This window comes from Flavobacterium faecale, assembly GCF_003076455.1.
GTDB lineage: Bacteria > Bacteroidota > Bacteroidia > Flavobacteriales > Flavobacteriaceae > Flavobacterium > Flavobacterium faecale.
Genome location: NZ_CP020918.1, coordinates 1 through 115343 on the forward strand (window position 1 = coordinate 1; position 115343 = coordinate 115343).

The following is a 115343-nucleotide window of genomic DNA, read 5'->3' on the forward strand; positions in this document are numbered from 1 at the left end:
ATGACTAAAACTGCTCAATCAGTATGGGAAAATTGTTTGTCCTTTATAAAAGACAACATTCAAGACCAAGCCTATAAAACTTGGTTTGAACCAATCAAGTCCGTTGAGCTAACCGATAATGCGCTTTATATTCAAGTGCCTAGTAAATTCTTTTACGAATGGCTTGAAGAACACTATGTGAAATTATTGAAAGTTGCGTTAACAAAAGAACTTGGGAAAAACGCAAAGTTACTCTATAAAATTAAAATGGAGAACACTTATGGTAACAAACAACCGTTTACTGAACAGTTGCCTAGTGCCAATAGAGTTCAAATGAAACCGCAAGAAGTAGATGCACCTTTAAAAAACCTTAACCCAGAATTAAAAAATCCTTTTGTAATTCCAGGTATTCGTAATTTAAAGATCGAGTCGCAATTAAATGCCAATTATAGTTTTGATAATTTCCTTGAAGGTGATTCAAATAGATTAGCGCGCTCTGCAGGTATGGCTGTTGCAAACAAACCAGGTGGAACTTCCTTTAATCCTTTGTTGATTTTTGGTGGAGTTGGTTTGGGAAAAACACATTTAGCGCACGCTATTGGAGTTGAAATTAAAGACAAATACCCTGAAAAAACAGTTTTGTATATCTCAGCTGAAATTTTCACACAACAATATATAGATTCTGTTAAGAAAAACAACCGTAATGATTTTATCCATTTTTATCAACTGATAGATGTATTGATCATTGATGACGTACAATTCTTAACCGGAAAAACAGGAACTCAGGATGTGTTTTTCCACATCTTCAACTACTTGCACCAAAATGGAAAACAAGTGATCTTGACTTCTGACAAGGCACCTGTAGACATGCAAGATATTGAGCAACGTTTGCTTTCAAGATTCAAATGGGGATTATCTGCAGAGATACACCAACCGGATTACGAAACGAGAATTGCCATCTTAAAAAACATTTTGTACCGTGATGGTGTCGAAATGCCCGATGATATTATCGAATATGTTGCCCGTAACATCAAATCAAATGTTAGAGAGCTTGAAGGAGCAATAATCTCTTTGATCGCTCAATCTTCTTTCAACAAAAAAGAGGTTACTATTGATTTGGCCAAAAGCGTGGTAGAAAAGTTCGTGAAAAATGTAAAACGCGAAATCTCAATCGACTACATTCAGAAAACAGTTTCAGAATATTTTCAATTGGATTTAGAAACTTTGCAATCAAAAACTAGAAAAAGACATGTGGTACAAGCACGTCAATTGGCTATGTTTTTTGCTAAGAAATTCACCAAAGCGTCATTGGCAAATATTGGTTCTCAAATTGGAGATCGTGATCACGCAACCGTATTACACGCATGCAAAACCGTTGACAACTTAGTCTCTACAGACAAACAGTTCAAAAAGTACGTTGACGACATTCATAAAAAATTAACGCTATAAAAAGCAATATGCCGGTTTCAATTTTAATGGTTTGTTTAGGGAACATTTGTCGTTCCCCACTGGCTGAAGGTATTTTGGCCTCCAAACTTCCAGCTTCTGATTTTATTGTAGATTCTGCCGGAACAGGTTCATGGCATGTGGGTCACGCACCCGACAAGCGATCTATAGGCGTAGCCAAAAAGAACAAACTGGATATTTCGAAACAAAAAGGAAGACAGTTTTCTAGTCGTGATTTTGATTCATTCGATTATATCTACGTGATGGACCATTCCAATTACAAAGATGTACTTGCTATGGCAAAAACACCAGAACAAGAATCGAAAGTAAAAATGATCCTGAACGAACTTTTTCCAGATGAAAATGTAGATGTCCCAGATCCTTACTACGGGACCGACAATGGTTTTGATATGGTATACAATATGCTTGATGAAGCTTGTGATATTATAAGCAAAAATTTACTCAAAAAGCATACATAAATTTCAAAAAACAAACAGTTGCTGTTGCAAAATAAATCAAAAATCAAGTTCTAACGGCTTGATTTTTTTTTATGCCAATACTTTTTTCGATAATCAACATAAACCATCCTTGCCGATGTAAAAACTTTCAAATTCAGCCAATTCCATCACTTGTCTAGTTTATATCTATTTTTATAGCCCCTCAAACAAGTTTTTTAAACTGAATTGTGACAGACTAATTTACTTTATAAATCTAAATTTGCTTCAACCAATTCGCATTCACAAGCGAACATATAGCGCTGCCTTTTGCTTCACTATAATAACCAAAAAATGATTTATAAATTTACTATCATGAAAAACAAAACTTTTCTAGTAGCATTATTAGCAACATCATTTCAGTTGCTGTCGTGTTCAAAAGATTCTCCAGAGCAACCTCCTGCAGTAGTTGCACCAAGTCCGACACCCACCCCAACACCTACACCTACACCAGAAGTAACAGATTACAAACTAATCGCTGTACCTGCTGATGCTGGAACAGGAAAAAAATGGGAATTTCAAACTGACTTTTCAGATGATTTTGACTACACCTATACGCCATCTACAACCAAAACAACTTTTGGTAACGGAAAATGGACCAACTGGTATCATAATGCATGGAACGGACCAGGATTAACCAAATGGACATATGAAAATGTTACTATTGAGAATGGTATCCTAAAACTAATCACTACGCGTGTAAGCGGTGAAACAAAAAATTATGATTACAGCGGTAACACCATCACAGGCAAAGCAACACGCCTAGGTGCTGTTGTCTCCAACAAGCAAGTTGTCTATCCAGTATATATAGAGAGTAGAATTAAAATTGCAAACAGTGTCAATACCTCTGGAGCATGGATGTTGAGTCCAGATGACACACAAGAAATCGATTTCATGGAAGCTTGGGGTGGTAAACAAGCTAGAAATAACGTAAGTGGCGGAAGGCAATTTTCGAAAACAATTCACTTAAGCCACCACGTATTTATTCGTACTCCTTTTCAAGATTACCAACCTGGCGATGTGTCTACTTGGTTTACAGATAGCAAAGTAGGTGATTGGTCAGACGCCTACCATCGTTATGGAGTATTCTGGAAGAGCCCTACCGAACTAGAATACTATATCGATGGCGTTTTGGTTCGTTCTACAAATAGCTTGGACAATGTAGGAACCAAAGATGGAATGGACCCAAAAAACTTCACTTCGCCTACAAAAGAAGCAGCAACTAGAACAGGCTTAAGCAAACCAATGGACATTTTGTTCACCATGGAAGATCAAAACTGGAGAGCCGGAATTGGTTGCACACCTACTGATGAAGAAATTAAAGATACCGACGGCCATACAATGAAAATTGACTGGATTCGAATATTCAAACCGGTTACCAAATAATATTTAGGCTACAACTTAAGAAATCCTATTTGAGAACGATCTCAAATAGGATTTTTTTTTGATAAAGAGTTGGGGACACTACTAATTAAATTCCGTTCTTTGTAGTTCATATCGAAATAAAAAAGAAGTACAATGAATACCAACAATACACTAGGAAAACTATATTTAATTCCCACCACTATGGGAGATTGCGACCCAATGGATGTTTTACCACAAACCATTAAAAGAGCGATCGACCTACTAGATTATTATATTGTTGAAAACGAAAAAACAGCTAGAAAATCTATAAAACAGGTATCTGCTGATAAAAAACAATCCGATTTAGTCCTTTTTGCGTTGAACAAACACACTGAAACCAAAGAGCATATGGATTTTATCAAACCATTGTTAGAAGGGAAAAGCATGGGACTAATGAGCGAAGCAGGCTGCCCTGGTGTTGCAGATCCTGGCGCAGTGATTGTAAAAATTGCACATGAAAAAGGTATTCAAGTAATTCCGTTAGTAGGACCTTCCTCGATTTTACTGGCGATGATGGCTTCTGGAATGAACGGACAAAGCTTCACCTTTCACGGGTACTTACCCATCGAAAAAGACGAAAAGAAAGCTAGCTTTAAATTATTAGAGCGTATCTCTTTCGAAAAAAATCAATCTCAAATTTTTATCGAAACACCTTACCGTAACAATAAATTACTTGAAGATTTGATCCAAACGTTGCATCCAGAAACTCATTTATGCATTGCTACAGACATAACTTTACCAACCGAATATATTAAAACAAAGAAAATTGCTTCTTGGAAAAAAGAAACAATTGATTTGCACAAACGACCAACCATTTTCATCATTCATAAAATGTAATTTTGGATATCAAGAGCAAACTTCCCAATAGCGGAACGAGTATTTTCTCGGTAATGTCACAATTGGCAGTCAAACATCAAGCTATAAATTTATCTCAAGGCTTCCCAAACTTCCCAGTTGACGAGCGCCTGACAGCTATTACAGCAGCACTTTGTAAAGACAATGTACATCAATACATGCCTATGGCGGGCTATTTGCCTTTGTTGCAAAATATTGCCTCAGTAACGCAAAAGCAATACGATCGCCTAGTAGATCCTACCACCATTATACTTGTCACAGCTGGAGCAACCCAAGGTATTTTTGCTACAATACAGGCCTTGGTCCATTTTGATGACGAAGTGATTGTAATCGATCCGAGTTACGATTGTTATGAACCTGCCATTTTACTCAGCGGAGGACGCCCTATCCGTATCGCTTTGCAAGACGACTATACTGTAAATTGGAAAACGGTTGAACAAGCTTGTTCCCCAAAAACCAAGATGTTACTAATTAATAACCCTCATAATCCTTCTGGTAAAATTTTCACTACTCATGATTTAGAACAATTAGAATTGATTATGGAGCACTATCCAAATATCATACTATTATCTGACGAAGTGTATGAGTACATTACTTTCGAACAAAAACACCTTTCGATTCATAGCCGCCCAAAATTACTTGAACGATCTGTGATTGCCTCTTCATTTGGTAAAACCTTTCATATCACAGGATGGAAAGTAGGCTACCTAATCGCCGCCGAAAAATTAATAAACGAAATTAAAAAAGTACATCAATTCACGGTCTTTAGCGTAAATAGCCTAGCACAAGTAGCCATAAGCAATTATCTTGAACTAGTGGATCTGAATGAAATAGCATCATTTTATCAAAAAAAACGTGATTTTTTTCGAAAATTAATCAGCAAAAGCCGATTTGAACTATTGCCTTGTGAAGGAACGTATTTTCAAGTGGTTTCGTACGCAAATATTTCAAATGAAAATGATGTTGCCTTTTGCAAACGTTTGGTTGAAGAACATGGCGTAGCTGCAATCCCAAACTCAGTCTTTTATGCCGATGGAAAAGATTTAAAACACATTCGATTCTGCTTTGCCAAAACAGATGCTACTCTCGAAGCAGCAGCAGTAAAGCTCAATTTAGTATAGAAAGAATTACATTCACAAATTCTTTTCTTATTTTTAACTTACTATGCATGCATAGTAATTTAAAAATAACTATATTTACTAAAAAGCTAACCATATGAATTTCAAAAATAAAATGTTGCGTGATAACGCACTAGAAGGAAAAGTAATTGTAGTAACTGGAGGAGGAAGCGGATTGGGTAAAGCCATGACGCAATATTTCTTAGAATTGGGTGCTAAAGTTGCCATAACTTCTCGCGATATAGATAAATTAAAAAATACAGCTTCTGAGCTGGAATCAGCAACCGGAGGAACATGTTTACCTGTACAATGTGATGTACGTCACTATGATCAAGTCGAAGCGATGCTTCAAGCTGTACTATCCTCTTTTGGCAAAGTAGATGTATTACTAAACAATGCCGCTGGAAACTTTATCTCTCCAACTGAGCGTTTATCTGCAAATGCTTTTGATACAGTGATTGACATTGTATTAAAAGGAACCAAAAACTGTACACTTGCCTTTGGAAAACATTGGATAGAAAGCAAACAAGAGCATTCGTCTGTTTTGAATATTGTTACTACCTACGCATGGACAGGATCTGCGTACGTTGTACCTAGTGCAACAGCCAAAGCAGGTGTACTTGCAATGACTCGCAGTCTAGCGGTAGAGTGGGCAAAATACGGTATACGTACCAATGCGATCGCTCCAGGACCATTCCCTACAAAAGGTGCATGGGACCGTTTACTACCAGGAGATTTAGCTGAAAAATTTGATATGGCCAAAAAAGTGCCGTTGCAAAGAGTAGGTGATCACCAAGAGTTAGCCAACTTAGCAGCATATCTTGTATCTGACTTCTCAGCCTATATCAATGGTGAAGTAGTCGTAATTGATGGTGGTGAATGGCTAAAAGGAGCAGGACAATTCAATCTTCTTGAAGCTATTCCTGAGGAACTATGGGACCAACTTGAAGCCATGATTAAAGCCAAAAAATCAAAATAGCATTCAATTATTAATCGAATTGCTTTTGAACAATATATTTTAAAAACACAAAACAGCTGCAAAAGAACTTCTTTTGCAGCTGTTTTTTTATGCCCACTTACTACTTACGTAGCATCAATATTTCTGACTTCCCTATCGAAAATAAATTTATATTAAGATCAGATTGTAAGTTGATTTTGATTTGAAATCAAAAACCAAATACTTATAAGTTCAACCTCATCATTATTTTCGAAAAATAAAAAAGCCACCAAACGATTCCATATCGTTGGTGGCTTTAGCATTTTGTTCTATAAGGAAATAAAACTATTTCACTTTGAATGATACCTTACGTGCCAATTGATGAGCACCTTCATTGAATGAATTGTCTTCACCTTCACTGATAACATTTAATCTTGATGCAGCTATATTTGCTTTGATCAAAGTTTCTTTTACTGCATTTGCTCTAGCCGTAGCCAAATTATTGTTTGAAGATGTGCTTCCAACTTCATCAGCATGACCAATAATATCGATAGTAGCAGTTGGATTATTTCTCAAATAAGTCAAAATAAACGATGTAGCATCAGATGATTCAATGTTTGAAGTTGATTTGTTTGTGTCAAAAAACACAGCTACATAACCACCATTAATTAAACTTTTTACAGTATCATCAATAGATCCCGTTCCGCTTCCTGATTTATATTTAGCATCTAGGTACTTTTCAACCTCATCAGCAACGCCATTTTTATTTTTATCAATGTTACGACCTTGAGCATCAACCATAGCTCCGGCAACTGAATTTGGTTCTAGATCTAAATAATCTACAACACCATCTTTGTCCGTGTCTACATTCATCGCTTCAAGTTCTGAAACTCTATTTTCCAATTTAACAACTGGATTACTTATGTACCAATCTGCATGTTTTGTGTTTTTACCAACATAATAGGTAAGTCCCACAGTTCCGTTTAGCATAACACCGTATCCATTATCGGTAATTGCACCATCAAAAGTACGCAACTGTTTAGTGTTTACCATTCCGCTTGCATCTCCTGTTAAAACAAAATGATTAGAAAGTTTTACCTGAGCTGTAAGACCTAAAATTCCAATACCTACATTATCGATTCCGTTTTCAACAATACCAAGACCAATACCAGCATGTCCCAATAAACCAATACTGTTGGTCCAAGTTTCAAAATTCATTATTCGACCTAAGTTGGCTACACCTTGTATATTAAATCTATAGAATTGAGAACTAAAATCTGCAGTTCCTTTTTTCTCTTGGAGATGATTAAATCCTAAGTCGGCTTTAAGACCAAACTTACTATTGAACATATACCTAATACCAAAATCAACAGTATACGGCGTAATAAATCCAAATGTACCTGATCCAAAGCGGTTTAACGGTTTATTAAATCCACCTGCTACCTCAATAGACCATTTATTAAATTGGTCGCTATCATTTTCTTTTGGAGCAATGTTTTGAGCAGTTACCGCGGTACATCCCGAAGCAAAAAGCAAAGTAATCATCAATTTTTTCATTAGTACAATTCTTTAGAGTGTGTCTTTTTTTTTGCCATAAAAATATATCTTTTTTCTGAGTTTTAATGCTTTCTTAGTTGAAATACATTCTTGTCCGACCAACAACATCTTAGCATTAACTTATAATTAAAAAACCACAGTCTAAAACTCGAAAATAACGTCAAAATCACCCTTTAGAGTCGCTACCCTATCATCAAATACTACATAAATTGTTTACTGTTTTCTTTAAAAATAGGAACAAAAAAAATCCACCTCAAAGAGATGGATTTCTATAATCAGGAAGAATCGCCGTAAATCTTAATCTGAAACTTGAACTAAAAACTAAAAACTAAAAATTTAACCGCGGCGATTCTGGCCTGTGACCTAATAATCAATCCTTACAATTGAGAATCATGATTAACTTTTTTTCCCATTAACAAAGCCTTATTCATTAATTAGTCTGCAAAAGTAATTTATTCAAACGATTTCGTAAAATATATTGACACTTTTTTTCATAAAAAAACCAACTTCGATTTTGAAGTTGGTTTGTATTGATTTTAAGTGGCTTACTAAATTATTATTCGAATAACTTCGCCATTTTTATTAACCATCTCTATTCGGATGCTTTGGCTTTCATCTTTTTTACTTAACATTTTTGAAACCGTCTCTACATTGGTTGCTTTGACGTTATCGATGCTCAAAATAATATTTCCTTGCAATTCAGAACTGTATTGAGCCAAATTTTCATTATTGATGGCTCTAATCTTTACACCGTAATCCAATTTGAATTTCTTTTTATCTGCTGCATCAATATTTTCGAGCTCAATACCTTTGAATTCGGTTGAGAAAAACTCGTTTTTACTCAAAGTAACAGCGGCTGTTTTTGATTTTCCTTCTCTCAGGTATGTTACCACCACTTTGTCATTAGGACGTTTGGTATTGATAAAACCGGACAAATCGGCAAAAGTAGCAATGTTTTGATTATCAAGTTTTACTATAATATCCCCTTTTTGCAAACCAGATTTTTCAGCTCCAGAATTTTTAGATACTTTATTGATATAAAAACCTTCTGTTTGTGACACACCTAATTCTTTGGATGCCATTGCGTTTAACTCACCACCTTCAACACCTAGAATTCCACGTTGTACATTACCATATTCCATGATATCCTCAACAATTTTTCGTGTTACATTAGACGGTACCGCAAACGAATAACCAACATACGAACCCGTCATAGACGAAATCATGGTGTTGATTCCTACTAAGTTTCCTTGCGTATCTACTAGAGCTCCACCACTATTTCCTGGATTTACCGCAGCATCTGTTTGAATGAAAGATTGAATACCGTTATCTCCCAAATTTCTAGCTTTGGCTGAAACGATACCTGCCGTTACAGTTGAAGTCAAATTATAAGGATTACCTACTGCCAAAACCCACTCCCCTACTTTTACATTATCTGAATCACCGAAGGCAGTGTAGGGTAATTTTTCTTTAGCATCAATTTTAAGCAACGCGATATCCATTTTTGAATCGGTTCCTATTAATTTAGCTTTGTATGATTTTTTGTTATTTAGTGTGATCTCAATTTCTGAAGCATCTTTAATCACGTGATTATTGGTCACGATATAACCATCCTCAGAGATAATCACACCCGAACCAGTCCCTACTTGCTCCTGTGATTGACCGCCTTGGTACCCATAAAAATACTCCAACATCGGGTTGGAAACCGTTCTTCGAGAAACATTCTTAACGTGCACCACTGAATGCACTGTTTTCTCTGCCGCTTCAGTAAAATCCAAAACATTAGATGACAAACCTACATTTCGATTATAAGAAGTAGATGCCAAAGTTGTAACTGGTTTTTTATCTAAAGAAAAAGGAGCGTCGCTATCAAAAAATAATTTGTAAGCTCCCAATGTAGTAGCTCCACTCATCAGTGAAACTATAAAAAGCTGTGAAATTTTGTTCATATCTGTTATTATTACATTAATTGTACTGTAAATTTAACACCTTTATCTAATATTAAAAAATACTTTAACGCTCTTTAACTCCCGTTAACTTTTCATTAATAACAGAATTTTTATCAAAATCGCCCCTTATTCATTTCCTTTTTTTTCACAAATCGTGCGTAAAAAAGCAGAACTCTTTGGTTCAAATTAATGTTTACAGATACATAATGTGTATTTTTGTATTTGTAAAAAGAAATTAAAAATGCAAGTAGAATTTTATAAATACCAAGGAACAGGAAATGATTTTGTGATGATTGATAATCGCAATGAAACTTTTCCGAAGAATGACATTAAAACCATAGCACATTTGTGCGACAGACGCTTCGGAATTGGAGGTGACGGATTAATCTTGCTCGAAAATGATCCTGAAGCTAATTTCAAAATGGTGTACTACAACTCAGACGGAAATCAAAGCACTATGTGCGGGAATGGTGGTCGTTGCTTGGTTGCCTTCGCTAAAAAAATGAATGTTATAGACAATACGGCAACCTTTAACGCTATTGATGGTTTGCATCATGCGAGCATAAGCCCAGAAGGAATTGTATCGTTACAAATGATTGATGTTGACCAAATAAACAGTACAGCTGACTACTCCTTCCTGAATACGGGATCACCGCATCATGTACAATTGGTAAATGATTTGAAAAATTATAATGTAAAAGATAATGGTGCTGCTTTGCGCTACGGTACATTATATGGTCAAGAAGGTAGTAATATTAACTTTGTTTCAAAAATAGACAACACTACTTTCTCTTTACGAACATACGAAAGAGGTGTTGAAGATGAAACGTTGGCTTGTGGAACTGGCGCCACAGCGGTTGCAATCGCTATGAACGCTACAGGTCAAACTACTGCTACAGCAATGACGATTAATGTCGAAGGCGGAAAACTAGCTGTTTCTTTTGACAAACAAGGCAACAACTACACAAATGTATTTTTAATTGGCCCAGCTGAATTTGTATTTGGCGGTACTGTGACCATTTAATTTTCGGAAATGATCACTCTAAAAGGAAAAAATATCTACCTACGCGCACTTGAGCCCAATGATTTGGAATTCATCTATGCCATGGAAAATGATGAAACAATCTGGGAAGTAAGCAATACACAAACGCCCTATAGCAGATTTTTGATACGTCAATATCTAGAGAACGCGCAACAAGACATCTATGAAGCCAAACAATTGCGAATGGCTATTTGTAAGGACGAAGACTTTCCTGCTGTTGGTTTAATAGACTTATTTGATTTTGATCCAAAAAACAATAAAGCAGGCATTGGAATTGTAATTCAAGGACTTAGCAATCGCAATAAAAACATAGGATCTGAAGCTTTAACACTTTTAATCAACTATTCCTTTCAACACCTCAACTTGCACCAATTGTATGCAAATATTAGTGAAGAAAACGAAGCTAGTAAAGGTCTTTTTACTAAATTTGGCTTTGAATGTATTGGAGTAAAAAAAGACTGGATCCTTATAAATGGTGTTTATAAAGACGAAGGGATTTACCAATTACTAAATAAAAACGTCAACGAACTGACGTAAGTTCATTTAAAAAAATTAGACTTTGAATTTAAAGAAAATTATTTCGATCGCAGCCATAGTGGTGATCTCAGCACTACTTATATATGGTTTTGTAATAGTACAGCAAGTTTTTGCAAAAAACACTAAGTTCTCAGAAAAAGAAGTATACGTACACATTCCTACCGATGCAAATTATGAAACGGCAAAAGCCATTATAGCTCCTTATGTAGAAGATATGGACCGTTTTGAAATGGTGGCAAGTAAACGTAATTATCCGCAAAATGTTAAATCAGGTCGCTTTTTATTCACAAACGGAATGAATAGTTATGAATTGGTAAAAACATTGCGCAGTAACGTTCCAGTAAAATTGGCGTTCAACAATCAAGAGCGTTTAGAAAATTTTGCAGGAAGAATTAGTTCTCAAATTGAAGCAGATAGTATTTCATTATTAAAAGTCATCAAGGATTCTGTATTCATGAAAGAAAATGGCTTTAATGAAGAAACAGTTTTTGCTATGTTTATTCCAAATACTTATGAAATTTATTGGGACACATCTGCTCTAAAATTTAGAGACAAGATGATCAAAGAATACCGAAAGTTTTGGACAGATGAACGCATTGCAAAAGCGAAAGAACAAGGATTAACTCCAGTTGAAGCAACAATTTTAGCATCAATTGTTCACAAAGAATCGGTAAAGAAAGATGAAAGACCTCGTATTGCAGGTGTATACCTCAACCGATTGCGCATTGGAATGCCACTACAAGCAGATCCAACTGTAATTTATGCGGTAAAAAAGAAGGACAATGATTTTGACCAAGTGATCAAAAGAGTACTTTACAAAGATTTGACCATGAGTTCTCCTTATAACACCTATATCAATATTGGATTGCCTCCTGGACCCATCGCAATGCCAGACATTACTGCAATGGATGCCGTTTTGAGTCCAGAAAAAAATGACTTCATCTATTTCTGTGCTAGTACAGAACGATTTGGTTACCATGAATTTGCTGCCACTTATGAAGAACACACCAAAAACGCCAAAAAATATGCAGATTGGATCAATAAGCAAGGTGTAAAAAGATAATTTTGAATAGCATAAAAATATATTTCTGTTTTGTTTGTATGGGATTAGCAATGGCTTCTTCCTACTCACAAAACAGAATTTCTAGTTTTCTAACACCAGCAGACACACTTAACAGCAAAAGAAAGAACACTGTAATACTAACAGAAGCCATCGTTATGTCCACTGCTTTGGTCGGTTTAAACCAATTGTGGTATGCCGACTATCCTCGATCTAAGTTTCATTTTATAAATGACAATCAAGAATGGTTGCAAATGGACAAATTAGGTCACAGCTTTACATCGTATCAAATGGGTCGCCTAGGAGCCGAATTATTACACTGGAGTGGCGCAAGTAAAAAACAACAACTACTATACGGTTCTGGATTAGGATTTACTTTTTTGACCGCTGTAGAGGTACTTGACGGTTTCTCTAGCGAATGGGGTGCCTCGATGGGTGATGTAATTGCAAATGCTTCAGGAACGGCATTATACGTTTCCCAAGAGTTATTATGGAACGAACAACGTATTATTCCGAAATTTTCTTTTCAAAAATCACCTTATGCAGCCCAACGACCAACTATTTTAGGAAGTACTTTTAGTGAGCAATTATTGAAAGATTATAACGGACAAACCTATTGGCTTTCGGTTAATATCCATTCGTTTGCAAAAACTACCAAAATACCCAAATGGATTAATCTCGCTTTTGGACTTGGGGCCGATGGAATGATTAGTGGAAAAACAGAAATTCCCTACGGTTATCAAGGCGAAATTTATGATCGAAAAAGACAATTTTATCTCAGTCTTGACGTTGACCTAACGAAAATCGAGACAAAATCCCACTTTTTAAAAACTTTTTTCTCCGTTTTTAATTCGATAAAAATCCCCGCACCTACTGTAGAATTAACAGCTAACGAGTCAGTTAGGTTCCATCTAATCCACTTTTAACTAAGTTTAACAACCTGATTTACAGTTTTATAAAAATTGTTGTATATTTGCATGCAGAAATTTCAGATGGTGACAGTCTTCTGAAGAAAAACAATTTATGATAAAGAAATGGTATTTTTATACGACATTGGCGATTATAATTGCCTTTTTGAGCTCAGGTTTTAAACCTCTTAAAATGGACTCTAATCATTGGTTTTTAATAAAAAACCCAGATGGATCTCAGTACTTATATCCATCACAACAACAAGAAGATTACACCAATTTAAATATCCCTTTTACCGGAAATTTATTTATTGGTTTCAAAGAAGCAATCGGCTTCAAAGAATCGCAAGGAAAATACAAAAAAATTAATTCCTTGGGTTATTTAGGTAAATACCAATTTGGTGTTGAAACCTTAAAAACAATCGGAATCAAAAACAGCCCTAAATTTTTAAGCAGTCCAAAAATGCAAGAAAAAGCATTTATTGCTCTATTGGCAAAAAACAAATGGATATTGCGTGATGTAATTGAAAAATACGAAGGCAAAGTCGTTGGTGGTATTCAAGTTACAGAATCTGGAATTCTTGCAGCAGCTCACCTTGGTGGTGCTGGATCTGTAAAAAAGTTTTTTAGGTATAAAGGGTCTCGTTACTTGAAAGATGCTTACGGTACTTCGATAAGAAGCTACATGAAAGCTTTTGGAGGGTATGACACTTCTTTTATCATCCCGGACAATAATGCAGTAGTTAGTGCAAATTAACTAACACAAATTTCAAAATCAAAAAATCCGATGCAATTCAATTGCATCGGATTTTTTGATTTATAGCCTATATTCTTTATTTCGATAATAATGATTCGATAATCTTTATTGCAGTTTCACCAATTGGAGTACCCGGTCCAAAAATGGCAAAAACACCTTTATCAATCAAGAAATCATAATCTTGTGCCGGTATTACTCCTCCAACTACAATTTGTATGCTTGTGCAGTTTCTACCTTTTAATTCCTTAATTACTTGTGGTACTAATGTTTTATGTCCAGCAGTCATTGAAGACATCCCTAAAACATGTACATCATGTGCTATTGCTTGCTCTGCTACCTCAACAGGAGTTTGAAAAAGTGGACTAATATACACCTCAAATCCCAAATCGGCATAAGCTGTAGCCACGACCTTTGCACCTCTATCGTGACCGTCTTGACCCATTTTTGCAATCATGATTCTTGGAGACACGCCTTTGACCGCTATAAATTTTTCGACCAAAGCCTTTGCTTGATCAAAAACAGGGTTTGCTTCTATGTGTGCGGCATACACACCCGTAATCGATTTGACTTTGGCAACATAACGGCCAAATACTTTTTCGAGAGCCATGCTTATTTCGCCCAAAGTAGCTCTGTTTCTTGCCGCTTCAACACTTAATGCTAATAAATTTCCTGCTTCACCTTGCGCGCAAGACGTCAGTTTTGACAATGCTTCTTGTACCAAGTCTTCGTTTCGAACTGCTTTTAAATCTGCTAAGCGATCCACTTGCTGACGCAGTACTTCTTTGTTATCGATATCTCGAATTTGAAGTTTATCTTCTTGTTCCAAACGGAATTTATTAACTCCTATAATGGTTTCCTTCTTGTCATCTATTCGTGCTTGTTTTTTTGCTGATGCTTCTTCAATACGCAATTTAGGAATTCCTTGCTCGATGGCTTTGGTCATTCCGCCTAAGGCTTCCACCTCTTCAATTAATTTCCATGCCTTTTGAACAAGCTCATCTGTCAAACTTTCTACATAATAACTTCCACCCCAAGGATCAACCGATTTGGTTACTTTGGTTTCTTCCCTCAAAAACAATTGTGTATTACGAGCTATTCGAGCAGAAAAATTGGTCGGTAGCGCAATTGCTTCATCAAGAGCATTGGTGTGCAACGATTGTGTCCCACCAAATACTGCTGCAGCTGCCTCAACACAAGTTCGAGTAACATTGTTAAAAGGATCTTGTTCCGTTAAACTCCAACCACTCGTTTGGCAATGCGTGCGCAAGACCATCGACTTCGGATTTTTTGGGTCAAATTGTTTCACCAGTTTTGCCCACAATAAACGCGCAGCTCGCAATTTGGCCACCTCCATAAAATGATTCATTCCAATTGCCCAAAAGAAAGACAGATTGGGTGCAAAATCGTCAATTTTCATTCCCGTTGCTAATCCTGTTCGAATATATTCCAAACCATCAGCCAAGGTATATGCTAGCTCAATATCTGCAGTTGCTCCCGCCTCTTGCATATGATAACCTGAAATTGAAATAGAATGGAATTTCGGCATCTTATCGTTTGTATATTCAAAAATATCCGACACTATTCTCATAGAAGCTTCTGGTGGATATATATAGGTATTGCGCACCATAAACTCCTTCAAAATATCATTTTGAATGGTACCCAAGAGTTTTTCAGGAGATACACCTTGCTCTTCTGCCGCTACAATGTAAAAAGCCATGATAGGCAAAACAGCGCCATTCATGGTCATGGATACCGAAATTTGATCTAACGGAATTCCGTCAAACAATCGTTTCATGTCCTCAACAGAATCAATCGCGACACCTGCTTTACCCACGTCACCTGTTACACGCTCATGATCTGAATCATAACCTCTGTGCGTAGGCAAGTCAAACGCTATGGAAAGACCTTTTTGTCCAGCTGCTAGATTTTTTTTATAGAAGTCATTACTTTCTTCTGCAGTAGAAAATCCTGCGTATTGCCGAATAGTCCACGGCTTAGAAACATACATGGTTGCATAAGGACCGCGCAAATAAGGTGGAAACCCTGCCGCAAAATCCAAATGTTCCAATGCAAGAACATCGTCTTTTGTATACTTTGATTGTAAAGAAATTCCTTCCGAAGTTACAAAAGTATCTTCGGCGGAATTTGATACTAAATTAGAATTTGAAGTATCTAGGACTATATGTTGAATGTCTTTTCTTTTCATAATAGGTACAAGCTAACACTGCTATATCCAAAGGTATTCCTTTTAAAGTGGAAATCAAATTATGATATTCAAAATTCAAACTTCAATTGTATGATATTTCAATTGGTACATTTATTATTTCAACACATTCCATAGAACCTGAGAATATTTTCAGAAATAGAAAAAATACACCTTTTTCTGAAATAAAAATATAACTTTGTACTTTCAATAATAAATTAAAAAGGACTGTAGATAACCTATCAACCTCAAAAAAGTAAATTGCAGAGAATATTTAAATATCTTTTACCACTCCTTCTAACTTTTAGTTTGATAGTGGTCGACTATGCTGAAAATTCTAGGGCAAATACAACAGCATATTGTCAGGTTTACAAGATTAATTCTAGGCTTACAACTAAAGACCGCGGTGAAGAATACTACTATCAGCTGCATTCGACTACTTACAATGACTATTCAACCATTGTCAACCAGCCTTTCTATAATGATAGGTATTGCCAACAGTCGGCCTTTATTGTTCGAAAAAGAACTTTGCTTTTTCAAACCTTCAGCGCGTTTTTGGCTGAACATACTTTTTTAAATACTTTTCATTCTTCAGGCATCATCAGGTCAATAGTGTACATAGCTTAATATCTCTTAAAAATTTAGAAAACTATGCTCTTAGACATAGTAACTAAACTAATTACGTACACTAATTTTACACCTGCGCATGCGTACAACTGAAAAAAAACAACCTTTGGAGCAATCCAAACAACCCTTTCATTGGCTAAAAAGAAAAGCAATGATCATGATAACTGCACTAATGATTGGAATGGCAAACGGTATGAATATGGGAGAAGATATCACTCTTAAAAAACAAAACCAAACAGAATTGCAAGATAAAAAAGACTAGTACTATCTAATAAAAAACATCCTATTTTATCATTTTTAAGCACAGCGAAAGTTGTGCTTTTCTATTTAATGCTACTATTACTCACAGAGGAAAAATCGCAAAGAAACAGTAAACAATCTAGCGATAAGAAAAAAATAACACTAACTATATTTGAAAATTAATTATTCCGTAGCCAAACGATCTTGATCAAGTTGATCAGACAAACGCTTTTCAATTAAGGGCGTTATCAACGTTTTGCGCGGATTTATTTTTACAAAGGGGAACAATTCAAGTTCGTTTTTCATAAGATCTTCACGACTGGCATGTTTGGTAGTTCCAATCAATGGTTCCACTTTGGTATCAAACAACTGCTGTTCTTTGTCAGCACTAATTTGGATTTTATTCTTAATTACACCTTCATTTAATAATTTCAGAAAGCCACCTTTGGTTTCCATTTCCTTAAAAAGTACGAGCGCTTTATCTGCCAATTGTTGGGTCAAACTTTCAATATAATAACTGCCATCAGCAGGATTATTTACTTTATCTAAGAAACTTTCTTCTTTTAAAATCAATAACTGATTGCGAGCAATTCGATCACCAAATTCATTGTCCTTATGGTAAACCGAATCATATGAAAGATTTGCGATACTATCTGCTCCGCCCAAAATTGCCGACATACACTCTATCGTTGTACGCAACATATTTACATTGTAACCGTAAATAGTTTTATTTCGTTTGGATGGCGTAACAACTAAGTGACAATCCTGCTTATGGTCATATTCCTTAGCAAGAGTTTGGAATAAAATTCGAAAGGCACGTAATTTTGCAATCTCAAAAAAGTAATTGGAACCAACTGCAATTTCGAAAACAATCTTCGACTCGATTACAGGAAATCTATTAAAATATTCATTAACATGACCAAGTCCGTATGCTAATTGTTGCACCATATTGGCACCTGCATTCTGGTACAAACTCATGTTTACACTCAAAAAAGAACTATTAGTCAAAAGACCAGAAAGTTTTTCTAAACTATCAAAATTAGTTTTATCGGGAGTTGAAAACCAATTACCCTCTTTTGCCAAATGCCCTATTGGATCAATACAATAATATAATGATGCATTTTTATTTCGAACACAATCTTCAATATTTCTAATAATTTCGATAGAAAAAAAACTAAAATTAAAGTAAATCGTTAATCCATCTAGCGGCAAACTTTGTAGCAATTGAGCAAGATTCAATGCCTCATTTTGAACTGTAAAACGTAAACTTTCGGCACCACGCGCTAAAGAATCTAAGGCACGCTCTATAGATTTATCAATGTCAAAAACAAAAATATTTTGACAGATCAAGAAACCATTACTCTGGCGGTTACAACTGTATTTTTTAACTTGATCGTCACTGTGATAAAAAGGTTTTACCTTAATATCCTCCGGTGAGTTCCAAATCATGCTATCATTATAACTAGCTCCATCAAGTTCAAACTGAATTTGTTGCTTCCAAAGTTTGGAAGAAACAGCATCAAATTGGTCAAATAAAGGAGTCGCCATGGTATTTTAATTTTTTAGTAAAAAACTAATTTAAAAATATAGAAAGCATTGATTTGTTAATTTTCAGGAATTGTATCTCCTTCAAATTCGATGATGTAGATGTCTTCACTATCTTTTTTCATGAAGTACTTTTCGCGTGCATATTTTTCAATTTGCTCGGGATTTTTCAATTGCTTAATTTGATTTTCATCCTTTTCAATCTCCTCTTGGTAATAAGCTTTATTCTCTTCTAATTCGCTAATTTGGTTATCGAGAATACGATGATCAAAATAAGAGTAATTGTCTAGAAAAATCATCCACGCCCCAAAGAATAACAAAACCCACATGTATTTGTTACTGATAAACTTAAACCAAGATTTGTCTTTATAGGGATTGGCCATTGTAGGGATTTTAAAATCAAGAATAAAGTAAGAGGCATTAGCTTCTTACTTTATTTGAATTGGATATAAAATTACAATAAATTATAGTAATTTTTGATTTATAAGTGCGCGAACTACATCAATTGCTACACGATTGTGTCTATCATTCGGGATAATGATATCTGCAAATGCTTTTGTAGGCTCGATAAACTGCTGGTGCATAGGCTTTAAAGTTGTTTGGTAACGGCTCAAAACTTCATCCATATCTCTACCTCTTTCAGAAATATCACGTTTTAGTCGACGAATAAGGCGCTCATCAGAATCGGCATGCACAAAGATTTTTACATCAAACAAGTCACGTAATTCAGGACTGGTAAAAATTAAAATTCCTTCTACAATTAAAACTTTTCGAGGGTGTGTACTAATAAAATCTTCTGTTCTATTGTGTGTTACAAAAGAATAAATAGGCTGATTGATGGTTTCACCGGCTTTCAATGCTTTTAAATGACTAACCAAAAGCTCGAAATCAATAGCACGAGGATGATCAAAATTGATAGAAGCACGCTCCTCAAAACTAAGATGGTGCGTTTCATTGTAATAATGGTCTTGAGAAAGAATCCCAACCTCTTTTTCTGGAAATTGATTTAAAATCTGATTTACAACCGTAGTTTTTCCACTTCCTGTTCCACCTGCAATACCTATAATTAGCATATTTATTTTTTTTTCTGGTAATAATAAAGTGCAAAAATAGGAATTTAAACTAATGGGATTTTAGTTTTATGGCAAACATTTGAACTTATTTTTTTATAACTTTTAATATAAAGCAAAAAACAGCAAACTAATTGCTAATCCTACAATACTCGGTTGCACTGTACAACACGTTTAGCATAATAGCTTTCTTTGATTGATGAGATAATTACCCCCGAATTTGACGCATGTATAAACTTCACATCGCCATCAATAGATTCCACTACCATTCCTACGTGGTTAATTCTACTACCACCTCTAGTTTTAAAGAAAATAAGATCTCCTTTTCTAGCTTGATCAACATCAACTACCGTTCCATATCGTGATTGTTCCAAGGATGTACGTGGTAACTGAATATCGTGCGCTCCATAGGTAACACACATTAAACCCGAACAGTCAAATCCAGATTTTGTAGTTCCTCCCATTTGGTATCGGATACCGATGTTATCAGAAGCCGTTTCTACCAATTGATCTGCAAATTCTACACTATATTTAAAACTATCTTTCTTTTCATCTGCCAAAGCATCATCAGCGCTTTTTTGTTTTTCTTCGAATGGAATATTGACCTTCACAGCATTTTGAATGGTCAAAACAGAACCTACAACAAGCTTTTTACGCATCTTCGGATTCATTTTTTCCAATTCTTTCACTGTAATTCCGTAATCGCTAGCAATACCGTATTTGGTTTCTTTAGGCAAGACAACGTGTGTAATAACTGCTTCTGATTTTGCGGCAACTGGAGTTTCCACCATCTTTTCAGGAGTTGTACTAGTTTGCGTTACAACTGCATTGGTTGTGCCATTTTTCGCAGGAATAATTATTTTTTGACCAATTCTCAAGCCTTGTTCATCAAAAAACGAATTCGCTTTGTCCAACTCAGCAACCGTAATTCCGTATTCTCTGGCAATTCCGTATTTTGTTTGTTTGGCCAATACCTCGTGCTCCACACTTTTATCTTCATTAACCGCAGGAGTCACTACTTTGTCTGTAACCGTTTTTACATTTTGTAATTCTGGTACGACTTGTTTTGTTTCAACAATTTCTGCTGTTTTTTGAGTTACAGCAACTGGTAATGCGTTTGTAGGAAGAAAAATCTTCTGCCCTATTTTCAATTCTTCCGTTTGCAAAATCGGATTAACAGCTTCGAGCAACGCTACCGTAACACCGTGCTCTTTAGCAATACTATATTTTGTTTGTTTAGCGGCTACTTCATACTCTTGTCCTTTTTGAATATCTTGACCCTTATCTGCCAATTTAGGTTCTGTTTTTTTAATTGGAGTGATTTCTTCTTTAATAGATGAAACCTCCTTTTTATCTACTGCTGTAGTAGGAACATATTTTTTTACAGGAATAAGTAGTTTTTGCCCGACTTTAAGTTCTTCCGTCTGCAAAATTGGATTTGCTTTTTCAAGATACGCTACAGTAATACCGTAATCTTTTGCAATACTGTATTTTGTTTGTTTTGGTAACACCTCGTAATCAATTCCTTCAAAAGTACTTACAACTACCTCCGTATTAATTGGTTTTAGTGCAGGAACTTCAGTTTTAACTTCCTTACCACCTGAAATGATTATTTTCTGTCCAATTTGTAGGCCTGTATCTTTGATTGAAGGATTTGATTTGTATAAATCATCAACCGTCAAACCATATTTTCGAGAAATACTATATGGAGATTCTTTCGCCTCCACTTCATGAATGATTTCTTTCGAAACGACTTCTTTCGAACCACCTAAAACAGGAATAAGTAAGGATGATTTATATTTTATACCACTCTTTGCTGTTGGATTAAGTTCGTAAATCTCTTTTATTGATACATTATACTGTTGCGCAATTTTTGAAATTGTTTCGCCCTTGGCAACAACATGTTCTGTCGTTTTTTGTTGCGAAAAACCAGAAAAACCTACTAACGATACTGATACTAAAATCCAATTGAAACACTTCATACAATCTAAACCTAATTTTTACAAAAGAAAGAGCTAAAACTTACCATTTGTGTCATAATATTAACTAAATGTTTGAAGTTACTTCAAAAAGATACTATAACACTATTATACAAACGTAAACTTAACCCATTTATGCAAATATCGCACTTTTTTTAACAAACTGCAGTACCGTATTTAACAAATATGAAATAAAAAAGCACGTTACTTTCATAACGTGCTTTAGTTTCTATATAATTGCTTTTTATGCTTCGGCAGCAATCAAATTAAGTGCAGACCCAGCAACATACCAACCAATTTGACCGGCATTGTAAGTGTGATTTGCCAAAATTATATCTTTAGAACCATCCGCATGTACAAATTCAATTGACAATGGTTTTCCAGGTGCAAAATCTACCAAATCCAAGAAATTAATTGTATCGTCTTCTTGTATTTTATCGTAATCTGCTTCATTAGCAAAAGTCAATCCTAACAAACCTTGTTTTTTTAGATTTGTCTCGTGTATACGTGCAAACGATTTTACCAATACCGCTTTTACACCTAAAAATCTAGGCTCCATAGCAGCATGCTCACGTGAAGAACCTTCACCATAATTATGATCACCCACAACTACACTTGGAACTCCTGCCGCTTTGTATGCACGTGCGACCGCTGGAACAGCGTCGTACTCACCAGTTAACTGATTTTTTACAGCGTTTGTTTTTTGATTGTATGCATTAACTGCTCCAATCAACATATTATTCGAAATATTATCTAAATGTCCACGGAAACGCAACCAAGGACCTGCCATAGAAATATGATCGGTAGTACATTTACCATAGGCTTTGATCAGCAACTTAGCACCTATAATATTTTTACCATCCCAAGCTTCAAAAGGAGCTAATAATTGCAAACGATCAGAAGATGAATCAACTTCAATCTTTATAGCAGAACCGTCTTGTGCCGGAGCTTGAAAACCATTATCATCTACCTCAAATCCTTTTTTAGGCAATTCGTCACCATAAGGTGCCGTTAACTTCACTTCTTCTCCTTTGTCATTCAACAATGTATCTGTTAAAGGATTAAAATCCAAACGACCGGCTATAGCAAGAGCCGCAACCATTTCTGGCGACGTTACAAAGGCATGCGTATTTGGGTTACCATCTGCTCGTTTTGAGAAGTTACGATTGAACGAATGCACGATAGTATTTTTTTCTTGTTTATCAGCTCCTGCTCTATCCCACTGACCAATACATGGCCCACAAGCATTAGTAAACACTTTAGTTCCCATTTTTTCAAAAGCGGCAATCATACCATCTCTTTCGATAGTATATCTAATTTGCTCTGAACCTGGGTTTATACCAAATTCAGCTTTAGGCGTGATTCCGTGTTCGACAGCTTGATTTACTATGGAAACCGCTCTCGCCATATCCTCATAAGAAGAGTTCGTACAAGAACCAATCAATCCCCATTCCACTTTTATCGGCCATCCGTTTGCTTTAGCTTCTGCTTTCATTTCAGAAACTGGCGTACCTCTATCTGGCGTGAAAGGTCCATTGATATGTGGCTCCAATTCAGATAAGTTGATTTCGATTACCTGATCAAAATATCGCTCAGGGTTAGCATACACCTCAACATCACCAGTAAGATAAGACGCAACAGTATCAGCAGCATCTACAACATCTTGACGACCGGTTGCAGACAAATACCTTCTCATTGAATCATCATAACCAAATGTAGAAGTTGTTGCACCAATTTCGGCACCCATATTACAAATGGTACCTTTACCTGTACATGACATATTTGTGGCACCTTCACCAAAATATTCAACAATAGCTCCTGTTCCTCCTTTTACAGTTAGAATATCAGCGACTTTTAAGATCACATCTTTTGGAGCTGTCCAACCAGATAATTTACCCGTTAACTTCACTCCTATTAATTTAGGAAACTTCAATTCCCATCCCATACCAGACATTACATCAACAGCATCAGCTCCACCAACACCAATTGCCAGCATCCCTAATCCACCTGCGTTAACAGTATGCGAATCAGTTCCAATCATCATTCCTCCAGGGAAAGCATAATTTTCTAACACAATTTGATGAATAATTCCTGATCCTGGTTTCCAGAATCCAATTCCATATTTATTCGAAACAGAAGAAAGGAAATCAAATACTTCGCTAGATTGTTTTTTAGCGTAAGCTAAATCTTTTTCGGCTCCTACTTTTGCCAAAATTAAGTGATCGCAATGTACAGTTGTAGGCACAGCAACCGTCTTTTTACCGGCATGCATAAATTGCAACAACGCCATTTGCGCCGTTGCATCTTGGCAAGCAACTCTATCGGGTGCGAAATCTACATAATCAACCCCTCTTTTGTATCCTTGTTTTGCAGCACCTTCCCAAAGGTGGCTATATAAAATCTTCTCTGTCAATGTAAGTGGACGTCCAACAATTTCACGTGCAGCGTCAACACGACTAGTCATGTTGCTATACACCTTTTTAATCATTTCAATATCAAATGCCATGTGTATCAATGTTTAAGTTAGTTTATTTTCAATACACAAGTTACGAAAAATAAAAAAAGCCTGAATCAAAGATTCAGGCTTTTATAATATAATTAACTTCTCGTAGGATTATTGAACCAATAATTTATGAGATGGAGCAAATTGCGTTAGGTTAATTCCTTTTACAGCTGCTTTATATTCTTCCATAGTTGGTGTTCTACCTAATATAGTAGACAATACTACTACTGGAGTAGAAGACAATAAAGATTCTCCTTTTTTACCTTCAGAATCTTCCACTACACGCCCTTGAAAAAGACGAGTTGAAGTTGCCATTACAGTATCTCCTTTTGCTGCTTTTTCTTGGTTACCCATACATAAGTTACAACCAGGACGCTCTAAGTAAAGAATATTTTCATAGCCAGTACGTGCAACCCCTTTTGGAGCATTATCATCAAATTCGAAACCAGAATATTTTTGCAACACTTCCCAGTCACCTTCTGCTTTCAACTCATCAACAATATTGTACGTTGGTGGAGCAACAACTAATGGTGCTTTAAATTCTACTTTACCAAATTGTGCATCAATATTTTTAAGCATTTGCGAAAGGATTTTCAAATCTCCTTTGTGAACCATACATGATCCAACAAAACCTAAATCAACTTTTTTAGTTCCACCATAAAATGATAATGGTCTAATAGTATCGTGTGTATATCTCTTAGAAACATCTGCATTATTAACGTCTGGATCTGCAATCATTGGTTCTTCTACAATGTCAAGATCAATAACTACTTCTGCATAATATTTTGCATTAGCATCTGGAGTTAAAGCTGGTTTAGCACCAGATCTAATATCAGCGATTCTTTGATCAGCGATAGCGATCAAACCTTTAAGCACTTGTTTTGCATTATCCATCCCTTTATCAATCATGATCTGGATTCTTTTCTTAGCAATCAACAATGATTCAATCAATGTTTCATCCTCAGAAATACAGATAGAAGCTTTTGCCTTCATCTCTGCAGTCCAGTCTGTAAAAGTAAAGGCCTGATCTGCAGTAAGTGTACCTAAGTGTACTTCGATAATTCTACCTTGGAATACATTTTCCCCACCAAATTGTTTCAACATTTGAGATTGAGTAGCGTGAACCACATCACGGAAATCCATATAGGTTTTCATATCCCCTTTGAAAGTTACTTTTACTGATTCTGGAATTGGCATTGAAGCTTCACCCGTAGCCAATGCAAGTGCAACTGTACCTGAATCGGCACCAAAAGCAACACCTTTTGACATTCTTGTATGAGAGTCACCACCGATAATGATAGCCCACTCATCAACAGTAATATCATTCAATACTTTATGAATAACATCTGTCATTGCAAGGTATTCTCCTTTAGGGTCACGTGCAGTAATCAAACCAAAGTCATTCATAAATTTCATCAATCTAGGAATATTTGCTTTCGACTTATTATCCCATACCGATGCAGTATGACAACCTGATTGGTAAGCACCATCAACAATAGGAGAAATAACTGTAGCAGCCATAGACTCTAACTCTTGAGAGGTCATCAACCCTGTAGTATCTTGAGACCCTACAATGTTTACCTCTACACGTACATCTGATCCTGCGTGTAACACTTTACCAGGCGTAGTTCCAACTGCATTTTTATTGAAGATTTTCTCTACAGCAGTAAGTCCTTGTCCTTCAACAGAAACTTCTTTTGATGCAGCAAAAACCGGAACGATATCAATACCTAAAGTTTTTGAAGCAAAAGTTTGTAACTTTTTACCAAAAACAATAGCATAAGAACCACCCGCTTTTATAAATTCCATTTTTTGAGGTGTAAAAGCTTTAGAAATATCTTTTAGCTCTTTGTCCCCATTGTATAATTTTTTTGTTTTAGTATTGATCGTAAGCACAGTACCTGTAGCAACAGAATATGCCTCTTCTAGAACAACATCACCGTTTTCATTACGTACAGCATTCCCTTTCTCATCAACTACTTTTACCCAGTTTTGAAGGTCTAACCCAATTCCACCGGTTACATCAACCGTAGTCAAGAAAATTGGTGAAATTCCGTTTGTACCCGCTACAATTGGAGCGATATTAATAAAAGGAACATAAGGACTTGCTTTTCTACCTGTCCATAATGCTACGTTATTCACACCTGACATTCTTGATGATCCAACACCCATTGTCCCTTTTTCAGCAATCAACATCACACTTTTATCCGGATGTTGCGCTTGCAATGCTTGAATTTCAATCTGAGCTTCAGGAGAAATCAGGCATTTTCCATGTAATTCACGGTCAGAACGAGAGTGAGCTTGGTTTCCTGGAGACAATAAATCTGTAGAAATATCTCCTTCACCCGCAACATAAGTTACTACTTTAATTTCTTCAACAACTTCTGGAAGTTTTGTAAAGAATTCTGCTTTCGCATAACTTTCCAAAATTTCTTTTGCAACAACGTTTCCAGCCTTAAATGCAGCTTCTAAACGATCTGTATCTGCTTCGTAAAGGAAAAATTGCGTCTTAAGTACTTTCGCAGCTTCTGTAGCAATTGCAACATCATTACCTAGAGCCAAATCAAGTAAAACTCCCATTGAAGGTCCACCTTTCATATGTGATAATAATTCAAAAGCAAAAGCAGGAGCAATTTCAGCAACCACTGATTCACCCAAGATAATTGATTTCAAGAAGGTAGCTTTCACAGCTGCAGCAGGTGTAGTACCTGGCACAGTATTGAAGGTGAAGAAATTAAGAGATTCTTCACGATGAGGATTATTTGAATCCTTAATTTGAGCAATAATTTCGCTAAGTAATTCAGCTCCATCAATAGGCTTCGGATGAAGTCCTTGTGCTTTTCTTTCTTCGATTTCTTGTAGATAATCGTTGTAAATATTCATAGTAGCAGTCTTTATAAGTTAAAAGCTTTCCTTCGATTATCTCAAAGAATAAAAGCCAAAACATCTAGGTGTTAATTTATTTGTGTCGCAAATTTAGTTATTTAAGCTGAGATTTAAAAAAAATTAATAGTGGAGCAATCTTTAAAAAAAATATTTATCAAAATTGAATTTTAGACCTTAAAAATAGCAATATGAGAATATTTTAACTTAAAAATAAAAAATCAGCAATTATCACCTTAATAATCGTCGATTTAAAAAAATTGAATTTAATAGGTAGAAAGAAAACGTTGTAGTTATTTTTTAAATCTAATATAAAATCACAAAAAACTTTTCTTTACAACAATATTCATAACACTAACCTTAACTTTTTCTTACCCATTTTATCGTCAGACAGTAATCACAAAGAATTAAAACTTAAATTCTAAGTATAAATTCACCGATGTCTCTATTTATATAAAAAAAACCAGTCAAAAATTTTGACTGGTTTAAAGATATTCGAATAATGTTCATATTACAGCCTCAATATTAGTTAGATAAAACATCCACTAATTATGAGTAACACTAAGATTCTTGATTTTAACAATTGCACCTGTTCCGTCATATACATATTTCCCTACACCACTTTTACCATTGGTTGCTTGCAAATAACAACCTGCTTTAAAGTAGTTCGAATCAGTAGCGGTATCCATTTGTTGAGAGAATAACAAGGTAGTACCATTATACAAATATACTTTTCCCCCCGTGTACTTAAGGGTAAAGGTGTAATCTGTATCTAATTTAAATGTAAAGTTAGGCACTGTATAATCTTTTCCGTTCCCTAAAAAGTTTTCAGCTATATAACCACCTATCACCAAATAAGCATTCCCAGAAGTTGCATTAGCAGCTCCTACCATTTGTACTCTAATAATGTCATCAACTGCAACACCTGCACTATTAGTACTTGGACCGTGAATTTGACCTACAGCAACTTTACCAAAGGCACTACCTTTATACAGTACATTATCAGAACTTGTTGTATGGTAATCATCGCATTTATTTAACTGATCTACATTTACTGTCCAAGTCATCGTATGAGTCCCTGAAGATCCATCCCATGATGCTGACTTAGCACCAGTTGTCATTTCTCTCAATTCTACTCTTGAATTATGAGAATTAGTAGAAGTAGACATTCCGCTGTACGCATGAAATACTGCGTAACTTCCTGAAGCATAAAAATAATTACTATCAAAGTATTTTGAAATATCAGATACCTTAGATGACATATCATCTACATAGACCGCTGATGTTCCAGGGGCACCTGTAAAACTATTCACTTTCCATGTACTAGTATTAATCCCTAACAAAACTCCAGGATAGGTAGATGTAGTTGTAGGAGTTGTAGGCGTGGTTGTAATTGAACTTGCATCGTTAACCTTAACATCAATTATACTATTCCAAGTACTTGATGAATTCCCGTTACAATAAATACGTACATACCTAGCTGAAACTTTGGTAAAACTATAGGTCTCTGAAGTCGACGTTCCATTTGAACCCGTTGAAGTAGCATCATAAACCGTAGCCAAGTTTGATGTAGTTGAGCCTGCCATAATTTTGAAATAAGCTTTTCTAGCAGTACCTTGATACCACATGATAGCAACATTATCAATTGAATAAGTAGCACCTAAATCCAAGGTAATATACTTTCCTGTTCCCTGTGAAGCCCATCTAGAAGTCGCATAGTCAGAATCTGTATCAATTGCATTTGCAGCAACGTTACCATCGTTCCCGTTATCGGTTACAGTAATACCAGACGAAATGACCTTAGCAGTCAAGTTGGTACTTGTTGCCTCTGATACTGACGCAGTAGTAGCCTCCACCACATCCTGATTTTCACATGAAAATAGGCTTAGAAATGCAACTCCTAAAAAAAGAGCTGTAGTCTTTTTGAAATTTAATTCAATTGAATTTGTTTTAACTCCGGTTGTTCTCATTGGTAATTTATTTTGTTAGTTAGTTGTTAGTTATAATTGGAAACCCAGTTTGGTTTTCCAATTAATATTGTCAAATATATACTTTAAATCAAAATAAAAAACATATTATATATTTATTTTAGAAAAAAAATAAATTATCAACAGCGACCGCTGTTGCCCTTTTATTATCAATCAATTACATTAATTAAATCCGTACAAGCTCAGTAAATCGCAAGTTGAATTTACTTTCAAATTTTAATATCAACTACTACTACAAAGTTATAAAGTGAAAAATGACGTTGTGAAAAGATCAAAAAAAAATGCTTTAGCATTTAGCTAAAGCATTTATGTATGTATAAATAAGTATAAGTGAAATTACAATAATTTAGCAATAATCATTTCTTCGGTGATACCTTCCGCATCAGCTTTGTAATTCTTGATAATTCTATGTCGCAAAATACCAACGGCAACCGCTTGAACATCTTCAATATCTGGAGAAAACTTTCCTTGAAAAGCTGCATGCGTCTTAGCTGCCAAAATTAAATTTTGTGATGCTCTAGGTCCTGCTCCCCAATCCAAATACGAATTTACATAATCAGTTGCTAACGCACTTTTAGGTCTTGTTTTCCCAACCAATTTCACAGCATATTCAATTACATTATCTGCAACAGGAATACGACGAATCAATTGTTGGAAATCAATAATCTCTTGAGCCGAAAACAAGGCTTCTACTTGCGCATTTGCATTTGATGTAGTTCGTTTCACCACCTCTACTTCTTCTTCAAAAGATGGATATTCTAATTTTACAGCAAACATAAAACGGTCTAATTGCGCTTCTGGCAAAGGATATGTACCCTCTTGCTCAATAGGATTTTGAGTTGCTAGCACAAAATACGGCAAATCCAGTTTATAATTGTGTCCTGCAATCGTCACAGAACGTTCTTGCATCGCTTCAAGTAAGGCCGCCTGCGTTTTTGGTGGCGTTCTATTAATTTCATCAGCTAAAATAATATTCGAAAAAACTGGTCCTTTACTAAATCTAAACTGCCTGTTCTCATCTAAAATCTCACTTCCCAAAATATCGGAAGGCATTAAATCTGGCGTAAACTGAATGCGTTTAAAATCCAACCCAAGTGCCCGTGAAAGTGTATTAACCAACAACGTTTTTGCCAATCCAGGAACACCCACCAAAAGCACGTGACCTGCTGAGAATATACAGATCAATATTTGATCCACTACTTCATCTTGACCTACAATAATTTTGGCAATTTCGTTTTTAAGTTCATTACGTTTTTGAACCAAATTATGAATAGCGTTTACGTCAGACATTTTAAAAGTATTTTAATTAAAAAAGAGTTAGCATTATGAAAACATAAAACTAACTCTTTTTATTTATTCAATAAAAATTATTTCTTCAACCAATTGTTTGTAAAATCACAATCTCTGTATTCTCCCAAAACCTTCACATAGGTTTCGCCGATTTTTTCATCAAACCATTTACCGATTGCCTTGATTTGTTTTTCTTTCAAAGCCAAATCTTTAATTTTGATATAGTCTTTTCCGTAATCAGCAACGTGCTCATTGATACGATTGGTTACCGTAATCAATTTGTATTTTTTCTTACCTTGTTTTTCCTCATCCATTATTGGTTGTGAAATCTCATTGTCTTGCAAGCTAGAAACCTGACCATACAAAACTGGGTCCATCTTGGTCAATTCGAAACGAGTATCTTGTGTTTTAGGATTAATTAAGACCCCTCCATTTGCTCTAGTTTCTTTCTCATCTGATAATGTTCTGGCAGCATCAGCAAACGTTATCTCTTTGTCTAAAATTCTTTTTCTAATCAATTCAATTTTCTCTTTCGCTTCATCCAAAGACGTTCTCGTTACCGAAGGAGCTAATAGTATGTGACGTAATTCTAAATCTTGACCTTTAACTTTTTCGACTAAAATAATATGAAACCCAAATTCGGTTTCAAATGGTGCCGATATTTCTCCTTCTTGCAAGGCAAAAGCAACATCTTTAAATTCTTTTACAAAAGGTGTTTTTCTATTCATTTTATAAAAACCACCACTAGATCGTGACCCAGGATCTTCAGAATATAAAACTGCTTTTGTAGCAAAACTAGATGACCCAGATTTAATTTCGTCTCTAAAACCGTTTAGCTTATCAATTACTTTCTTTTTATCTGCTTCTGAAACCTTTGGAGTCACTACAATCTGCGCAACCTCCATCTCGGCACCAAACATTGGTAACTCATCCTTCGGTATACTTTTAAAGAAATTTCTAACTTCTTCTGGAGTAATTTCAACAGCATCAACAATCTTCTTTTGCATTTCTGAAGTCAATTTATTTTCCTTCAAAATATCAAAAAAGTAGGTTTTAAAATCTTCTTCAGAATCCTTTTTGTAGTACTGAACCACTTTTTCTATAGAACCAATTTGTTCTACCATATAGTTCAAACGCTCCTCCATCATCCCTTTCACTTCAGCATCAGTTACTTTGATACTATCCTGCACAGCTTGATGAGCATATAACTTATCTTCCATTAGCTTACCCAACATTTGACATCTTGTAATATCTTTTGTTGAATTCCCTTGACTTGAAAGTTCCAAGAAAGACTTGTCAATATCTGAATCTAATATTATGTAATCACCAACAGTAGCGATAATACCATCAATTTTTTGTCTACCAGTTTGCACCGGTGCCTTTACTTCAACAGTTTCTACATCTTTAATTATTTCTTGCGCGCTAGCTCCAAAACTTGCAAACAACAGAACAAAAAACAACATGAGCGTGTTACTATTTATCAACTTCATTCGAATGATTTTAATTGGTATAAATTTATTTTATTAAAAAAAAGATTCAATATTCCGTACCACCCGTATATAGGTATACTCTTCAATACTAAATATTATGCGGTCAAATATACGTGTTATGAGTCGGTAAATAAAATTTAGGCGATTTCATTTTGGGCATAAAAACGAACAAAAATAACAATTCGAACTTATATAGCAAGTTTCACAAGTACTATTAACAAAATATTATCGGGGGTTTTTGGTTCAATAGAAATAAAACATTTACGTAATCTGATGCTAAAGTGAAGTATTAAAATTAGTGCAAGATAACAATATGTAAATTACTTACAATAAAAGACTGTGATAAACTATCTAAAAGAGTAAAGACCATATAAAGTATGGACGGAAATTTTCATCCCAAAAGTGAATTTGTAAAAGAACCTGCTTTTTTTTTAAATCGCATTTATAAATAGTACTTTTGCAATCCATTTATATGAAATATGAGCTTTTTAGAAGAAATACAAAAACGAAGAACTTTTGGAATTATCTCGCATCCTGATGCTGGTAAAACAACCTTAACCGAGAAGCTGTTGCTTTTTGGAGGTGCAATCCAAGAGGCAGGTGCAGTAAAAAACAATAAAATTAAAAAAGGTGCGACGAGTGACTTTATGGAAATCGAACGTCAGAGAGGTATCTCGGTATCGACATCTGTGTTAGCCTTTATATACAAAGATAAAAAAATCAACATCCTAGATACGCCTGGACATAAGGATTTTGCCGAAGATACTTTTCGAACGCTTACAGCTGTAGACAGTGTGATTGTGGTAATTGACGTTGCCAAAGGAGTCGAGGAGCAAACAGAAAAATTAGTTTCTGTTTGTAGAATGCGAAATATTCCAATCATCGTTTTCATTAATAAAATGGACCGTGAAGGTAAAGATGCTTTTGACTTAATGGATGAAGTGGAGCAAAAATTAGGCTTGACCGTTACTCCACTGAGTTTTCCTATTGGAATGGGATACGATTTTCAAGGGATTTATAATATCTGGGAGAAGAACATCAATATCTTTAGTGGTGATAATCGAAAGAATATTGAAGAAACAATTGCTTTTTCAGATGTTCAAAATCCTGAATTAGAGAAAATTATTGGAGTAAAACCAGCTGCTACTTTGCGTGAAGAACTTGAACTTATAGACGAAGTATACCCCAAATTTGATCGTGATGATTACTTAAAAGGAAAACTGCAACCTGTGTTTTTTGGTTCTGCCTTGAATAACTTTGGTGTTCGTGAGTTACTAGATTGTTTTGTTGACATCGCTCCATCTCCAAGACCAAAAGAATCCGAAACTCGTTTAGTAGATCCAAAAGAGGAGAAATTAACTGGTTTTGTTTTTAAAATTCACGCCAACATGGATCCAAAACATCGCGACCGTTTGGCATTTATTAAAATCGTATCGGGTACTTTTGAAAGAAACAAACCGTACTATCACGTACGACAAAAAAAGAATTTAAAATTTTCTAGTCCGAATGCATTTTTTGCCGAGAAAAAAGAAATTGTAGACATATCCTACCCAGGAGACATTGTTGGTCTTCACGATACAGGGAATTTTAAAATTGGAGATACTTTAACTGAAGGCGAAATCATGAGCTTTAAAGGGATTCCGAGTTTCTCTCCAGAACATTTTAGATATATCAACAATGCCGACCCAATGAAAGCCAAACAGCTAGACAAAGGAGTGGACCAATTGATGGACGAAGGAGTTGCACAGTTGTTTACACTCGAAATGAACAATCGTAAAATTATTGGTACAGTTGGAGCACTTCAGTACGAAGTTATTCAATACCGTCTGGAACATGAATATGGTGCAAAATGTACTTATGAAAACTTTCCTGTACACAAAGCATGTTGGGTAAAACCAGATGATGCAAAAAATGATGAATTCAAAGAATTCAAGCGTATCAAGCAAAAGTTTTTGGCAAAGGATAAATATGGACAATTAGTCTTCTTGGCTGATTCTGATTTTACCATCCAAATGACACAAAATAAATACCCATCAGTAAAATTATTCTTCACTTCGGAATTTGATTAATTCTAACTGATAAAAACAACAAAGCCGTCTCACCAAATGAGACGGCTTTGTTGTTTTATACCTAAAACCTAAATACTTTAATCTACAATAAAACTATTTTCAGCCACTTTCCCTACAACACCAACAAAATGCTTTTTCAACAAAGGCATGTCTGCATCAATATCTCCTGTAGGTAAGAACGGCTCTCCTATATTCACTTCTTTTTTACCAAAATCAAATGCAATGGGTACAATAGGTACACCGGCTTTTAATGCGATATAATAAAATCCAGTCTTTAGCTCTGTTACCCTTTTCCTGGTACCTTCCGGTGCTATAGCAAGTCTAAACTCCTTTTTCTTTTTAAATATCGCTGCAATAGCATCTACTTTATTCAATCCTCCTGCCCTATCTAATGGTTCACCACCCATGTACTTGAAATAATATCCCAATGGAAAACGAAACAGTTCCTTTTTGGCCATAAAATGCATATCTAGTCCTGTAATTCCTCTTGTAAATATTCCTAAGTAAAAATCATGAGCGCTTGTGTGCGGGATCACCATCAAAATGCACTTTTGCACTTTTGCATGATCACCTCCCACAATTTTCCAACCCATTATTCGAAAGAAAATGAATTTGTAAATTAACTTTTTCATCTTGCAAATTTATAACAAAAAGACAGCATAAACCAAATCAATAATTTAGCTAGGATTATACTTAAAAAAATAAGCAAATGTGATATACAAAAAAAAACCGCCTACAAGCTAATTGAGGCGGTTTGGATATATGTTAATTTCGGTTTGAATTATGCCATTGAACTTTCAAAGTTTACAGCCTTTTTCAAAAATGCTTTAATCAATAAACGATTTGGAGCTAAACCAGAAGTCATAATTTGATGTCTTGTACTTGCATTATCTTCTGTAGAAATTGTTGGGTTTGGATTTTGTTTAGAACCCATGAACCATAAAACAAATTCCATGTTAGAAGAAGATTTTGCTGCACCAACTTGAGTTGAAGTTGTCATTGGTGTACTTTCTTCTGAAATTGAATTAGTAACATCAACTTGACTAAAAGCTGAGAATGAAAACATGAAAACAATTGCTAATATAACATTTGTAAAAATTTGTTTTGATTTTGTTGCCCTATCTAATTCAGTCATTTTCTTTGTTTTATCTTAATCGAAACGTATGTTTCGCTTATCTGAGTACAAAGCTACGACAACAATTCGCCTACAAAAAATAAATTCGACCAAACAACTATTATACTCGATAACCCACGAATTTAACTGTTGAATGACAAAGATTTAAACTTAAATAGCAAAAAAAAGACCCCAAGTTGGAGTCTTTATCAAATATTACGCTTGGCCAGCTGGTCCAAAATTTAATGGAATAGGCACTTGCTCCGTATCTTTTATTTCACCATGAGCAGCTTCAAAACGATGGATGTTTTCACCAATCGCTTTAAGCAAACGTTTTGCATGTTGTGGTGTCAATACAATTCTTGACTTCACTTTTGCCTTTGGAACACCAGGCATGATGCTCACAAAATCCAAAACAAACTCAGATGAAGAATGATTGATAATAGCTAGATTAGAATACGTCCCTTCGGCAGTTTTCTCATCTAATTCAATGTTAATTTGATCTTGTTCATTCATAATTATTAGTTGTTAGACGAACCTATTTTAAACTAAAATAGAAAGACTACACAAGGTAATCTTTCTATTTATTTTAGTTCAAAACATATTCTTTATTAATAAATATATTCTTCTTTGTTAGCCATCATGTCGTTGTAATCTTCTTTAGATCCAACAATAGCGTTATCATATTCTCTCATACCTGTTCCTGCCGGAATTCTATGTCCAACAATAACATTTTCTTTCAAGCCTTCTAAGTAATCAATTTTACCTGCTACTGCAGCTTCATTTAATACTTTAGTAGTCTCTTGGAACGATGCCGCAGAGATAAATGATTTTGTTTGAAGAGAAGCTCTTGTGATACCTTGTAAAACCGGAGTAGCAGTAGCTGTGATAACATCACGAGCAACTACAATATTCTGATCATTACGTTTCAACAATGAATTCTCATCTCTCAACTGACGTGGAGTAACGATTTGACCTTCTTTCAAGTTAGAAGAATCTCCTGCATCCTCAACCACTTTCATACCGTACAATTTATCGTTTTCAACAATAAAATCTTTAGTATGGATCAATTGGTCTTCTAAGAATAAAGTATCACCTGGATCTTGTACTCTTACTTTACGCATCATTTGACGAATAACAACCTCAAAGTGTTTGTCATTAATTTTTACACCTTGCAAACGGTATACCTCTTGAATCTCATTTACCAAGTACTGTTGAACAGCAGCTGGTCCTTGAATTCTTAAAATATCGTCTGGTGTAATAGCTCCGTCAGATAAAGAAACTCCAGCTCTTACGAAGTCATTTTCTTGAACAAGAATTTGACTAGATAATTTAACTAGGTACTTTCTAACATCACCAAATTTAGATTCAATGATAATCTCACGGTTACCTCTTTTGATTTTTCCAAAAGAAACAACACCATCGATTTCAGAAACTACAGCTGGGTTAGATGGATTACGAGCTTCTAACAACTCTGTAATTCTTGGTAAACCTCCTGTAATATCTCCTGATTTAGAAGAACGACGAGGGATTTTCACCAATACTTTACCTGCTTTAATTTTCTCACCGTTGTCTACCATCAAGTGGGCTCCAACTGGTAAGTTGTAAGAACGAATCAATTCACCATCATTACCGTAAACCAATAATGTTGGAATTAATTTCTTAGCTCTTGATTCAGAAATTACTTTTTCTTGGAAACCAGTTTGCTCATCGACTTCAACCATGAACGATTGTCCTTGCTCTAAATCTTCGTATGCAATTTTACCAGTAAATTCAGAAACGATAACTCCATTATATGGATCCCATTTACAGATAATATCACCTTTATTAATAGACTGACCGTCTTTCACAAAAATACTAGAACCGTAAGGAATGTTATGTGTATTTAAAACAATACCTGTTTTTTCGTCAATCAATTTCAACTCTGTAGAACGAGACACAACGATATCCACTTGGTTACCTTCATTATCTTCCCCTTTTACAGTTTTCAAATCTTCAACTTCAAGTCTACCTGGGAACTTAGCAACAATGCTAGACTCTTCAGATATACCTCCGGCAACCCCTCCAACGTGGAAAGTACGTAGCGTTAACTGTGTACCTGGCTCTCCAATTGACTGTGCAGCAATTACACCAACAGCTTCACCTCTTTGAGTCATTTTTCCAGTTGCCAAGTTACGACCGTAACATTTAGCACAAATACCTTTTGGCGCCTCACATACAAGAGGAGAACGAACTTCAACTCTCTCCAATGGAGAAGCCTCAATTACCTTCATAATAACCTCTGTAATTTGCTCACCAGATTTAACTAATACTTCATTAGTCAAAGGATTAATAACATCTTGCAATGCAACACGTCCTAAAATTCTTTCTCCTAATGATTCAACAATTTCTTCATTCTTTTTCAATGCTGAAACTTCAACACCTCTTAATGTTCCACAGTCTTCGATGTTAACAATAACATCTTGAGAAACATCATGCAATCTACGAGTTAAGTAACCAGCATCCGCCGTTTTCAAAGCCGTATCCGCAAGACCCTTACGAGCACCGTGAGTAGAAATGAAATACTCTAAGATCGAAAGTCCTTCCTTAAAGTTAGAAAGAATTGGATTCTCAATAATCTCTCCACCACCAGCAGTCGATTTTTTAGGCTTAGCCATCAATCCACGCATACCAGTTAACTGACGAATTTGTTCCTTAGAACCCCTCGCCCCGGAGTCAAGCATCATATATACCGAGTTGAATCCTTGTTGATCCTCTCTAATATTTTTCATTGCCAATTCTGTCAATTGTGCATTTGCAGAAGTCCATACATCAATAACTTGGTTGTAACGTTCGTTATTTGTAATAAGACCCATGTTGTAGTTAGCAGAAATTCCTTCTACTTGCTCTCTTGCATCAGCGATCAATTTTGGTTTTTGTTCTGGAATTCTAATATCCCCTAATGAGAATGACAATCCACCTCTGAAGGCAAATTTGTACCCCATATCTTTCATGTTATCCAAAAAGGCAGCCGTTTCAGGTACACTAGTTGAATTTAATACGTGACCGATAATATCTCTAAGGTTCTTCTTAGTCAATACTTCATTGATATATCCAGCTGCAGGTGGTACTACTTCATTAAATAATACACGTCCAGCAGTAGTTTCAATAATTTTGAACACTAATTCTCCAGCGTCATTGAAATCTTTTGCTCTAATTTTCACACGAGCATTCAATTCTAATCTTCCTTCGTTCAATGCAATATTTGTTTCTTCTGCAGAGTAGAAAACTAGATCTTGACCTAAAATTTTCTTTTCTGGAGTAGACAATCTTTCTTTGGTCATATAATAAAGACCCAAGACCATATCCTGAGATGGTACCGTAATTGGAGCACCATTTGCAGGGTTCAAAATATTGTGAGAAGCCAACATTAACAATTGTGCTTCAAGGATTGCTTCTGGTCCTAATGGCAAGTGAACTGCCATTTGATCCCCATCAAAATCGGCATTAAAGGCCGTACATACTAATGGGTGTAATTGGATTGCTTTTCCTTCAATTAATTTTGGTTGAAAAGCTTGAATACCTAGTCTGTGCAAAGTAGGGGCACGGTTCAATAATACTGGGTGACCTTTTATTACATTTTCTAGAATATCCCAAACTACAGGCTCCTTTTTATCTATGATTTTCTTTGCAGACTTAACTGTTTTTACAATTCCTCTTTCGATTAATTTTCGAATAACAAAAGGTTTAAACAACTCAGCAGCCATATCTTTTGGCAATCCGCACTCGAACAATTTTAATTCAGGTCCAACAACAATTACCGAACGAGCAGAATAATCCACACGTTTTCCAAGTAAGTTTTGACGGAAACGTCCTTGCTTACCTTTAAGGGAATCAGATAATGATTTTAATGGTCTGTTTGATTCTGTTTTAACAGCAGATGCTTTTCTTGTATTATCAAACAATGAATCTACCGATTCTTGCAACATACGTTTCTCGTTTCTCAAGATAACTTCTGGAGCTTTGATCTCCATTAATCTTTTCAAACGGTTGTTACGGATGATTACACGACGATATAAGTCATTTAAATCTGAAGTTGCAAAACGACCTCCATCAAGTGGCACAAGCGGACGTAATTCTGGTGGAATAACAGGAACAACCTTCATAATCATCCATTCTGGACGGTTCTCACGGTTTAAGTTAGACTCACGGAAAGACTCTACAACTTGTAATCTTTTTAACGCTTCAGTTTTACGTTGTTTAGACGTTTCGTTATTAGCTGAGTGACGTAATTGGTAAGACAATTGGTCTAAGTCAATACGTGCTAATAAGTCCATAATACACTCTGCTCCCATTTTGGCAACAAATTTATTAGGATCAAAATCATCTAAATATTGGTTATCTGCAGGAAGAGTGTCTAATATGTTCAAGTATTCTTCTTCCGTTAAGAAGTCTAATCTTTGAACTGATTCACCTTCAGCATTTTTAGCAATACCTGCTTGAATAACTACGTATCTCTCGTAGTAAATGATCATATCTAGTTTCTTAGATGGAAGACCTAAGATATAACCAATTTTGTTAGGAAGAGAACGGAAATACCAGATATGAGCAATTGGCACAACAAGGTTGATGTGACCTACTCTATCTCTACGTACTTTTTTCTCTGTAACTTCAACACCACAACGGTCACAAATGATCCCTTTGTAGCGAATTCTTTTGTATTTTCCACAAGCACATTCGAAATCCTTTACAGGTCCAAATATTCTTTCACAAAAAAGACCGTCACGCTCAGGTTTGTGCGTACGGTAGTTAATTGTTTCTGGTTTTAAAACTTCACCTCTTGATTCTTTCAAGATAGATTCTGGAGAAGCCAATCCGATAGAGATTTTACTAAATCTTTTTATTGGATTTTTATCTTTATTATTGTTATTATTTCTATTATTCATCATAGTTTTTACTACTGATTTAATTGCAATTGAAAAATTGATTTGTACAGATATTGCAGTGCAACATCTCTATCCCTCGGATTACTTCTCTAAACTTTAATTGTTATTAAAGTGCTAATTATAAAAAGGTAATCTTTCTATAAAAAATCGGAACGGTTTACGGGTCTAAATCTTAAAAACTCTTATAAATATCAAAGTAGAGAACGTTGCAATGCAACGTCTCTACAGTGATTGATTATTCTTTATTCTTCTAAACGAATATCAAGACCAAGACCTTTCAATTCATGCATCAATACATTGAATGATTCAGGTAATCCTGGCTCTGGCATAGACTCTCCTTTTACGATAGCTTCATACGTTTTAGCTCTACCAATAACATCATCAGATTTTACGGTTAAGATTTCACGTAATGTACTAGAAGCTCCATAAGCCTCAAGTGCCCAAACCTCCATCTCTCCAAAACGCTGACCTCCAAATTGAGCTTTACCACCCAATGGTTGTTGCGTAATCAATGAGTATGGTCCGATAGAACGTGCGTGCATCTTATCATCAACCATGTGTCCTAATTTTAACATATAGATCACACCTACGGTTGCTGCTTGATGGAAACGCTCTCCAGTACCACCATCATAAAGATGTGTATGTCCAAAACGAGGTACACCAGCTTCATCAGTGATTGCATTAATTTGGTCTAATGATGCACCATCAAAAATTGGTGTTGCATATTTTTTACCTAAATTCATACCAGCCCATCCAAGAACTGTTTCATAAATTTGACCAATGTTCATACGAGAAGGTACTCCAAGTGGATTCAATACAATATCAACTGGCGTTCCGTCTTCCAAGAAAGGCATGTCTTCATGACGAACGATACGAGCAACAATACCTTTGTTACCGTGACGTCCTGCCATTTTATCCCCAACTTTCAACTTACGTTTCTTAGCGATATATACTTTAGCCAATTTCAAAATTCCAGCTGGCAATTCATCTCCAACAGTAATAGTGAACTTCTCTCTTCTCAAACCACCTTGTAAATCGTTCAACTTAATTTTATAGTTATGAATTAAATCATTAACCATTTTATTAGTTGCATCATCAGCTACCCATTGACCTTTGCTTAAGTGAGCAAAATCTTCAACAGCGTAAAGCATTTTTTGAGTATATTTTTTACCTTTTGGTAAAACTTCTTCACCCAAATCATTCATTACACCTTGTGATGTTTTTCCGTTTACAATCAAGAAAAGTTTTTCGATCAACTTATCTTTCAAGTCTGAAAATTTAACTTCGAAATCCATTTCAAGAGATCCCAAAGCATCTTTATCTTGCGTACGTTTTCTTTTGTCTTTTACTGCTCTTGCAAACAATTTTTTATCAAGAACAACACCATGAAGTGATGGAGAAGCTTTCAATGAAGCATCTTTTACATCACCTGCTTTATCTCCGAAGATTGCACGAAGCAATTTCTCTTCTGGAGTTGGATCAGATTCTCCTTTTGGTGTAATTTTTCCAATAAGAATATCACCAGGTTTAACCTCGGCACCAATTCTAATCATACCGTTTTCATCTAAGTCTTTAGTAGCCTCTTCAGAAACGTTAGGAATATCATTCGTTAATTCTTCGTTACCTAATTTTGTATCTCTTACTTCTAATGAGTAATCATCTACATGGATTGAAGTAAAGATATCATCACGAACAACTTTTTCAGAAATTACGATTGCATCCTCAAAATTGTACCCTTTCCATGGCATAAACGCCACTTTCAAGTTACGACCTAAAGCAAGCTCACCATTTTGAGTAGCATACCCCTCAGATAAAACTTGACCAGGAATAACTCTGTCCCCTTTTCTTACGATTGGTTTCAAGTTAATACTTGTTCCTTGGTTGGTTTTTCTAAATTTAATTAGATTGTATGTTTTATCATCCGATTCAAAACTAACCATTCTTTCTTCCTCAGAACGATCGTATTTAATTGTAATGATATTAGCATCAACATATTCTACAGTACCATGCCCTTCAGCATTGATTAATACTCTAGAGTCAGAAGCTACTTGACGCTCAAGACCAGTACCTACAATTGGAGCTTCAGGACGTATTAATGGAACGGCCTGACGCATCATGTTAGATCCCATCAAGGCTCTATTCGCATCATCATGCTCCAAGAAAGGAATCAAAGATGCAGATATAGAAGCAATCTGGTTTGGTGCAACGTCTGTATAATGTACCTCAGATGGCGTAATAACAGGGAAATCACCTTCTTGACGTGCAATTACAAAGTCAGAAGTCATTTTTCCTGTATCATCCATAGCAATGTTCGCTTGTGCGATTAACATTCCTTCTTCTTCTTCAGCGCTTAAGTAAATTGGAGTAGATACTAAATCAACTACACCATCAGTTACCTTACGGTAAGGTGTTTCGATGAATCCCATTCCGTTTACTTTCGCATAAACACCAAGAGATGAAATCAAACCAATGTTTGGTCCCTCTGGAGTTTCAATAGGACATAAACGTCCGTAGTGCGTATAGTGAACATCTCGAACCTCAAAACCAGCTCTTTCTCTCGAAAGTCCACCAGGTCCTAGGGCAGATAATCTTCTCTTGTGCGTAATCTCAGCTAATGGATTCGTTTGATCCATAAATTGAGACAACTGGTTCGTACCAAAGAAAGAGTTGATAACTGATGATAATGTTTTAGCATTAATCAAATCAATTGGTGTAAACACCTCGTTATCTCTAACGTTCATTCTCTCACGAATAGTTCTAGCCATACGTGCTAAACCAACACCAAATTGTTGTGACAATTGTTCTCCAACTGTTCTAACACGACGGTTTGATAAGTGGTCAATATCATCAATATCTGCTTTCGCATTAATCAACTCAATTAAATACTTCACGATAGTTATGATATCTTCTTTGGTAAGCACTTGCTTTTCCATTGGGATATCCAACTGTAATTTTTTGTTCATTCTATAACGACCTACTTCACCTAAGTTGTAACGTTGGTCAGAAAAGAACAATTTATCAATAATACCACGAGCAGTTTCTTCATCAGGCGGTTCTGCGTTACGCAATTGTCTGTAGATATGCTCAACAGCTTCTTTTTCAGAGTTTGTTGGATCTTTTTGTAACGTATTGTGGATGATAGCATAATCAGCTTGATTAGCATCTTCTTTATGTAACAAAATAGATTTAACGTTAGAATCAATGATTTCTTCCACATTATCTTTATCGATAATTGTATCTCTATCAAGGATTATTTCGTTACGTTCGATAGAAACTACTTCACCAGTATCTTCATCTACGAAATCTTCATGCCATGTGTTTAATACACGAGCAGCTAATTTTCTACCGATATATTTTTTAAGACCTGTTTTAGAAACTTTAATTTCCTCCGCAAGGTCAAAGATTTCAAGGATATCCTTGTCTCTTTCAAAACCGATTGCACGGAATAAAGTAGTAACAGGTAATTTTTTCTTTCTGTCAATGTAAGCGTACATTACGCTGTTGATATCTGTAGAAAATTCAATCCAAGATCCCTTGAACGGAATTACTCTAGCAGAGTATAATTTTGTACCATTAGCATGAAAAGATTGACCAAAGAAAACCCCTGGTGATCTATGCAATTGAGAAACAACAACACGTTCAGCTCCATTAATTACAAATGTTCCGCTTGGTGTCATGTAAGGAATTGTACCAAGATATACATCTTGAACAATTGTTTCAAAGTCTTCGTGTTCTGGATCTGTACAGTACAGTTTCAACCTTGCTTTTAAAGGTACACTGTGTGTCAAACCTCTTTCGATACACTCTTGGATTGTGTAACGTGGTGGATCTACAAAGTAGTCTAGGAATTCCAATACAAAGTTATTTCTTGTATCTGTAATTGGAAAATTTTCCATGAAGGTATTATAAAGTCCTTCATTGCCTCTTTCATCTGATTTAGTTTCTAATTGAAAAAAATCTTGAAAAGATTTAACCTGAACATCTAGAAAATCTGGATATGCAGGAATGTTTTTTGTAGAGGCAAAATTCAATCTTTCAGTCTGATTTGTTATCATCAATGGACAAAATTTTGATTATAAAAGTAATTTTTTTGTATCAGGCAAATGCCTAAATACTGAATTCTACAACCATTACATCTTTAAAAATCAATTTAGGATAACTACTTTCTTATTATCTGTTAACTTTTTTTCCTCGTAATGGAGTAAAACATAAAATACAAAAGCTAAAAATGACGAATCAAATTCTAGACTTTTGTTATACGAAAAATGGTTTAGGCCATTGGGTTACTAAACCCAAGACCTAAACCTTATTCTTTAAACTAAGTTTAACTATTTAAGCTCAACTACAGCTCCAGCTTCTTCTAGAGATTTTTTAAGACCTTCAGCCTCTTCTTTAGAAACACCTTCTTTAACATTAGATGGTGCGCTATCAACTACATCTTTAGCTTCTTTCAAACCTAAACCTGTAAGTTCTTTTACCATTTTCACAACTGCTAATTTAGAAGCACCAGCTTCTTTCAATACAACTGTAAATTCAGTTTGAGCTTCTTCAGCAGCAGCTTCTCCACCACCTGCACCTGCAACTACTACAGCAGCAGCTGGTTCGATTCCGTACTCATCTTTTAATATTGTTGCTAATTCGTTAACTTCTTTAACTGTTAGGTTAACCAATTGTTCTGCGAATTGTTTCAAATCTGCCATTTTTTCTATCGTTTTAAAATGATTTGTAAAATTATATTTTGTTTATTGTGCGCTTTTTTAATAATATAAACAGAGAGTTTCTCTATAAATATTAAGCTTCCTCAGCTTGAACTTCTTCAGCTTGCTCTTCTCCAGCAAATTTGTTTTGAAGTGCAGCGATAACTCTTTGAGCTGGTGATTGAAGTAATCCAATAAGTTCTCCAAGTAATTCTTCTTTTGATTTAATTGTAGCCAACATATCAAGTTGGTCATCTCCAATATAAACCTCAGCGTTCACGTAAGCACCCTTTAAAACTGGCTTAGATGATTTTTTACGGAAATCCTTAATGATTTTACCTGGAGCATTAGCTACATCTGAAATAAAGATAGCTGAATTCCCAACCAATACAGAAGGTAATTCACCATAACTATTTTCAGAAGTTTCCATTGCTTTTGCAAGTAATGTATTCTTTACAACTTCTAATTTAATACCTGCTTTATAACAAGCTCTTCTCAAGTTTGAAGTAGTTTCTGCATTTAATCCAGAAATATCTGCTACATAAACAATATTTGTACCAGCTAACTGTGCAGTTAATTCTTCAATCGCGATTGATTTTTCTTCTCTAGTCATACTAAAAATTATTAACTACCAATTATACTGCTTTAGGGTCCAATGCAATTGCAGGACTCATAGTGCTTGTAAGGTGAATACCTTTAATGTAGGTACCTTTAGCAGCAGTTGGTTTAAGTTTGATTAATGTTTGAATAATTTCGTGTGCATTGTCATAAATTTGCTCAGCTCCAAAAGAAACTTTACCAATTCCTGCATGTACGATTCCAGTTTTATCAACTTTAAAGTCGATTTTACCAGCTTTTACCTCTGCAACAGCTTTAGCAACATCCATAGTTACTGTACCTGTTTTAGGGTTAGGCATTAAACCTCTAGGTCCTAATATACGACCTAATGGACCTAATTTACCCATAACAGCTGGCATAGTGATGATCACATCAACATCTGTCCAACCATCTTTAATTTTTTGTAAGTACTCATCTAAACCTACGAAATCTGCTCCAGCTTCTTTAGCTTCAGCTTCCTTATCTGGAGTAACTAATGCTAATACTTTTACATCTTTTCCAGTTCCGTGAGGTAATGTAACTACACCTCTTACCATTTGATTCGCTTTTCTTGGATCTACACCCAATCTTACCGCGATATCAACAGACTCATCAAATTTTGCAGAAGCAATTGCTTTAATCAATGCAGAAGCATCTTTTAAAGAATACAATTTGTTCTTTTCAATTTTTGAAGCAGCCTCTTTTTGCTTTTTTGTCAATTTTGCCATGTCTTTCTCTTAATTAAAAAGGAGAGTCTCCTGATACAGTTATACCCATAGATCTAGCTGTTCCAGCAATCATACTCATTGCAGCTTCTGCAGTAAAAGCATTCAAGTCTTGCATTTTGTCTTCAGCAATAGCTCTAATTTGTTCCCAAGTAACACTAGCTACCTTTTTACGATTTGGTTCACCTGATCCAGACTTTAGCTTTGCAGCTTCCAACAATTGGACAGCAGCTGGAGGAGTTTTTACAACAAAATCAAATGATTTGTCTTTATACACAGTAATTTGTACTGGGCATATTTTGCCGGGTTTATCTTGTGTTCTAGCATTAAATTGCTTACAGAACTCCATGATGTTTACCCCAGCAGCTCCTAAAGCAGGTCCAACCGGTGGCGATGGATTCGCAGCACCTCCCTTAACTTGTAGTTTAACTACCTTACTAATTTCTTTAGCCATTTTTTAAAAAATTTAACACAACAATTAATTGAAGCAATTGTTATGATTTATTATAGTGTAACAAAAATTATACTTTTTCAACTTGCATAAAACTTAATTCTAATGGTGTTTTTCTTCCGAAAATTTTAACCATAACTTCAAGTTTACGCTTTTCGTCATTAATTTTTTCAACTGTACCGTTGAAACCATTAAAAGGACCATCAATAACTTTGATTGTCTCTCCAAGACTAAATGGTATTGCATGGTTGTCAGTATTAACTGCTAACTCATCTACTTTACCTAACATTCTATTTACTTCGGAAATACGTAATGGAACTGGTTCCCCTCCTTTAGTTTCACCTAAAAAACCAATAACTGACGTAATTGATTTAATAATGTGAGGAACTTCACCAACTAGATTCGCCTCCATCATTACATAACCAGGAAAATAAACTTTTTCTTTAACTAGTTTTTTTCCGTCTTTTACTGTAACAACTTTTTCAGTAGGTACTAGCACTTGAGAAACATAATCTTCCATCCCTAGTCTAGAGATTTCAGTTTCAATATAAGCTTTCACTTTATTTTCTTGTCCACTTACTGCTCTAACGACATACCATTTTTTTAAATTATTCTCTGCCATGTCAATTATTACCCTTTAATCCAGTTAAAAAATCCTGCTAATGCTTTTGCAAAAACTTCATCTACTCCCCATGTTGCCAAAGCAAACAATACTGAAAAAACAGCCACAACAATTGTTAGTCGCTGCACCTCAGCCCATTCTGGCCAAGTTACATTTGATTTTAATTCTTCAAATGCCTCTGAAATGTAATTACCAATTTTTGCCATTAGATTTAATTTTTTTATAGCACGGGCGGAGGGATTCGAACCCCCATCAACGGTTTTGGAGACCGCTATTCTACCCTTGAACTACGCCCGTAGAATAAACCAGCAACTAAAAAAGTTGCTGGTTATATAATTTAATTTGAATTATGCTACAATCTCAGTTACCTGACCTGCACCTACAGTTCTACCACCTTCACGGATAGCGAAACGTAATCCAACATTCATTGCGATTGGGCTTAACAAAGCAACATTGATTGTTAAGTTATCTCCTGGCATTACCATCTCTACACCTTCTGGTAAAGTAATAACTCCTGTTACGTCAGTTGTACGTACGTAGAACTGTGGACGGTAGTTGTTATGGAATGGAGTATGACGTCCACCTTCTTCTTTTTTCAAGATATAAACCTCAGCTTTGAAAGTGTTGTGTGGTTTTACTGAACCTGGCTTAATAATAACCATACCTCTTTTGATATCAGCTTTATCAATACCTCTTAACAATAAACCTACGTTATCTCCAGCTTCTCCTCTATCAAGGATTTTACGGAACATCTCAACTCCTGTAATAGTAGAAGTCAATTTTTCAGCTCCCATACCGATGATTTCAACTGGATCTCCAGTGTTTGCAATACCAGTTTCGATACGACCTGTAGCAACAGTTCCACGACCAGTAATTGTAAATGAATCCTCAACTGGCATCAAGAAAGGTTTTTCAGTATCACGTACTGGCTCTTCGATCCATGCATCAACTGCAGCCATCAATTCAATGATTTTTGGTACCCAAGCTGGATCGTTATTCAATCCACCTAAAGCAGATCCTTGAACAACTGGACAGTTATCACCATCATATTCGTAGAAAGACAATAAGTCTCTGATCTCCATTTCAACAAGTTCCAATAATTCCTCATCATCAACCATATCCACTTTGTTCATGAATACAACCATTCTAGGAATACCTACCTGACGACCTAAAAGGATATGCTCACGAGTTTGTGGCATTGGTCCATCAGTTGCAGCAACTACAAGGATAGCACCATCCATTTGAGCAGCACCAGTAACCATGTTTTTTACGTAATCCGCGTGACCTGGACAGTCAACGTGAGCGTAATGACGATTAGCTGTTTCATACTCTACGTGAGATGTATTAATTGTAATACCTCTTTCTTTTTCTTCAGGAGCATTATCAATTTGATCAAAAGATTTCGCTTGACAGTAACCAGCATCAGATAACACTTTAGTTATTGCAGCAGTTAATGTAGTTTTTCCGTGATCTACGTGTCCGATTGTACCAATATTTAAGTGTGGTTTCGAACGGTTAAAGGTTTCTTTTGCCATTTTACTTAGATTTTAATCTTTATTAATTTATTAGTGTTCAAAATTTTTTATTGAGCCAACTACGGGAATTGAACCCGTGACCTCTTCCTTACCAAGGAAGCACTCTACCTCTGAGCTAAGTCGGCAGAGAAATCTCAAATTCGAGTGCAAAGCTAATCAAATAACTTTAAACTCAAAACTTTCATTCGTGGGGAGAGCAGGATTCGAACCTGCGAAGTTCACACAGCAGATTTACAGTCTGCCCTCGTTGGCCGCTTGAGTATCTCCCCTCTTTTTTATCTTATTACAATCTTTCAAAAACCTCAGTTTCATTAGAGCCGGCGGAGGGACTCGAACCCACGACCTGCTGATTACAAATCAGCTGCTCTAGCCAACTGAGCTACGCTGGCAATTCAATAAAAAAGTCCGCTATTTCTAACGGACTGCAAATGTATAGATTTTATCTCTGAATTAAAACATTTTTTGAATAAATTTTTAAATTATGTTTGAGTTCGTGTTTTTTCTTTCGTTTTAACTAACAATCGTTCTAGAGAACCGGATGAAAGCTCCATTGCCTCCTCAAAAGATTTGCACTGTTTCTTCACCAAAAATTCGTTTCCAGGTACATTTATTTTCACCTCGACAATTTTATTTTGCTTATCACTTGTATTGAGAACCTTCAAATAAACATCTGAAGACACTACCTTTCCATAGTATTTCTCCAATTTATCCATTCGCTCTTGAACAAAATTAACTAATTTTCCGTCAACATTAAAGTTGACTGCATGAATACTTACCTTCATAATCAAAACTTATTTAATGGTTAAACATTGAATTATTATTTATTCCTAGGATGGGCCTTTTGATACACCTTTTGAAGTTCTACCAAACTACTATGCGTGTATACTTGAGTTGACGCCAAACTAGCATGTCCTAATAATTCTTTTACTGAATTCAAATCTGCTCCATTGTTTAATAAATGAGTGGCAAAAGTATGTCGCAAAACGTGTGGACTCTTTTTTACCTTTTCTGAAGCTTGACTAAAGTAAGCATTTATGACTCGATAGACAAGTGAATTATTTAATTTTTGTCCTTTTTTTGTTAGAAAAAAATACTCAGAATCCTCAATCGCCTCTAATTGAGATCTAAGCCGCAAATATTCTTGCAGCGACTTTTTTACAACGGTTAAAACCGGAATGATACGTTCTTTATTACGCTTACCAATTACTTTCACACGCCCTTCAACCAAATCAAGGTCTACTGTTTTCAACTCAATTAATTCTGCTCTACGCATACCAGTGGTATAAAACAACTCTACTATCGCATGGTTTCGCACAGATTCAAAACCCACACCAACATGAAACTCCTCTAAAACGAGATTCATCTCTTTCTCTGAAAACGGAATTTGCAGCGACTTAAACCCCTTTAAAGCTTTGTGCTTTAACATAGGACTCACCTCTATCTGCTTTGATTTTAATAGAAATTTATAAAAAGCTTTTAAGGAAGCCATTTTTCTATTTACCGTTACAACAGACAACTCTTTGTCTACTAAAAACACAATCCAGGATCTAATTTGACTGTAACCTACCTTATCGATTGTATCCTCGTCAAAGGACGACTTATTAAAATCTTTAAATTCAATCAAATCCTTTTCATACGCAGTCAATGTATGCACAGAATAATTCTTTTCTTTTTGCAAATAATCTATAAAAGCTGTAATTGTTCCGTTCATAAAAAAACCGTTAATACTCAAAGTTAACAAACTTTGAATACTAACGGTAATTACTTGTGTAATTCGTTCTATTTTTTCTTTCTAAAACTAAAGTAATACGTTACTTCAAAACCTAAATTGTATTTGGTATCGACATCTATCTCTTTTGTTTTTTTAACAACCTTATTAAAATTAATATTATCCATAAAAACAGACAATAAAATTGAATCAAACGATTCTGACCATAATTTTCCAATAACCCCCAAATTCAAACCAAAAGAACGACTAACTCCTTTACGAATTTCTTCTGAGCGAATAATCTTTGAACCTTGATACAGTATAACCCTATCGGTTGCCTTTATTTCGGCATAATTATATTTTGGTTTTACCGCCAAATACCAATAATCATCTTCATCAATAGAAACAGAAAAATTGGGTGTAATACTCCAATTAAATGCTTGCAAGTTTGTAAAAACATCTTTTGAACGTAAAGAAGGATCTATAATATCATAAGTAGTATTATTCTGTAAAGACCCAAAAAAGAATCTCATTTCTATCTCTGGCTTGATAAAACCCTCCAAATTATATTGAACACCTGTAGAAAGATTTAAATAACCATTATTATCAAAAGACGTATTAATGTTTTGTCCCGCTCCTAAAAAAGCCAATACTTTTTGTGCGTTCACACAAAAAGTATTGACAATAACTATAAATAATACTTTACTTATTTTAAAATAACCCATGCAACTGTAAAATTCAATATTGGAACAATACTATTATTTTGGTTTTTACTAATATTATAACCAAGCCCAGCGTTAGCCCCTAGATTCACACCTGATTTATATGTTTTTTGAAAACCCCAAACAGCTCCAGCCGTAAACCCGTCTAAAGTACTAATATGAAAATCATCATTAATCGGTTTTCCATAATAACTAATAGACGGCGCTACAAAACCGCCAGAATTTCCAGTTATGGATTTACCTTTATCCAAACGTTTATCCAAATTATAATAAAAACGATATTGTCCTCTAACAAAAGGAACTGCCAAAACCTTCAACTGGCCATTGTTATCATTAACCCCTCCTAAAGATAAATTCATATCAACATTAAAGGTCGAATTGCTACCAACACCCCATTCATAGCCTAAACCCGGGGATAATATGTTAACTTTAAATAAACGTTCACTAACCTTTACCGTTTGCGCTATTCCAAGCTTTGCAAACAAAAAAACAATTGTATAAATTACTAACTTCTTCATTATTTTCATTTTATTTTATCCGTTTAAATCAACACAATTTCCACTTACTTCAAATACATTTAGCGCCAGAGGGTTACAATCTCGCATCAGTTTCTTCCCTAGCTACTTAGCATCAAAATAAACCAAGCCATATTTAATACTTAAATCATCAATTGATTAAACAACCACAATTTGAGGCGGAGCCTCGTAAAAATCGTTTTTCTTAGATTGACTAAAAACAAGAATTAAACAGCAAAGCAAAGCCTCAAACACTATTAGCTTCTTTGTTTCCATAAATTACTTATTTTTTTAAATTAAAAAAACAAATATAAATTATTTTCTTACACAAAAAGAAATACCCAAAGTTTTTTTTTAACACAAAAAAAATAGCATTGAAGTATTAAACTTCAATGCTATTCTTATTTATTTCTATCAAGAAACTACTAACTCTCTAAACCATCTTTCATGTTTTGGATGTAAGCTGCTTTTTGAATTTTGATTCTATTTTTCACAGAAGGCTTGATAAAAGCTTGACGAGCTCTTAATTGACGCACTGTTCCAGTTTTATCAAATTTTCTTTTATAGCGCTTTAGTGCTCTATCGATATTTTCTCCGTCTTTAATTGGTATAATTAACATAATTTTGACACCCCCTTTCGTTAAGTGTGCAAAGGTAGTCTTTATTTTGAATTGACCAACTCCAAGTTTAAAAATTTTTTAATCTAGTTCAAAACCGGTAAACACCTCCATCATCAAAAGCCTCCAACGTATTCAAAGACAATTATTTTTAGAACTACAAAAAAACATTATTGATTAAAATACCATTCTCCAATAACAAATAAATTCCGGCCATCATTCACATGTAGTTAAACGGGATCAACCTATGTTTACTGGTTTGCGTGAGGGATCGCAGCGTTATCCTTTTGTGTGGTCCCATTTTTTTTTGGGACGACACAAAAGATATAGCGTAGAGCCCGACCCGTGTTTTTCTCACGGGTCACGCCCACATAAAAGGAGCTTAAACAAGAAAAGGAGCTAAATCCAATGATTTAACTCCTTTTACTTGATATCTTTTGTGGACTATTTTAAAATATTTCTTGCGATTACTACTTTTTGGATTTCGGTAGTTCCTTCACCAATGGTACACAATTTGGCATCACGATAGAATTTTTCTACTGGGAAATCTTTTGTATATCCGTATCCTCCATGGATTTGGATGGCCTCGTTTGCTACTTTGCAACATACCTCTGACGCATACATTTTGGCCATGGCCCCCATAGTCGTTACAGGTTTGTGTTGCTGTTTTAAGAAAGCAGCTTTATGCAAAAGCAATTCTGAGGCTTCAATCTCAGTAACCATATCAGCAAGCTTGAACGAAATTCCTTGAAAAGCACTAATAGGTTTCCCGAATTGATGTCTTTCTTTTGAATATTTAAGCGCTGCTTCATAAGCACCTTTGGCGATCCCGAGCGAAAGTGCACCGATTGATATTCTACCACCATCAAGAATTTTCATGGCTTGAACAAAACCATCCCCTACTTCACCTAAACGGTTAGCATCTGGTATGCGGCAGTTATCAAAAACCAACTCGGCTGTTTCACTGGCACGCATTCCTAATTTATTTTCTTTTTTACCTGAGGTAAAACCTTCCATCCCTTTTTCGAATACAAAAGCGGTCATTCCATGAGAATCACCTTTCTCACCTGTACGAACAATCACAACTGCGATATCACCAGAAATGGCATGGGTAATGAAATTTTTTGCTCCATTAACGATCCAATGATCACCATCTTTTTTGGCAGTTGTATTCATTCCACCCGCATCAGAACCTGTATTGTGCTCTGTTAAACCCCACGCACCAATGTGCTCTGCAGTAGCTAATTTTGGAATCCATTTTTTCTTTTGTTCTTCATTTCCAAAAGTCAAAATATGATTGGTACAAAGTGAATTGTGTGCCGCCACAGACAAACCAATTGAAGGATCTACTTTTGAAATTTCTTCGATTATCGTGATGTATTCATGATACCCTAAGCCCGAACCACCAAGCTCCTCGGGAACTAAAACACCCATAAAACCCATTTCGCCTAATTTCTTGAATAAAGGCACAGGGAAAATTTGAGCTTCATCCCATTCCATTATAAACGGGCGAATATTAATTTCTGCAAAATCTTTTATGGATTGCGCAATCATAGACTGCGTCTCGTTATAGTCAAAGTTCATCGTATGGTTTTTGTATTTTAGAAGGTCAAATATAAGGCTATAATATTGGCTTTTTCAATAGACAAGCCTTTAATTTTTGTTAAATCAGTTGCATTTTTAAAATCTCCATTCATGCTTCTGCACATTACAATCTCTTTGGCCATTGCATACCTGAAATAAGGAAAAGCAGAAATCTCTTTTACGGAGGCATTATTAATGTCTATTTTTTTTAGTACCGGTTGCTTTTCTACTCGAAAACTAGCTTCTAATTTGGTAAGTACTTCTGGAGGCAAACCCCACACATCTTCCATTTGCTGCATGGACACAAAACCGCCTACACCCTCTCTAAACTTGATAATTCGATCTGAATATCCAGCTCCTATCCCGTTTATTTTCATGAAATCTTCGGCGGTTGCTGCATTGACATCTAGAATCGGAATCTTATCTGCCTTAGCAAAAGTTTGTTTTTCGTATTTCACATAACCATTATTCTCTTTTTTATGGGTCACCCAGTCTGGAAATTTAAATAATGGAGCCATTACAGCAAGTAATGAATCTGATACTTTGGTTACCTTTTGAAAATCGGCTGCTGAATTTACATATTGATTTGTTTTTCTAAAAGCCAGTAGGCGATCGATCTCTTGAACAGACATTCCTAATTTGTAACCTTTATAGTCCGTAATAAAATTGGGATTATAAGGTCTAAGTTCAAATTTACCATCAGGAGCTTCCAATTTGAGTCTATCGATTTCTTTTTGAGTGGCCATCCATGCCGTTTCTTCAGCCGAAAGAGTGTCTGAGGAGGTATTGTATTGCAGGTATACCGTTAGTCCAAACAATAATAAAATTAAAAACACAAAAGCAAAAATGCCATTTCGTTGCTCTCTAGAGTATTCAAAGTACTTTTTTATTGTCATTTTGCCCACGTTATTTATAGAATGAATTATTGAAAAAAAATACTAGCATCCGCACAAATAAAATTATTGTTTTTTCTCGAAAATACAATACATTTGGCACCTAAAAATAACAATACTATCTAGTAAGTGAACTAAATTAACAATTTAACCATCAATTATCTCAACGGAACAAATTGCATCACTTTTTTAAGGAGTTCCACCAGAAGATCACCCCTTAAGAATGTTTTGTAAAAAATGCTAAGAAATAAATGTAAAACCAAAAATTGTTAGTCTAAACACTCTGAAAGATAGTCACAAAAGAATATTATATGTCAATTTGGAAGAAAAAACCTTTAGAGAAATTGTTGGCAGAAGCAGCAGACTCGGAGAAAGGACTTAAGAGAACGCTAACAGCCTGGAGTCTTGTTGCACTAGGTGTAGGAGCAATTATTGGTGCTGGTTTGTTTGTAAGAACTGCAACGGCAGCTGCTCAAAGTGCAGGACCATCAGTTACAATTGCCTTTATGGTTGCAGCGGTAGGTTGTGCCCTTGCAGGATTGTGTTATGCTGAGCTCTCCTCTTCGATTCCGATTGCAGGGAGTGCTTACACGTATACATATGCGACTATGGGTGAGTTTTTGGCATGGATTATTGGTTGGGATTTAATTTTGGAGTATGCCGTAGGTGCCGCTACTGTTGGTATTGCTTGGAGTGAATACCTCAATGATCTTTTGATCAACGTCGTCCATACCGACCCTATTCCGTATGCTTGGTCGCACTCCCCTTTTCAAACATCAGCAGAGGGCGTACATGGTATTCTTAATGCACCGGCGTTATTTATAGTGAGTATCATTAGTTTACTTTTGATCAAAGGGATTCAGGAGTCGGCATTCATTAATGGTCTAATCGTAATCTTAAAAGTAGCAATTGTAATTTTGATAATTGTTATTGGATGGAACTTTATCAACCCTGTAAATCACACCCCTTATATTCCGCAGCCTTCTGTCTTTATTGATGAACATGGAATTCACCATGCGTACGGAGGAATAATGGGGATTCTAGGTGCAGCTGGTACTGTCTTTTTCGCCTTTATCGGTTTTGATGCTGTGAGTACCGCAGCACAGGAAACTATTAATCCTAAAAAAGCTATGCCAATTGGAATCTTAGGCTCCTTGGTAGTTTGTACTTTTTTATACATTTTATTTGCTCATGTACTTACAGGAGTTGCAACAGTTGAAGACTTTAGAACCGGTGGTAAAGAAGCTTCTATTGCTTTTGCAATAAACAAATATATGATTGGTTACCAATGGCTAGGGCAATTTGTAACGATCGCTATCTTGGCAGGATTTTCATCTGTAATCCTAGTGCTTTTGTTAGGACAATCTCGCGTATTTTATGCCATGGGAAATGATGGCTTACTACCTAAAATGTTTAGTGATTTACACCCAAAATATAAAACACCATACAAAGCAAATATAGCTATCTTAATCATTGTTGGTTTATTTGCTGCTTTTGTTCCCGGAGATATTGTTGGAGATATGACAAGTATCGGAACCTTATTTGCTTTTACACTTGTATGTGCTGCCGTGATTATTTTGCGTAAAACAGAGCCGAATATGGTACGTGAATTCCGTACTCCATTTGTACCTGTAGTTCCAGCATTAGGAATTATTGTTTGTCTAGCAATGATGTATGGTTTGGGATGGACTAACTGGACTCGTCTCTTTATATGGATGGCAATTGGAATCATTATTTACTATTTCTACGGCCGTAAAAACAGTACTCTTAATAATCCAGATAAAGAATAACATACTAAGTAGGCTTAGTTTGAATTACAAACAATCATTAAATTGTTTTATTATCAGTTTGAGCACAGTCGAGAATCACAACTTACTTTTTGACTGCGCTCAATTTTATAAATCATATTAGTTTGTATTGGTTACTATTTAGACATAAAAAAACATACAACAGAACGCTTTGTTCCGTTGTATGTTTTTTTATGCTTATAAATTAAGGATAAACCTTTTTGTTATTCTTGTCTTTCTTTTACTTCGTCATTTTCTGAAAACGAATCTGGCTCTTGTTTTGGTTTGATTGTCAAAACTTTGTAAAAGAAATAAACTGCAAAAGAGACCACAATTCCTTGCGTAAGCAACATCGTTATTAAAGCTTCTGTATTCATACTTTTGTCTTTTATTTTTTATCGAAAGTGCCAATGATTATCAAAGGACTTGCTGTTGTATTTATATATTATTAAACATTAAGCTGTGGCTCTACCTTCTCTTGTTCTTTTAAGGAAAGCAACGTATACCAATCCACAGATAAATAGAAACAATGCCACCAATAGCATTCTAGCACCGTTTAAGTAAAATATTTTATCTTCTAATTGTGCAATCACTGAAGGATCTGTAGCTAAAGCTATTTGCTCTCTAATCCCTGCATGGGTTATTGTCTTTATAATAGAACCATTATCTAATACCCAAGAATTGCCCGAAAACAAATTTGATAAGTTACCAGACCAATCGTTGTCTTTTGGTTTAAAAAGTGACCCTACAAATATAACGATCAACATTACAGGCGTAACAAACTTAATGATATACTTATAAATAATTGGCACTTTGATATCTGCACCATTCGTAATAGCTGGCCAACCTTTTTCCATACCAAAAACCCAAGAAAACAATATTGTTTCAAGCATTGCAAACACAACCAAACTTACGGTTCCTGCCCAATAATCATATTCATCAAAAACGCCTTCTTGAAAAAAGATTACAGTTGGCAACCCTAAAATCAAGGCAATAAAACCGAAAGACCAAGCTCCTTTATTTTGATTCCAACCAAATTCGTCACGCATGAAACCAATCCAAGGCGTACCCATAGCAAGTGAAGATGTTATACCTGCGAAGAACAATAACCCGAACCAAAGCACTCCAGCGATCATAGCCAAAGCTGGCCCCCACTGTTGAAACAAGTACGGCATGGTTTGAAATGCCATTCCGAAACCTGCGTTTTGAATCACCCAGTCCAAACCTAAATAACCTGCTGCAATTGGCACTACAATTAAACTACCTAATACAACCTCTACAAATTCATTCATGAATCCAGCAGAAACAGCATTCAGAGCTACATCATCTTTCTCCTCCAAATAAGCAGCATAACAATGAACTGTACCCATACCCACTGATAACGTAAAGAATATTTGCCCAGCGGCAGCCATCCAAACTTTTAAATCTAAAAGTGAACTGTATTGCGGTGTCCATAGAAAATTAAGTCCATCCCAAGCATTGGCGTCTGGAAAAATCTCTGAAGCTCCAGAATCTCCCAATGTCAATCCTTTTATTGCCAAAACAGCACCAAAAAGTATCAAAAGAGGCATTCCAATTTTAGCTACTTTTTCGATTCCTTTCAACCCTTTAGAAAGAATATAAGTGTTAATCACCAAACAAATAACATAAAAGACAACAGCCTCATATGGAATTCCAGTCGTGGAATGTGATATATCAACATAGTTACCAAAGAAAGCTGCAACATCAGCTTGACTCATGCCTACAAAAGTACCTCCAATGGAATGAAACACATACGACATGGTCCAGGATTCAATGTAGCAGTAATAGGCGGCGACGGCCAAATTGGTAAAAATACCAAAAACGCCAATATACTTAAGCACCCTTCCTTTTACCATAGAATCTAAGATATAAGGTGTGCTATGATTACCAAACTTACCACCAAAACGACCCGAAGACCATTCGATAAAAAGCAACGGGATACCCATTACTAAAAAACAAATCAGATAGGGAATAATAAATGCTCCTCCTCCATTTTGTACTGCTTGTACCGGAAATCTTAAAAAATTACCCAATCCAACAGCGTTCCCTGCCATTGCTAAAATTAAACCTACACGTGAGCCCCAAGCATCTGATTTTTCAGCCAAAATAGTATTATTATAATTAGTATTATTTAAAAAAAGCCTGTTTTACAAGTCGAAAACAGAGGTGCGTTTTGCACGAATTAAATCTTTCAATCGAAGCCAAAACGCCAAAATAAGATAAACACCAAAACCCAAACCAACAGTAACAAAAGAAATATAGATGAAAAATAGTCGCACACTATTGGCACGCATTCCTAACTTATCTGCTAGACGAGAGGATACATGAAAACCATGTTTTTCGAGAAAAAATTTAAGGTGGAGAATGGACGACATCATTTTTACTACTTAAAATTCTATTTCAGTACACATACTGAATGAATTTAACGCTTTACGTACTCTTTTTTACAAAACTACGAAAAAAATGAATACTCCCTCCTAGACTGAGGTAGATTTCAGCAACTCGACCCCTATTGCGCAATGTAAACATTTACTTTTCGTACAATATTCATTTTTCAACTGCAGCAACGATTGTGATTCAAAAGCAGATTTTGATTTGATTCCGAATGATTTGAATTTATCTATAACACTATTTTTTTCTGAGACCACTTCAGTAAGTAATGCAATTAAATCTTCTGCAATTTCAGATCCTTGACTCTTTGCGTAGGCAAAACGCAACGGCACAATGGTATTGATCAATAATAAATCAATAAAGGAATGTGACAAACGCTTCTTTTTCTTCGGACTTACTTTGTCAAATTGATAGTGGTCTTGCCAATATGGAGCGGTCTCGATTTGAAACAAATCATACAACTCAGGAACTGTTTTGGCAGCGACAATTTTAGAAAACAAATTTTGATGCAAATGGTACAAATTGGCCAATTGTGACAAACGGATAGTTGGAAAATTATCTGGTCGGTGTTTAAAAAACTCAACAGGAACAGCATAGCCTTTATCAAGTTGATATTTGTGTAGTAAATAAAAAAATCGGAACTTCAAATCTTTGTAATAGTTGTCTTCTTTCTCTGAATCTAGTAAGCCAGAAGTACCAAAGAGTAAACTTTCGAGATTTTCGACCTCGAAGCTTTCTTTTCGAATGACTGAAAATGGTAGCGATTGCGCGATTTGTAAAAAAGCTTGTCCGTTGGTATTGAGACCAAAATTTTTGGCTAACAAACAAAATAAAACGGCTTCCCAATCATTGTTGGTTTGTTGCAGTAGGTCATAAATAAATTTGGACTTGCGTTCTAAGCGCTCAAAGAAAAGTCGCTCTTGCCAATTTTTGAATAAAAAAGAGTCAATTGTAGCTAGTTCTTTTTCACAATAAATCCAGGATTTAGGCGCAACTAAGGATTGATAATTTACAAAAACATTTTTATCGACGTAGTTTTTGAGTTCCAATACAGGAATTTCTGAATTATCAGGTCTTAGAATTTCTGCGTCGTGTTCCCATACTACGTGAAGGATCACGTTGTCATAAGCCGAATCGCGCTCGTGATGGTGCACGTACCAGTCTGAAGATTTGATATGAATCTCTACATTACCCGCCCATTTTTGACTCCCAATTGAAATTTGTGCATTAAAAAAATCAGGACCAGCCAACTCTAGATATTGGCCAACGGAATGAATAGTGACTTGCTCTTGATTGGTAGTTTGCAAATTCAAGACATCAAACTTCTTGAACTTCCAGAGGTAATGTAAAAAATCTTCTTTCATGGTAAGGGCCTTTTAGACTATAACTAAAAGACTAAAGTAAGGAAATTTACAAAACGAAATACAACTATTTCAGCAGGAATAATTTAGCACAAGCACGTGCATCAGACAAAGCCTCGTGGTGATTAAGCTGGATATTCATAGCTTGACAACAATCACTTAATTTTGTTGGCTTTAAACCTTTGGCCTTGTAGATTTTTACCGTGCACTCCCAGCGATCACCAATGTTTAAAGTTTCATAATCAAGCCCGTGTAATGCCATTGATTTTGCTAGAACGCCTCGATCAAAACTCTCATTGTGCGCTACTACTACCCTATTTTGGAGTCTTTTTTGGATTTCTGGAAATACTTGTGCAAATGATTTTGCGTTTGCAGTATGATGCGGATAAATGCCATGTACTCGAATTGTAAACGGATTGTACTCATTGTTTGGTGGCTTGATGAGTGTTACATATTCATCGACAATCACGCCGTTTTCTACAGTTACGATTCCGACTGAACACGGATGAAAAGAAGTAGCGGTTTCAAAATCTATGGCGGTAAATGTCAAGGTAAAAAATATTTATGATTTGAAAATTTGTTTTGTTACGAACTATATTATGGGAAACAGTCGTACTTAGTAGCCCCGATCGCAGCAAAGTATCCTTTTGTGAGGTGATGCGTAGCAAATCACCTCACAAAAGATACTGCTAAGAGCGGGACATACGTTATTGTGAACGAAAATAGGCTTGCTCCTTACTCTCTTTAATTAAAGAAATTCCAGATTAAACCAAAGCGAATGGCCATGTCGCGGAATGGCGTGCTCGGTGACGAATAGTAATTATTGCCCGAGAATGACGAGTTGAAATGTTCGGCTTTGATAAAGATTCGGGTACGTTGAATTTTTGCATTAACAAAAATATCTAGGTTAGGATAGTTACCAATTTGTTTTTGATTCTGCACAAAAAATTCCCCTACGACTCCGTTGTAATCGTTGGCATAGTATTTTGTAAAATAGTTTAAGCTAATTCCGGTTTGTAAAAAAAGTGCCTTTTTGAAAAAATAATTGGTGTAGTACAATGTATTTCTAGTGACCAATTCGGGAACGTTTAAAACTAAATCCTCTTGGTTAACCTTTTGGTACAAAACAGTGTTGTCAAAACCGAATTTCCCAAATTTAAATTCTTTATTCAGCTTAAGGGATACATAACTAATGGTTTTACCATATTGCTCAGGTGCAATAATTTGCTGTGAGGCAGTGGTTGCAACGTCTTTAAAATACAGATGATCGTCAAGTGTAAGTACAGTCAATGTTCCATTAACCCATGGCGTAACTGCCGTGGCAGCTAAACGATTGATTTTTTCGTTTTTAAAACTATTGCTCCAATTGTAATTTACAAAACTACTTTGAAATAAATTGTAGTTGTCGGCTGCTAGTTTGTTAGTGTTTTGGTATTGAAAATCGAATTGAAAATCGTCGTTGAGATCCAATTTCATTTTAGCTTCTAGATTTGATAACGATTGATTCGTGATTGATCTGGTATAAAGAAACTTACCTGTCCATTTGTTTTTTTGGTAATCATACTGCCCACCTGCAGAGTTGATACTGCGAGTAAGCGATGCTGGTATGACATTACCGTTTTCTTGGACATAAATTTTATAATAATAAAAATTAGATCTGAAATCGTCTACAAAAAACTGAAATTTACCCAAGGTTGTATTCTCATAAGTAGCACCAACTTTGTTGTACATTTTATTATATCGAAGTTGATCTTTTAGGTCTGACGTTACAAACGCATCACCGAAGCGATATACTGTAGTTGTTCCAACAGTTGAAGCAACGGTAGGTTGTTTGTATTCGAAAAATTTGTTTTCGTAATTGAATTGGTGATTGATATAGAGGTTATTGGCTCCTTTTTTGGGATTTACCTGAAAACTATGATCAACGAAAAGGCGTTTTCCTTTCAGAAAAGTTTCGGCATCAGTCAAATACACTTCTAAACTTTGCTTGACACTAAAATTAGGGTCATTACTCTCAAAATCAGAAATGGTTGTGATTCCGCCATTTTCTTCATTCAAAATATCTTGGGATACGAAATGTCCGTTGGCAATATAACGTCCATTTTTACTGCTGTAACTACCTGTAAATCTAAAGTGACCAGAATTGGCAAATTGATTGATGTATTTACCCTCGGAGCGAATACCCTTGTACGCCAACGAAAAGTTGAGTCTTGGATGAATATTTAAACTAAAATAAGAATCGACCAATTGACCTTTACCAATAATCGATTTAAAAAACAACTCGGTCACAGGTGTAGCTACAGAGGCGTAGCGAACCTGCCCTGCCTCAATAAAACTAAAATGTTTCCCCTTTAAACCCATTGAAGGATAGGGCGAAAAGTCATTTAAACTATATTGCAGCGTATTGTACGGCTGACCCTCATTTGAAAACGCCAAAAGACCAAAGGTATCTCTGCGCAAATAATTGTGGCTGTACTCTTTTTGAATCGTTAGTGAGGTATCGATATAAGTGGTATCTCTATCTATAGAAATAAAGCGATACATATCTACAGTAGCTATTTTGGTACTATCTTTTGGGTCTGCCTCTTCTGTTCTTAGGCTCTTTCTGGGAGCTTCTTCTTTTGGTTTTTGTTGAGCGAACAACAAACTAGGTAATAAGCATAAAAAAAAGAGTATTCTCATTGGGACAACTGATTAGGCAATTTTTGAACTAACGTTTAATTGAGGCAAAGGTAATCGATAAAAAGCTATAAAAAAATAGCAAGTATTACTTAGTTATTATCCATCAAAAGGAATGGCTACAGATAGCATTAGTAATCTTTCAAACCTTTTTTTGAAACGGAATATAGCACATGCACAGTTTAGCAAATCTCCACAAACAGACCGAATAGATGGTAACGCAGTTCAAACTACTATTATTGTTCGGCATCAAATTGCAGATTATCCAAAAAAATTACAATCTTTGTTTTCTAAAAATATTTTTCATGCTCGAAAGACAATTCTCTACCTTTATATTGGAAGCTGGAACCGATGAAGCTGGTCGTGGTTGCTTGGCTGGACCTGTTACGGCCGCTGCAGTAATATTATCGACTGATTTTGACAATGACCTACTTAACGACAGTAAACAGTTATCTGAAAAAGTTCGAGAAATATTAAAACCCATAATCGAAAGTCAAGCCGTGGCATATGCCGTTACGCACTTGTACCCAAAAGAGATTGACGAAATAAACATTTTGAATAGTTCCATGAAAGCGATGCAAGAGTGTGTTTTAAAACTCAACACTGTTCCTGAATACATCATCGTTGATGGTAACAGGGCCTTAAATGCTAAGCTTGGTTTGAAAAGCAAGTCAGGCAAAAAATTTACTAAAGCTGAAATTGTAGTGTTACAATCGATTCCGAATCAAAGCATCGTAAAAGGAGACTCTAAATATTTGAGTATTGCTGCGGCTTCTGTTTTGGCAAAGACGGAACGCGATGCGTACATGAACAAAATTCATGAGGAATTCCCGATGTACAATTGGAAGAAAAACAAGGGCTATCCTACCAAAGAGCATCGAGCTGCCATAAAAAAATATGGCCCTACAAAATACCATCGAATGAGTTTCAAACTACTGCCGGATCAATTGGTGCTCGAACTGTAATCCTCTCCCCAGCCCTTTCCGAAGGAAAGGGAGCCAAAGCATTGTGGTTAAAATTGAACTTATTTAATTGCTAAGCACGTAAAGGAAGCGCAAAAGACACAAGGCGTTATAAACATTTTTAATTGAAGATTATTGAATATCGATTTTTGAAATACCTTACAACGCCAGTTTTGAACTTTGAAATTGACTTTTGAAATTGATTTTTGAAGTTGGCTTTTGAAATTGATTTTTGAAGTTGACTTTTGAAGTTGATTATTCAATAATGCACTCAAATAAGGTTGCGAAGTGTTTAACGATTTTGTCTTTCACTTCTTGTTCGTCTACTTTTTCAACGCCTAGCTCTACGTTTAAAGAGGTAACTGCTTTTCCGCGGATACCACATGGGATTATGTTGTCAAAATAACCCAAATCTACATTTACGTTTAGCGCGAAGCCGTGCATGGTCACCCACCTAGAAGCGCGGACTCCCATTGCGCATATTTTGCGTGCAAAGGGCGTACCTACCCCCAACCAAACGCCGGTTTCACCATCGCTGCGACCGCATTCTAGTCCATATTCTTGAAGTGTCAAAATAATTGATTCCTCAAGTAATCGTAAATATTTATGAATATCTGTAAAGAAATTTTCTAGGTCTATTATCGGGTAACCTACAATTTGACCTGGACCATGATAGGTGATATCTCCACCACGATTGATTTTATAAAAAGTAGCTCCTTTTGCTTCTAATTGTTTTTCTGAAAGTAATAAGTTGGTTAAATCGCCACTTTTACCTAGCGTGTACACATGAGGGTGCTCGACCAACAACAAATAATTAGGTGTTGGCTCATCGCCCTCTTCTCTTCTGTTTTTGATTTTCAGATCGACAACCGCTTTGAAAAGTTCTTCTTGATACTCCCAAGCTGCTTTATAATCTAGGCTTCCTAAATCTTGAAGCTGGACATTTTTGTTTATCATTATTCAAATACTACATTAAGATTTAGTTTTTCGGGATTCTCCATGTACTCTGCAAATGGGTAACGCACCGTTATCGTTTTTCTATCACCACTAAAAAGGGCATCTGGATTTGAAACTGATTTTACAGGCTTCGGAAAATGATATTTTAAGGTATAACTCGAAGAGGCAAAAAGCATTTTTGACATTCCGGTAGAGTCTTTGGCTACTTGATTTTCCTTTACCATTTCTACATTTCGGTTAAATGTTTTTCCGTCATATGAAAAACTTAATTTGGAATTATTATCTCCAAAACTTCCGCCAAAAGGGCTTTTATCTGTGCTGCTTGATTTTGTTTTCTTTAAATCTTTCAAAACGGAAAAGCCTTCCATTAAATTCTGAAGTTCAGCTATTTTCGAAAAAGGAGAATTCATAGCAATTAAAAATTCCTGCTTATCGGGATCCATTTTCATGTGCAAAACTGTATTTTCCATACGTTTTAGGGCAGCTTGCTCCTCAGTACTTAAGTTTGCTATACTGTCTTTTTTGCTTTCGAAAATAGATTTAAAAGTAATGGTAGAATCTAGCACTTTCTGATTCTCTTTCATCCCCATCTTTTCACCAATCTTACCACCACCCATTGCCAAGAGCCCAGAAGCATCAACTTCAAGAGCAAATTCACCAGATCCATTCTCTTGAATATCAATGGTTTCAACAAAATTACAAGAAACTAAAAGGAAGATAGAAAAAAGCAGTACGGTCTTTTGAAAAAAATATTGCATAGAAAGTTTTTTTTTCAAAGATACAAACTTTAAATAACTATCCATATTTGAGCAGCATTCTAACTAATTCGATTTACAAGTTTTACAAATGCTAAAAAAACCATTTCTAAATTTTCACCCTCCTTTTATCATTCGAAAATAACTTCAAGAGCGGTGATTTCAGGATTTTGTAAACAATCTGTTAGTACATATTGTATTTGGAATGATTTACGATCGGGACTTATTTTAGCATTATTATTAGAAACTGACTTTATTTTTCGAAAAAAATGATACTTTAACGTGTAATCTTGAACCACTTTAAAATTGACATATTGCTTTTTTAACTCATTAAACTTTTCAACTTCACGCTTTAGTCCTTCTTGATCTGTGATAGTTACAATCCTCTTGAAGCGATCAGATGTTAGGGAATATTGAATGGTGAAATAATGTTCCTCAGCGGTCAATGCATAGTTATTAGCCAAATCATCTGCATAATCTTCTGTTTTATACAAATCTGGAACTTCTTCTACCTTTTGAAAGGATTGTGAAAGTGTTGTTCGAAATTCTTTTTCAAAAGAGCTTTGTTTGACATGTACTTGAACCTCCTTAAACTTAGAAAACAATTGTTGTTCAACGGGAGTATATTTATCAAAATTACCTTTATACTTCGAAATGTAATCTAAGAACACATAAGAGGTATCTTTAAACTTGGTTTCTTTCGAATAATTTTCACCAGCCAAAGTCATATAACTGTATTCATCTCGAAGTTGTTCTACTTCAATTGTACCGCTACCATCTTCGTTAATAGAAATAGTTTCGGTCACATGGCAGCTACAAGCCACTATTGATAAGACCAAATACGTTAGTCGTTTTATAAAGATCATTGCTATTTAAATAAATGAATATAATAATATACCTATAATGATAATCAAAATAGTATTTGGTTTGCATTAAACCCAAAAGTTTATTTAGTCTTCTTTTTTCAAAACTTCAATATCCTCTACAATTCGATCCATCTCGAATGCTAGCGTACCATTGTACACGCCACGTATACGACGTTTACCATCTACTAAGATAAAATTTTCGGTATGTAGAAAATCGTTTAATTTACCATAAAAACCAATGGAATCACCTGCAAAATATTGTTTTTTGGCTAAGCTATATAAGGCAGCTTTATCACCTGTGAGCAAATGCCACTTGCCCGAAACACACCCTTTTTGGATGGCATATTCTTTTAACTTGGCAACATTATCTATTTCTGGAGTTACGGAGTGAGATAGCAAAAGAATTTCAGGGTCATTGGCAAATTTATTTTGAAGAATTTTCATGTTGTCCGTCATTCTTGGGCAAATGCTTCCGCAGCTGGTAAACATAAAATTGGCTACATAAATTTTTCCTTCAACTGTCTTTTCGGTAATTTTTTGACCGTCTTGATTGGTAAAACTAAACGACGGAATAGTATGAATTTTGTTGTAAAAAGGACTTTTGGGGGTGATCCATTCCGGTGTGAACTCAGGGGAATTATAAAAAGGCATTCCCTCCTCTTCTTCTTCGGTGATTTGCTTGCAAGCACTAGTCAATCCTATGATGACCAAAAGTAAAAACACATTATATCTTAGGGACTTTTTCATTTGGATTTTTACATAATTTAATTCCGATTAAACCGTATTTCTTACCTTTTTTGATCACATAATTGGCTCTAACACTTCCGTCTTGATACCATAACCGTTCCGATCCCTCTTCATGACCTTGCTCATAATGAAATTTTTTGAACAATTGTCCTGTTTCATACCATTCTAGAACAGTACCGTTGTATTCATCATTATAAAACTCATAATTGTATTTAGTACTTCCATTCGACCACCAACCCAAGTGTTTGCCCTCTTTTTTATTCGAAACATACAACCGCTGCTCTGCTAGTCGTCCGTTGGGGTACCATTGTTTCTGAACCCCTTCGAGCATGCCAAACAAGTAACTTTTGACAAATGCAGTGTCTTTTGAAGGATACAGCATATATTGCTTTCCCGAATACTTACTGTTTTTCAGGTATAAGGTATCTTGTTTGAAATTAAATTCCTCGTCTGTAGCAAGCGTGTAAAGTGCTGGTGTTTTTTGAGGATTTCTTTCGACTATAAGAACCTCTTTTTGCTGGCAGGACTGAACAAGCACAAGACTACAACAAAAGAAAAGTAAGTTAAGAATGATTTGATACATAGGATCAAATTGGAAAAATTAAAAATTGAGCAGTATTTATAGTAATTGCAATATGAGACTAGTTAGAAACCGTTCCTGCTGTACCATAAAATCCGCTACCGTTGATGTACGGATCTGTATTTGTAACATGATAATGATAAATTCCGTTTGGATAATCTGCTGTTACTCCAACATGACCATGATAAGCATCCAGTCCCGAAACGGCAAGTCCTTTTTCTTCAGGTCCGTAAACCGGAAAACCGTCTAGTAAAAAACCCATCAACGCTTCTTTGCCTTTACTTTGGGTCAAATAGGTTGGTTCTACATGATAATGATATATTCCAGTAGCTTGTGGATGCCCCCAATATTGATCAAAAGATGTAATTTCATTTGTCAATGGTTGATTGGGGCCTGCATATTGGTTGAAAAAAGGGACACCGTTTACTGCTACACCAATCGCCCCCAAAGGTGTTGAAGCATGTGTCGAAGCCATAACGGGATGTAACGGAATCTTATACACAAAAGCTAAAGAGCTATTGATCGTATTTGGATTTTTTTTGAAGGTTGTATTCCCAAATGTAGTCCCACTAAAGGCTTCATATTTTGCATTTGTAGTTGCATAATATACGCTCTTATGATCAGGTTGTCCATTGGATTTGATGGTGATAAAAGTACCATCTGACGTAATACTGGTCGCTCCATATATTTTTTTGTAAACATCAGGAATAGCATTTGTATCTATGCTTGCATTTGGAGTATCTGAATTACTACAATTAAGTAGTAATAACCCAGTAACTATTGGTACGATGGTTAAAAGTGATTTTATTCTCATGGCGCAAAAATGGTTTTATTTGTTAATGAATTACTTTGACGAATAAACAATGCAAACTCATGCGCAACAAAAACATTTTTTACTAAAAAAATTAGTTCACCTTGCTACGATCTTCTTGGTGCATCATTCTACGGCGAGCAAACATCTCACCTAATTCTTTTACAAGTGCCTTGAATTTTTCTTGCTGTTCTGGCGTTTTACACAAAGATTTCATTTTTCTAAAATGCTCAAAGTGAGCATTTTCAATTACTTTTTGATTTTCTGCCAATACAGTAATCAGGCTATCTTTTGCCCTTTCGTTAACTTCGGGTTGCGTTAATTGAGAAAACAAACTTTCCTTGGTGTTTTTTTGGACTTGGTCCAAGCTATCAATTTTTGCTTTATGAATTTTTACTGCGGCCTCAAATTGTACTTGCTGCTGGGCATCAAAATCAAGTTTTTTGATAATCATAGCACGCATTCCACCTCTAGAGTTGCTAAACCCTCTAGACTTCATAACCTTCATAAATACGATCAACCCTATATTCAAAAGTACGAGGGCAATAACAGCAACTATTAGTATTTTTACTTTGTTCATAATTTATCTAAAATAAAATTGATTCGAATCCGACACAGAAGCCACTAGAGCAGTTTCTTCAATTTCATGCTCTACTTGAAGATCACTATAAATTACCTTAATATTGATCGATGCCAAAATCACGATTGAAGCAGCTGCAAGCCACAGCACTTCTTTACGAACTTTTTTCTTCGCGTTTAGCTTTTGTTGAATTTGAAAATACAAACCATCTGCAGGTGCAACTTCAACGATCTGGTTCGCCGTATCCATTACCTCCTCTATCCATTTATCTTTTTCCATTTTCCTAAAATTTCATTTTCATTAATCGTTCTTTCCTTTCGGTTTCTTCTTTTCTGTGTCTTTCTAAGTCACTTTGAAGTCCCCTTATCTATTAGACTATTTTTATATTTATTTCTTGCGGTACTCATCAAATTTATTTCCTAATTTTTTCTTGAGGTTTTCTTTTGCTCGAAAAAGCAAGGACTCCACAGCCGAAACTGTTATCTCCATTATCACCGAAATTTCAGGATTAGTCAAGCCATCAATTTTAGATAAGATAAAAGCTGTTTTTTGTTTTTCGACTAGTTCATTAATCACTTCAAAAAGTAATTTGGATTTTTCTTTGTTTTCTAATAAAATTCCGGGGTGTTCAAAATTAGAAATATTTTGAATCTCATATTCGTTATCCGATCGTTTCCCAAAAATAAAGAAACGTTTTTGACTTTTTTTATGCTTTAAAAAATCCAAACTTTTATTTATTGCAATACGATATATCCAAGTTTTTAAACTCGACTGACTTTTAAAAGTGCCTATTGATTGATGCAATTGTACAAAAACATCTTGAGTAATTTCTTCGGCATCTTCAACATTTTGCACATAACTAAGCGCCACGTTGTACACGAGAGACTTGTATTGTTTGTACATATCTTGAAAACTTGGGGCGTCAAAACTCATTTTGATCTGTAGTAATTGTATTTTATAAAAATCAAATATAATCGAAAATTAATAAACAATAGCAACAAAAGCATGATGCAACATTGAGAATAAAACAAAAAAGCCAGAAGAAATTCTCCTGGCTTTTGATATCTCATTATTCTTTTTGTTTTCTAAAAAAAAAATCTAAACGAATGATTTTAGAATAATTGATTCGAAATTAAAATACTGCTTTTACAATTTTCTTATTTACAAATCCTTTGTCAGTTGCAATACTTACAATATAATTTCCGGCTGATAGGTCGGCTACATTCATTTGACTGCTCATTGATTTACGCATTAATTGACCAGTACTACTGTAAATTGAAACGGAAGTTAAAGTAACATTGATTGGCAACTGAACATTAATCATATCTGTTGTAGGGTTAGGGTATACCTGCAAGGCCACAAGATCTAAGGCAGAAAGACCTAATGTAGCCGATTTGAAGTTGGCCCATACTGGTGCAGTACGGTAAGCGCCTATGTTAGCCCCCGATAAACCAATAGTTGCCAAAGTAAGCCCATCAAAAACGTTGGCATTGATCACTGGCGGCGTGCTCGCATCTATATTTACTGACGTCAATGCTTGACAAAATGCAAAACTATTATCTCCAATAGTTGTAATACCTGAACCAAGCGCAATTGTTTTCACTTTTACATTAGCAAAGAATGAACTAGCTCCAAGTGTTGTTAATGAGTTTGGAAAAGCAAGACTCTCCAAAGCAATACAATTATAAAAAGCAAGTGTTCCGATAGTTGTTAACGCTGTACCAAAAGTTGCAGTGGTCATTGCTGAGCAATCAGCAAAAGCTTCACTACCAATAGTTACAACAGCATTTGGAATCGCAATACCACCTAAAGCAGCACATCTTATAAAAGCTCGATCTCCTATGCTTGTCACAGAAGAACCTATAATTGCGGAAGTTAATGCTGTACACTCGTAAAAAGCTTCAAAACCTATTGTAGTTACGTTGTCTGGTATAGTAATATTTTGTAAACTGCTACACTCAAAAAAGGCACCTTTACCAATGGAGGTTAAAGTTGATCCTAAAATAGCAGTCGTTAACGCTGAACATCCTGCAAAAGTATCATCTTCGATTGTAATCAGATTGTCTGATAAATTGATCGAACTAAGTTTTGCACAATTATTAAATGCACTATGTCCTAAAGTTTCCAGCCCCGTACCCATTGATACAGTTGTTAAATTGCTACAACCTGAAAAGGCGTTGTATCCAACATTTTGAATAGTATCTGGTATAACAATACTAGCTAAACTGGTACATTCAAAAAAGGCTCCGTAATTAATAGCTGTAACCGCATTCCCGATTGTAGCTGTTGCTAATGCTGAACAACCGGTAAATGTGTCATATTCAATTGTGGTAACGCCATTTGGTATTGCAATGGATGCCAATTTTTCACAATTATAAAAAGCACTATGTCCCAATGATTGCAGACCCGTACCCACCACAGCTGTAACTAAATTTGAACAACCCGAAAAAGCATTAAACCCAATACTCACTAAACTATTTGGAAGTGTTATCGAACCCAAATTACTACAATTAAAGAAAACTCCCGTTCCTATTGATGTAACATTGTCACTCATTGTTACCATTGCCAGACTAGTACAACCTGTAAAGGCATTATCTTGGATTGACAAAACTGAATCAGGTATGCCTACACTTGTAATAGGCAGATTTGCAAAGGCATCATTCTCAATAGCTGTAACGGTATAAGGGTCACTAAGATACGTCACTGTTGTTGGAATACTTATTGCACCAGTGTAGGTAGATAAATAACTCACTTTCACATATTTGTTACTTACATCTGTGACGGTATAATTGATGTTATTGAATGTAAAGCTTTGTGCTTGCATAGCAAAAGAAGCTAAAAAGCAAAAGAATAATAAAAGGTAGTTTTTCTTCATGGTCTGTAATTTATTTTTAAAATTTTGTTTTTGTTGTTTAAAAAACAAAATTACTGTTTTTTTTACTTACAAATTTACATTAAAATTCAATTTCATCGTATTTTAACACCTGATTATCGATTAAAAGAAAAAAATTGATTTAAACTACAAAAAATGCATTAATCACGCTTCGATCGCCTGTAATACTATAAATAAAGCAAATAATTTGATACAAATATTACAAGAGCCACCTACCAATAGTAGTATTTGTAGTTTTATCTTTTAATCACCAACTGAAACTAAGGTTCAAGAAGTTTTTCCTTTGTTTAGCATAAGATTAATATTTATACTATTTCATTAACAGTGAATTTTATGTTTTAATTTATAATAGTAATGATTAAGGTTATGGGTGTAGAATGGAAATTTGCTTTATTGTGTTTATTTATTAATTCTAATAGTAAAACTATAAATTTATTTAATTATTTTTCCGTTTTCATTAAAACAAGTAATATACATATGCAAGATAACGAACGAATTTTTAGTGATTTTGAGAATGTAGACAAATTTAAAAGAGAAGTTCTCAATCCAATTCTGCCAAAAGCTAAATTTTCTAGCTGCTTTATGCAATCAACTCCGGGAGTACCTGCAGATGATTTTAGTGGACAACTATCTCCGATACATTTACTAAAAGGAAGTGTTTATGAGTACAAAGGAGATAACAGCTTTATACATTACTCTTCGTTATTTGGTTTAAAAGCTATTTTAGAATCTGGTTTTTTAAGAATGTCTGAATTTGGAAATATCATGGATAAAAAAGAATTGAATTTTGCTTCAATTATTTTTGAAGATAATAACTCATTATTCAGAATCGATGAAGATACAATTACAGTGTTAAAAGAAAATATATTTTGTTTATCCTTATGCGAGTCAAATGAAGAAACAAAAAGAAATGACTTTATGTGGGAAGTATACGGAGATAAAGGCAAAGGAGCGATTATAGAATTGAAGTTGACAAAAAAAGATCCCGAATTTTTCATACAAGGAAAAGTCCTTTATGGAAATGAAAAACTAAACTCCATTAGGGAAATCAAGAATCTTACTGAGAAATTTGCAGCAGAAAACAATAATTTCATTCCTAATAATTTTGCTGAATTTTTAATTGAACTACAAGCTTTTCATAAATCTAAAAGATATTCCATTGAGAATGAAGTGCGATTCTTAATGAAGGAAAATAAACAACAATATGATGAGCATAAACTGGAAACAATTTATAGAGACATTAATTCAAATCAAGAAGTGAAATATTTCAACAAATTATTTTTAAAAGGAAGACATCCTTATTTAAATTCTGACCAAACAAAAAACAATAGGAAAGTATTAGATGAATTTCCGCAAGTTGAAATTAAAAGAGTTATTCTGGGGTTTAATATCTCCATTGAAAACAAGGTTGATATTTATACTTTATTAAACAAAATAAAAGTGCAACACAACTACGATTTTGAAATTAGCCAAATTAACGATGATAAGGAAATCTTCCCAATGAGATAACTTTAAAAACTAATTACTTCAAACATAGTCCCGATCGAAACGGCATCCTTTTTGGCTTTTTTGGCAAAAAAGATAGAGTGTCCCGAAGCGTCGGAAGCAGGACAAATAGTAAATAAAACCACAAATTTTCTGCTCTTCAAAAAACTTTTTCTTAGAAACTTAGAAACTTTGCATCTTAGCGACTTAAAAAGTATCTTTGCGCTCTTAAAATTAGCATAAAATGGCACTATCAGAACAAGAAATCATTCGAAGAGAGAAACTTCAAGCCCTACGCAACCTAGGAATCAATCCTTATCCTGCGAACCTTTTTCCTGTAAATCACACTTCGAAGCAGGTGAAAGAATCGTTTGAAGAAGGTAAGAAGGTTATTGTTGCTGGACGTTTGATGAGTGTACGTGATCAAGGTAAAGCATGTTTTGCCGAGTTGCAAGACAGCGAAGGGCGTATTCAGTTGTACGTGAATCGTGATGTTTTGTGTACGGGTGAAGACAAAACACTTTATAACCAAGTGTTTAAAAAATTGACCGATCTTGGCGATTTTATAGGTATTGAAGGTGAATTGTTTACTACTAAGGTAGGTGCACAATGTATACGCGTGGATCAATTTACATTTTTGAGTAAAACATTGCGTCCGTTGCCATTGCCGAAAATCGATGAGGACGGAAAAGTACATGATGCTTTTAATGATGCCGAATTGCGTTACCGTATGCGTTATGTAGATTTGACGGTAAACCAAAATGTAAAAGAGACTTTTATTAAGCGTACCAAATTGTTCAACGCCATGCGTGGCTACTTTAATGACGCTGGATATTTGGAGGTTGAAACTCCGGTTTTACAATCGATTCCCGGTGGTGCTGCGGCGCGTCCGTTTATTACGCACCACAACTCGCTAGATATGCCATTGTACATGCGTATTGCGAATGAGTTGTATTTAAAAAGATTAATTGTTGGTGGATTTGATGGGGTGTATGAGTTTTCGAAAAACTTCAGAAATGAAGGAATGGACCGTACGCACAATCCTGAGTTTACCGCTATGGAAATATATGTAGCCTACAAAGACTACAACTGGATGATGGATTTTACAGAGAAATTGTTGGAGCATTGCGCTATTGGTGTAAATGGTACTAGCGAAGCGACTTTTGGTGAACACCAAATTAGTTTTAAAGCGCCGTATGCTCGTGTGACGATGACCGATTCTATCAAACATTTTACTGGATTTGATATCTCTGGCAAAAACGAACAAGAATTGTTTGATGCTGCTCGTGGTATGGGAATTGACGTGGACAACACTATGGGTAAAGGAAAATTGATAGATGAAATTTTTGGAGCGAAATGCGAAGGAAATTATATTCAGCCAACTTTCATCACCGATTATCCCAAAGAAATGTCACCGCTTTGTAAAGAGCACCGTGATAATCCTGAGTTGACAGAGCGTTTTGAATTGATGGTTTGTGGTAAAGAAGTAGCAAATGCATACTCTGAACTAAACGACCCAATTGATCAAAGAGAGCGCTTTGAAGATCAAATGCGTCTTGCTGCAAAAGGAGATGATGAAGCAACAGGAATTATCGATGAAGATTTCTTGAGAGCTTTGGAATACGGAATGCCGCCAACGTCTGGATTAGGAATTGGAATGGACCGTTTGATGATGTTCTTAACTAATAATGCTTCTATCCAAGAGGTATTGTTGTTTCCGCAAATGAGACCAGAAAAGAAAGTAGTTCAAATTGAACTAGAAGCAGACGAGAAAACAATTGTAGCTATCTTGCAAGCAAATGATAACCAAATGGAATTTGGTTCACTTAAAATAAGATCAGAATTAAGCGGTAAAAAATGGGACAAAGCCATGAAAAACCTATCAGCTTTAGGAATGACAGAAGTTGTTGTTGAAGGTGATGTAAAAGCTTGTAGATTGAAGGAGTAAATTCTTTTAGTTAACATATATATTTTAGAAAAGGAACTTCATATTGAAGTTCCTTTTTTTGCTTTAAACCATGAACTAACCCTTTCAAAAACCCTAATTAAAACCTAACCAAATCACAAACTCTTCATAATGAGCGAAGTTTATTTGACATTCTGTCGTCTAACTTATAAACGAAAAATATTCTATTATGAAAAAAGTATTTACAACAGCACTGATTGCTCTTATTACAATCACTGGATTCGCACAAGGAAAGCAAAACGCAGAAAGCAAAAAACAGCATCACGGGATGGAGAATTTCACTCCTGCACAACGACAAGAGCTAATGCTGAAAAAGATGACACTCGGACTTGATTTGAACGCATCCCAACAAAAAGAAATGAGTAAAATCATGGGAGAACAGATGGCAAAAAGAGAAGCCTTCATGAAAGACCACAAGTCAAAAACAGAAAAACCTAGCTCTGACCAAATGTTTGCTATGAAGAGCAAGATGCTAGACGAGCAAATAGCAATGAAAGCAAGAGTTAAAAAAATCTTGTCTCCAGAACAATTTTCGAAATGGGAAAAAATAAACCATCACCACCACAAAGGGATGAAAAAGCACCATTCTGATAAAAGAAGAGGAGATAAAAATAAAGAAGCAGAAACAAAATAATTTTTCTTGCATTAAAAAATAAGGGTTTGACACAATTAAATGTCAAACCCTTATTCTTTTATTTTACTCTAGCTCAAAAGTCCGGCTTTGTTTGCGAACTCATTTCCTTCTAATAGATCAGTTACGTTTTGCAATGTAGTCAAGGCTATTTGCGTCAGCGCTTCATTGGTAAAAAAGGCTTGATGCGCCGTTACCAAAACATTTGGAAAACTCATTAATCGCTGGATATCATCATCTTGAATAATATCTTCTGACAAATCTTTAAAAAATAATTTTTCTTCTTGCTCATAAACATCGATTCCGAGATAGCCAATTTTAGCATCTTTCAAAGCATCAATTACATCTGGTGTATTAATCAACGCTCCCCTACTAGTATTAATGATCATGACATTTTTTTTCATTATCGAAAGCGATGTCGCATTAATAATATGTTTTGTTTTTTCAGTTAAAGGACAATGTAACGAAAGTATATCTGCTAATTTAAAGATTGTATCTAGAGGTTCATATTGTACCCCAATTTTTTCTAATTCCTCGTCTTTGGCAATATCAAAAGCTAGGACTTTACAACCAAAACCCAATACTATTTTAGCAAATGCTTTACCGATATTTCCGGTACCAATTACACCTATCGTTTTTCCGTGAAGATCAAATCCTAATAAGCCGTTGAGAGAAAAATTTTGTTCACGAACACGATTATAGGCTTTGTGTGTTTTTCTATTCAAAGTCAGAATCATTGCCATAGCATGCTCTGCGACCGCTTCGGGCGAATAGGAAGGAACGCGACAAACTCGAATTCCTGCTTTTTTGGCTGCATCTAAGTCAACATTATTAAAACCTGCACAACGCAAAGCAATAATCAAGACCCCTTTGTTTGCAAGCGCGGCTATCACGCCTGCATCAAGTACATCATTTACAAACACGCAAACAACGGGACTATCCTGAATCAATTCTACTGTATGATGATTTAACTGGGTTTCAAAAAAGTCTAACTCAAACTTATATTCGGCATTGTATTTTTCGAAAAAAACTTTATCATAAGGTTGAGTCGAAAAAAAAGAAATCTTTATTGGATTCATAGGTCATTTTTTATATAAATAGTAGGCAACACAGTCATGGAGATCAAAATAGTGTTAATTTGAAAAGGCAACCTAAAATTCGATAATAGATTTTTATTTCAGTTATTATCTACAATTAAACATTACTGTTGAATACTATAAAAGTAATTAAAAATTAGCTCCGAGAGTCTAACTTTCGAACTAAAAAAATAGCCTGAAAAAGCATTATTCGAGTACATCCTTCCTTTTGCAAGTTAACAAATAGGATAAATTACAAGTTACGAAGGGTAAAATCCTTTTATTACTACCGATACAATTTACTTAATTTTATACCATTCTAGACCATTGCTACTTTCTATTAGCCAAACAACTTTCAAACCAAACTATAATATCCAAATTATGAAACTAAAATTACACACTTCAACACTCATAATATTGTGTTGTTTACTATTTTCTACCTATAGTGAAGCACAAAATAATTTTTACCAAGGTGCACTTAATCAAACCGCTTGGGACAATTTGATTACTCAAATTAGCAGCAAAAGAGCTCTTTTGTCAGGTCAAATCACACAATTACAAACTGCCAACTTAGAGGCGCGTTACGCCCAAGGTACCATTGTCACAGCAGATGAATTTGTTGTGTATGCAAGCCGCGATCGTGAAAATGCAGGCGCTTTGCAAACGAAATATACTGGTAGTGGATATACCGGTTTCAACAATCAATTTACAGCACAATTATCCCGTGAAGGTATGACTGCATCTACTTTTTCTGTTTTTGATCCTTTTCAAATACTAAGTGATTGTGTTAAAATTTTGGATAATGCCATCGCCGAAACAACAAAGCAATTGAACGGAAGTATTATGTTGCCTACTGTTCAGAACTTTTCGAGCACGGGAGACCCAACACTTTCAAATACTTCTAGCTATTATAAAAAAGAGGGCAGAACAATTTTCCCCAGTACAATGTGGAGTATGCAATCAGATTCTGATTTGATGCAAACCATTGGCTATTTGAGCTCTAGTTTTTTATCTCCTCAAACAACAAGTGCTCCAAATGCAGCCATTACTCCTTATCAACTTTCTAGTCAATCCAGCTTAGTTGCAACCAATGTATCCAAAGGACAAAGTCCGGTACAGGTCCAAATTACACACAACCCACTTGCAGGATGGATGACAACTGCATCCAATGATAGTAGTTCTCCTTTTTACAAAATTGCCGATTACAGACGTGCTTTTGCGGCTTACGACATAGACTACCCTATTATTGCCGATAATACTGACCCGAATAATTGGAACAAGAACATGTTACAATCTTATATTCCGAGTATCAAAAGTGCAGCAGGAAATAGTCCTCTTATTTATGTTTTATCGAATGAGCCACACTGGGACTTGATTTCGACCTCCTCCAATGATGATGCATCAAAGGGATTATCACCTTACACCCGAACTGCCTTTGCGGAATACTTGAAAGTGGCTTATAATAACAACATTGCAGCGTTAAATACAGTTTACAATCCATTTAACAGCAATGCAAATTACAGTAGTTTTGACCAATTGAAAAATGTTCCAGCACAAACCTCTTCATCATCACCTTTAGCTCTTTTTACAGAAAGCCAAAAAGCTAGCTTACAAGGAACTCCTATTTGGTATGATTGGTTACGTTTCAACCAGAACAGAGCTACAAAATGGCATTTAAACCTAAAAAAATACACGTTGGAATCTGATCCAACTGCTAAGGTTTCGATAAAGATAATCGGAAATGAAGTTGAAGCTCCAGATAGAGATAGCGGTATCGACCTAGAAGCTTCTGGGGACTTAATGGACGTCATAAGTTTTGATAGTCAAATTACTCCAAGCAATACACACGGAAGAAACGCTCGTTTTTACAGAGATTGGTGGCTTGGACGTTATATTACTGAATGGAGAGAACAAGCAATAAACATTGACTTCTTCAAATCTTTATACCCAAACAAACCTATTTTTGACTCTGAATGGCACGGAATATCGAGTAATGCTTGGTATAATTTTGCATTAGACAAAGGTTTTGTACGTTCTGGTTTATGGCACGGATTCACAAATGGATTAGGTGTTGTCAATGCATGGTGGTGGTACCGTGAAGACGGAACTAATGGAACTACAAAAGGTGATCTTGAAGGAAAAACAAATACAGTTGGAAACTCTATGTCATCGCCACAACACCAACCTATTGCGTTTGAAGATTTTGGCCGCACGATGAAAGAGGTAAATGCTTTGAGTGAAACTGTAGCTAGTTTGTCACCCGTTAAAAGAGATTTTCTAATTTATTACAGTAACGAAGCAGCCATTCAAGACTTTACTTATATTCAACAAATGGGGCAAATCTATGAAGCCTTGAAACTCATGAATGTTAAGGTGGGTTTCACTACCGAAAATAAAATTCAAAATCTTGGATACACGCCAAAAGCAATTATAATCCCACCTACCCTATTTATAAAAAGCACAAGCATCAATGCTTTAAACACCTACAAATCAAACAACTCATCTGTTGGCATCTTAGAAATCAAACGCTCTGGAACGACCAATTTTGCAAAGGACGAAAAAGGAACACCTAACAATTCTAGAAGTACCAGTTTTGCTACAGCAAACTTCACCTACAATGGAGCCTTTACCTATCTTTCTACCAATGCTACTCCAACCAGTACGCAAATAGCAAACAATTCGGGTAACGCAAATACAATTCTTACGGCACTAATTGCTAATCTAAGATCATCGTTAACGATACCTACCCCAACTATTAATTTTAAAATTCAAGAAGTAGGTACTACTACTGAAGCTTTTGGTGTATTAGCATCACAAGGAAACACACCTGATGGTAAAGCAGTTGTATCTCTTATCAATATGAGCTTAACAGACAAACAAATTAAATTACCAACCTCTAGCGTTGCCTACAGCAATATGATTGATGGTGTTACACTAAATGAAACTTTTATTATGAAACCATATGATGTACTATTGGTGAAAACTGGAGTGACATTGGCAACAAAAACCTTCACTGAACCTATTATCAAGCCTTATAAGATGTATCCAAATCCAGCGAAAAACACCGTTACAATTGATAATATTGTTGCTGGTGAATACATTTTGTACAACAATTTAGGACAAGTAGTTAAAAAGGAAGGAACAACTACAAACACGATGACCTTATCCTTATCAGACCTTCGCACAGGAGTTTATTTCATCGCCATTCCAAGTGAAAGCACAAATCCAATATTCGAAAAATTAATTATTTCGAAATAAAAAAAGAATAAGAAATAATTTGAGAAGTTTGAAGAAACCAAATTACATCAAACAGCTCATCACCAATGTAGTATAGCTTTTTATTCTATTATAAAAATACACTTTATACCCTATTCATTACCTAGAAGGAACGCCAATTGACGTTCCTTTTTTGTTTTTAATAGCACTAGAAGTACATAAAATAACGGTGCATGTATCATCCAAAAAAGTAGATAAACTTTACTTCTTCAAATACCAAAGCCCTTTGATTAATCTCTTCAAAATAAAAAAACAGACCACAAGCCTTCCTTTCTAATGCATTCGAAAGCGATTCCTAAAAGAAACTATCTTAAAATTTTGGCAAAATAATCCAACAAAATGGTTTTTATCTTTATATTTACTACTTTAATACCCCTTGGAATATATGTATATTTGCTGTATATTTATAGCTACCTTAAAAAACCATAAACACAACAAAATTGACTAGGAATGAAAGATCTTAAAGAAAAAATATTGGCCTTGAAGAAAGAAAAGAATGCGGTAATTTTAGCGCATTATTATCAAGAATCCGATATTCAAGATGTAGCCGATTACGTAGGTGATAGTTTAGGACTGTCTCAAGAAGCGGTAAAGGCAGAAGCTGACATCATCGTATTTGCAGGCGTGCATTTTATGGCCGAGACTGCCAAGATTTTAAATCCGTCCAAAAAAGTTATATTACCAGATGCAAAAGCAGGTTGCTCGCTTGCTGATGGTTGCCCTCCAGATGAATTCAAAAAATTCACAGATGCTCACCCAGATCATGTGGTGATTACCTATGTAAACTGTTCTGCTGAAGTAAAAGCATTAACAGATATCGTTGTAACCTCATCAAACGCGGTAAAAATTGTAAATTCAATTCCGAAAGATAAACCAATCATTTTTGCTCCAGATAAAAATCTAGGAAAATATGTGATGGAAGTTACAGGACGCGAAATGTTATTGTGGGATGGTTCTTGCGTAGTGCATGAAGCTTTTTCGTTAGAAAAACTTTTAGACCTATACAAAGAGCATCCAGATGCTAAAATCATTGCACACCCAGAGTCTGAAACACATATTTTGCAAACTGCCAAATATATTGGATCTACTGCAGGTATGATTGATTTTGTAAAAACAGACTCTAATCATAAATATATAGTAGCGACTGAGGCAGGAATTTTGCACAAAATGCAGCAAGAAGTACCTCATAAAATCTTAATTCCTGCTCCTGCAAAAGAAGATAACACTTGTGCTTGTAGCGAATGTGGGTATATGAAAATGAATACTTTACAAAAATTATACAACTGCTTATTGAATGAATCTCCAGAAGTAACAGTTCCGGATGATATTATTGCAAAAGCGTTGATTCCTATTGAACGAATGCTGGAATTATCTAAATAATGATCAAAACCAATTACTTAATTGTAGGATCTGGCGTAGCAGGTCTAACTTTGGCTTTAAAAATAGCCAACCAATTCCCAGAGAAAAACGTTACTATTGTGACTAAAGCTACTGCGGACGAATCCAACACGAAGTACGCTCAAGGCGGAATCGCAATTGTGACGGACAAAATTGGAGATTCATATAAAAAACACATTGAAGACACTATAATTTGTGGGGACGGTTTATGCGATCCTGCAGTTGTAAAAATGGTCATCAATGAAGGCCCAAAAAGATTGAAAGAATTAATCGAATGGGGAGCCAAATTTGACAAAAACAAAGAAGGAACCTGGAGTTTGGGTAAAGAAGGCGGACACTCTGAAAATCGAGTAGTACACCATAAAGACCAAACAGGAAAGGAAATTGAGCGCGCCATATTAAGTCAAGTGCAACTCAAAAAAAATATCGATGTTTTACCACACCATTTTTCTATTGATTTAATAACTAAAGACAACCGCTGTTTAGGTGCTCATGTTTTAAATCAAAAGACTAAAGAAATCATAACATTTAGTTCTGATTTTACAGTTTTGGCAACTGGAGGAATCGGACATTTGTATGGTCACACAACCAACCCTGTTATTGCAACAGGAGACGGAATTGCAATGGCATATCGTGTGCATGCTGAAATTAAGGATATGGAATTCATACAATTCCACCCAACTTCAATGTACAAAAAATCAGATGGACCTTCGTTTCTAATTTCGGAAGCGGTTCGTGGTTTCGGAGCTCATTTGCGCACCAAAAGCGGTCACTTATTTATGCCTGACTACGATTCTCGAGGCGATTTGGCTTCAAGAGACATCGTTTCTCAAAGTATCGAAAAGGAATTGGCAAAATCAGATGATGAATGCGTTTACCTTGATTGTACTCATTTGGACATGAAAGCTTTTATTGCTCATTTCCCCATGATTTATGATCGCTGTAAACTTGAAGGTATCGATCTAGCCAAAGATTGGATTCCGGTAGTACCTGCACAACATTACATTTGTGGTGGAATTGCAGTTGATCAATCTGGAAAAACATCGGTAGAAAATTTATTTGCTTGTGGCGAATGTTCCCGCACAGGTTTGCACGGTGCTAATAGACTGGCATCAAACTCTTTGCTAGAAGCCTTGGTATACTCAGACAATATTTATGATTATTGGAGTGAAAATGAATTTCCAAAATCACAATTTGAAGGTGAAGTAAAAGATTGGGGAGACAATAGTAAACCCAAAATTGATGCTGATTACGTCACAAAAACAAAAGAAGGACTGCAATTATTGATGCGTCAAAATGCAGGAATTGTGCGTAATGATTATGATTTAAAAATAGCGCAACAAAAAATAGACGCTCTAGAAAATGAAATAAAAGAAGCTACAGAAACCTACCAAGTTAATGCCAATTTGTGGGAGCTTTACAACCTAGTAATCATAGGAAAAATTATTGTAGAACAATCCATAGCCCGAAATGATAATCGAGGCGGTTTTGTAAAAATCGAAAAAACAGTTTAATGATAACGGAGAGCGTCGCAAAGCGCTCTCTTTTTTTTTATTGTCGAGTTAGAATCATTTCACTCCACACGATATTATTTTAAAAAGTTTTCGCAATATTCAGTTCTACAAACTATCTTTGTATTGTGAAAATAATAGCGCTCTTACTGGCCTTCTTTATTTTGGCTTTATCTAGCCAAGGATGCTGCGATGATGATAATTGTGAAAAGGAAGGACTACTCACTCACACAGAACAAAAGCAGCACAAAGACAACTGTGACAACTCCTGCTCTCCTTTTTTTAGCTGTGGAACATGTGTTGGTTTTACTTTCCCAAATCCTACCTTTTACCTTCTTGAACAACAATTTACCTTAATTGAAACCAATTTGGTTTCTACCTTTATTCCGCAACTTCGGTCACAATTCAACGCTGCAATTTGGCAACCTCCAAAAATTAGCTAAATTTTTATTAGTGCTTCTGCACGCTTTATTTTATGGAAGTTACTCGTGCTTCCACTATTAATTTCAAGAGATTAACTAAATTTTCGATAATGAAAAAATTTATTCTGTTGTTGGTTGTCACAATCAACTTTACAGCTGTTTTTGCGCAAAACAATTTTAAAGCGGTCCTGAAAGACAGCAAAACAAATGAATTATTAATTGGTGTAAACGCTGTCATTCAAAACAGCAACTTAGGTAACATTACGGATGGTAATGGAGCACTTGAAATCACCAACGTCCCCAATGGCGAACAGTCCATCGTATTGACCGCTGTAGGCTATGAAGACAAAATAGTACAATTTACATTTCCGTTAGAGTCAGATGCCATACAAACCATTTTACTCGAAAGTGAAGGCGAAGAATTAGAAGATGTAGTGATTACCACTACACGTAGTAGTCGCACAATTGCTAATATACCTACTCGTGTAGAAACAATCGCTGGCGAAGAATTGGACGAAAAAGGGAATATGAAACCCGGTGACATTAGAATGTTACTGAACGAAAGCACTGGAATTCAAACCCAACAAACATCGGCAACAAGCTATAATTCTTCTATTCGAATTCAAGGATTGGATGGGAAATACACCCAAATTATTCGTGATGGTTTTCCGTTATATTCTGGGTTTTCAGGTGGACTAGGTTTGATGCAAATTGCTCCTTTGGATCTAAAACAAGTGGAAGTAATTAAGGGTGCTTCGTCAACGCTTTATGGTGGCGGTGCCATTGCCGGTTTGGTTAATTTAGTTTCGAAAACTCCTACTGAAAAGCGAGAATTAAATTTTATCCTCAACGGAACTTCTGCATTAGGTTTGGATGCAAGTGGATTTTATTCACAGAAATTCAAAAAAATTGGAACTACCGTTTTTGCTTCTTATAACCACGGAACACCTTATGATCCCGCAAATATTGGACTAACTGCTATTCCTAAATTTAATCGTTTTACGTTGAATCCTAAATTGTACTTGTATTTAAACGAAAAAACAAACTTACATGTGGGTTTTAACAGCACGGTAGAAAACCGAATTGGTGGTGACATCGAATACATTAAAGGGAATGGCGATGCCAATCATTCGTATTTCGAAAAGAACAAAACCAACCGTTTTAGTACTCAACTGGCTTTCGACCGAATTATTAATGAGCAGTCTAAGTTTTCATTCAAAAACAGTTTTAGTTTTTATGATCGTAGCATTGCCATACCAAATTACAGTTTTTCGGGTAAACAATTTTCGTCTTTTGTAGAAGCAAGTTACAATTACAACACCGAAAGAACAGAATGGATTGGAGGATTGAACTTATGGACAGATCAATTTACACAAGATAAAATTGCAAACACCCAAGCGGTAGATTACAAATACACCACAGTTGGGGCATTCGTACAAAACACATGGAATCCTAACGAAAAATTAGCACTAGAAACAGGTCTGCGTTTGGATTATCAGAATGAATATGGCGTTTTTTTACTGCCTCGTATATCGGCTTTATACACTATTAGTCCGAAATTGAGTGCTCGTCTTGGTGGAGGATTAGGGTATAAAACTCCAACCGTTTTCACCGAAGATGCCGAAAGGATTCAGTTTCAAAATGTACTACCTATCCAAACCGCCAACACCGAAGCAGAGCAATCAGTCGGAGGAAATTTTGATTTGAACTATCAAACTCACCTGACAGACCAATTGGCATTAACAGTAAACAGTTTATTTTTCTACACAAAGGTTAACAATCCACTGGTTTTAACCGCTAACAGTGCTAACAATTACGAATTCCAACAACCAAATGGAAATATTGATACCAAAGGGATCGAAACCAACATCAAGCTATCTTACCAAGATTTCAAGCTTTTTATTGGCTACACTTTGGCGGATGTAAACGAACATTATAACGGAATCACAACTACGTATCCACTTGTTGCCAAGCACCGCTTGAACAATGTATTGATGTATGAGATTGAAGACAAACTAAAAATTGGTTTGGAAGCCTATTATTTCAGTCCACAAAAATTGAACGATGGCGCAACCGGAAGACAATATTGGCTGGGTGGTTTCATGATTGAAAAACTATGGGAACATTTTTCGATTTTTCTTAATTTCGAAAACCTAGGCGATACCCGACAAACTAAGTTTGACACTATTTATACAGGACCTATTACCAATCCAAATTTTAGAGATATCTACGCTCCCGTTGATGGATTTGTAGTTAATGGTGGGGTGAAGATTAAATTATAGCCCAAGTTTACACCTAACAAAAAAAATATTTTCTTAGTTTTTTTTCACCACAAATTTCACAAATTTTCACAAATTCGAGATATACCTTTGGTACATTTGTATTAACCAGAATTATACACAAACAAAATAATTTGCGTAATTTGTGTAATTTGCGGTGTAAATTTATAAAAGATTAATGCCATTTACCCCCCAATCTTAATCATACTTCTATTTTTCGAAAATAAATCGGGGTTTTGAAATTTAGCATCATCATCCATTCCGCCTCGCATGGCGTGTTTGGATTGTATGTTTTGAGCTAATAATGGCTCAATGGATTCGCCTGATCTCAAAGTTTCGAGCAGCGAAGTCTCGGTGTTCGAAAACAAACAGTTTTTTAATTTTCCGTCTGCCGTTAAGCGTATGCGGTTGCACGTGCTACAAAAAGGATTGGTAACGGAACTAATCACCGAAAAACTTCCTTTGTAACCCGCTATTTTATGATTTTTTGCTGTGTCGTTGGGTTTATCAATTAACCTTTCGACTTTGGTTATTCCATATTTGTCATGGGTTTGATTAATGATTTCGGCATAAGAAACCAATTTATCTTTGTTCCATTTGTTCCCGTCAAAAGGCATGAATTCGATAAACCGAATCATGATATTGCGGTCTTTGGTCAATTCGATAAAATCCAATATTTCGTTATCATTAAACCCTTTCATGACCACGACATTCAGTCTCAATTTGAAATTTTGTTCTTCAAGCAAATTCAGATTTTTCCAAAATTGGTCAAAATAATTGCGCCGTGTGATCAGGTTAAACTTCTCTTTTACCAAACTATCGATACTCACATTAAGCCCCGTAATTCCGGCTTCCTTAAACGTATCAATAAAATCATCAACTAGAATTCCGTTGGTAGTTATAGTCAATTCTACACCCAATTTACCCAAACGAGCAATAACGTCTTTGGCATCTTTGCGTACCAAAGGTTCACCACCAGTCAATCGTATCTTGGTTACCCCCAAATTGACAAACGTTTGTGCAATAGACACAATTTCGTCCGCCGTCATTAAGTGTGGTTTTGGTGTTAACGAAATTCCTTCCGCAGGCATGCAGTACGTACATCTCAAATTACAATATTCTGTAATCGAGATGCGCAAATAGTTGTGCGCGCGTCCGTGTGTATCCTGCAAAATTTTGTTAGGCACCATGATTGAATCCGTTAAGAATTTTGAACAAATGTAGAATCGAAGGAAACACCGCATCCATAGACTCACTCGCTCCCGCTGTAGAACCAGGCAACGCCATAATCAACGTATTACCTTTAAATCCAACAACCGAACGAGACAGCATTGCATAAGGTGTGCGGTCTTGCCCATACGCACGAATGGCTTCTTCGATCCCAGGAATACGACGATCAAGCATCGGAATCACCGCTTCGGGAGTGATATCACGGTTGGACAATCCCGTACCGCCCGTCATGATAATCAAGTCGATTTTACTTTCGCACAATTCATTTATAGTCGATTGAATATCTAGAATTTCATCTGGAATCACCGTATATCGAGAAACCTTTAACCCCAAGTTTTTCACTTTATCAGAAATCACTTTTCCTGCTCTATCTTCTTTCTTTCCGCTCGATACGCTATCTGAACATACAATTACAGAAACCGCCAAATCAGGAACATCATTCTTCCCAAAATCTGACTTCCCTCCTTTTTTGTGCAGTAGTTTAATGCTCGAAATCTCGACTTGTTTATCAATCGGCTTCAACATATCGTACATTGTCAACGCCACAATCGAAGCGCCGTGCATGGCCTCTACCTCAACACCAGTTCTGTAAATTGCCTTAACTGTCACCTTTATCAAAATAGAATCTTCTAGAAATTCATATTCAATTCCAGTAAACTCAATCGGCATCGGGTGGCAATCCGGAATCGAATTCGACGTATTCTTCACTGCAAAAAGTCCTGCAGTTCGTGCCACTTCGAGCACATCGCCTTTGGGAACGGTTTTGTTTAAAATCGCCTCCATCGTGGCTTTCGCGCCCACTTTCACCACCGCCTGAGCCGTAGCCGTGCGTTGGGTTATAATTTTATGTGTAATATCTACCATTTTTTTGCTTTTTGCTATTTGCTCTTGGCTTTTAGCACTGTTGTAAAAATATTATTCTGGGCGTGTCCCTACGGGTCGGGCTTTTCGTTCCAATCTTTTTTGGGGCAAAAAAAGCCCCGAAAAAGGATTTCCTCTTCAATCCCTCACGCAAATCTGATTTAAATTCAAGTTTAGTTTAAAAATCAAAAGATTCTATTCTAACTTCTTTTTTCTATTCAAGAATTCTCTTTCCAGCTATAGCTCTCGTCTTCAAAAATCTCTTTCCCGAAAATAGCCACACTCTTTTTGATTTCTTCCACCAAAAACTCCAAAGCTTCATACACTACTTTTCGTCTTGGGGCCGAAACAAAAACGAATAAACAGATTTCGCCCGCTTTTACTTTTCCCAAACTGTGATAAATGTGCATGCAAGTCAGTTCATATTTAGCGAAAGCTGCTTCTCTAATTTCGTAAAAAGATTTTTCTGCCATTTCCTCATAAGCCGAGTATTCAATTGCCACAACGGTTTTTCCATCTATAACATCGGCACGAACTTGACCTAAAAAAATATTGTGAGCGCCTATTGACGTTTTCGTTTGGTGTTTCGCAATCGAATTCCCAATAAAATCTGAACTTATTTGCCCCTGAATAAAGGAGCTTTTCTTTGGTTTATCTGATGACATAATTTTTATTTTCTATATTTTCCTAAAGACTGAATCCCTTTCTCCAAATGGAAAACCGATTTGAATCCTTGTTTTTTTAAATATTCTACGCCATTTTGGCTTCGTTGTCCTGTATTGCAAAACAGTACAATTTCTAACTTTCTATCAATCGTCTGACTATACTTTTCTAACTCTTTTAACGGAACTTGAATCACATTCTTTTCATTAAAAGCAGGTTGTTCATTCGGTTGACGAACATCAATAATCATGATATTTTCTAAATTTATTTTTTCGAAAAATGCATCAATATTTAATCCCTCATCAACTTGTTTCTGATTAAAAAGAAGACTTCCGTTGATGACACTTTTTTCAATCGCTTTTGGATTTTTAGCGAAAGCGATAATTTGCGTTTGAAAACAAAGTGCATCATATAGCATTAACTTTCCAGACAATACTTCTCCAACACCTAATATCATTTTTAATACTTCCGTTGCTTGAAATGCACCTAATGTATTGGGCAAAACACCCAAAACACCCATCGTTTCACAATTGGCTACTTGGTCTAATTCTTGATTTTCAGGAAACAAACAGCGGTAACTCGGTCCATTTTGGTAATTAAAAACCGAAACCTGTCCTTCAAACCGATAAATGGAAGCATACACTACGGGGATTTTTTTATAAACCGCCACATCATTAATCAAATATCGAATCGGAATCGTATCGGTACAATCCACTATAATTTCATAATCACTTACAATTTCAAATGCATTCTTTCGATTAAAAAACTGATTATAAACAGTGACTTTTACGTCTGGGTTCATTTCACGAATCACCTTCGAAGCCGTTTCTGCTTTACTTTTTCCGCAATGGCTCAAATTGTATAACATTTGTCGGTGCAAATTGGATTCTTCAATTACATCACCATCCACAATGCCAATACACCCAACACCCGCCGCTGCCAAATTTTTCAAAACCGGACAGCCCAAACCACCCGCACCAATGACCAACACACGAGCCTCAGCCAATTTTTGCTGACCAACTTGCCCTATTTCAGGAAGGATGATTTGACGATTATAGCGCCCCCTAGCCCCCAAAGGGGGAACAGCAGCAACTGAATTTTGAACTATATCTTTTTTCATTTTACATTGAAATTCCCCCTTCGGGGGTTAGGGGGAATTATCCTCCCGCAAACGGTGGTAAAAACGCAATTACATCTTTCTCACTCAAATTAGTATCGACTCCAACCATCGCTTGATTTACAGCAACAGAATAAGAGGTTTTTCTCAAATCAGGATAATTATTTTCCATGAAAGCTTTCAAAGAAGCCACAGATATTTGCGTTTGTTCCAAATTTAATTGCTCCTCCTTCTTATTGGTAATGTCTGCAATGAGACCGAAATATTTAGTATTTAGAATCATTATTGTATTTTTTTATACTCCTCCGGAGTATTAATATTTTGAACTTGCTGGCTCCATTTTTCGGGAACAATAAGCGTTTGATGAGTTAAATCTTCGATTACTTTTCGGAGCATTAACTGTTTTCCGGCCATGTGTTCTCCAAAAGCAGCTTTACACGAGCGATCATAAATAGCAATCAACGGACTAGCTTTATCGCCCACTTGCACTTGCGTCATCATGTATGAATCCTCATGGTTGTCTGCAAGCCATTGCAATAAATCTGTGCTAACTAATGGTGCATCGACACTCAAAATAAAATTGAATTTTGTTTTTGAATGCTTTAATGCTGTGTAAATACCACCAACCGGACCTTTGTCATCAATCAAGTCTTCGATTCTTGTAAAACCCAACGAATCATAATCAGGATTGGCTGTAATAACCACAATATTTGTTCCAACAATTGGTTCCAAAGCTTCGTAAATATGACTCACAAATGTTTTACCATTTAGCATAAGTAACCCTTTGTCTGATCCCATTCGCTGGCTTTTTCCTCCTGCTAGAATGTATGCCGTGTACTTGTTTTCCATAATCTTTTGTGTTATTCTTGATTCACGAATTATAAGATATGAGTTAGAATCGATACCTTAAAACAGTAACTTTTATTTATTAACGTAATGGTTCCAGCTATCGTTAAAAACTAGATAATCCTACACCAATCAAATAACTTCTAACTCATACCTCTTAACTTATTCCCTACGCTGTAACATATAATTTGTAAATCGCGATTGCCAAAACCGTTGCCAATACATTTTTAAGCACTACTGAGTTGAACTTTTTACTACCATAATAAGCACCAAAAAATCCTCCGACGAAAACTATTCCCACTAGTGGTAAAGAGGATTCAGGCAATTCTCCTCCTTTGGATAAAAAGCCTGTTATTCCTGAAATAGAATTCACCAAAATAAACAAAGCCGATACAGCCGCTGTTTGCTTCATAGTTCCCCAACCCATTAAAATAATCACGGGACTTAAAATAATTCCGCCACCGATACCGATTAATCCTGATAGAAAACCAATAACTGCTCCTACAATAAGAGCTGCATATAGATTTAGTTCTCGAACCTCTTTTTTCTCTTTACCCAACAACCCCAATAATCGCATGACTGCAAAAATTAAAACGGTTGCCAAAATGATTTTGTAATAATAGCCCGAAACCGTCAAATAGCCTCCTAAAAAGGAAAACGGTATAGAAGTCACAGCAAACGGATAAAAGAGATTCCATTTGAATTCTTTTTGTCGAAAATAAAAATAAAATGAAACCCCTGAAACCAATATATTGAGCACCAAAGCGGTCGGTTTCATAAAGGTTTCTGGAAATGCAAAAGCACTCATCAAGGCCAAGTACCCACTCGCACCACCGTGCCCGACGCTTGCATACAAGAACGCTACAATTGGTAATAATAAAAGCAACAATGGCATGTCTAATAAATTCACCATAACTATAATTCGTATTTTTTAAATTCGGTATCTAGAAACTCCCAACAATTGGCATTAATTTTTTCGAAAGCGTCAATTAACGACTTTCCGTAAGGCGTTAGCACTGTGCCACCACCTTTGTTGCCGCCCACTTGGGTTTCTATCAAAGGATGTTTTGCTGATTTATTAGAAACGTCGACCAATTTCCATGCTTTTTGGTATGAAAGTTCCATGGCTTTTGCGGCTTTGTTGAGCGAGCCCGTTTCGGCAATCAATTTCAATAATTTGACGCGGCCTTCGCTGATGACCATACCGTCATCTGTTTCCATCCAAATTTTACTTTTTATTTTCAAGGCACGAATTATTAACCGTTATACTTTTACAAATATAACGAAAGGGATTTTTATAAAAAAGAAAGCAAGTGGAAAATGAAAAAAATAGTAACAAACAACTTTACAAGCTATTTTAATAAGAAATTAAAATGATTCTTCGCTTCTAAAAAAATTATTAAGTATTATTTAATAAGACTACATTTACCTTATTTTTAAACCCTAACAAATTTACAAACCAAAATTATATGAAAAAAAACTACATGCTCCTTATTGCTTCATCACTAAGCTACTTTGGCGCTCTGGCACAGCCCGTATTAAACTCAACCGATTTTAATTATAAATACAGTGCTAATGTATATTCAGGAAACGACATACCTGGACTATCCGCAGGTAAAGCTGGCGCCAATAAAACTTGGGATTTCTCAGCGATAAGCCCTTTAACATTAGGAGGTACTTCTAGTATTGTACCAAAAGAGTCGACTCCTTATCAAAGCAGTTTTCCTTTATCCAATTTTGTTGTAAAATCCACCTACAATGACAACTCCCCTACTTATTACTCCTATAACACTATTACAACAACAAAGCTTGAATCGGAAGGTGGAGCAGATAGCGATGCGATATCACAAGAAGTAGATCATTTAACAATTTTTGAATTTCCCTACACATACGGAAAAACATTTACTGATAGCTCTCAAGACGTTGGGCAATCCTCAATAGAAACTATTACAGCTACTTATGATGGTTATGGAACGCTTATCACTCCATACGAAACGTTCACCAATGTAATCCGAGTAAAAAGCCAAGATACTAGGTATTCAAGCAGCTCAATAGACTACATTTGGTATTCCGCCAACCCGTTCAAAACACTTATGTTTATGACCTTAGTGTCTGATGCTAACTACGTTGAAATTTATACCGATTTCACTACCCTTGGTCTAAAAGACTTTGCTGCAAATTCACCAGTTCGAATCTATCCTAATCCTGTCAACAATTTGCTCAACGTACAAATAGAAAACAAATTGGTAATTGATAAAATAACTATAACCAATGCATTGGGAAAAATAATTATCGAACAAAAAGAAGCTGCCAATCAAATAAATGTTGAAAATCTTGCTTCAGGATTATACTTCATTGAAGTTGTTTCTGGAAACGAAAAAATGCAACAGAAGTTTATTAAAAAATAATTTTCAAAAACAAATATACCTGAGCGTTTATATGACCCTCAGGTATTTTTAATTAAATCACATACACCTCAACAGCAGTTCCTTTTGCTAATTGATATCCGCCATCTTCAACATACATCAATCCGTTTGAGACAGAAAAAGTATTGAGCATAGAAGAATTTTGATGGGTTAAAACAGTAACTTCATTATCTACGATATGCGCTTTTAAAAACTGATTTCGTGCATTGCTTACCGTAAAATCATGGGTTAATTTTTTTGGGACAGTTTGTCCGTATTCTAGTGCGCGACCTGAGAGCATGTGCAACGTTGGGAGCACGTACACATATAAGCAGGTAAGCGAAGCAGCAGGATTTCCGGGTAAAGCAAAGATCATTTTATCTTTTAGTTTTCCTGCAAACAATGGTTTACCTGGTTTTTGTTTGACTTTGTAGAATAGTGTCTCTACCGCAAGTGCTTCGAGTGCTGTGGCTACAAAATCATAATCTCCAACTGAAATACCTCCCGATATTAAAATTACGTCATTTTCTGCCAAGGCTTCTGCTATTTTATTTTTGGTGTTTTCGAAATCGTCGTTTACCCTGTAAATTGTATTGTTATCATAAAAAGCTTCTTGCAAGGCGATGTCTAGCATTATGGAATTGCTCTCGTAAATCTTTCCGAATTCTAATGGTAAACCAGGTTGTACCAACTCGTTTCCCGTTACTAGGATTCCGATTTTGGGTTTTTGAAAGACATTGACTTCGGTAAAACCTAGACCAGCCAAAAAACCAATACAAGCGGCATTGAGTAAAGTTCCTTTTTTTAAAGCTAAATCACCTTTTAGATTTTGCTCTCCGACTGGACGAATGTTTTGCTCTTGATTAGGATGTTCCTCCAATGTTAAAATATTGCCAGATACGGTTGCTTTCTCGATTTGCATGACAGCAGTTGCCGAATCTGGCACGGGAGCTCCTGTAAAAATCTTCACGGCTTGACCTGCTTTTAATGCTACTTGATGTGTGTCTCCTGCTTTTATTTCGCCCACTATTTCATATTCCAATCCTTCGTGAAGCGCAAGTGCAAAGCCGTCCATCGCAGATTGGCGAAAAGGCGGCATACTGATTGGAGCAATCAAATCTTCAGCTAGAATGTGCTTTTTAGCTTTTGATAAAGAAATTTTTTGAACTTTTGGCTCGGGTAGATTATTTTTTAGAATCGAAAATGCTTCTTGAATAGTGACCATGATTGGAGTTTTGAAATACTTTCTCAAAAATACGAATCTGTTTACCGCTAAGGCACAAAGGCGCAAAGTTTTTTTGCATCGAAGGATCGAAGGGTTGTTTTGGGATGAACCTGCGGGCAGAAAGGCTCAAAAAATGTCATACCGATTACGAAGATCGTAGTTAATAGAACAAAATAATGTTTTTAAAAAAAAGTTGACACTTCCCGAAGCGTCGGGACAACGAATTGTCACGAATTTAAAGACTTAAAAGTCTAATTCGACGAATTTGTCGAATGAAAAAAACGTGTTAGTGATTCCAAATTACTGCGCATATTAGGACTATTAGACTTTAGTCATTTTAATAGCATAGCTTTTTGTCAAAAATATATTCTATGTCTAATTTGGACATTCAACTCGTGTGGCAAGCACAGGTTTGCGTGAGGGATTGCAGCTTTCCGCCGCGGCGGAGCGGAAAGCCCGACGGCAATACAAAAAATGGGCACCTCACCGCAAAGTGAAGAGCCCATTTTTTGTATTGCCGGCACGCCCAAATTGGGAATACTGCTATAAAGAATAATTAAGATTGAAACCCAATCTGTAATTGGACTCCATGAGTCCGCTTGCTAGATTTTGATTGATTGGTAGCATGACATTGGCTCCTAAACTGAATTTATCACGACCGATTTCGATTCCGATTTTGCTAAAGAAAATATCACCTGCTGTATTTGGGAGTACTTGTCCACGTTGCCAATTGGTTTTATAGACTTCGCCCGCCAAGCCAAGTTGTGGCACGTAGGTCATTTTCTCTGTTTTCATCATATAAAACAAAGTTGATCCATAATTGAATTGATTTCCGAATTGGTAATCTTTTTTATTTTCGGTTTTAATGTTGTAATTCAGCATCGAATTAAGTCCCCATTTGTCCCAACTCAATTGGTGCTCTGCCAATAGTAAATAGTCTAAACTACCTGTCCCGACTTGAAAACCTTGGTTGATGGTTCCTGAATTGCTAGCGGCATCAAACTTACCCGTTGGTAATTTTACTCCTCCACCCAATTGAATACGGTTGGAAATCGAAGTAGAATCGGCCATGGTTTCTAAGACCGTGTAGGTTGCCATTAAGGTGATATCTCCCAAACCACTGATATTAGCGACTCCAGATGTTAGATTGCGGGTGTGATCTTGGTACGGCACTAAGGCTGTAAGCTGAATTTTTGGCGTAATTGGAATACGTGCCCAGATTTGTGTCGTGTGAAAGTTTTCGTCAATCCAAGGGGAATTGTCAAAAATTCCGTCTTTGGAAGTATAACTTTGATAAAAGTAGCGTACTCCAACAAAGTTATTGTTTAACATAGAGCTGAAACCCATGCTACCACCCGCTGCAGAACATCCGCAGGCATCGCAATCGTCTTCCATCATGGTTGAAGAAAAAAGCATCTTTTGAAAAGTGAAAGCATTAACTTTATCTTTTGGCAACTCAGCACCGTTCATTTTTAGAGCGATGATAAATAGTATTAAAAAAAACTTGCTGTTTGTCATTTTTTTAAAATTCTGAGAATCGTTTATCCGTTAGGTATTGATTATCTGTTAATGTTTTTAGGAAAAGTACGAGTTGCGCCTTTTCTGTCGCTGACAATGGTATTCCTACTGTAGCATTCTGATTTAAAATAGGATCAAGTGTTGCCGAAACGGTTACTCCAGAATCGTAATGATCCATTACTGCTTCTAGTGTACCAAATCTTCCGTCATGCATATACGGTGCGGTCACCTCTACATTACGCAAACTAGGCACTTTGAACTTGTAGTAATCCCCGATTAGTTCGGTGACTTTGAAACGCCCTAAATCATTGATTTTTGGATTAACGGCAAGGCCATTGTTTCTAAAACTGTGATCAGTCATTAAATCGGTGGCATGGCACGAAGCACATTTTGATTTGAAGATAGTATAACCCGAAAGTTCGTCAGAGGTAAAAGCACCACCTGTTTCATTTCTTCTATATTTATCAAATTTAGAATTGGATGATACCATCATAACCATAAATTGCGACATGGCTTTGAGCATGTTTTCAGAATTTATTTGTCCGTCTGTAAAAGCTTGTTTGTACAGGTTCACATAGGTTTTATCGGCCTTCATCATAGCCATTATTGTGGCCAAGTCACCATTCATTTCTATAGCACTCAATAATGGAATTAGGGGTTGTAAATCTAAATTGACTGCTGCTCCATCATACATAAACACAGACTGAAATGCAAAATTTTGAATAGAAGGTGTATTTCTTGTCCCCAGACCCTCACCAACACCATGGCTAAATACGTGTCCGTGGTGGGTAAATCCGTTTTCTTGAATGTGGCAAAAACCACAAGAAACAATACCGTCTGAAGCCAATCTACCATCATAAAAAAGTTTTTTACCAAGTTCAAAACCTTTTTCAGTGGGTGGATTGAGACTAACATTATAGGCAACTGCAGGAAAATTGGAAGGCACCTCAAAAGCTAATGGAACATTTACATACTGATCATCTTGATCACTCGCACAACCAATAAAAGCAAACAGTAGAAGCAAATAAACAAATTTTATTTTCATCTTATTGTTATTTAAAACACCTTATTACCCATAAGGTAGATTGTCCCTAATGGGCAATAGTTATGTGTTTTGTTTATAATTAGTCGTTATGTACGTGATCTACTCTAAACATTTGCTCAACATTCTTAACAATTAAAGGCAATTTGGCACCTCCCATAATGGTTGCTTGTTCAGAAAGATTAATTTTATTTGTTCCATCAGTGATTTTGCTCAAATCAACAATTAAGTGCACGTCAGGCGTAATCGTCGTACGTACTTGTGCATTTGTAGGCAGGTCTAAAGTAACCTCTGTATAATTATAATCAGTTCCTGTTTGTCCTGTATGAATAGTAAAAGGAGCTGCTGTAGTTTGTGTTGGGCTCGTAAATGTTCCTTCATACGCAAGGAATTTGTAACCTGAGGTCCAGTTCCATAACATACCTGCTGTATTGGCTGTAGTCAAAAAGTCACCTTGACCAGTTGCTCCTAAATCAAACTGAGCTTTATCAACACCAATTCCAAATTTCACTTTCGTGTAGTTACCTGCTGGAATATTTTTTAATTCCGCCACTTGTGCACCTATTGTACCCTCATCAATAATAAAATAGCTTTCGCTTTTAGGGTAAGTCAAAACAGTACCATCGTCTTTGGTCAATACGATGTTACTGATTATGTATTTTATTTTGTTGATTTTCAACACTTCACCGTTTGAAGTAGTATTAGCTTGTGTTTGCAAAATTAAATCGTTGGACCCAAATGCATTATCGTATTCAATATTTAAACTTCCTGTTCCGGTAATGGCTTCTTCGTCTGAGTTTGAACATGAAACTGTAAATAAACTCACTGCCAAAACTGCTAAACATCTATATATTGTATTTTTCATTTTAATTTTATTTCTTGAATTTTAATTTAATGTTGAATTGTTGAGATGCAAACAAGACTGCTCTTATGGTAAATCCATAAAAGTGTACAAGTCGCAATTATCCTAAAAAATTAAATTAAGAAATGGGTGGATGAAATACTAAAGAAGAATTTATAGACGAATAAAAATTAGGATACAAAGCTGTATCTTCTTGATCTTTTGCATCGATCGAATTATTAAAAACATAAGGATTTACATCTTCGAAGAAAAGTTCTCCTAGAGGTTTAACATTCTGTTTTTTATCCGATGATTTTTGTTGGTCTTCATTTGAAGCTTTGGCAAGCTCTTTCATCAAATGACATTTACCGTTACAATGTAGTTTTGGTTTCTCTTTGTTTTCACAAAGTACTTTTGAAATGTAATCGTAGTTCACAATATAATCTACTATCGGCAAAAATGGTTTTGCTAGAATGAAGAGGATTAATATGACTACGGTTTTTTTCACGGTGCAAATATACCATTATCTTAATTGTTAGGTAATAGTAAAACCTAATTTTAACATAAAAGTAGACGTAATATATTTTGTTATAAATATCTCAAGATCAAAAAACCATAAACTCTAGTCTCTATACAATCAAGAAAACAGCAGAACCTAATAATCACAACCACTATGTTAAATAAAGATCATAAACTAAATATTTCAAAACCCTAACTAAGGAATACTAAATTTTATTGTTAAAAAAATATAAAATAATTTAACAACTATTTTCAATTACCAATTTAAAATATCAATACATTTATCCCGCTTTTAAAACTTACTATGCAAAGCTGTTTTAGTACCAAAAAGCGACTTAACTATAAACAAAAAACGTAATGAAAAAATTATTGATCGTAGCTTTACTAGCTGCAAGTTTAACTGGATTTGCTCAAAAAAAGACTGGAGCTGATAAAATGCTTGACAAAATGACAACGGAATTGTCATTAACAGCTGACCAACAAGCTAAATTAAAGCCATTATTTGAAGAACAATTTGCGTTAAAAGCAGATACAAAAGCGAATGCAGACCATGAAGAAGACAATAAAGTTAAAAACAAAGAATTAGGAAAAAAAATTGGAATGATCTTAACTGCTGAACAAAAGGATTTAAGAAAACAATTGCAAGAAAAAGAAAAAGCTGCTAAAGAAGCTGGTCAATAGTTTACCTGTTCTCATCACAAACTAAAATCCCGTGTGAAGACGGGATTTTCGCATTTTAGAATGTCACTTGATTTTCTTAATAATTAAAATTATGTTAATTTTTCACGAATCATTAAACCATTTTACATTTCATATGTCTTATCTCTGTAAACAACTTAATAAAACAAAAATGAAAAAATTATTTATTGTTGCTTTAGTAGCAATTGGGATTTCAGGATTTGCACAAGAAGGTAAAAAGAAAAAAGGTCACGAAGTAACTACTGAAATGCGTGTTAAGAAAATGACTGAGGAATTGACTTTGACAGCAGATCAACAAAAACAAATTTTACCTGTGCTAGAAGAGCAAGCAACCATTCAAAAAGCGATGAAAGATAATCCTGAAAGTAAAGAGGAAAACAGAGCAAAAATGAAAGAAGCAGGAAAAAAGATGAAAACTATCTTGACTCCTGAACAATTTGAAAAATGGAAAGCAAACATGGGACCAAAAGGAAAAGGTAACGGTGAAGGCAAAAAGAAAAAAGAAAGTGGAGAATCTGAAGAATAATTAAATTCTAAAATGCTTACTAATTAAAAAACTTCCGGTATTACCGGAAGTTTTTTAATTTATATAGCACGGCAGTATTAAAAACTTTTCGAAACCTTATCAATAGCATTAATAGTAAAGTCTAAATCTTCATACGTAAGCGCATCAGTGATGAACCATGTCTCGTACGCAGATGGTGCGATATAAATACCTTCTTGCAACAAACCGTGAAAAAACTTTTTAAAAGTTTCATTATCCCCTTTGGCAGCAGTTTTAAAATCGACTACCGGATTTGCATCAAAATGTACTGATATCATCGAACCGATAGTATTAATGGTAAATGCTACATTATTTGCTTTTAGAACTTTATCAATCCCAGACGCTAGATACGCTGTTTTGTCTGCTAGGCGCTGAAAAATCGCAGCATCATTATTCAAGGCTTGTAACATCGCCAATCCTGCTGCCATAGCCAACGGATTTCCTGATAATGTTCCTGCTTGGTAAACTGGACCTAGAGGTGCTAAGTAATTCATAATTTCGGCACGTGCAGCAAAAGCACCTACAGGCAAACCACCCCCAATTACTTTCCCGAAGCAAACGATATCTGCATCAACATTAGACAATTCTTGTACGCCTCCTTTTGCCAATCTAAAACCAGTCATTACTTCATCAAAGATGAGCAGTATTCCGTTTTCAGTACACAAAGTTCTCAACCCTTCCAAAAAGCCTTTTACTGGAGGAATACAACCCATATTACCTGCCACTGGCTCCACGATAATAGCTGCTATTTCGTCTTTATTGGCTTCGATTACAGCTTTTACATTCTCTATATCATTGTAGTTGGCCAACAAAGTATCTTTGGCAGTCCCTGCTGTTACTCCCGGACTGTTTGGCGAACCAAAAGTTATGGCACCACTACCTGCCTGAATCAAAAATGAGTCAGAATGTCCGTGGTAACAGCCTGCGAATTTGATTATTTTATCTCTTTTGGTAAACCCTCGCGCCAAACGTATTGCACTCATGCAAGCCTCTGTACCTGAATTTACAAAACGAATTTTATCAATATTAGGTACCATAGACACCGCCAATGCAGCAATTTGTGTCTCCAATTCGGTTGGCATTCCAAAAGATGTTCCTAGTTTGGCTTTTTCGATCACGGCATTTACTACTGGCTCATAAGCATGACCCAAGATCATTGGACCCCATGAGTTGATATAGTCGATTAAACGATTTCCATCTTCGTCGTACAAATAAGCACCTTTGGCACTTTTTACAAAAATTGGCGTTCCACCTACGGCTTTGAATGCTCTCACAGGAGAGTTTACACCACCTGGAATTACTTGTTCTGCTTCAGCAAAAAGCTGACTACTTCTTTGGTATAACATCTTTGAAAAGTTATTTTATTTTATTTTTAATTGCTGTCCTATTGAAATCGTATTATCCGAGAGGTTATTCTTTCGCATCAAATCATCAACGGATAAATTATACTTTTTGGATATCGAGTACAACGTATCTCCTTTTTCTACCTCATGTGTACTCCCTTTTTTGGAGCTACTATTTGAGCTAGGTTTATAGTTTTTGCCTAAAACTTGAGCATCATATTGAGCCAAATCATAGGTTTCTATATACGAAATTAATTTGTTTGGGTATCTTGGATCAGTCGCATATCCTGCAGCTCGAAGTCCTTTTGCCCAAGCTTCGTAATCGTCTTTTCTTAAATCGAATAAACTAGCGTAGCGACTTCCACTGGTCAAAAAAGCAGCATGATCTTCATATGAATCGGCTGCATTTCTATATTTTCTAAAACACTCTTGGCTTTTATCATCATCGTGATACACTGTTTCACCAAGCCAAGTCGAATGGCATTTGATTCCGAAATGGTTATTAGCGGTTTCAGACAATTCACTTCTACCCGCGCCCGATTCTAAAATACCTTGCGCTAAAATAATACTAGCAGGAATTCCGTGTTTTTTCATATTGGTCATCGCTACCCATTTAAATTGATTAACATAGGCATTTACAACTTCATTACGTGACATTGAATTGGAGCTAGAATTGCTTCTACTATTTTTGGAAGATGACGTTGTCGATTTTGAAGAATGGCAACTTACGAAAGCCACTAACGAAAGGACTAAAACGATTTTCTTAATCATGAATTTGTATTAAAGGTAATTTTTTATTTTTCAGTTTAGCATTCATTCCCGCAACGCCTTGTAGTCCGCCTGTGTGTATGAGGAGGATTTTTGAATTTTCAGGAAAATAGTTTTTTTCGATCAAATCTATGATTCCAAAAACCATTTTGGCAGTATAAATAGGATCTAACGGAATTTTAGTTTCTAGGTAAAAATCATTGATAAAATCCACTAATTCAGGTATTACTTTGCCATAACCACCAAAATGATAGTCCAAGATAAGCTCCCAATTTTTATTCTTTACAAAAGTACTAATTTCATTTTGTAAAAAATCGCCTTTCAAGGCAGGAAAACCTAAAATTTTTTGATGATCACCAGTACTATTAATCAATCCTGAGATGGTTCCTCCGGTGCCCACAGCGCAACAAACATAATTAAATTCGGTGTCCGACTCGTCTAGAATTTCTTCGCAACCTTTGATGGCCAATGAATTTGTTCCGCCCTCAGGTATGAGATACATTTCTCCCCATTTCTGTTTTAAATCAGTTACAAAATCAGGATCATCCTTGAGTCGGTATAGTTCTCTTGACACAAATTCGAACTGCATACCACATTCCTGAGCAAATTTCAAGGTAGGATTTTCTTCAATTTTACTAGCTAATTCTTCGCCACGAATGACACCAATAGTTTTAAAGCCATGTTCTTTTCCGGCAAATGCAACTGCAGCAATATGGTTTGAATAAGCCCCACCAAAAGTCAAAAGTGTTTTTGCATTTTCTTCTTTAGCTTGGAGGAGATTGTATTTCAGTTTCCGGAATTTATTCCCCGAAACAAAAGGGTGAATCAGATCATCACGTTTGATGGAAACGGAAATATTGTTTGGGAACGCTATATTTATGGATTGATTCAAAAGTAAAGTTGTTTTCACAAAGGTATCACCTAAACGCACAAAAGGAAAGTTTTATTGGTATATAACTCAATTTTTTTTAAAAGTATACTCCCTTTAGAAAACTAAATCATGATGTGTAAGTGTAAAAAATACTGGTGGAGCTCTTTTCCATCCGCCGCAGCAAATAAAAAAAGCAGGAACGGACAGTCTGACCCATCTCGAAGTTTCGGAATTACGAAGTCCCGATAGCTATCGACAGTCCAAATGATTAACTAGATTTTGGTCGAAAGTAGGATAAAAAACTATATAATTTTCGACGATTTAAATAGTCTAAATCAGATTCATTAGCGTAGGCTTCTCGCTCAAAACTAATATTTTTGTAGGCTAAAAACGCATTTTTGTACTGCACCAAGCGTAATAGATACTCGAGAAGGTACCAAATAAAGAAAGGCAAAATAAACAATTCCAATTGTTGTTTGAGGTGAATTTTTTCGTGGTTGACGAAAACCAGATTTATTTTATCGGAAGCATACCTCATAAACACAAACGGGTAGACCGTTAAACCACGGAAACCTCTAGGCGTTAAATATTTGGTAACAACAAAAAACATTGCTTATTAATTTATAATTTTGTTTATTAGACCGTTATGGCACTAGCGCCAAATTGAGACAATGAACGACCAAAGTAAAGAAAATAAATTGATTGAAGGGGAAGATTTTTATTATACACCCGAAGGATATAAATGTCTAACCGAAAAACACCATCTTAAAAGAGGCTATTGTTGCAAAAATGGCTGTAGGCACTGCCCCTATGGTTTTGACAAAAAAACAGGCACTATTAGAAAGTGAAAATTTTGATTGGTACGATTTTTGAATCATTAAAAAATACCACAACTAGTTAAAATTCAGATTAATACCTAAAAACATTTTTATTATGAAAACTCTTAAATTACTCCCGCTATTTTTGATTCTGATTTTGAGTTCGTGCGCAAACATACGTGTAAACGCCGATTATGACTCCAGAGTAGACTTTACAAAATACAAAACCTATGCCTTCCATAAAAATGGAGTCGATAAAGTACAGGTTTCTGAACTGGATAAAAAACGTATCCTTAGAGCCATTGACGATGCAATGACAAAAAAAGGATATACAAAAAGCGAAAATCCAGACATGTTGGTTAATATTTTGACCAAAGAGAGAGAACGCTTGAATGTAAACCAATTTAATATGGGATTTGGTTACGGTTGGGGTTGGGGATGGAACCCTTATTTCATGGGTGGAGGAAATTCATTCGTAAATTCATGTACAGAAGGTACCTTATATATTGACTTAATCGATGCTGAGAAAAAAGAATTAATTTGGGAAGGTGAAGGAATTGGCTCTTTGACCGAAAACAGATCAAAAAAAGAGCAACAAATCAATGAATTTGTGGCGAAAATTATTGCTCAATTTCCTCCTATTATCGAGAAAAAATAGCCATACATTAGTCTAATTGCTACTATAATGTTTATTTTTGCATCTTAGATTAACATGATGATATCAATAACTACTACAACTTGCATTGTAAACGTAAGATTGTTTTGCAATATTGTTTGTAAGCATTACTGAGACAACCTATAGTTAACCTCTCGTTTTGAGAGGTTTTTTTTTATTCAAAATCGAATACAATGAATTTGTACAACGAAATACAAGCCGCTCAACTGCAATTAAAGAATGTTGTACCTAGTACGCCACTCCAACAAAACCTCAACCTATCAGATGAATTTGATGCGAAGATTTTACTCAAACGGGAGGATTTACAAATTGTACGCTCGTACAAAATAAGAGGTGCGTACAATAAAATAAGCAGTTTGACCCCGGCTGAAAAGTCGCAGGCGATTGTATGTGCGAGCGCGGGTAATCATGCTCAAGGTGTAGCGTATTCCTGCCACCTATTGCAAATAATGGGTACTATCTACATGCCAAGCACAACGCCAAAGCAAAAAATTAAACAAGTGCAATTATTCGGGAAATCGTTTGTCGAAATTGTATTGATTGGTGATACGTTTGATGATGCCTTTGCTGCAGCAATGGAAGACGCCACCAAAAACAATAAAATATTCATTCACCCTTTTGACGATACAAAAGTGATCGCGGGGCAAGGAACCGTGGGTCTCGAGATTCTAGATGTTTTTAAAGACCCTATCGACTTTTTGTTCGTTCCCATTGGCGGTGGAGGATTGGCTGCAGGGGTTTCGACTGTTTTTAAGCAACTAAGCCCGAGCACCCAAATTATAGGCGTTGAGCCTCTTGGTGCGCCTGCCATGAAAAACTCTATTGCATTAGGTAAAAATACAGTCTTGCAAACTATTGACAAATTTGTTGATGGTGCAGCGGTGAAACAAGTGGGACAGCAAACATTTGAGATTTGTAAAGAAAACCTAACCGACATTATACTTGTTCCTGAAGGCAAGGTTTGCACTACTATTTTGAGATTGTACAACGAAGAAGCCATGGTTGTAGAACCTGCTGGCGCTTTGACTATCGCCGCTTTGGAATTTTATAAAGAAAAAATCAAAGGCAAAACTGTGGTTTGTGTGGTAAGCGGAAGTAATAATGACATTGAACGTACGGCCGAAATCAAAGAGCGCTCCCTACTCTACCAAGGATTAATGCATTACTTTTTGATTCAGTTTCCACAACGCCCTGGTGCACTGAAAGAGTTTGTGAATGACATTTTAGGCCCAAATGATGATATCACTTATTTTCAATACAATAAAAAGACCAATCGCGAAGTAGGGTCGGTAGTGGTTGGATTGGAATTAAAAAATAGAGACGATATTGAATCTGTCAAAGCAAATATGTCCTCCAAAGGTTTTGAATACAAATACCTGAATGAGTTACCTGAATTGTTCACGCAGTTGATTGGGTAATTTTAAAAACTAAAATTGACATAATAAAAAAACTTATTAAAAATAATAATGAATCATTTAACAGATATAAAAACACTAGACGATATAAAACTATTGGTCAATACTTTTTACGCCAAAGTGCAAAAAGACGAATTGATTGGACCAATCTTTAATGATAAAATAAGAGATCGCTGGCCCGAACATTTAGAAAAAATGTATGGTTTTTGGCAGACTATTTTACTCGAAGTACACTCCTACTCTGGGAGTCCGTTTCCACCTCACAAACATTTGCCTGTCGAAAAAGAACATTTTAATGAATGGATGGCAATTTTCACCGAAACAGTTGATACACTTTTTCAAGGCCCTATTGCCGATGAAGCTAAATTTCGAGCAAAGAATATGGCGGACATGTTTCACTACAAAATCAATTATTTTAGAGAAGCAGCACAAAACAACAATCTTAAAAAATAAATAATAACTCATGCGCAAATTATTTTTTCTGTCACTATTGCCTTTCAGTTTTATTGCTTGTACTAGCGTTAAAAATGTAAATACGGCTACCACTACCCCAACTTTGAAATACATTAATTCAATCGAAATTCCGTTTAACACAGAATTTAAAAATACAGTTGTTGGTGGCTTGTCGAGCATTGATTATGATGCTACAAAAGATCAATATTATTTTGTTTGTGATGACAGATCAACCTACAACGATGCTCGTTTTTACACGGCTTCGATTTCGATGCCATCAAACCAGATTGAAGGAATCACCTTTAAAGATGTCGTTACTTTAAAAAACGAAAAAGGAGAAAGTTATGGCAATTGGGAAAAGGTGCCAAACAGTTCAATTGACCCCGAAGAGTTGCGTTATAACCCAAAAACAAAAACGGTAGTTTGGAGTAGCGAAGGTGCTCGCGTAGTTGCAAAAGATTTCTCTGTGATTCAAGATCCAGCGATTCAAAATGCAAACTTGGATGGTTCCTACCTTTCTAGTTATAATTTACCTAGCAATTTGGAGATGCAAAAAATCGAAAAAGGACCTCGAAGCAATGGTGTTTTGGAAGGAATCACATTCGATAAAAATTATAGTACCCTCTACGCAAACGTTGAAGAACCCTTGTATGAGGATGGCAACAAGGCCACTACAACAGCCGGTGGTTTGATTAGAATATATCAATTTGATGTGAAATCAAAAAAGAATACGGCTCAATATGGCTACCTACTCGACCCTATCGAACATGAACCAAACCCGAAAAATAGTTTTGCTGTAAATGGCGTTTCATCTATTCAATATTATAGAAAAAACCAACTTTTGGTTGTAGAACGCTCTTATTCTGTAGGTAGACAAGCCTGTACTATAAAGGTTTATTTGTGTGACTTGACAAAAGCTACCAATGTTACGGGAGAAACTAGTTTGAAAAACGAAAAAATTAAACTGGCAACAAAAAAGTTAGTTTTGAATATGGACGATTTAGGGATTTTTACAGATAATATCGAAGGAGTCACTTTTGGTCCTAAGTTGGCAAACGGCAAACAATCACTACTTTTTGTATCAGACAACAATTTCTCTGATCAGCAAAAATCACAACTCTTATTATTTGAAATCGAGTAATTTTTGACTTTCAAATAAAATAAAAAAGCTGCAATCTATACAAGTTGCAGCTTTTGTATTTTACATACAACCTGAAAAACTATCCTTTTATTTTTAGACCCAAATCGGTTTCCTTATCCATTTCTTCACCGTTGTATTGTAATTTCCACCCCATAGTCTTAGTTACAATTAGCAACTTAGACAATTCAGATATTAAGCGATTTTTAGCGTTCTTCTTCAACGGAGAATTGGCTATTTTTTTGGCAATGTTTACTTTGGCTATTTTGGCTATTTTATTATAATCCTCTCCTGTAAATTCGTTCATTCTGCTGGACTCGGTGTCATAATATTTCAGGTCGGTACTGATTTTGATTTCTTCTTTGGGAATACTTATAATATTAACCACTTTGTTAATCGAATCAATATCATATTTCACCAAGCTCAAATCAAAACCGACTGTAACATCTGCATTGACAATTACTAAGGCTTTTTTTTCGAAAGCAATTAAATTCCCTAGATATTTCTTGTTGTCTTTGTACGTCAAAACCTCAGCAAAATGACCTTCGGTAACCACTAGCTTACCAACATTTTTGATTTGTTGTTCAATTAAAGCAGTATCATATTCTACTGTAGACGTTTCGTCTTTTTTGGTAAAGTATTTATACCCAAAAAACAGTACTAAAGCAATAAGCGCAAGTATAAACCATTTTCTTATTTCTGTAAAGACAGATGTTTTTGTTTTTTCTGTAGGTCCCATTAAAATTGTATTTGAGGATATTTTGAGGCTAAATTATCGATTTTATCTTGTAATTTTATCTTAAACTTTTGGTGACTTTCAGATTCTTGATTAAACGGTTTGTGTTTCAGACTTTTCTGAATGGCATCAACGGTCTCCATCACAGGATATACTGACTCCGAAATGGTGATTTGTTGAAAACGTTGCCAAATAAAATCGATTGCCAAATCGCTCGGATGAAGCATATCATTAGCATAAAAACGATAATCGCGCAACTCGTCCATCATGATTTCAAAGGACGGAAAATAACTGCACATAGCATCATTTTTTATAACCTCATGGATAGCACTTATTAAGTGAGCTTTACTTAACGTATTCTCTACATAACCGTCCTTGATGTGGCGCACTGGCGAAACCGTAAACGTAATTTTGATTTGCGGGTTGATCGATTGCACCAAACAAACAGTAGTATCAATCGCATTTTGAATGGTTTTTATCGAAAGTATTTCTTTCGAAAACTCCTTTTGAGGTACTTTATGACAATTGGCAACGGTTTGATCAGTTTCGAGAAAACGATATACCCATGAAGTTCCGTAGGTTATTTGAAAATGAGTGGCTTCCCTTAGTTCGAGATGCATCTTTTCGACCAAATGATTAAGTTCTATCAAAAAAGCTTCTTTATTTGGGTTCGAAAGTTCGGAATGGACTTCAAAACAATGCCATAAATCATTATAAAAAAACAAATCACTTTCGAAAAAAAATCTTCTACCTACTGCCCTTTCGATCAAAATCGAAATTGAAACGGGATTGAAAATAATGCCGAACGGGTTACATCCGTTTTGAAATTTGAAATAGTCTAATTTCTCTGCCATGTTTACAGCAAAACAGGAGCCTATCGAAACTATCTTTGAAGTATAATCAATTGGGATATTACTTTTTTTTATCGGAATTTGAAGTCGGAAATCCATTCTATCTTTTTTTGTTACAAAAATACATCTTAAACTTTTGCTACATCATAGTATTTTTCTAAATAATATTATTGGTCAATCGAACAATCTTCATTTAATCTTCATTTATGCAGCATACTTTTGACATGTTAAAATAAATAACAACACTCTTAATATTCAAAATTATGAAAACTAAAATCACTCTAGTAGCATCAATGTTAATCATTGGAACTTTTGCTCAAGCACAAATAGCAGAAATTAAAGTTGCTCAAAATGGCATTACACAATTGAACAAACAAGAAAAAGAATTACAATTACAAAAAAGTTGCGCTAGTAATGACATTGCACTTTTAACAGATCAAGAAAAAAAGATTAAAGTTGAAAAACTGAATTTGAAAAACGAAATACGTTATTTGAAAACTATAGAAGTAAATCCCGACACAAAACTACAGTTTAAGGAAGATTTTAAATCGGTATCAAATGCAGATTGGTCAGCAGATACTTATTATACCTGTGCCAAATTCAACCAAAATGGTCAAACTTTAACGGCTTACTATGACAACGATTCCAAATTGATAGGTACCACAACTGCAAAAAAATTATCTGATCTACCACTGGCTACACAAAACAGTATCACTAACAAATACAGTGATTATAAAATAAAATCAGTTCTCTATTTTAATGATAATGCTGCAAGCGACTCAGACCTATTTATGCTTGACAAACAATTCAATGATACCGACTGCTTTTTTGTTATTCTTACCAATGCAAAACAAAAAATAACACTTCAATTAAATGATGCTGGACAAATCATGAACGAAAAATCAACTCAAGATTTGTAGGATAATTAAAAACTCAATTCTAAAAGCTCTACCTCATGAAAAATCTAACACTACTTTTTACTTTATTGACCATTAATTTGGTAATAGGTCAGGTTCAAAAGCAGCATGTGGTAGAAGTACCTATTGAGGTATCAAATGCTTTTGAACAAGCATACCCTCATAAAAATGTAGTTTGGAGTTCTGACTTTGAAGGACATAACAACCAACAACTAACTTATATTGCAAAATTTAAAGTCGAAAACCGTGAAGTAGCAGTACATTATGACCAAGCAGGTCATTTTGAATTAATTGAAGAAGCACTTTCCTTAAGTGGTTTAAAAGCGGCCATCACAAAATATATTGCTAAAAATTATGGGACCTTTAAAAGTACTGAAGCGGTAAAAATAATCGACAGTCAAAATAAGACTACCTATGAAGTTGGAATAACAGACAACACCTATTTCTTTGATTTACAATTTGACGATACAGGTTATTTTTTGCAATTGATTGACAAAAACTAAAGATTGTTTACTACAAAGGTAGTTTCCATTTTGTTTTTGTTTTGCAGTTAAAACAACAAACAGTAAGGACTAGCTAAAAATAAAAGTACAATATGATTACCTTACAAGATTCGAATTTAGAAATAAAATAATAAATGAAACGTTCTAGATTAAATTATAAATTTGTCTGATAGAGCTTCTTAATCTGATCTTTTCGAAGACTTGAAAAAAATTATAAAACCATGAATATCCTTTTAGTAGAAGACACTCGAGAATTAGCCGTAGAAATCAATGAATATTTAACCCAAAATGGCTATTTGTGTAAAGCGGTGTCTACCTGCAAGGATGCTATTGAAGAGTCAGCCGTAAATGATTATGATGCTATACTTCTTGACTTGGGGCTTCCGGATGGTAGCGGCTTTGACGTACTTACTTCCATTCGAAAAGCAAAATTAAAAATGGCAGTCATAGTTATCACTGCCCGTGGTGAACTAGATGACAAAATAAAAGGTTTGGATCTTGGTGCTGATGACTACCTTACAAAACCTTTTGCTTTGGCAGAACTAGGTGCTCGCCTATACGCAGTGATCCGACGCATGCACGGTTTTGTAGCCAATGAACTAGAGATACACGGTTTTAAAATTCAGTTACAAGATTACAAAGTAAATTATAATGATAATCAAATAGCCTTGACAAAAAAAGAATTTGATATTTTTCAGTACCTTTCACTTAATAAAAATAGAGTGGTAACTCGTATGCAATTGACAGAACATGTTTGGGGAGATATATTGGAAATAAATTCAGATTCCAACTTTATTGATGTTCATGTTCGAAATTTACGCAAAAAACTAGATAAGCATGCTGATTTAAAATGGTTTGAAACCGTAAGAAATGTAGGATATCGAATTAATGTTTAATCTTTTTTAGATATAAAAAGCTAAAAAAAGTCCCGATAATAAAATTAGATATGAAATTAAAAAACAAAATCGCATTAGGTAGTATGTTTCTCCGACTGTTGTTTTTGTTAGTTTTCTGGTTTACTATTCCTGCTATCGTCAAACATGTAATTTACAAGAATATCGAGAAGACCAGTCTTGAAAAACGTGATTTGTTCAAAAAAGACATTAACAGTAAAAATGTTGACAACATAGACATCCAAGATTTCATAGAACGAAAGGATTCTGATGAAATATTCGCCAATTTCACTACACTGCACAGCGAGTTTCTACAATTTTATCAATCAAAATCCACTACTTCAACTCCAGACAATTTTGTAGATGAAGATCGTATTCTAGACCACAAAACTTTTACTTTCAGGGTACTATACCACGATTTCACTTATAATAAAGCACATTACATACTTGAAATAGGTAAAAACATTGAAGAAATAGATGAGCTCATCACTAGCTTGCACTATTTCTTATTATTATTTATGGTAGTCACGCTAGTTTTGAATCATTTTGCTCAAACTATTTTTGTAAATTATCTTTTAAAACCTTTTCAAAAATTAATAGATACAAAAATCAGTAAAGAAAACCAACCTGAAACCTTTGACTTTACAACCACAAATTCAAGCACCACCGATTTTATTGCACTAGACGAAGGACTAAACAGTATGATGCATCGGATTCAAGGTCAATTTAAAAATGAGAAACAATTTATTGCCAATGTTTCACACGAACTACTAACCCCTATTTCTATCCTTAAAAATAGATTTGAAAATTTACTCAACAACCCATCATTAAATGATGAAGCCATGGACAAAGTGGCTCTTTCTTTAAAAAATTTAAACAACTTAAAAAGAATTATCAACAACTTACTACTGCTTTCACGTATTGAAAATAATCAATATTCTACTTTTGAAAGGCTACAACTCAAATCACAGATTGCCGATATCACCACGGACTTAGAGGATCAAATTGAAATAAAACAAATCACCATTATCAATAATTTGACACATGATTATCAATTTAAAGGCAATAAAGCCTTGATCCATATTCTCTTTTACAACATTATTATTAATGCTTTGAAATTCACTACTCCCCAAGACATTATTCGGTTGTACGACAATATGAATGATGGTATCTATTCCATTTCAATTCAAGACTCTGGTATCGGAATGACTACCGAACAAACAAAAAATATTTTTGATCGTTTCATCAAGATCAATATCGATCAAGAAGGTCAAGGACTTGGTTTGGCAATTGCAGCCAGTATCGCAAATTTACACAACATCGAAATCCAGGTCCAATCTATACTTCATGAAGGCAGCACTTTTACTTTTCTTTTTCGAAAATAAAAAAATCAATTCGGATACATAACTTCATTTTGTCTTCATCTTCCCTATATATCTTTGAAATATCAAAATAACAAACTGTTATTTATTAATTCAAAATGTAATAATCATGAAAAATTTATTGATTCTAGCAATCTGTGTTCTTGGAACATCAGTGATGGTAGATGCAAAAACAATGTCTAGCAATGTTACGCATTTGAAAGAAGTTGTTACCAAAACTCACTCTAAAAACAAACCTGTTAAAAAGGTTAAAAGAGTGAAAAAAGAGAAAAAAGTAGCAACCCCAAAATCATAGTTGAATTAATCCAATTTAACTACAAGATTTACTTGATAGAAAAGCCAGCAAAATGCTTGCCTGGCTTTTCTATTAACTTTTAATCTTCATTTTGACTTCATATTTGATTGGTACATTTGAACTAGAAAACGACTTTTAATCGCTACAAAAATGAAAACAAAAGCAATTCAAACAGCAAAATACTTTAGCGCCTTTTCTAGCCTAAAAATAATCCCAATAGCATTGTTATTCCCATTAGTTTCGGTTGTCGCACAAGGTACACCCCAACTACAAACTCCTGGACAAAACTTTAGTCTTGAAGGAGCATTGGCTCTTTTTAAAAAAGCAAAAACGGTACAACAATTTGAACGCTCACTTAATCATGAAGATAACAACGTTAACAATTTGGATTTAAATAAAGATGGGCAAACAGATTATATAGCTGTAAACGATATTAAAGAAAATAATGCTCATGTACTCGTACTTAGCACAAGCATTAGTAAAAATAACATTCAGGACATCGCAACTATTAATGTTGAAAAATCATCTAACAATGAAGCTAATGTCCAAATCATAGGCGACCCTGATTTGTATCCTGCCAATACAATTATTGAACCTTCCCCTTACGATGGGCCGATGGTAGCTAGTACTGACACACAAAATACTTATTCCAATCAAATTGCTAACCAAGTTGGGTACAATGTTTGGGAATGGCCTTTGGTACAATACCTATACAATCCTTATTATTCCATTTGGAACTCTCCATACAGTTGGTATAATTTACCTTTCGGGTACAACATGTGGCGCCCAAAAATGTATACACAGTTTTATAGTGGGGGCAACAATTATCGCTCACATTATTATCATGCTCCACGCCTTAGAGTTACTGTTTCTCAAAATATTTACAGAGCACACCGCGGTTCTTTAGGATATGGACAAAATTTTAGAATTCAAAACAACTACTTCAATTTCGATAGAAGTAATTCATTTGCTGGAAGATACATTGGGCATCCCACATATAGGAGTATTGGCTTTCGTGGAGGACACAGTTTTGGTGGCAGCGGGCACGGCGGCAGAAGATAAAAAACACAGAATTTACTAAAAAAAATAGTATGAAAAATTCAAAAAGAATCCTTGCTGGAGCTATCTTAGTTTCATCCCTTTGCCTTAACAGTTGTCAAAAAAGACATCATGATAAAGAAGCAGAAAATGTAGTAGAAAAAATTGAAGAAGAAAGTGTTATCAATGATATCCCAAACCCATCTGATGCTCATTTTTCCGAGGCTATCAAGCAGCTCGAAGCCAAAAACTACAAAGAAGTAGCACAAAACATACAACTTGGTATACAGGCTATAAAACAAGAAAGCAAAGGGGACGGTGGCTTGTACAAAGTAAATCTAGACAATGCAATTGCAGCTTTGGAACAAATCTCTACCGATTTTAATAGCAATAAAATCATCTCTGAAAGCACCTTGAAAGAAGTGGTTGCGAACGCCGAAATTAATGTAGCGCATGATTACCTTGCCACCTCAGATGTATACACTATCGTACAACCAGAAGTTAAAAAGAATAATACTGCGGTTAAAAGAATGGAAAATAACTTAGCCATATTAAAACAAAAAGAAACTGCAAAAGTCAAATTAGAAGTTTCGAAAGAAAGACAGCTATTAATCAATGAAGGGCAAAAACTGCAAACAGAATTAAAAGTACTTCAAGCTAAAATAAACGAGCACATTAAAAGATCAGATGCACACATAAAAAATAATTATCCTGAAGAATATGAAGAAATTATCTAGGTGAATTAAAAAAATCTAAAGGTGCTTTAAACTTCATTTTAACTTCATTTAGCACTCCTATCTTTGACTTAACAAAATAAAAAAAACGTTATTATTTAATTATTAAAAAACAATCACATGAAAAAAGTACTCTTATTAGCAATGTTAGTTCTAGGTGCAACAGCAATAGTAAATGCAAAAACTGACCCTATCAAAGGAGGGAAAAAAGAAATCAAAAAAGAACTAAAACAAGTTGAAAAAACTGCAAAACAATTGGAAAATAAAACAGCAGTCACAAAAGCTGAAAAAGTAGCAAAAGATTGAAATACAAAAGAAATAAAAAGCTTTCATACCCTTATTAAAAACTAGCAAGTCCACATTATTTTTAAAAATATTGTGGACTTTGCTTTTTTTTTAATTTCTTGTTTTTCGCCCAAAACAACGATTGATTTAAATAAACATTAGTAATTATAAACCGTGTTCAAACTAATAGAAATCCCTTTATGTGGTATACTCATCAGCGAATTTTTTTCAACGGGATAACTGGCTTTATCGTACTTAAAATTGTTTTTATAATAGGTAGCCGAAGATATGATCTGACCATTACTCTCTACGGTTGTTTCAACAGTACTAATCAAATAATTATTATTCGAAATGATTCCTTCATGATCCCACAATTTATCGTAGCCCTCAATATTATGAAGCGGATTGGTTTTTGAATCGTATTCATAACTCACAGTGTATTTTGAAATTACTCCTGCACTATTATCCAAAATTCGCTCTTCACTCAACATATTTCCATCTTTTAATTTCAGAGTCCCATGATAGATTTTCGTTTCTAGAGGATATGCTTTGGTATCCATTTTTTGATATGAAACAGTATTATCTGCATTTTGAGTATAAGTGATATAATAAGAACCTCCAAGTTCGACACGCTTTAAAAAACCAGAC

The 115343-nt window shown here is 35.3% G+C and carries 107 protein-coding genes and 4 tRNA genes (1 of these 111 running past the window's edge); 39 read left to right on the top strand and 72 right to left on the bottom strand.

Going from position 1 to position 115343, the window contains the following annotated elements; translation table 11 throughout:
• From dnaA to FFWV33_RS00030, 6 genes are all read left to right on the top strand, one after another.
• A complete protein-coding gene (gene dnaA / locus FFWV33_RS00005; protein WP_108738987.1) occupies positions 1–1428 on the top strand; it encodes a chromosomal replication initiator protein DnaA in 1428 nt (475 codons plus the stop codon).
• 8 nt (positions 1429–1436) lie between these two features.
• The gene (locus FFWV33_RS00010) at positions 1437–1904 is read left to right on the top strand and encodes a low molecular weight protein-tyrosine-phosphatase (protein WP_108738988.1); all 468 of its coding nucleotides are present in this window, start codon (positions 1437–1439) and stop codon (positions 1902–1904) included.
• 330 nt (positions 1905–2234) lie between these two features.
• On the top strand, positions 2235–3305 hold the full coding sequence (locus FFWV33_RS00015; protein ID WP_159085943.1) for a family 16 glycosylhydrolase: 1071 nt from the start codon (positions 2235–2237) through the stop codon (positions 3303–3305).
• Positions 3306–3437: 132 nt separating this feature from the next.
• Positions 3438–4160 (top strand): SAM-dependent methyltransferase, encoded by a 723-nt coding sequence (locus FFWV33_RS00020; RefSeq protein ID WP_108738990.1) that lies wholly within the window; start codon positions 3438–3440, stop codon positions 4158–4160.
• A 53-nt stretch (positions 4161–4213) separates the two neighbouring features.
• Positions 4214–5299 carry a methionine aminotransferase gene (locus tag FFWV33_RS00025; RefSeq protein WP_245891741.1) on the top strand — a complete coding sequence of 362 codons (1086 nt, stop codon included), beginning with the start codon at positions 4214–4216 and terminating at the stop codon, positions 5297–5299.
• 94 nt (positions 5300–5393) lie between these two features.
• Positions 5394–6275, top strand: coding sequence for an SDR family oxidoreductase (locus tag FFWV33_RS00030; protein WP_170111529.1), 882 nt, complete (start codon positions 5394–5396; stop codon positions 6273–6275).
• A gap of 303 nt (positions 6276–6578) precedes the next feature.
• Here FFWV33_RS00030 and FFWV33_RS00035 read toward each other — a convergent pair whose 3' ends face one another.
• A complete protein-coding gene (locus FFWV33_RS00035; RefSeq protein ID WP_108738991.1) occupies positions 6579–7790 on the bottom strand; it encodes an OmpA family protein in 1212 nt (403 codons plus the stop codon).
• 548 nt (positions 7791–8338) lie between these two features.
• The gene (locus tag FFWV33_RS00040; RefSeq protein WP_108738992.1) at positions 8339–9739 is read right to left on the bottom strand and encodes a Do family serine endopeptidase; all 1401 of its coding nucleotides are present in this window, start codon (positions 9737–9739) and stop codon (positions 8339–8341) included.
• Positions 9740–9980: 241 nt separating this feature from the next.
• Between FFWV33_RS00040 and dapF the strand changes: the two genes are divergently transcribed.
• The 5 genes from dapF to FFWV33_RS00065 all read left to right on the top strand — a co-directional run bounded on the left by dapF (position 9981) and on the right by FFWV33_RS00065 (position 14043).
• A complete protein-coding gene (dapF, locus tag FFWV33_RS00045) occupies positions 9981–10763 on the top strand; it encodes a diaminopimelate epimerase (RefSeq protein WP_108738993.1) in 783 nt (260 codons plus the stop codon).
• A 9-nt stretch (positions 10764–10772) separates the two neighbouring features.
• Complete coding sequence (locus FFWV33_RS00050) at positions 10773–11318, top strand: GNAT family N-acetyltransferase (RefSeq protein WP_108738994.1); 546 nt, start codon at positions 10773–10775, stop codon at positions 11316–11318.
• 22 nt (positions 11319–11340) lie between these two features.
• Positions 11341–12381 (top strand): endolytic transglycosylase MltG, encoded by a 1041-nt coding sequence (mltG, locus tag FFWV33_RS00055; protein WP_108738995.1) that lies wholly within the window; start codon positions 11341–11343, stop codon positions 12379–12381.
• A 2-nt stretch (positions 12382–12383) separates the two neighbouring features.
• Positions 12384–13304, top strand: coding sequence for a DUF2279 domain-containing protein (locus tag FFWV33_RS00060; RefSeq protein ID WP_425433141.1), 921 nt, complete (start codon positions 12384–12386; stop codon positions 13302–13304).
• 97 nt (positions 13305–13401) lie between these two features.
• The gene (locus FFWV33_RS00065) at positions 13402–14043 is read left to right on the top strand and encodes a peptidoglycan-binding protein LysM (RefSeq protein ID WP_108738996.1); all 642 of its coding nucleotides are present in this window, start codon (positions 13402–13404) and stop codon (positions 14041–14043) included.
• Between the two features lie 76 nt (positions 14044–14119).
• Here FFWV33_RS00065 and scpA read toward each other — a convergent pair whose 3' ends face one another.
• Positions 14120–16249: a methylmalonyl-CoA mutase gene (scpA, locus tag FFWV33_RS00070; protein ID WP_108738997.1), complete on the bottom strand. Its 2130-nt coding sequence runs from the start codon at positions 16247–16249 to the stop codon at positions 14120–14122.
• A 703-nt stretch (positions 16250–16952) separates the two neighbouring features.
• Between scpA and FFWV33_RS00075 the strand changes: the two genes are divergently transcribed.
• Positions 16953–17135: a hypothetical protein gene (locus FFWV33_RS00075; RefSeq protein ID WP_108738998.1), complete on the top strand. Its 183-nt coding sequence runs from the start codon at positions 16953–16955 to the stop codon at positions 17133–17135.
• 161 nt (positions 17136–17296) lie between these two features.
• On the opposite strand, the gene FFWV33_RS00080 is transcribed toward FFWV33_RS00075, so the two are convergent.
• The 9 genes from FFWV33_RS00080 to FFWV33_RS00120 all read right to left on the bottom strand — a co-directional run bounded on the left by FFWV33_RS00080 (position 17297) and on the right by FFWV33_RS00120 (position 31861).
• Positions 17297–18661, bottom strand: coding sequence for a methylmalonyl-CoA mutase subunit beta (locus tag FFWV33_RS00080; protein ID WP_108738999.1), 1365 nt, complete (start codon positions 18659–18661; stop codon positions 17297–17299).
• 56 nt (positions 18662–18717) lie between these two features.
• Entirely contained in the window at positions 18718–19041 is a 324-nt protein-coding gene (locus FFWV33_RS00085) for an FtsB family cell division protein (protein ID WP_108739000.1), read from the bottom strand.
• A gap of 81 nt (positions 19042–19122) precedes the next feature.
• The gene (gene udk, locus FFWV33_RS00090; RefSeq protein ID WP_108739001.1) at positions 19123–19731 is read right to left on the bottom strand and encodes a uridine kinase; all 609 of its coding nucleotides are present in this window, start codon (positions 19729–19731) and stop codon (positions 19123–19125) included.
• 140 nt (positions 19732–19871) lie between these two features.
• Positions 19872–21710, bottom strand: coding sequence for a peptidoglycan endopeptidase (locus FFWV33_RS00095; protein ID WP_108739002.1), 1839 nt, complete (start codon positions 21708–21710; stop codon positions 19872–19874).
• Between the two features lie 241 nt (positions 21711–21951).
• Positions 21952–24213, bottom strand: a complete 2262-nt coding sequence (locus FFWV33_RS00100) for an aconitate hydratase (protein ID WP_108739003.1) — start codon at positions 24211–24213, stop codon at positions 21952–21954.
• Positions 24214–24321: 108 nt separating this feature from the next.
• Entirely contained in the window at positions 24322–27093 is a 2772-nt protein-coding gene (locus FFWV33_RS00105) for a bifunctional aconitate hydratase 2/2-methylisocitrate dehydratase (protein ID WP_108739004.1), read from the bottom strand.
• A gap of 545 nt (positions 27094–27638) precedes the next feature.
• A complete protein-coding gene (locus FFWV33_RS00110) occupies positions 27639–29063 on the bottom strand; it encodes a polysaccharide lyase family 7 protein (protein WP_108739005.1) in 1425 nt (474 codons plus the stop codon).
• Between the two features lie 354 nt (positions 29064–29417).
• Positions 29418–30371: an AAA family ATPase gene (locus tag FFWV33_RS00115; RefSeq protein ID WP_108739006.1), complete on the bottom strand. Its 954-nt coding sequence runs from the start codon at positions 30369–30371 to the stop codon at positions 29418–29420.
• 77 nt (positions 30372–30448) lie between these two features.
• A complete protein-coding gene (locus FFWV33_RS00120; protein WP_108739007.1) occupies positions 30449–31861 on the bottom strand; it encodes a peptidylprolyl isomerase in 1413 nt (470 codons plus the stop codon).
• Positions 31862–32340: 479 nt separating this feature from the next.
• Here FFWV33_RS00120 and FFWV33_RS00125 point away from each other — a divergent pair, with 479 nt between their 5' ends.
• Positions 32341–33930 carry a peptide chain release factor 3 gene (locus tag FFWV33_RS00125; RefSeq protein WP_108739008.1) on the top strand — a complete coding sequence of 530 codons (1590 nt, stop codon included), beginning with the start codon at positions 32341–32343 and terminating at the stop codon, positions 33928–33930.
• Positions 33931–34007: 77 nt separating this feature from the next.
• On the opposite strand, the gene FFWV33_RS00130 is transcribed toward FFWV33_RS00125, so the two are convergent.
• The 23 genes from FFWV33_RS00130 to FFWV33_RS00240 all read right to left on the bottom strand — a co-directional run bounded on the left by FFWV33_RS00130 (position 34008) and on the right by FFWV33_RS00240 (position 54638).
• Positions 34008–34562: a 1-acyl-sn-glycerol-3-phosphate acyltransferase gene (locus FFWV33_RS00130; RefSeq protein WP_108739009.1), complete on the bottom strand. Its 555-nt coding sequence runs from the start codon at positions 34560–34562 to the stop codon at positions 34008–34010.
• A 149-nt stretch (positions 34563–34711) separates the two neighbouring features.
• Positions 34712–35065, bottom strand: a complete 354-nt coding sequence (locus tag FFWV33_RS00135) for a hypothetical protein (RefSeq protein ID WP_108739010.1) — start codon at positions 35063–35065, stop codon at positions 34712–34714.
• 195 nt (positions 35066–35260) lie between these two features.
• Entirely contained in the window at positions 35261–35560 is a 300-nt protein-coding gene (locus tag FFWV33_RS00140; RefSeq protein ID WP_108739011.1) for a DUF3467 domain-containing protein, read from the bottom strand.
• A gap of 95 nt (positions 35561–35655) precedes the next feature.
• Entirely contained in the window at positions 35656–39972 is a 4317-nt protein-coding gene (gene rpoC, locus FFWV33_RS00145; protein WP_108739012.1) for a DNA-directed RNA polymerase subunit beta', read from the bottom strand.
• Between the two features lie 239 nt (positions 39973–40211).
• Complete coding sequence (gene rpoB / locus FFWV33_RS00150; protein ID WP_108739013.1) at positions 40212–44024, bottom strand: DNA-directed RNA polymerase subunit beta; 3813 nt, start codon at positions 44022–44024, stop codon at positions 40212–40214.
• 273 nt (positions 44025–44297) lie between these two features.
• On the bottom strand, positions 44298–44669 hold the full coding sequence (gene rplL, locus FFWV33_RS00155) for a 50S ribosomal protein L7/L12 (protein ID WP_108739014.1): 372 nt from the start codon (positions 44667–44669) through the stop codon (positions 44298–44300).
• Positions 44670–44760: 91 nt separating this feature from the next.
• Entirely contained in the window at positions 44761–45279 is a 519-nt protein-coding gene (gene rplJ / locus FFWV33_RS00160; protein ID WP_108739015.1) for a 50S ribosomal protein L10, read from the bottom strand.
• Positions 45280–45301: 22 nt separating this feature from the next.
• Positions 45302–45991 (bottom strand): 50S ribosomal protein L1, encoded by a 690-nt coding sequence (gene rplA, locus FFWV33_RS00165; RefSeq protein ID WP_108739016.1) that lies wholly within the window; start codon positions 45989–45991, stop codon positions 45302–45304.
• 13 nt (positions 45992–46004) lie between these two features.
• Positions 46005–46442: a 50S ribosomal protein L11 gene (gene rplK / locus FFWV33_RS00170; RefSeq protein WP_108739017.1), complete on the bottom strand. Its 438-nt coding sequence runs from the start codon at positions 46440–46442 to the stop codon at positions 46005–46007.
• Positions 46443–46509: 67 nt separating this feature from the next.
• Positions 46510–47061 carry a transcription termination/antitermination protein NusG gene (gene nusG, locus FFWV33_RS00175; protein WP_108739018.1) on the bottom strand — a complete coding sequence of 184 codons (552 nt, stop codon included), beginning with the start codon at positions 47059–47061 and terminating at the stop codon, positions 46510–46512.
• An 8-nt stretch (positions 47062–47069) separates the two neighbouring features.
• Positions 47070–47267, bottom strand: coding sequence for a preprotein translocase subunit SecE (gene secE, locus FFWV33_RS00180; protein ID WP_108739019.1), 198 nt, complete (start codon positions 47265–47267; stop codon positions 47070–47072).
• Positions 47268–47287: 20 nt separating this feature from the next.
• Positions 47288–47358: transfer RNA gene (locus FFWV33_RS00185), tRNA-Trp, on the bottom strand.
• A 50-nt stretch (positions 47359–47408) separates the two neighbouring features.
• On the bottom strand, positions 47409–48596 hold the full coding sequence (gene tuf, locus FFWV33_RS00190) for an elongation factor Tu (protein ID WP_108739020.1): 1188 nt from the start codon (positions 48594–48596) through the stop codon (positions 47409–47411).
• 53 nt (positions 48597–48649) lie between these two features.
• Positions 48650–48721, bottom strand: a tRNA-Thr gene (locus FFWV33_RS00195).
• Positions 48722–48784: 63 nt separating this feature from the next.
• A tRNA-Tyr gene (locus FFWV33_RS00200) sits at positions 48785–48865 on the bottom strand.
• Between the two features lie 46 nt (positions 48866–48911).
• A tRNA-Thr gene (locus tag FFWV33_RS00205) sits at positions 48912–48985 on the bottom strand.
• Between the two features lie 90 nt (positions 48986–49075).
• Positions 49076–49378, bottom strand: a complete 303-nt coding sequence (hpf, locus tag FFWV33_RS00210) for a ribosome hibernation-promoting factor, HPF/YfiA family (RefSeq protein WP_108739021.1) — start codon at positions 49376–49378, stop codon at positions 49076–49078.
• A 35-nt stretch (positions 49379–49413) separates the two neighbouring features.
• Positions 49414–50307, bottom strand: a complete 894-nt coding sequence (locus FFWV33_RS00215) for a tyrosine-type recombinase/integrase (RefSeq protein WP_108739022.1) — start codon at positions 50305–50307, stop codon at positions 49414–49416.
• A 68-nt stretch (positions 50308–50375) separates the two neighbouring features.
• Positions 50376–50972 (bottom strand): hypothetical protein, encoded by a 597-nt coding sequence (locus FFWV33_RS00220; protein ID WP_159085944.1) that lies wholly within the window; start codon positions 50970–50972, stop codon positions 50376–50378.
• Between the two features lie 38 nt (positions 50973–51010).
• The gene (locus FFWV33_RS00225; protein ID WP_159085945.1) at positions 51011–51544 is read right to left on the bottom strand and encodes a DUF3575 domain-containing protein; all 534 of its coding nucleotides are present in this window, start codon (positions 51542–51544) and stop codon (positions 51011–51013) included.
• Between the two features lie 422 nt (positions 51545–51966).
• The gene (rpsU, locus tag FFWV33_RS00230) at positions 51967–52161 is read right to left on the bottom strand and encodes a 30S ribosomal protein S21 (RefSeq protein WP_108739025.1); all 195 of its coding nucleotides are present in this window, start codon (positions 52159–52161) and stop codon (positions 51967–51969) included.
• A 441-nt stretch (positions 52162–52602) separates the two neighbouring features.
• Positions 52603–53742 (bottom strand): acyl-CoA dehydrogenase family protein, encoded by a 1140-nt coding sequence (locus tag FFWV33_RS00235; protein ID WP_108739026.1) that lies wholly within the window; start codon positions 53740–53742, stop codon positions 52603–52605.
• Between the two features lie 17 nt (positions 53743–53759).
• Entirely contained in the window at positions 53760–54638 is an 879-nt protein-coding gene (locus tag FFWV33_RS00240) for a ComEA family DNA-binding protein (protein ID WP_108739027.1), read from the bottom strand.
• A 308-nt stretch (positions 54639–54946) separates the two neighbouring features.
• Between FFWV33_RS00240 and FFWV33_RS00245 the strand changes: the two genes are divergently transcribed.
• Entirely contained in the window at positions 54947–56425 is a 1479-nt protein-coding gene (locus tag FFWV33_RS00245) for an amino acid permease (RefSeq protein WP_108739028.1), read from the top strand.
• Between the two features lie 221 nt (positions 56426–56646).
• Here FFWV33_RS00245 and FFWV33_RS19370 read toward each other — a convergent pair whose 3' ends face one another.
• The 6 genes from FFWV33_RS19370 to FFWV33_RS00270 all read right to left on the bottom strand — a co-directional run bounded on the left by FFWV33_RS19370 (position 56647) and on the right by FFWV33_RS00270 (position 62877).
• Positions 56647–56799 (bottom strand): hypothetical protein, encoded by a 153-nt coding sequence (locus FFWV33_RS19370; RefSeq protein WP_170111530.1) that lies wholly within the window; start codon positions 56797–56799, stop codon positions 56647–56649.
• Positions 56800–56877: 78 nt separating this feature from the next.
• A complete protein-coding gene (locus tag FFWV33_RS00250) occupies positions 56878–58548 on the bottom strand; it encodes a sodium-dependent transporter (RefSeq protein WP_108739029.1) in 1671 nt (556 codons plus the stop codon).
• 42 nt (positions 58549–58590) lie between these two features.
• A complete protein-coding gene (locus tag FFWV33_RS00255) occupies positions 58591–58818 on the bottom strand; it encodes a PspC family transcriptional regulator (RefSeq protein ID WP_108739030.1) in 228 nt (75 codons plus the stop codon).
• A gap of 102 nt (positions 58819–58920) precedes the next feature.
• Positions 58921–60198: a DUF2851 family protein gene (locus FFWV33_RS00260; RefSeq protein WP_108739031.1), complete on the bottom strand. Its 1278-nt coding sequence runs from the start codon at positions 60196–60198 to the stop codon at positions 58921–58923.
• A gap of 64 nt (positions 60199–60262) precedes the next feature.
• On the bottom strand, positions 60263–60745 hold the full coding sequence (locus FFWV33_RS00265; protein WP_108739032.1) for a 3'-5' exonuclease: 483 nt from the start codon (positions 60743–60745) through the stop codon (positions 60263–60265).
• A 194-nt stretch (positions 60746–60939) separates the two neighbouring features.
• Positions 60940–62877, bottom strand: a complete 1938-nt coding sequence (locus FFWV33_RS00270; RefSeq protein WP_108739033.1) for a putative porin — start codon at positions 62875–62877, stop codon at positions 60940–60942.
• Positions 62878–63179: 302 nt separating this feature from the next.
• Between FFWV33_RS00270 and FFWV33_RS00275 the strand changes: the two genes are divergently transcribed.
• A complete protein-coding gene (locus FFWV33_RS00275; RefSeq protein ID WP_108742409.1) occupies positions 63180–63839 on the top strand; it encodes a ribonuclease HII in 660 nt (219 codons plus the stop codon).
• Between the two features lie 252 nt (positions 63840–64091).
• Here the strand turns inward: FFWV33_RS00275 and lipB are convergent, their stop codons facing one another.
• The 10 genes from lipB to FFWV33_RS00325 form a co-directional block, all read right to left on the bottom strand.
• On the bottom strand, positions 64092–64790 hold the full coding sequence (gene lipB / locus FFWV33_RS00280; protein WP_108742410.1) for a lipoyl(octanoyl) transferase LipB: 699 nt from the start codon (positions 64788–64790) through the stop codon (positions 64092–64094).
• 2 nt (positions 64791–64792) lie between these two features.
• A complete protein-coding gene (locus FFWV33_RS00285) occupies positions 64793–65551 on the bottom strand; it encodes a hypothetical protein (RefSeq protein WP_108742411.1) in 759 nt (252 codons plus the stop codon).
• Positions 65552–65679: 128 nt separating this feature from the next.
• Entirely contained in the window at positions 65680–66414 is a 735-nt protein-coding gene (locus FFWV33_RS00290) for a hypothetical protein (RefSeq protein WP_108739034.1), read from the bottom strand.
• Between the two features lie 84 nt (positions 66415–66498).
• Positions 66499–67161: an SCO family protein gene (locus tag FFWV33_RS00295; RefSeq protein WP_108739035.1), complete on the bottom strand. Its 663-nt coding sequence runs from the start codon at positions 67159–67161 to the stop codon at positions 66499–66501.
• The gene (locus FFWV33_RS00300) at positions 67139–67744 is read right to left on the bottom strand and encodes a toxin-antitoxin system YwqK family antitoxin (protein WP_108739036.1); all 606 of its coding nucleotides are present in this window, start codon (positions 67742–67744) and stop codon (positions 67139–67141) included. Before FFWV33_RS00300 ends, FFWV33_RS00295 begins: the two co-directional genes overlap by 23 nt.
• 58 nt (positions 67745–67802) lie before the next feature.
• Entirely contained in the window at positions 67803–68555 is a 753-nt protein-coding gene (locus tag FFWV33_RS00305; RefSeq protein WP_108739037.1) for a YHYH protein, read from the bottom strand.
• Positions 68556–68646: 91 nt separating this feature from the next.
• Positions 68647–69132 carry a Spy/CpxP family protein refolding chaperone gene (locus tag FFWV33_RS00310; RefSeq protein ID WP_108739038.1) on the bottom strand — a complete coding sequence of 162 codons (486 nt, stop codon included), beginning with the start codon at positions 69130–69132 and terminating at the stop codon, positions 68647–68649.
• 3 nt (positions 69133–69135) lie between these two features.
• Complete coding sequence (locus tag FFWV33_RS00315; RefSeq protein ID WP_108739039.1) at positions 69136–69411, bottom strand: hypothetical protein; 276 nt, start codon at positions 69409–69411, stop codon at positions 69136–69138.
• 108 nt (positions 69412–69519) lie between these two features.
• Positions 69520–70065: an RNA polymerase sigma factor gene (locus FFWV33_RS00320; protein ID WP_108739040.1), complete on the bottom strand. Its 546-nt coding sequence runs from the start codon at positions 70063–70065 to the stop codon at positions 69520–69522.
• 199 nt (positions 70066–70264) lie between these two features.
• Positions 70265–72007: a leucine-rich repeat protein gene (locus tag FFWV33_RS00325; RefSeq protein ID WP_159085946.1), complete on the bottom strand. Its 1743-nt coding sequence runs from the start codon at positions 72005–72007 to the stop codon at positions 70265–70267.
• 495 nt (positions 72008–72502) lie between these two features.
• Between FFWV33_RS00325 and FFWV33_RS00330 the strand changes: the two genes are divergently transcribed.
• Positions 72503–73534, top strand: coding sequence for a DUF2971 domain-containing protein (locus tag FFWV33_RS00330; protein WP_159085947.1), 1032 nt, complete (start codon positions 72503–72505; stop codon positions 73532–73534).
• A 2-nt stretch (positions 73535–73536) separates the two neighbouring features.
• Here the strand turns inward: FFWV33_RS00330 and FFWV33_RS19260 are convergent, their stop codons facing one another.
• Positions 73537–73674 carry a hypothetical protein gene (locus FFWV33_RS19260; protein WP_159085948.1) on the bottom strand — a complete coding sequence of 46 codons (138 nt, stop codon included), beginning with the start codon at positions 73672–73674 and terminating at the stop codon, positions 73537–73539.
• An 80-nt stretch (positions 73675–73754) separates the two neighbouring features.
• On the opposite strand from FFWV33_RS19260, the gene lysS reads away from it, so the two are divergent.
• Entirely contained in the window at positions 73755–75458 is a 1704-nt protein-coding gene (lysS, locus tag FFWV33_RS00335) for a lysine--tRNA ligase (protein ID WP_108739043.1), read from the top strand.
• A gap of 187 nt (positions 75459–75645) precedes the next feature.
• A complete protein-coding gene (locus FFWV33_RS00340; protein ID WP_108739044.1) occupies positions 75646–76110 on the top strand; it encodes a hypothetical protein in 465 nt (154 codons plus the stop codon).
• Between the two features lie 68 nt (positions 76111–76178).
• Here the strand turns inward: FFWV33_RS00340 and FFWV33_RS00345 are convergent, their stop codons facing one another.
• Entirely contained in the window at positions 76179–77186 is a 1008-nt protein-coding gene (locus FFWV33_RS00345) for a 2-hydroxyacid dehydrogenase (RefSeq protein ID WP_108739045.1), read from the bottom strand.
• A 378-nt stretch (positions 77187–77564) separates the two neighbouring features.
• Here FFWV33_RS00345 and FFWV33_RS00350 point away from each other — a divergent pair, with 378 nt between their 5' ends.
• The 5 genes from FFWV33_RS00350 (at position 77565) to FFWV33_RS00370 (ending at position 86072) form a co-directional block, all read left to right on the top strand.
• Positions 77565–80441 (top strand): T9SS type A sorting domain-containing protein, encoded by a 2877-nt coding sequence (locus tag FFWV33_RS00350; protein ID WP_108739046.1) that lies wholly within the window; start codon positions 77565–77567, stop codon positions 80439–80441.
• Positions 80442–80909: 468 nt separating this feature from the next.
• The gene (gene nadA, locus FFWV33_RS00355; protein ID WP_108739047.1) at positions 80910–81839 is read left to right on the top strand and encodes a quinolinate synthase NadA; all 930 of its coding nucleotides are present in this window, start codon (positions 80910–80912) and stop codon (positions 81837–81839) included.
• Positions 81839–83371 (top strand): L-aspartate oxidase, encoded by a 1533-nt coding sequence (gene nadB / locus FFWV33_RS00360; protein ID WP_108739048.1) that lies wholly within the window; start codon positions 81839–81841, stop codon positions 83369–83371. Before nadA ends, nadB begins: the two co-directional genes overlap by 1 nt.
• A 125-nt stretch (positions 83372–83496) precedes the next feature.
• Positions 83497–83811 carry a DUF6660 family protein gene (locus tag FFWV33_RS00365; protein WP_108739049.1) on the top strand — a complete coding sequence of 105 codons (315 nt, stop codon included), beginning with the start codon at positions 83497–83499 and terminating at the stop codon, positions 83809–83811.
• 89 nt (positions 83812–83900) lie between these two features.
• Positions 83901–86072 (top strand): TonB-dependent receptor, encoded by a 2172-nt coding sequence (locus FFWV33_RS00370; protein ID WP_108742412.1) that lies wholly within the window; start codon positions 83901–83903, stop codon positions 86070–86072.
• Positions 86073–86254: 182 nt separating this feature from the next.
• Here FFWV33_RS00370 and moaA read toward each other — a convergent pair whose 3' ends face one another.
• The 8 genes from moaA to FFWV33_RS00410 all read right to left on the bottom strand — a co-directional run bounded on the left by moaA (position 86255) and on the right by FFWV33_RS00410 (position 92007).
• Positions 86255–87259 carry a GTP 3',8-cyclase MoaA gene (gene moaA, locus FFWV33_RS00375; protein ID WP_108739050.1) on the bottom strand — a complete coding sequence of 335 codons (1005 nt, stop codon included), beginning with the start codon at positions 87257–87259 and terminating at the stop codon, positions 86255–86257.
• The gene (gene moaCB / locus FFWV33_RS00380) at positions 87249–88163 is read right to left on the bottom strand and encodes a bifunctional molybdenum cofactor biosynthesis protein MoaC/MoaB (protein WP_108739051.1); all 915 of its coding nucleotides are present in this window, start codon (positions 88161–88163) and stop codon (positions 87249–87251) included. The genes moaA and moaCB overlap by 11 nt, the downstream gene beginning before the upstream one ends.
• 215 nt (positions 88164–88378) lie before the next feature.
• Positions 88379–88825, bottom strand: coding sequence for a molybdenum cofactor biosynthesis protein MoaE (locus FFWV33_RS00385; RefSeq protein WP_108739052.1), 447 nt, complete (start codon positions 88823–88825; stop codon positions 88379–88381).
• A gap of 5 nt (positions 88826–88830) precedes the next feature.
• Positions 88831–89943: a HesA/MoeB/ThiF family protein gene (locus FFWV33_RS00390; RefSeq protein ID WP_108739053.1), complete on the bottom strand. Its 1113-nt coding sequence runs from the start codon at positions 89941–89943 to the stop codon at positions 88831–88833.
• Positions 89944–89980: 37 nt separating this feature from the next.
• Positions 89981–90223: a MoaD/ThiS family protein gene (locus tag FFWV33_RS00395; protein ID WP_108739054.1), complete on the bottom strand. Its 243-nt coding sequence runs from the start codon at positions 90221–90223 to the stop codon at positions 89981–89983.
• Positions 90223–90789 (bottom strand): molybdenum cofactor guanylyltransferase, encoded by a 567-nt coding sequence (gene mobA, locus FFWV33_RS00400; protein ID WP_108739055.1) that lies wholly within the window; start codon positions 90787–90789, stop codon positions 90223–90225. Before mobA ends, FFWV33_RS00395 begins: the two co-directional genes overlap by 1 nt.
• Before the next feature lie 166 nt (positions 90790–90955).
• Positions 90956–91699, bottom strand: a complete 744-nt coding sequence (locus FFWV33_RS00405) for a sulfite exporter TauE/SafE family protein (protein ID WP_108739056.1) — start codon at positions 91697–91699, stop codon at positions 90956–90958.
• 2 nt (positions 91700–91701) lie between these two features.
• A complete protein-coding gene (locus tag FFWV33_RS00410; protein ID WP_108742413.1) occupies positions 91702–92007 on the bottom strand; it encodes a winged helix-turn-helix domain-containing protein in 306 nt (101 codons plus the stop codon).
• Between the two features lie 248 nt (positions 92008–92255).
• Between FFWV33_RS00410 and FFWV33_RS00415 the strand changes: the two genes are divergently transcribed.
• Positions 92256–93194, top strand: a complete 939-nt coding sequence (locus tag FFWV33_RS00415; protein ID WP_108739057.1) for a T9SS type A sorting domain-containing protein — start codon at positions 92256–92258, stop codon at positions 93192–93194.
• A 52-nt stretch (positions 93195–93246) separates the two neighbouring features.
• Here the strand turns inward: FFWV33_RS00415 and FFWV33_RS00420 are convergent, their stop codons facing one another.
• From FFWV33_RS00420 to FFWV33_RS00440, 5 genes are all read right to left on the bottom strand, one after another.
• The gene (locus tag FFWV33_RS00420; protein WP_108739058.1) at positions 93247–94416 is read right to left on the bottom strand and encodes a molybdopterin molybdotransferase MoeA; all 1170 of its coding nucleotides are present in this window, start codon (positions 94414–94416) and stop codon (positions 93247–93249) included.
• 543 nt (positions 94417–94959) lie between these two features.
• Positions 94960–95934, bottom strand: coding sequence for a transporter (locus FFWV33_RS00425; protein WP_245891602.1), 975 nt, complete (start codon positions 95932–95934; stop codon positions 94960–94962).
• Between the two features lie 4 nt (positions 95935–95938).
• The gene (locus tag FFWV33_RS00430) at positions 95939–96979 is read right to left on the bottom strand and encodes a cytochrome-c peroxidase (protein WP_108739060.1); all 1041 of its coding nucleotides are present in this window, start codon (positions 96977–96979) and stop codon (positions 95939–95941) included.
• A 79-nt stretch (positions 96980–97058) separates the two neighbouring features.
• Positions 97059–97841, bottom strand: a complete 783-nt coding sequence (locus tag FFWV33_RS00435) for an MbnP family protein (protein WP_108739061.1) — start codon at positions 97839–97841, stop codon at positions 97059–97061.
• A 115-nt stretch (positions 97842–97956) separates the two neighbouring features.
• Positions 97957–98274, bottom strand: a complete 318-nt coding sequence (locus FFWV33_RS00440; RefSeq protein WP_245891604.1) for a hypothetical protein — start codon at positions 98272–98274, stop codon at positions 97957–97959.
• 419 nt (positions 98275–98693) lie between these two features.
• Here FFWV33_RS00440 and FFWV33_RS00445 point away from each other — a divergent pair, with 419 nt between their 5' ends.
• A complete protein-coding gene (locus FFWV33_RS00445; RefSeq protein ID WP_108739062.1) occupies positions 98694–99017 on the top strand; it encodes a hypothetical protein in 324 nt (107 codons plus the stop codon).
• A 169-nt stretch (positions 99018–99186) separates the two neighbouring features.
• Complete coding sequence (locus FFWV33_RS00450) at positions 99187–99561, top strand: hypothetical protein (RefSeq protein WP_159085949.1); 375 nt, start codon at positions 99187–99189, stop codon at positions 99559–99561.
• 77 nt (positions 99562–99638) lie between these two features.
• On the opposite strand, the gene hemL is transcribed toward FFWV33_RS00450, so the two are convergent.
• The 3 genes from hemL to FFWV33_RS00465 are packed head-to-tail and all read right to left on the bottom strand — an operon-like array spanning position 99639 to position 102582.
• Complete coding sequence (gene hemL / locus FFWV33_RS00455) at positions 99639–100925, bottom strand: glutamate-1-semialdehyde 2,1-aminomutase (protein WP_108739064.1); 1287 nt, start codon at positions 100923–100925, stop codon at positions 99639–99641.
• A 15-nt stretch (positions 100926–100940) separates the two neighbouring features.
• Complete coding sequence (locus FFWV33_RS00460; RefSeq protein WP_108739065.1) at positions 100941–101693, bottom strand: glucosaminidase domain-containing protein; 753 nt, start codon at positions 101691–101693, stop codon at positions 100941–100943.
• Positions 101686–102582: a 1-aminocyclopropane-1-carboxylate deaminase/D-cysteine desulfhydrase gene (locus tag FFWV33_RS00465; protein ID WP_108742415.1), complete on the bottom strand. Its 897-nt coding sequence runs from the start codon at positions 102580–102582 to the stop codon at positions 101686–101688. The genes FFWV33_RS00460 and FFWV33_RS00465 overlap by 8 nt, the downstream gene beginning before the upstream one ends.
• A 650-nt stretch (positions 102583–103232) precedes the next feature.
• On the opposite strand from FFWV33_RS00465, the gene FFWV33_RS19265 reads away from it, so the two are divergent.
• The 5 genes from FFWV33_RS19265 to FFWV33_RS00490 all read left to right on the top strand — a co-directional run bounded on the left by FFWV33_RS19265 (position 103233) and on the right by FFWV33_RS00490 (position 107064).
• Entirely contained in the window at positions 103233–103409 is a 177-nt protein-coding gene (locus tag FFWV33_RS19265) for a C1orf53 family protein (RefSeq protein ID WP_159085950.1), read from the top strand.
• Between the two features lie 85 nt (positions 103410–103494).
• On the top strand, positions 103495–104037 hold the full coding sequence (locus tag FFWV33_RS00475; RefSeq protein ID WP_108739067.1) for a DUF4136 domain-containing protein: 543 nt from the start codon (positions 103495–103497) through the stop codon (positions 104035–104037).
• A 191-nt stretch (positions 104038–104228) separates the two neighbouring features.
• Complete coding sequence (gene ilvA, locus FFWV33_RS00480; protein WP_108739068.1) at positions 104229–105473, top strand: threonine ammonia-lyase IlvA; 1245 nt, start codon at positions 104229–104231, stop codon at positions 105471–105473.
• A gap of 48 nt (positions 105474–105521) precedes the next feature.
• Positions 105522–105923: a group III truncated hemoglobin gene (locus FFWV33_RS00485; RefSeq protein ID WP_108739069.1), complete on the top strand. Its 402-nt coding sequence runs from the start codon at positions 105522–105524 to the stop codon at positions 105921–105923.
• 10 nt (positions 105924–105933) lie between these two features.
• Positions 105934–107064 (top strand): esterase-like activity of phytase family protein, encoded by a 1131-nt coding sequence (locus FFWV33_RS00490; RefSeq protein ID WP_108739070.1) that lies wholly within the window; start codon positions 105934–105936, stop codon positions 107062–107064.
• A gap of 79 nt (positions 107065–107143) precedes the next feature.
• On the opposite strand, the gene FFWV33_RS00495 is transcribed toward FFWV33_RS00490, so the two are convergent.
• Both FFWV33_RS00495 and FFWV33_RS00500 read right to left on the bottom strand, forming a co-directional pair.
• Positions 107144–107800, bottom strand: a complete 657-nt coding sequence (locus FFWV33_RS00495; RefSeq protein ID WP_108739071.1) for a DUF4230 domain-containing protein — start codon at positions 107798–107800, stop codon at positions 107144–107146.
• Positions 107800–108747 carry a GSCFA domain-containing protein gene (locus FFWV33_RS00500; RefSeq protein WP_108739072.1) on the bottom strand — a complete coding sequence of 316 codons (948 nt, stop codon included), beginning with the start codon at positions 108745–108747 and terminating at the stop codon, positions 107800–107802. Before FFWV33_RS00500 ends, FFWV33_RS00495 begins: the two co-directional genes overlap by 1 nt.
• A 164-nt stretch (positions 108748–108911) precedes the next feature.
• Between FFWV33_RS00500 and FFWV33_RS00505 the strand changes: the two genes are divergently transcribed.
• The 8 genes from FFWV33_RS00505 to FFWV33_RS00540 all read left to right on the top strand — a co-directional run bounded on the left by FFWV33_RS00505 (position 108912) and on the right by FFWV33_RS00540 (position 114716).
• Positions 108912–109568 (top strand): hypothetical protein, encoded by a 657-nt coding sequence (locus FFWV33_RS00505; protein WP_108739073.1) that lies wholly within the window; start codon positions 108912–108914, stop codon positions 109566–109568.
• Positions 109569–109603: 35 nt separating this feature from the next.
• On the top strand, positions 109604–110068 hold the full coding sequence (locus FFWV33_RS00510) for a PepSY-like domain-containing protein (RefSeq protein WP_108739074.1): 465 nt from the start codon (positions 109604–109606) through the stop codon (positions 110066–110068).
• A 221-nt stretch (positions 110069–110289) separates the two neighbouring features.
• Positions 110290–110964 carry a response regulator transcription factor gene (locus FFWV33_RS00515; RefSeq protein ID WP_108739075.1) on the top strand — a complete coding sequence of 225 codons (675 nt, stop codon included), beginning with the start codon at positions 110290–110292 and terminating at the stop codon, positions 110962–110964.
• Positions 110965–111014: 50 nt separating this feature from the next.
• Positions 111015–112346: a sensor histidine kinase gene (locus FFWV33_RS00520; protein ID WP_108739076.1), complete on the top strand. Its 1332-nt coding sequence runs from the start codon at positions 111015–111017 to the stop codon at positions 112344–112346.
• 106 nt (positions 112347–112452) lie between these two features.
• Complete coding sequence (locus FFWV33_RS00525; RefSeq protein ID WP_108739077.1) at positions 112453–112638, top strand: hypothetical protein; 186 nt, start codon at positions 112453–112455, stop codon at positions 112636–112638.
• 150 nt (positions 112639–112788) lie between these two features.
• On the top strand, positions 112789–113700 hold the full coding sequence (locus FFWV33_RS00530) for a hypothetical protein (RefSeq protein ID WP_108739078.1): 912 nt from the start codon (positions 112789–112791) through the stop codon (positions 113698–113700).
• 29 nt (positions 113701–113729) lie between these two features.
• Complete coding sequence (locus FFWV33_RS00535) at positions 113730–114413, top strand: hypothetical protein (protein ID WP_108739079.1); 684 nt, start codon at positions 113730–113732, stop codon at positions 114411–114413.
• A gap of 117 nt (positions 114414–114530) precedes the next feature.
• Positions 114531–114716: a hypothetical protein gene (locus FFWV33_RS00540; protein WP_108739080.1), complete on the top strand. Its 186-nt coding sequence runs from the start codon at positions 114531–114533 to the stop codon at positions 114714–114716.
• A 137-nt stretch (positions 114717–114853) separates the two neighbouring features.
• On the opposite strand, the gene FFWV33_RS00545 is transcribed toward FFWV33_RS00540, so the two are convergent.
• A protein-coding gene (locus tag FFWV33_RS00545) for a hypothetical protein (protein ID WP_108739081.1) crosses the window boundary here: on the bottom strand, positions 114854–115343 show its 3' portion. It continues 287 nt past the right edge of the window; only the last 490 of its 777 coding nucleotides appear in the window; its start codon lies beyond the right edge, outside the window; the stop codon is at positions 114854–114856.

Coding starts and splice junctions, on each gene's coding strand:
- FFWV33_RS00350 (WP_108739046.1), top strand. CDS start 77,565: ATGAAACTAAAATTACACACTTCAACACTCATAATATTGTGTTGTTTA.
- FFWV33_RS00245 (WP_108739028.1), top strand. CDS start 54,947: ATGTCAATTTGGAAGAAAAAACCTTTAGAGAAATTGTTGGCAGAAGCA.
- FFWV33_RS00135 (WP_108739010.1), bottom strand. CDS start 35,065: ATGACTGAATTAGATAGGGCAACAAAATCAAAACAAATTTTTACAAAT.
- FFWV33_RS00460 (WP_108739065.1), bottom strand. CDS start 101,693: ATGATTAAGAAAATCGTTTTAGTCCTTTCGTTAGTGGCTTTCGTAAGT.
- hpf (WP_108739021.1), bottom strand. CDS start 49,378: ATGAAGGTAAGTATTCATGCAGTCAACTTTAATGTTGACGGAAAATTA.
- rpoC (WP_108739012.1), bottom strand. CDS start 39,972: ATGATGAATAATAGAAATAATAACAATAATAAAGATAAAAATCCAATA.
- FFWV33_RS00420 (WP_108739058.1), bottom strand. CDS start 94,416: ATGGTCACTATTCAAGAAGCATTTTCGATTCTAAAAAATAATCTACCC.
- FFWV33_RS00035 (WP_108738991.1), bottom strand. CDS start 7,790: ATGAAAAAATTGATGATTACTTTGCTTTTTGCTTCGGGATGTACCGCG.
- rplL (WP_108739014.1), bottom strand. CDS start 44,669: ATGGCAGATTTGAAACAATTCGCAGAACAATTGGTTAACCTAACAGTT.
- FFWV33_RS19265 (WP_159085950.1), top strand. CDS start 103,233: ATGAACGACCAAAGTAAAGAAAATAAATTGATTGAAGGGGAAGATTTT.
- FFWV33_RS00510 (WP_108739074.1), top strand. CDS start 109,604: ATGAAAAATCTAACACTACTTTTTACTTTATTGACCATTAATTTGGTA.
- FFWV33_RS00390 (WP_108739053.1), bottom strand. CDS start 89,943: ATGAAAAAAGATATAGTTCAAAATTCAGTTGCTGCTGTTCCCCCTTTG.
- FFWV33_RS00260 (WP_108739031.1), bottom strand. CDS start 60,198: ATGAAAGAAGATTTTTTACATTACCTCTGGAAGTTCAAGAAGTTTGAT.
- rplK (WP_108739017.1), bottom strand. CDS start 46,442: ATGGCTAAAGAAATTAGTAAGGTAGTTAAACTACAAGTTAAGGGAGGT.
- FFWV33_RS00490 (WP_108739070.1), top strand. CDS start 105,934: ATGCGCAAATTATTTTTTCTGTCACTATTGCCTTTCAGTTTTATTGCT.
- FFWV33_RS00395 (WP_108739054.1), bottom strand. CDS start 90,223: ATGATTCTAAATACTAAATATTTCGGTCTCATTGCAGACATTACCAAT.
- ilvA (WP_108739068.1), top strand. CDS start 104,229: ATGAATTTGTACAACGAAATACAAGCCGCTCAACTGCAATTAAAGAAT.
- FFWV33_RS00475 (WP_108739067.1), top strand. CDS start 103,495: ATGAAAACTCTTAAATTACTCCCGCTATTTTTGATTCTGATTTTGAGT.
- FFWV33_RS00040 (WP_108738992.1), bottom strand. CDS start 9,739: ATGAACAAAATTTCACAGCTTTTTATAGTTTCACTGATGAGTGGAGCT.
- FFWV33_RS00110 (WP_108739005.1), bottom strand. CDS start 29,063: ATGAGAACAACCGGAGTTAAAACAAATTCAATTGAATTAAATTTCAAA.
- FFWV33_RS00415 (WP_108739057.1), top strand. CDS start 92,256: ATGAAAAAAAACTACATGCTCCTTATTGCTTCATCACTAAGCTACTTT.
- dapF (WP_108738993.1), top strand. CDS start 9,981: ATGCAAGTAGAATTTTATAAATACCAAGGAACAGGAAATGATTTTGTG.
- FFWV33_RS00225 (WP_159085945.1), bottom strand. CDS start 51,544: ATGAAGAAGTTAGTAATTTATACAATTGTTTTTTTGTTTGCAAAGCTT.
- rplJ (WP_108739015.1), bottom strand. CDS start 45,279: ATGACTAGAGAAGAAAAATCAATCGCGATTGAAGAATTAACTGCACAG.
- FFWV33_RS00010 (WP_108738988.1), top strand. CDS start 1,437: ATGCCGGTTTCAATTTTAATGGTTTGTTTAGGGAACATTTGTCGTTCC.
- FFWV33_RS00015 (WP_159085943.1), top strand. CDS start 2,235: ATGAAAAACAAAACTTTTCTAGTAGCATTATTAGCAACATCATTTCAG.
- FFWV33_RS00370 (WP_108742412.1), top strand. CDS start 83,901: ATGAAAAAATTTATTCTGTTGTTGGTTGTCACAATCAACTTTACAGCT.
- mobA (WP_108739055.1), bottom strand. CDS start 90,789: ATGGAAAACAAGTACACGGCATACATTCTAGCAGGAGGAAAAAGCCAG.
- FFWV33_RS00495 (WP_108739071.1), bottom strand. CDS start 107,800: ATGGGACCTACAGAAAAAACAAAAACATCTGTCTTTACAGAAATAAGA.
- dnaA (WP_108738987.1), top strand. CDS start 1: ATGACTAAAACTGCTCAATCAGTATGGGAAAATTGTTTGTCCTTTATA.
- FFWV33_RS00100 (WP_108739003.1), bottom strand. CDS start 24,213: ATGGCATTTGATATTGAAATGATTAAAAAGGTGTATAGCAACATGACT.
- FFWV33_RS00290 (WP_108739034.1), bottom strand. CDS start 66,414: ATGATCTTTATAAAACGACTAACGTATTTGGTCTTATCAATAGTGGCT.
- tuf (WP_108739020.1), bottom strand. CDS start 48,596: ATGGCAAAAGAAACCTTTAACCGTTCGAAACCACACTTAAATATTGGT.
- FFWV33_RS00330 (WP_159085947.1), top strand. CDS start 72,503: ATGCAAGATAACGAACGAATTTTTAGTGATTTTGAGAATGTAGACAAA.
- scpA (WP_108738997.1), bottom strand. CDS start 16,249: ATGAAAAGAAAAGACATTCAACATATAGTCCTAGATACTTCAAATTCT.
- FFWV33_RS00320 (WP_108739040.1), bottom strand. CDS start 70,065: ATGAGTTTTGACGCCCCAAGTTTTCAAGATATGTACAAACAATACAAG.
- rpoB (WP_108739013.1), bottom strand. CDS start 44,024: ATGATAACAAATCAGACTGAAAGATTGAATTTTGCCTCTACAAAAAAC.
- FFWV33_RS00215 (WP_108739022.1), bottom strand. CDS start 50,307: ATGAACGGAACAATTACAGCTTTTATAGATTATTTGCAAAAAGAAAAG.
- FFWV33_RS00115 (WP_108739006.1), bottom strand. CDS start 30,371: ATGTCTGACGTAAACGCTATTCATAATTTGGTTCAAAAACGTAATGAA.
- FFWV33_RS00410 (WP_108742413.1), bottom strand. CDS start 92,007: ATGGAAACAGATGACGGTATGGTCATCAGCGAAGGCCGCGTCAAATTA.
- udk (WP_108739001.1), bottom strand. CDS start 19,731: ATGCTAATTATAGGTATTGCAGGTGGAACAGGAAGTGGAAAAACTACG.
- FFWV33_RS00075 (WP_108738998.1), top strand. CDS start 16,953: ATGCGTACAACTGAAAAAAAACAACCTTTGGAGCAATCCAAACAACCC.
- FFWV33_RS00315 (WP_108739039.1), bottom strand. CDS start 69,411: ATGGAAAAAGATAAATGGATAGAGGAGGTAATGGATACGGCGAACCAG.
- FFWV33_RS00030 (WP_170111529.1), top strand. CDS start 5,394: ATGAATTTCAAAAATAAAATGTTGCGTGATAACGCACTAGAAGGAAAA.
- FFWV33_RS00140 (WP_108739011.1), bottom strand. CDS start 35,560: ATGAATGAACAAGATCAAATTAACATTGAATTAGATGAGAAAACTGCC.
- FFWV33_RS00540 (WP_108739080.1), top strand. CDS start 114,531: ATGAAAAAAGTACTCTTATTAGCAATGTTAGTTCTAGGTGCAACAGCA.
- FFWV33_RS00425 (WP_245891602.1), bottom strand. CDS start 95,934: ATGACAAACAGCAAGTTTTTTTTAATACTATTTATCATCGCTCTAAAA.
- nadA (WP_108739047.1), top strand. CDS start 80,910: ATGAAAGATCTTAAAGAAAAAATATTGGCCTTGAAGAAAGAAAAGAAT.
- FFWV33_RS00105 (WP_108739004.1), bottom strand. CDS start 27,093: ATGAATATTTACAACGATTATCTACAAGAAATCGAAGAAAGAAAAGCA.
- nadB (WP_108739048.1), top strand. CDS start 81,839: ATGATCAAAACCAATTACTTAATTGTAGGATCTGGCGTAGCAGGTCTA.
- FFWV33_RS00520 (WP_108739076.1), top strand. CDS start 111,015: ATGAAATTAAAAAACAAAATCGCATTAGGTAGTATGTTTCTCCGACTG.
- FFWV33_RS00235 (WP_108739026.1), bottom strand. CDS start 53,742: ATGAACTTTGACTATAACGAGACGCAGTCTATGATTGCGCAATCCATA.
- FFWV33_RS00255 (WP_108739030.1), bottom strand. CDS start 58,818: ATGTCGTCCATTCTCCACCTTAAATTTTTTCTCGAAAAACATGGTTTT.
- FFWV33_RS00020 (WP_108738990.1), top strand. CDS start 3,438: ATGAATACCAACAATACACTAGGAAAACTATATTTAATTCCCACCACT.
- secE (WP_108739019.1), bottom strand. CDS start 47,267: ATGGCAAAAATTGGTAATTACATTTCAGAGGCATTTGAAGAATTAAAA.
- FFWV33_RS00125 (WP_108739008.1), top strand. CDS start 32,341: ATGAGCTTTTTAGAAGAAATACAAAAACGAAGAACTTTTGGAATTATC.
- FFWV33_RS00445 (WP_108739062.1), top strand. CDS start 98,694: ATGAAAAAATTATTGATCGTAGCTTTACTAGCTGCAAGTTTAACTGGA.
- FFWV33_RS00500 (WP_108739072.1), bottom strand. CDS start 108,747: ATGGATTTCCGACTTCAAATTCCGATAAAAAAAAGTAATATCCCAATT.
- FFWV33_RS00430 (WP_108739060.1), bottom strand. CDS start 96,979: ATGAAAATAAAATTTGTTTATTTGCTTCTACTGTTTGCTTTTATTGGT.
- FFWV33_RS00530 (WP_108739078.1), top strand. CDS start 112,789: ATGAAAACAAAAGCAATTCAAACAGCAAAATACTTTAGCGCCTTTTCT.
- rplA (WP_108739016.1), bottom strand. CDS start 45,991: ATGGCAAAATTGACAAAAAAGCAAAAAGAGGCTGCTTCAAAAATTGAA.
- lysS (WP_108739043.1), top strand. CDS start 73,755: ATGGCACTATCAGAACAAGAAATCATTCGAAGAGAGAAACTTCAAGCC.
- FFWV33_RS00295 (WP_108739035.1), bottom strand. CDS start 67,161: ATGAAAAAGTCCCTAAGATATAATGTGTTTTTACTTTTGGTCATCATA.
- FFWV33_RS00325 (WP_159085946.1), bottom strand. CDS start 72,007: ATGAAGAAAAACTACCTTTTATTATTCTTTTGCTTTTTAGCTTCTTTT.
- FFWV33_RS00345 (WP_108739045.1), bottom strand. CDS start 77,186: ATGAATCCAATAAAGATTTCTTTTTTTTCGACTCAACCTTATGATAAA.
- nusG (WP_108739018.1), bottom strand. CDS start 47,061: ATGGCAGAGAATAATTTAAAAAAATGGTATGTCGTTAGAGCAGTAAGT.
- hemL (WP_108739064.1), bottom strand. CDS start 100,925: ATGTTATACCAAAGAAGTAGTCAGCTTTTTGCTGAAGCAGAACAAGTA.
- FFWV33_RS00095 (WP_108739002.1), bottom strand. CDS start 21,710: ATGAAGTGTTTCAATTGGATTTTAGTATCAGTATCGTTAGTAGGTTTT.
- FFWV33_RS19370 (WP_170111530.1), bottom strand. CDS start 56,799: ATGAATACAGAAGCTTTAATAACGATGTTGCTTACGCAAGGAATTGTG.
- FFWV33_RS00285 (WP_108742411.1), bottom strand. CDS start 65,551: ATGCAATATTTTTTTCAAAAGACCGTACTGCTTTTTTCTATCTTCCTT.
- FFWV33_RS00525 (WP_108739077.1), top strand. CDS start 112,453: ATGAAAAATTTATTGATTCTAGCAATCTGTGTTCTTGGAACATCAGTG.
- FFWV33_RS00405 (WP_108739056.1), bottom strand. CDS start 91,699: ATGGTGAATTTATTAGACATGCCATTGTTGCTTTTATTATTACCAATT.
- FFWV33_RS00385 (WP_108739052.1), bottom strand. CDS start 88,825: ATGTCATCAGATAAACCAAAGAAAAGCTCCTTTATTCAGGGGCAAATA.
- FFWV33_RS00450 (WP_159085949.1), top strand. CDS start 99,187: ATGAAAAAATTATTTATTGTTGCTTTAGTAGCAATTGGGATTTCAGGA.
- FFWV33_RS00120 (WP_108739007.1), bottom strand. CDS start 31,861: ATGAAGTTGATAAATAGTAACACGCTCATGTTGTTTTTTGTTCTGTTG.
- moaCB (WP_108739051.1), bottom strand. CDS start 88,163: ATGGTAGATATTACACATAAAATTATAACCCAACGCACGGCTACGGCT.
- FFWV33_RS00310 (WP_108739038.1), bottom strand. CDS start 69,132: ATGAACAAAGTAAAAATACTAATAGTTGCTGTTATTGCCCTCGTACTT.
- FFWV33_RS00300 (WP_108739036.1), bottom strand. CDS start 67,744: ATGTATCAAATCATTCTTAACTTACTTTTCTTTTGTTGTAGTCTTGTG.
- FFWV33_RS00025 (WP_245891741.1), top strand. CDS start 4,214: ATGTCACAATTGGCAGTCAAACATCAAGCTATAAATTTATCTCAAGGC.
- moaA (WP_108739050.1), bottom strand. CDS start 87,259: ATGGTGCCTAACAAAATTTTGCAGGATACACACGGACGCGCGCACAAC.
- FFWV33_RS00305 (WP_108739037.1), bottom strand. CDS start 68,555: ATGAGAATAAAATCACTTTTAACCATCGTACCAATAGTTACTGGGTTA.
- FFWV33_RS00275 (WP_108742409.1), top strand. CDS start 63,180: ATGCTCGAAAGACAATTCTCTACCTTTATATTGGAAGCTGGAACCGAT.
- FFWV33_RS00435 (WP_108739061.1), bottom strand. CDS start 97,841: ATGAAAAATACAATATATAGATGTTTAGCAGTTTTGGCAGTGAGTTTA.
- FFWV33_RS00505 (WP_108739073.1), top strand. CDS start 108,912: ATGAAAACTAAAATCACTCTAGTAGCATCAATGTTAATCATTGGAACT.
- FFWV33_RS00340 (WP_108739044.1), top strand. CDS start 75,646: ATGAAAAAAGTATTTACAACAGCACTGATTGCTCTTATTACAATCACT.
- FFWV33_RS00535 (WP_108739079.1), top strand. CDS start 113,730: ATGAAAAATTCAAAAAGAATCCTTGCTGGAGCTATCTTAGTTTCATCC.
- rpsU (WP_108739025.1), bottom strand. CDS start 52,161: ATGTTAATTATACCAATTAAAGACGGAGAAAATATCGATAGAGCACTA.
- FFWV33_RS00485 (WP_108739069.1), top strand. CDS start 105,522: ATGAATCATTTAACAGATATAAAAACACTAGACGATATAAAACTATTG.
- FFWV33_RS00240 (WP_108739027.1), bottom strand. CDS start 54,638: ATGACAATAAAAAAGTACTTTGAATACTCTAGAGAGCAACGAAATGGC.
- FFWV33_RS00270 (WP_108739033.1), bottom strand. CDS start 62,877: ATGAGAATACTCTTTTTTTTATGCTTATTACCTAGTTTGTTGTTCGCT.
- FFWV33_RS00080 (WP_108738999.1), bottom strand. CDS start 18,661: ATGGCGACTCCTTTATTTGACCAATTTGATGCTGTTTCTTCCAAACTT.
- FFWV33_RS00065 (WP_108738996.1), top strand. CDS start 13,402: ATGATAAAGAAATGGTATTTTTATACGACATTGGCGATTATAATTGCC.
- FFWV33_RS00085 (WP_108739000.1), bottom strand. CDS start 19,041: ATGGCCAATCCCTATAAAGACAAATCTTGGTTTAAGTTTATCAGTAAC.
- FFWV33_RS00050 (WP_108738994.1), top strand. CDS start 10,773: ATGATCACTCTAAAAGGAAAAAATATCTACCTACGCGCACTTGAGCCC.
- FFWV33_RS00515 (WP_108739075.1), top strand. CDS start 110,290: ATGAATATCCTTTTAGTAGAAGACACTCGAGAATTAGCCGTAGAAATC.
- FFWV33_RS00130 (WP_108739009.1), bottom strand. CDS start 34,562: ATGAAAAAGTTAATTTACAAATTCATTTTCTTTCGAATAATGGGTTGG.